We start from the raw sequence: 115,343 nt of genomic DNA, 5'->3' as shown, positions 1-115,343 counted from the left end.
CGCGGGTCGAAGTGAAGAACGTAGGATACATTGTAGGATTTCAAAATATAACCCAAAAAGAGCAGCATCACTTGGAAAATCCAATTGAAATTTCGATAAAAAATATTTCCATGAACGGAATTGGCTTTATCATTAATGATAATTCGATGATCGATGGTATTCTTCATAAGAAATGTATGTTGCAAGTTGAGCTAGATTTAGGTTTTGAGATGCCGTGCAGGTTGGAAATTATAAGGAAAGAAAAGCAGGAAGACGGCTACTATTATGGAGCCAGCTTCGAGAGCGTTCCTGCCGAGCAAAGCAATGCATTACGGGGGTTTATTCTTCGAAATCAGATCCAAACCTACTTCGAACAGAAGCGGGATGAAGAGTTCAAAAAAGCAATGGAAAAAAAGTCTGCAGCCAATCAATAGCTTGCAGGCTTTTTTTTGCCCGCTAAGTACTATATAATAAGAAGGATGATTTTCGAAAATTAAGGAGTTGTAACGACAATGGCTTTGAAAGCAGGTATCGTCGGTCTACCGAACGTAGGAAAATCGACATTGTTTAATGCAATTACACAGGCGGGGGCAGAATCTGCGAATTATCCGTTCTGTACGATCGATCCGAATGTTGGGGTAGTAGAAGTACCAGACGAGAGATTGCAGAAGCTGGTGGAAATCGTTGTGCCTAAGAGCATCGTGCCGACAGCCTTCGAATTCGTTGACATTGCGGGTTTAGTTAAGGGTGCGAGCAAAGGCGAAGGCCTTGGAAATAAATTTCTAGCACACATCCGCGAAGTTGATGCGATTGTGCATGTTGTCCGTTGTTTTGAGGATGATAATATTACTCACGTTTCAGGGAAAGTTGATCCGATTGGCGACATCGAGACGATTAATCTTGAATTGATTCTGGCAGACATTGAGTCGGTTGATAAAAAGATCGAGCGTTCACGCAAAAACCTCAAAGGCGGCGACAAGAAAGTAGTTGCTGAAGTTGAGTGTTTGGAACGTATCAAAGAAGCCTTATATAATGATATGCCAGCACGCAGCTTGGATTTAACAGAAGATGAGCGCCTTCTGGTTCGCGATCTACATTTGCTAACGATGAAGCCAGTGCTCTACGCGGCAAACGTGAGTGAAGATGAAGTTGCAACGGCGGACGATAATGCATACGTTAAAATTGTGAAGGAATTCGCAGAGAAAGAAAACAACGAAGTTGTTTCCATTAGCGCGAAGGTTGAATCCGAAATTGCTGAGCTGGAAGACGAAGAAAAAGCGATGTTCCTGGAAGAGTTGGGACTTCAAGAGTCCGGCTTGAATAGATTGATTAAAGCTGCTTATCGCAAACTCGGCTTGTACACGTATTTCACAGCTGGAGTTCAAGAAGTTAGAGCATGGACGATTCGTAAAGGAACGAAAGCTCCTCAAGCAGCTGGCGTGATTCATACGGATTTCGAACGTGGATTTATTCGTGCAGAGGTTGTTTCGTACAACGATTTGGCTGCTGCTGGCTCCATGGCTGGTGCGAAAGAAAAAGGCCAAGTTCGCCTTGAAGGTAAAGAGTACGTAGTGAATGACGGCGACGTTATGCATTTCCGTTTCAACGTTTAATTAACTACAAAAACAAGAAAGGAGTGATCCCCTATGTTGGATCGACTTCAGTCCATTGTGGACCGCTATGACAAACTAAGCGAGTTATTGTGTGACCCGGATGTAACGAGTGATACGAAGAAACTAAGAGAGTATTCCAAAGAGCAATCTGATCTTCAGGAAGCTTACGATGCTTATAATGAATATAAGAGTGTGAGCGAACAGCTAGCTGATGCGAAAGTGATGCAGAATGAGAAGCTGGATGATGAGATGCGCGAAATGGTCAAAATGGAGATCGAAGAGCTTAGCGAGCAATCTGCTAAACTCGAAGAACATCTCCGCATTTTGATGATGCCGAAAGACCCTAATGATGACAAGAACGTCATCGTGGAAATTCGCGGCGCGGCAGGTGGCGATGAAGCTGCGCTGTTCGCAGGCGACCTCTACCGGATGTATACGCGTTATGCGGATGCGCAAGGTTGGAGAACGGAAATTTTGGATGCATCCGTGAATGATTTGGGCGGATTTAAAGAAATAATTTTCATGATTACGGGTAAAGGTGCCTATAGCAAGCTCAAGTTCGAGAGCGGTGCGCACCGTGTTCAACGTATTCCAGTAACGGAATCCGGTGGACGGATCCACACCTCCACGTCGACGGTTGTTGTTATGCCGGAGGCAGAAGATGTGGAAATCGTCATCCACGATGCGGATATTCGCGTAGACACATTCTGTTCCAGTGGAGCAGGCGGTCAGTCCGTTAATACAACGAAATCCGCTGTGCGTGTAACCCACGTACCAACGGGTATCGTCGCAACGTGTCAGGATGGTAAATCGCAGAACTCCAATAAAGAGTCAGCGCTTCGCGTACTTCGTACGCGAATTTCAGATAAATTGCGTGAAGAAGAAGAAGCGAAATATGCCGGCGAGCGTAAAAGCAAAGTCGGAACGGGCGACCGTTCAGAGCGTATTCGTACGTACAACTTCCCGCAAAGCCGGATTACCGATCACCGTATCGGCTTGACCCTTCACCGTTTGGAGACGGTGCTGAACGGCGATATGGCGGAAATTGTGTCAGCGTTAACGATTGCTGCACAATCCGATGCCTTAGAGGCAATGTAATGACGACTGCCAACATGAGTGTGAGAGAAGCCTTTGTGAAGGCTTCTTCTTTTTTAGCGGAGCAAGGCGTCGCAGAGGCTTCGTCTTGTACGGAGTTATTGTTGCAGCACCTCTTAGGTGGCTGTACGCGGACTGAACTGTTGTTCCGCTGGTGGCAGGAACAGATGCCAGAGGAGATGGTCGCCACGTGGGACCAGCTAGTTGCAAGGAAGGCCGCGGGTGAACCGGTGCAGTACATCACCGGTGAGCAGGATTTCTTCGGCCTTCCGTTCGAAGTCGGGCCTGCCGTGCTGATCCCGCGGCCGGAGACCGAGCTGCTCGTGGAGGCGATGCTCCACGAGGGCTCGCGTCTGTTCCCGCAAGGCGCTCCGCTGCTTGCGGATGTGGGCACCGGGAGTGGCATCATCCCGGTGACGATTGCACACGCGCGCCCTACCTGGCGCGTGGCAGCCAGTGACATCTCCGCGGCAGCGCTGGAGATGGCCCGCAAGAATGCGCAGCGCCACGAGGTGGCTGCGCGGATAACCTGGCTCGAGGGCGACCTCCTCGAGCCTTATATTGAGCGCGGGCTCGCGCCGGATATGGTGGTGTCGAACCCACCCTATATTCCTGACGGCGACCTGCCGGCGCTAATGCCCGAGGTGCGGCTATTCGAGCCGCACACAGCTCTGTTCGGCGGTGTCGAGGGACTCGATCTGTACCGCCGGATGATCTCGCAGCTGCACCGGCTGCCGCGAATCCCGACCGTGGTCGGGTTCGAGGTGGGCATCGGGCAGGCGGAGGCAGTTGCGGCGTTGCTGCGCGCCGCCGCGGATTGGACGGAGATCCGCTTCGTGCAGGATCTCCAGGGGATTGATCGCCACGTGATCGCGATCCGTTCCCCCGAGTAGCCGATCCTCCGAGATCGACTACCTCACATCCTCTCTCTCTATTCGGAGGACCAACTCTATCATTTTGCAAAAAATAATAGATTCATAGGTTTAGCCCCACCCACTATTGTCCATACTGGCTAGTAGAAGACGGGAAAGGGGCTACTCTCCATGGTTAAGAGAACGGAGCGCCACTCAGTTAAGAGCTTATCATTCATTGTTTTTGCACTTATACTTATGATTATGTGTTGGGAATCCAATCGTACGAATGCGGCGGTTATTTCGCCTACGATACCAGAAGAATCGATTCGTTTGCGTATTCTAGCAAACTCGGATTCTGCGCAGGACCAAGCCTTGAAACGCGAGATTCGCGATGCGATTATTGCCCGTATGGCGGATTGGGTTGTTGGACCACATTCCTTGGACGAGGCTAGAGCGGTTGTGAATGCGCATTTGCCTGAATTCGATCAACTCGTTGGCGAGATGATTGCCTCCCGCGGCTACAACTACCCGCATACAGTGGAGCTAGGTGTTGTCCCTTTTCCAACCAAAATGTACGGTAATGATGTCTACCCAGCTGGGGATTATGAAGCTTTACGTGTTGTGATTGGTTCTGGAGAAGGACAAAATTGGTGGTGCGTCTTATTTCCACCGTTATGCTTTGTAGACTCCGTATCGGGTGAGGCGGTTGCTTCGGCAGCAGTTGTAGTGGCCAAAACAACGGATGAGAACGGCAAGGAAAAGCAACCAGTTAAAGAAGATAAGGCTAAAACTAGCAAGGACAAAGCTGCTTCTACAGAGAAAGTTGCTAAGAAGGACGCTAAAGTTGAGGTAGTAGCAGCTTCAGTTTCAACTTCCACGACCGAAGAGCCAGCTCAACCGAAAGTGAAGTTCTTTATCTGGGAAATGTTTAAGGCGATCTTTTCCTGGTTTAGTTAATGTACATTTTATTTCATACAAGTAAGGATGAGAGTGATTGTGACAACCTATTGGAACGTGGATCAAGGCGAGCAGAGTGAGTCAGCCCAGGATATAGCAGAGGCAGCAAGTCTCTTGCGACAAGGGGATACAGTCGCTTTTCCGACTGAAACGGTTTACGGACTTGGTGCCGATGCGACGAATACCGAAGCGGTTCTGCAGATTTTTGCCGCAAAAGGGAGGCCCTCCGACAATCCTCTAATCGTACATATCGCTGATGCGACGCAGCTCTCAGGCCTTGTTCAGTCAGATAGTCTCACAGCTTATCATCGGGCGCTAATGAGGGCTTTCTGGCCTGGACCATTAACCATTGTGCTACCTGTACGTGCAGGTAGCCTTTCGCCGTTCGTTACGGCTGGACTGCAAACGGTTGGTATTCGTATCCCAGACCATCCGGTAGCCCTACAGTTGCTGCGGGAAGCGGGGCTTCCGATCGCAGCGCCGAGCGCGAATAGCTCGGGTAGACCGAGTCCAACCTTGGCATCGCATGTGCGTGATGATTTGGATGGCAAGATTGGCGGGATTGTAGACGGTGGTGCAACGGGTGTCGGTGTAGAATCTACGGTTATTCAACTTGTAGACGGCGAGTTATACGTGTTGCGGCCAGGTGGTGTGACTGCGGAGCAGCTGCAGGCGGTTTTGCCAGATATGCGTATTCATGTAGCTGAACCGACAGAGGTTAAAGCTGCGGATACGCCTCGTGCGCCAGGTATGAAGTACACGCACTATGCGCCCAAAGGCTATATGCATATCGTTCAAGGGGACGACGAGCTGGAAGTCTCCGCATGGATTCAACGCGATATCGATGCCGCAAAGTCACGGGGAGAGTCAACGGGTATTCTCACTTTTGAAGAAAGAGTAGGCGGATACCGAGCGGATCTCGTTGTCGCATGCGGCTCCTTGTCACAGCCAGAAACAATAGCTCGAGATCTTTATGCCGCTCTGCGGACTTTTGATCACAAAGGCATTAGCTATATTGTTGCAGAAGGTGTTCCAGATGCAGGGATTGGCAGTGCCATTATGAATCGACTGCTCAAAGCAGCAGGTCACGAGCGGGTTCTCCTCTAAATTAGCATGATTCCCAGTTTGTCCGCATATCTTGAGAAAGAATCGTGGACAAGGGGGATCGTGCTATGCTCGCATCTGGGGTACAAGTTGGGCAACTCATGACAATTGGAATAATGGCGATTGCTTTGGGCCTAGATGCTTTTTCGTTAGGAATTGGCATAGGGATGAAGGGCATTCGTCTGTTGGATATTTTGAAAATCAGCTTAATTATCGGTCTCTTTCACGTGCTCATGCCATTGATGGGGATGTTTATGGGGCAGTATGTCTCCCTCCTTCTGGGAAACGTAGCTACGGCGGCTGGGGGATGTTTACTTATTTTGCTTGGCGCACATATGGTATATAGCTCGATACGCGGGGAAGAGGCTTCGGCCTTCGATCATCGAACGTTATGGGGGCTTATTATATTTGCCCTTAGTGTTAGTATAGATTCCTTCTCAGTGGGTGTTTCTCTGGGGATGTTTGCCACGGACATTGTGCTTACCGTACTGATCTTCGGTCTATTTGGTGGCCTACTCTCAATAGCGGGCTTGCTGCTAGGAAGACGAGTTAGCGGTTGGGTTGGGGAATATGGTGAGGCATTCGGTGGACTTATCCTATTAGGGTTTGGGATCAAGTTTTTACTATGATACAATACGTGTAAGTACGAACGGTGGTATAGCCGTTTATTCTAGGGAGGATTTCATGTTGCGAATTCTATTTGTCTGTACAGGAAATACGTGCCGCAGTCCGTTAGCTGAAGGTTTGCTGCGTATGAGGGTGCATCAAGAGGGGCTTGCGGCGGAGGTCCGTTCGGCAGGTGTATCTGCAATGACGGGTGGTCCGATATCGAGAAACAGCCAGTCACTACTTCATGAAGCGGGTTTCAAGGAATCGATTAGTTCACTAGCGATTAGCGCTGCAGATGTCGATTGGGCTGATCTGGTCTTGACGATGACGACGGGGCATAAACGTACCGTGATTGGGCGCTTTCCTTATGCGGTCGAGAAGACGTATACACTCAAAGAGTATGTAGAGGACGATGATCGTATTCTCAAGGCGATTGAGGAGCGAGAGCAGCTTGCGACAGAGCTTCAGCTTAAACAATCGCTATCTCAGACGGTATCTGTGGAAGAAAGAAGCCGTATGTATGCGCTGGAAAACACAATTCCAGACTATGATATTTCAGATCCTTATGGTGGGTCACTAGCTGATTATCGGTATACAGCCGAGGAAATTAGTCGGAGCCTAGATAAATTGGTAAAAAAAATACGCTAGCCTTCCGAGGTTAACTCGGACGTTTGCTTTTTCCATAAAGGCCCTCAGTGGGATAGGCCAATAGAGCTTTACACATCGCTGGGAATGCGATAAAATACAAATAACAAGCAAGACTCAATGTAACTGGCGACGAGTGGGAGTAACCACAATGGAGCATTGAGCTATACGGCCGGTCGCCTGGGCAAAAGAGCAACGCGCGTTTTTTAGCGTGTGCGCTCTTTTTTTCGTATTTGGTGAGCTTTGGGATATAATAGGATGGTCGAATTCGAACAGTCAAAAAGGAGCGTTTTATTCATGAAAATTGCTTTAGGTGCAGATCATGCAGGCTATCGTTTGAAAGATGTTATCATTCCTTTTATTGAATCATTAGGTCATCAAGTGATCGATTTCGGATGCAGCTGCGGCGACTCCGTCGATTATCCGGATTATGCACTTCAAGTTTGCGAAAAAGTCGTTTCAGGAGAGGCAGATAAAGGGATTCTGCTTTGTGGAACTGGCATAGGGATGTCCATTGCTGCCAATAAAGTTCCGGGAATTCGCTGTGCACTTGTGCATGACCTCTTCTCCGCAAAAGCGACGCGCGAACATAATGATACGAACGTGCTAGCAATGGGTGAGCGAGTAGTTGGACCTGGCGTAGCGGAAGAAATCGTTAAAATCTGGTTGGAGACCGAGTTTTCTGAAGGTGTCCGCCATAAGAATCGCATCAACAAAGTGCAGAGCATCGAAGATCGTTTCACGGTACATCCCTAGAAATGAGGATGCATAATGAGTGATTCCGTATTTGACCCTATAGCAGCAGCGGAAGCTTTGGAAGCGAATCTGCGAGAGCTGGTTACAGTGGGCGAGCTTCGCCCTGGTAACATTCTTGTGATCGGTACGAGTACGAGTGAAATTCTCGGGCATCGGATTGGTACATCGGGTACGCTTAATGCAGCGAAGCCGATTTTTGAGACGGTTGCGCGTATTTGCGGCGAGTTCGGGCTGCATGCAGCCTATCAGTGCTGCGAGCATTTGAATCGTGCGCTGATTGTGGAAGAAGAGTTGCTGGCGCTGGCGCCGCAGCTTGAAACGGTATCTGTGATTCCCGTGCCGAAGGCAGGGGGTTCGATGGCTTCTTATGCGTACAGACACTTCGTAAAGCCGGTTGTTGTCGAGACGATTCAAGCGCATGCAGGCATCGATATTGGCTCAACGCTTATTGGGATGCATCTGCGCAGAGTCGCTGTTCCTGTAAGGCCGCTGGTTCGCCATATTGGCCAAGCTTATGTCACGATGGCATTCGCTAGGCCGAAGCTCATCGGTGGTACTAGAGCTGTATATTCCGCAGATCTGGCGGATCAACTTTATCAACAAGCTGCACCTGATGCAGATTGCTAATTACATGTTAACTATCATCTTTAGGAGGAATTCCATATGACAAACTTTTTGAGCAAGCAAGATCCGAAAATCGTAGAAGCGATGAACCTTGAGCTAGGCCGTCAACGCGACAAAATCGAGCTAATTGCTTCCGAGAACATCGTGAGCCAAGCCGTTCTTGAAGCTATGGGTACTGTACTTACGAACAAATACGCAGAAGGCTACCCAGGCAAAAGATACTATGGTGGCTGTGAGTACGTAGACATCGTGGAAGATATCGCTCGTGACCGCGCGAAAGAGCTTTTCGGTGCTGAGCACGCAAACGTTCAACCGCATTCCGGTGCACAAGCGAACATGGCTGTTTACTTGGCAGCTCTAAACCCTGGTGACACGGTTCTTGGTATGAACCTTGCACATGGTGGTCACTTAACACACGGTAGCCCAGTAAATGCTTCCGGTATCCTTTACAACTTCGTAGCTTACGGCGTAAGCGAAAAAGATTTCCGCATCGACTACGACGATGTTCGTAAAGCAGCTTTCAAACATAAGCCTCGCATGTTAGTTGCTGGTGCAAGTGCTTACCCGCGTACGATTGATTTCGAAGCATTGGCTTCCATTGCTAACGATGTAGGCGCATTGTTCTTCGTTGATATGGCGCATATCGCTGGTCTAGTTGCAGCTGGTTTGCACCCGAATCCAGTACCACACGCACATTTCGTAACAACAACAACACACAAAACGCTTCGTGGTCCTCGCGGCGGTATGATTCTTACGAAGAAAGCTTGGGCTGCAGCGATTGATAAAGCGGTATTCCCTGGTTCCCAAGGTGGACCTTTGATGCATACAATTGCAGCGAAAGCTGTTTCCTTCGGTGAAGCTCTACAACCAGATTTCAAAGTGTACGGTCAAAATGTTATCAACAACGCACAAGCTTTGGCAACTGCTCTTACAGCTGAAGGTATCAACCTTGTTTCTGGCGGTACGGACAATCACTTGATGTTGGTTGACTTGCGTAACCTTAACATCTCCGGTAAAGACGCTGAGCACGTTTTGGATGAAATTGGTATTACAGCGAACAAAAACGCAATTCCTTTCGACCCAACTAGCCCGTTCGTAACAAGCGGTATCCGTTTGGGTACTCCGGCTGTTACTTCCCGTGGTATGGACGAAGAGGCAATGAAAACCATTGCAAAGGTTATCGGTCTTACTTTGAAAAATCCGAAAGACGAAGCTACGCTTGAGAAAGCTCGTGGTATGGTGTCTGATCTAACGGCACAATTCCCGCTTTACCCAGGTTTGACTTACTAATAGCTACTTTTATAGGGCCAGCTCATAGGAGCTGGTCTTTTTTTGTTCACATCCCCACCGCAACTCCCGGCTGCCCGCGAACTAACTGGATTTTCTCCATCTATTTAAAGTTTATTTTCAAATCTGAAGGATTAACTGTATATCCTGTAGGTAAATTCCTTCGTTTCGTTCGATTCAGCATATGTATGAGATACATTAGCTGTACTTTTTCCATCTATTCACGAAAACACGTTAGAATCGAGAAAATTAGCTGTAGTTTATACATCTAAACACCGCTCGCCAGTCACCATGCACTCACCAGCCACAAGCCAGCCACAATCCTGCGCCAAGCCAAGGCCAGTTCAAACCAATCCTCCAAACACATTTCCCAAAACTTCAAACCATCTTACGAAAATATGAAACCTTTCAGCGCGGCAAACGCCTTACACTGGTTCTGTATGAATGTAAACCCTTACACAGCTAGGAGAGGTGTGCATGAATTTTCAGGAGATGCTTCGGCCTGTGCCGGCTGGGGCGAAGTTCGAGCTAGATGGATGGCATGTTTGGTGTGGATCGATGACACAAGATGCGGAGGGGAGGTATTACTTGTTCTATTCGCGTTGGCCTGAACGTGTTGGTTTTGAGGCATGGGCCACGCATTCCGAAATCGCCTATGCGGTTGCCGATAATCCGTTGGGTCCGTTCCATCACGTGGATACGGTTTGGACATGTAGAGGTGGCGCAGCGAGCTGGGACAGAGATGTGGCACACAATCCAGCCATTTTGCGCTATGGTAATCGTTATTACTTGTATTACATGGGGACGCATGGCCCCGAGTTTGATCTCGACCAACCTGCCGATGAGGCAACTTGGTGGGCGTATCGCAACCATCAACGTATCGGCGTTGCTGTGGCTGATCATCCCGCTGGTCCATGGACTCGAGGGACGTCGCCCGTGCTCGATGTCTCCCCAGGAGAGTGGGATGGACTCATGACGAGCAACCCTACGGTGTGTGAGACCGCTGACGGCCGTATCCTGATGATGTACAAAGGTGTGGCCGAGGGCCCTCCGCCAAAGGGTGGAGCTGTTAACGCTGGTGTTGCCTTTGCCGATCATCCGCTTGGACCATTCCGTAAGCAGCCAGCCCCAACAGTAACGAATCCAACGAACGATTGGGCGGTAGAGGACCCTTATGTTTGGTGTCAGGGCAACGAGTACTATGCATTGATGAAGGACTTTCAAGGTTATTTTACGAAATCTGAACGGGGCTCAGTGGCCTTATTTGAATCATCAGACGGCATTGTATGGCGACCATCGCGGCATGTACTGGCTTTCGATTTACAAATTCCCTGGGCTCATCGGGACGCACAATCCGTCCTCAGACTGGAACGCCCCCAGCTATGGTTCGATGAGAGCGGGATGCCTGCCGTCCTGCTGTGTGCCGTGCTTGAACGGGAGGGAAGCCGATCGTATAACATCCGAATTCCATTAGCCTACGATTACATCACGCTCGTCGAAAATTGATCTAGCAAAGCCGTCTCCCAACTAGGAGGCGGCTTTCGTATTTCCGAAGATTTTAGACCATCTGCCAAAGATATGAAAAGGATCGCTTCTTCTGCGGCGCTACAATAAAGGTATAACAAACAGAGAGAGGAGAGGCAGCTCATGCATCGAACGATGAACCTGCTGCGGAGATACGGTGTCATGTATGCCCTATTAATTCCGGGCTTGCTGTACTTTGCGGTATTCAAATATGTGCCGATGGTGTACATCGCCGCTGCATTTAAGAACTACAACGTCCTGCAAGGACTCTGGGAAAGCCCGTGGGTCGGCTGGCAGAACTTTCAGCTATTTTTCGATGGTGTGTACTTCAAGCAAATTATCGGAAACACCATTCTGATCTCGTTTTACAAGCTCATGTTTTCGTTTCCAGCGCCAATTATACTCGCTTTAATGCTCAATGCCGTCACCTCAACGGGGTTCAAAAGAACCATCCAAACCCTGACCTACCTGCCTCACTTTCTGTCATGGGTCATAATTTACGGGTTGCTGGTGGCTTTCCTCGCACCTGGAACAGGGCTCGTTAACCAGTTGTTGACCGCCTTTCACTTAGATCGCATATCCTTCTTAACCGAGTCTGGTCTGATCCGATCCCTTATCGTAACAACGGATATTTGGCAGTCAGTCGGTTGGGGAGCCATCATTTACTTGGCAGCGCTCACAGGTATTGATCCAAGCCTTTACGAAGCGGCAACGATGGACGGCGCGTCTCAGTCCCGTCAGTTATGGCATATTACACTGCCAGGTATTCGCAACGTCATTATCCTCATGCTCGTGCTGCGGCTCAGCGCCATTCTTGATGTTGGCTTTGACCAAATCTTCATTATGCTCAATCCGCTTAATCAAGAGAAGGCCGATGTTATCGAGACATGGGTGTATCGGGTCGGTTTACAAGAGGGACGCATTGGACTTGCTACCGCCGTTGGATTGTTCAAGTCAGTAATCGGCTTCGTGCTTGTACTTGGTGCGAATCGGATTGCCAAAAAATTCGACGGACAAATCTGGTAGAAGGAGGAATTATCCATGCGTCACATGACCACTGGCGACCGACTCGCCCAAGGTGTTAACTATTTGCTGCTCAGCCTGCTCGCTGCTTCCTGTGTATTGCCCTTCCTGTATGTCATCAGCGTTTCACTAACACCGATATCCGAGTTCATTAAGAAAGACGGGCTAGTCATTATTCCGACGCATACCACATTGACTGCTTATCGAGAGATTATGCAAGGGGGCCGATTACTCGATGCCTACCAAGTGACCCTCTTTCGTGTCATTGTCGGTACGCTGCTGAACCTAGTGTTCACTGTCATTACAGCACTTCCGCTCTCGCGTAAAGCGTTACCTGGTCGAAGTCCGTTCCTGCTTTTCATCGTATTCACCATGCTGTTCAACGGCGGTATTATTCCGGGCTACTTGCTCGTGAAAAATATAGGACTGCTCGATTCCGAATGGTCACTCATCATTCCGGGATTGATCAATGCGTTCTATCTCATGATTGTGAAAAGTTTTTTCGAACAGCTGCCAGAGGCTATTGATGAAGCTGCTCGGATCGATGGAGCGGGTGAAATTGCCATCTTGGTACGCATCGTAATCCCGTTGTCTGTACCGATTATCGCGACAATTGGCCTTTTCTACGCTGTGTGGCACTGGAACAGTTATTTCGATGCCTTGCTCTACATCAACTCTCCAGAGAATCAGCCTGTGCAGCTATTCCTCCGGCAGATCTTACTCGCCTCTGTTGCAATTAGCGGGGACGCAGCAGAAGCTGCTAACTCGGTGAACCCTATTTCGGTCCAAATGGCGTCCGTCGCCATTACAACGTTACCGATTCTGGTTGTGTATCCGTTCATCCAGAAGCATTTTACCCGAGGTGTTCTGCTTGGCTCTGTGAAAGGTTAATGTGGGGCCAAAATCGATGATATCTAGAGGCAACTCTCGATATAGCATGTATAATAGACTAAAGGGAGAGGTTCAAGATGAAAAAGAATCACGCAAGTGCGTTGCTTAGTATGACTGTAATCCTAGGGGTTGTTGCTGCAGGCTGCAGCAAGGCTGAGAATACGGCTTCACCAAGCGCGAGCGTTGCCCCCTCTACTGGAGCCACGCAAACGGCAAAGCCGGTGGAAGCTGACAAGAAGTATAAAGTTAGCTTTTATAATACAGTCGGTTATCGGTTAACAACGCCAATGCCAGCGAAAGAGCAGGATCCGATTCGTCAAATGATCGAGAAAGACAACAATATGGATCTCGATATGATCATGGGCGGTGAGAACTGGAAGGATAAGCTCAATCTGCTGATCTCCTCCAATCAAATTCCTGACATAGTCTCGTTCCCTGACCGTGCCTCTGCGATTAAATATTACGATCAAGGCTTGCTTGCCGATCTCGATGATCTGTTGAAGGAGTTCCCTGAGCTTCCGAAAGCATTCGACCCTTCGCGCCTCGAGCCTATGAAATATAAAGGTCATACGATTGGTTTACCAGCTTCTGAATCCGTTGGCGGTGTAAATGGCTGGTGGATCAATAATACGTGGCTCAAAAAGTTGAACCTGTCGGTTCCGACGAATCCACAAGAATTGCTCAATGTTATGAAAGCGTTCACTTTCAACGATCCAGACGGTAATGGCAAGAACGATACGTATGGTTATGTCGCGATGCTGCCGAAGGACGGCTCACTGGGTTATAGTACGAGTGGTGCGCAAGGCTTCCAACAGATTTTCTGGATGTACGGTGTACAACCTAACTTTGTAGATGTCAAAGATGGTAAGGTGGTTGTCTACAACACGGACGCGAAAACGAAGGAAGCGCTGACGTTCATTAAAGAAATGATCGATGCGAAAGTTGTTGACCCTGACTGGGTAACGATCGACGACGGACTCAAACGTGATAATAAAATGTACCAAGGCAAAGTTGGTATTATGATCGAAGACTGGCGCCGTTCGGAGCCTGCGGAAACGAAGAAAATGCAGGATGCCGGTGGCAGTGTGCCGGATTGGAAACAAATCGCGCCTCCAAAGGGGCCATATGGGGATCAAATTCTTGACGTAAAACCATTCCAGCAGTCACTCATTGGACTTTCCAAGGAAGCGATGAAGGATGCAGGTAAAGCTAAGCGTGCGATGCAGTTCATTCAGTATCTATATACCAATAAAGATGCGTATCCATTCCTTGCTTATGGGATCAAAGATAAGTCCTTTACCGTGACGAATGGCACACCGAAGCTAATTGATAGATCCACTTATAACGAGAAGGAAATTGAGTGGCGCTATAACTATGCTTTCGTTCGCAAAGCGACGGATGGCGTGTACTTCGACTTCCAAAAACCTGATATCACGAACGCGAACCAGAAGATTAACACGAGTTATTTGAAGGATAACAACGTAAATCCACGTGTTTTTGACGATCCAGCTGACCCGATGTCGCAAGATCGCCTCAAGTACGCCAATGAAATGATGCTCAAATTCGTAACAGGGAAAGAGCCTTTAACGAACTGGGATACGTACGTGAAGACGCTGCAGGACAAATTCAAGCTGAACGATGCGATTGCCAATTATACGAAGCAGTTGCAAGGTGACGGTGTAATAAAATAATGTAGTGGGGAAAAGGGGAGACGCCTCCTCTTTTTCCACATTTCAACGACAGCTAGCAACGAGGGGTGCGCACATGCGAGATTGGATCAAGAAATGGTTCCACAACATATCATTCCGACTGTTTCTGGTCTGTTTCGTCTTCGTGCTCAGCTCGGAGGCTATTCTAAGTGGCTTATCCTACCGTTATATTAAAAATGAAATTACCTCGAGTCAGCTTAACCAAGCAACACAGTTGCTGCATAAGGAAGAGGAATATATCGATCTGTACTTTCTTCTTGTGCAAAATACGATCGGCCAACTCTCTACTTCAGCGGCTTCGTGGCGTAATGATCTGACGGCTGCGCAAGCTGCCCTGGAGAATGCTTATCGGGAGAACTCGGTCATGCTGACAGACGTGTACGTGATTCGTAAGGATTTGTCCATACTGGGCGGAAATCCTGTAACCAAGGTCATTAACGACCCTAGAGACGATCGTGATCCTCTATATAAAATGGCTTATAGCAACGCCTATGGGGCCGTGACCGTTAGCCAGCCGTATCAGAATTTCTTCTCCGGTTGGACGGTTACCTTCACCAAAGCGATTACCATTGCCGGTGAACCGATGGCTGTGGCAGTGGATTTGAATCTAACTGCGATGCAGGAGAGATTGCAGAAGATTGGCGGTGGCAGCAACGATTTGCAGCTAGGCATTATGGACAAAGAGGGACGTGTCATTCTGGAGCCAGCGGGCAGTCGCCTGTTCAGTATTGTCGATCATCGTTTGCGCTTTGATGACCGAGATGGTCGGGAGCTTGTCGAGTCCAAGGACGATGTCTTTAATGACCATATGAACGGGACTGCTGTGACGATTATGAAGAGCATTAATCCACGTACCAAATGGATTGTATTTGCCTTCTATGACGGAACGACGCTGCAAACCTCGCTCAAGCGGATGGAGACATTTTTCATAGGCCTGCTGCTGCTGGGCTTCTTGCTTAGTGTGTTGACGGCTGGCTTCGTGGCCCGCATGATTCGAACGCCTGTGTACTATCTGATTCGTAAAATCAATCAAGTCGGTCACGGAGATTTGAACGTTAGCATATCGAGCGCACGCCGTGATGAATTCGGCAAACTGGCAGCAACATTCGACGACATGCTAGGCCAGATTCGCACCTTAATTGAGCATGTGAACCGTGGCGAGCGCAAGAAGAAAGAGTTAGAGATTCAAGTGCTGCAGTCTCAAATTAATCCGCATTTTCTATATAACACGTTAGGTTCAATCTCCAATGTAGTCGCATTTGGGCGCTATCATGAGGTAGATAACATCATTGAAGCACTGATTTCGATTCTAGAATACGGCATTACGGAGTTCTCTGACCGTGTCAACTTGGAGCAGGAGCTCCGGAATGTGAAGGATTATTTGTATATTCAAAAGATCCGATATGACTGTGAATTTGAGCTCATAGAGGAGATTGATCCAGTTACTTTAGAACTTCCTGTATTACGGATGGCGCTACAACCGATTGTGGAGAACAGTATTTTTCATGGCTATGCAGGTGGACGTAAGTCAGGAGCTATACGGTTGTCTGCCGTCCGTCGTGATGGCAAACTCATTGTTGAAGTTGAGGATCAGGGGATTGGTATGACACCTGATAAGACAACTGAGCTATTACTTGAGGATCCTGTAGGGAGAAATTTTGATCACCGTAAACGAATAGGCTTGTACAACATTCATCAACGCATACGTTTAAATTACGGAGAACCTTATGGGCTTAGCGTATGGAGCAAGCCAGGTCGTGGAACATGTGTAACACTGACATTCCCAGATGATATAGCTCAAGATCAGCATGATGAACGCGGAAGGGGGGAGGCGCAATGAGAGAGGTGACTTGCCTCATTGTGGATGATGAGCCGCCGATGGTGCAGCGGCTAGAGACATACTTCGGGCGGTGGGCGGAGCGGCGGATGCCATTCCGGCTAGTTGGTCGTGCTTATTCGGGCGCTGAAGCGCTGGAGAAGGCTACAGAACTGCGTCCTGATCTCATTATCACGGATATCGTGATGCCTGGTATGGACGGGATTGAGCTCGTTCGTCAGCTGCGGGAACGATTGCCAGGTGTGGAAGTCATCATCCTAAGCGCCTATTCGGATTTTGCCTATGCCAAACAAGCGATTGCTATGGGGGTGTTTGAATATTTGGTCAAGGTACCCCTGCGCGAAGAAGATGTACGCACGGCCTTGTCCAAAGCACGCGATAACGTGATCGCACGTGAGGAGAAGGAGCGGCGCCTACAAAGCCTCAGCGGATCCGTGAAGGAGAATTCCTATCGTCTGCGCAAGCATCTGCTAGAAGAACTACTCCGTGGAGAGGTATCTGATCCTGTCATGGAGCGCCGAAGTGCAGAGCTAGTACCAGGTTTTGAGCCGCGGCAATATGGGTGCTTTGCTGTGCGTTTTGATAATTACGATGTATTCTGCTTGGAGTATTCACCAGCGGACCGTAACATGCTCAAGTACGGCATGTTAAATATTATCGAGGAAGTGCTCCGAGAGAATGGGAGCTGTTTCGCTTGTGAGTTGCAGCAGGGCGTCATTGTTGCCCTGGCTACGATTCGGGCGGGCAGCGAACAATCGTTCGACCGGAACTGTTACGAGCTTGGGGAAAGCATCCGTGATGCGATAAAAACGTATTTACGGATCTCGGTTTCGATAGGTGTGAGCCGAATGTACAACGGTTGGGGTTCAGCTTCTGCTGCCTATGAGGAAGCCAAAGGTGCGCTTGACGACACTTTCTACGCCAGCTTTGGCACGGTGATTACGCCAAATCGCAGGCTAGGCTATAGCGAAAGTGACTGGCGCGAACTCTCAGAACGCTTCGAGCAAGTGCTCGAGCGCTCTAGTGCGAAGTCGTCGGGAGGCGAAGCGCTTGCGCCTTTGCTGCATGTTTTGCATAACCATCGGATTATTCCTGGCAAGCTGCTGGGTTATATCGAGGGCTGGTGTGCACGCCTTCGCCAACGGTTGCTATCTGCAGATGATGAAGTTACAGCCGATGTGGTTATATTTGCGGACTGTACGCATCTGCATCAACTGGTGGAGCGGCTGCGCGTGGAGTGGGAGAAGCTGCACGCCCGTGCAGAAGGGAGCGGTCTGCGCCCCGAAATGGCGAAGGCGATGCGTTTCGTTGAAGATCACCTGAAGGAATCAATTTCCTTAGGTGTTGTAGCAGATCATATTCATTTGAATCCGACTTATGTGAGTGAGCTTTTCAAGAAAGAATTAGGGATTAATTTCACCGATTACGTCTCTAAGCGTAGGATAGAACGGGCCATCGAGTTGTTGCGTAAACGTGATTATTCGAATTTAGAGCTTGCTGAGGCTGTTGGTGTTCATAATGAGAAGTATTTTTGTACCTTGTTCAAAAAAATAACCGGGACCTCTCCACAGAAGTTTGTCGCAGCAAGCTGGAGGGATTGACGAGGAGAGAGTTGCTTTGTTACCAAAGGAAGCTCGAGATCAATTCGAAGAATCGATTTTTCATAATCCACCTGCTACCTATAGAAGCACGCCATTCTGGTCATGGAACGATAAGCTGGAACCCGAGGAGCTTCGCAGGCAAATTGGCGAAATGAAGCGAGCCGGGTTAGGTGGCTTTTTCATGCACACGAGGCAGGGACTTCTTACTCCCTATATGGGTGAGGCGTTTCTGGATGCGGTTGAGATATCGGCGAACGAGGCTAAGGTTCAAGGGCTCGAAGCCTGGTGCTACGATGAGAACGGTTGGCCTAGTGGAACGGCAAACGGTGTTGTGCCGGCATTGGGGGCTTCGTATCAGCAGAAGTCGCTGGAGGGTATCCGAGTCGAAAGAGTGGATGCTGGGCAACAGGTTGAAGCGCTTAGGCAGGATCCAGACTTCCTGTACCTGCTTGTTCGTCGAGAGAACGAGCAGCAATGGCGGGTGTTATATGAGGCTAGGACTATGTTAGGTAAGGGTCCAGAGGACGAGAATTGGGATGTAGCAGTGGCTGTGATGTGCCGCGTAAATCCTTATTATATTGATATTCTTTCTGAAAATGCGATGGAAGCTTTTCTGCAGGCGTGCCACGATGTTTATTTTCAGCGTATGGGGGAGCGTTTCGGTGAAGGAGGAATGCCGGGTATTTTCACCGATGAGTTTAAGTTCTCTGGCGTGCCATGGTCCGTTGATTTGGATCAAGCATTCTCGGTGCATTACGGGGATTCGATTGCGAATGCGATCGGTTGGCTTCTAACAGATGCAGATGAGTCTATGAAGGATGCGGCATATCGCGCACGCTATCAGTTCTGGCATATAGTAAGTGCACGATTCCAAACATCCGTTCGTCTAGTGGCAGACTGGTGCGAGGCACACGGCTGGCAGCTGACAGGTCATTTCATGGGGGAAGACACTCTCATGGACCAGATGCAGTATACGGCTGGCGTGATGCCGTTGTATGAGCGGATGCATATGCCGGGAATTGATATGCTGGGGCGGACGCCGCGCAGCGTCCTGCTGCCTAAGCAGGCTGCCTCGGTAGCGCGGCAGTTAGGTAAACCGTTCGTGATTACAGAAACCTTCGGTTGCTGCGGTTGGAACTTGAGCTTTCGCGAGATGAAGCGCATCGCGGAGTGGCAGTTTGTCCTAGGCGTGAACCGACTATGCCCGCATCTGCAATCGTATTCGATTCGCGGGGTTCGGAAGCGGGATTATCCGCCTTCGCTTTACGTTCAGCAACCGTGGTGGGATGTGTACAGCCAGTTTAATGATTACTTTGCTAGGCTTACGTATTTGTTGACCCTTGGGAAGGCGGCTCCAGGGATTCTTGTTCTGCATCCGATGCGATCGGCTTGGCTCCTGCAAAGCGTGAAGGATAGTAGTGCTGTAGAGCGCATGCAGGACCGAATGGATGAGTTAGCCCATGGACTATTAGCGCTTCAGCGTGATTTCGATTACGGGGACGAGACGTTGATGGAGCGCTACGGCCGTGTCATGGACGGCGTTTTGCAAATTGGGGAGCAGTCATACGACACGGTGATCGTGAGTGATGTGCTAACCCTGGAGGCTTCAACCTTAGCATTGCTGAAATCATTCGCAGAAGCCGGGGGAAAGGTCATTCTGGTGGGCGAAGCGCCTCGTTACTTGAAGGGGGAGCGGTGTGAGGAGTTGTCTTTGTGGTTCTTGTGCGATCGCGTTGTGCATGTTGCGGAAATAAGTGACGTGCGTGAACATGTGAAAGCACGTCAGGATTGGCTTCCAGTGGAGGGTACATCACAGGAAGCATTACGAAAACTCTATGTGCAGGAACGGCGATTGCCAGGTGTGACCTTGCTTTATGCTGTGCATACGGGTGATACAGAGGTAATCGAGTTGAAGATTCCTGCGTCTGATCGGCGAATATGGATGGAGATGGATTTGGAAAAAGGAGAAAAGGCCGAAGCTGATGCACGTATGTTGTCGGCAAGCGTGAAGCTGGCTCCAGGCGATTCGAAGCTCTTCGCCGTTTGGGACAGTAAGGTTACGACGGAATCGGCCACTTTCGGAGAACCGCCTCAGGCAACAGCTCCTTTACCAATTGAGAAGACATTCTCAGCAGTTGAAGCGAACGTAGGTGCTCCATGGGACTACCAGTTGTCAGCACCTAATGCTCTGACACTCGACTATGCCGCCTATCGAATAGATGGAGGGGAGTGGTCATCTCCTACCTACGTGTTGAACATTCAAGAGCATTGTATCGCGATGCAACGACCTGTACATGTGGAGTTGGAGTTCACTTTCGAGACCGATGTTGAGTTGATGCGGCAGACGGATCGTTCACTGTGGAAGCTGGCAGTTGAGCGTCCTGAGCATTGGGAGCTGGCGATCAATGGACAGTCTTTTCGTGCGGAGGATGCTGACGGCTGGTTTGGCGGTGACCGCAGCTTCCCAACGCTGAGAATCGGCGAATTTGTACGGGAGGGTCATAACCGTATCCGCATGTCAGGACCCTTTTACTGTAACGATGATGTCTATCGGTTCTTCGGTGTGGCAGGTGCTAATTTGGCTCCAATTCGCAATAAGCTCTTATTCGATGTTGAAGTCGAAAGCATGTATGTGCTGGGGCCATTCGCTGTGAAGCCACATGGCGGCTGGGAGCAGGCAGAGCGCGAGGCGTTGTGGACGGAAGGTCCATTCACGTTAACCACACTGCCGAAGCAGCTTCACTTGACGGACGTCACGACGCAGGGATTGGTGTTCTATTCAGGACGAGTGACCGCAGACAAAACGATTACCTTACCCGAGCAAGTGTTGAAACATATTCGCAACAATAACGGAAGGCTCGTCCTTCAGTGGGACGCTATGCGCTGTCCAGCTATGAGCATCACAGTGAATGGTGGAACCACCCATACGATTCTATGGGGAGCCCACCAGCTGGACGTAACAGATGAAATAGTGAGCGAACAGGTACAGCTCCAAATCGAACTGCTGACCAGCGGGCGCAATACATTTGGACCCCATCATCATCTAAAAGGGGAAGTCACCTTTGTTGGCCCCACCAGCTTCACCGATAAAATCGGTTGGGTCGATGCAGGTGCCGATCACATATGGACGGATCGCTATTGTTTGGTCAGCTGCGGGCTGACCGGCGTTCAATTGTTGCTGGTTAACGCCAGCTAAACCTCACATGCAAACCCTTGTATGAGCCCATTTTCCGATTGGAAAGTGCGGTTCACGAGGGTTTTTTGTCATGATTTTATAACCGCAGGAAAACCAAGCTGCTTCGTTGTAGTAGTCATCAAGAGAAATGGCGGTTCTACAGCAGATAAGTTGGATAACATATGATATAATGGACGAGGTTTGCCTGACCTATAAGCTTAATTAGGAGGAACATATGGGTAAAGTACATATTTGCGATCATCCGCTTATCCAGCATAAGCTTACTTATATTCGGGATGAGAACACAACAACGAAGGATTTTAGAGCCCTTGTCGATGAAGTTGCTACATTAATGGTGTATGAAATTACAAGAGATCTGCCACTACAACAAGTGCAAGTGAAAACGCCGGTTACAACAGCAGATTGCCAAGTTATCTCGGGTAGAATGTTAGGGCTGATTCCTATTTTGCGCGCGGGGTTAGGTATGGTTGACGGTGTGTTAAAGCTGATGCCAGCTGCAAAAGTAGGACATGTTGGTCTTTACCGCGATCCGGATACGCTTCAACCTGTTGAGTACTATGTGAAGTTGCCAACCGATGTGTTGGAGCGGGATTTGCTCGTTATTGATCCTATGCTTGCAACAGGCGGATCTGCCAATGCAGCAATTGACGTGCTGAAAAGCAGAGGCTGCTCACGTATTAAGCTAATGTGTCTCATTGCAGCACCTGAGGGCGTAGCTTCTGTACAAAAAGAACATCCAGACGTTGATATTTACGTCGCAGCGGTTGATGATCATTTGAATGATCATGGCTACATTGTGCCAGGTCTCGGGGATGCAGGGGATCGATTGTACGGCACGGATTAATTTTTTGAACAAAAGTAAAGCTTACGAAGTCAGTTTTCCTGTAAGAAAACTAAGCTCATGCTTACGAAGATAGCTTTCCTACGGAAAGCTTTAAGGGGAGAAGAAACCGATGAAACGTCTAAAAGTGATTACGATCTTCGGAACAAGACCTGAAGCTATCAAAATGGCTCCGCTCATTCTCGAGTTGGAGAAGCATCCTGAGCAGATTGAGTCTCTGGTATGCGTAACCGCACAACATCGTCAGATGTTGGACCAAGTGCTTGATATTTTCAAAATCACACCGAACTTTGATCTTAACGTTATGAAGGATCGCCAAACACTGAATGAGATTACGATGCGTGTGCTGCAAGGTTTGGAGCCTGTGTTCCAAGAAGCGAAGCCAGATCTAATTCTCGTGCATGGGGACACACTAACAACGTTCCTTGCCAGCTATGCAGCTTTCATGCAGCAGATCCAAGTAGGACACGTGGAAGCGGGTCTCCGTACGTGGAACAAATTGTCGCCATATCCAGAGGAAATGAATCGTCAATTAACGGGTGTTCTTGCTGATCTTCATTTTGCGCCAACACAGCAATCCGCAGAAAACCTGCGTAAAGAAAATAAATCAGAGTCCCAAATTTATGTGACGGGTAATACAGCCATAGACGTGTTTAAGTACACGGTGCAGGAGAAGTTCAATCACCCCGTGCTGGAATGGGCGGCAGGCCGCAGGTTGATCTTGATGACGGCTCATCGCCGGGAAGCTCAAGGTGAGCCGCATCGCCAAATATTCCGTGCCGTGAAACGTATCGCTGATGAGTTTGAGGATATTGCGATTGTTTACCCGGTTCATCCGAATCCGGTAGTTCTCGAGCCTGCTCATGAAATTCTAGGCAATCACCCACGCATCAAGCTGATCGATCCGCTTGACGTTTTTGAATTGCATAATTTCTATCCATATACGTACATGATTCTGACAGACTCTGGCGGTCTTCAAGAAGAGGCGCCGACCTTCGGTGTTCCAGCTCTCGTTCTTCGTGATACGACAGAGCGTCCAGAAGGCATCCAAGCAGGGACTTTAGAGCTAGTTGGTACGGATGAAGAAGTGGTCTACACACGTGCGCGCGCGCTACTGACAGATCCAGATCAGTACAATAAAATGAGCCAAGCTGCGAACCCTTACGGAGACGGAAAAGCGTCTGAACGCATTGTTCAAGCGATTCTTCATCACTTCGGTAGGACTACTGAACGCCCGGAATCTTTCTAACCGTGACAAAATCATGACAAACGCTACAGCGTACAGTTGGACTGTTCGGTTTGAAAAAGCGCAAACCCTAGAGCCGCAAGGCTCTAAGGAGTTTTGTGAGATGTGACAAATGAAGTTCCGTCAATTGACAAACTTAGCATGGCTTCGATACAATGAATGAGGATTCGTAGCAGATGAGCTACGAGACGCGTTTTCCCATGTGGAAAACACCCAGGAGGGTGCAATGAAACGGCCAAATTCCAATGATAATCCTTGGCGGGCAGTAGCGTTAACTAGTGCAATTGGCATAGACCTTGTCGTATGTTTGGCAGCCGGATATTTCTTCGGCGATTGGTTGAGTGGCGCACTAGGTGGACAGATCTGGTTGTTAGTCGGGTTTTTACTTGGGCTTGTAACCGGCATCATGAGCATTTACTTCATGATTAAGCGGTACGGAGGGCTATGATGGACGACTTTTCAGCCACTCTGAAAACGGTTCAAAATGTATTTCTTTTCTTTTTATCCTTTTGTTTGGCTGCATGGGCGCTTCTTGTCGATTACCGGATTTACGTTGCGGGGATAATGCTTGGAGCTTGTGCAAGTATGATCAATGCAAGGTTCTTAGCCTGGAAGATTAACAAGCTGGCAGCAGCTGCGATAGAGCAGTCAGGGCGCAAGGTAACCCTTGGCTTTCTGACAAGGGCAGCAATCGCGGGGTTTGTCGGTTTGATTGCCGTCAGGTATCCCGAACATGTTGCATTAACCACGACGATTGTTGGATACTTTTTTGCTCAATTGGCAACACTCGTACTGGGTATTCTTTCTATTAAGAAGTCAAAGAAGTAATTCCACGATGTAACTTCAACGGATGAAAGGGGTGAAAATGGAAAATATGGAACATCACGCGCCAATATATAATTGGTTTGGTATTGATTTCGATGCATCAGCACTACTGATGATCGGGATTACCACAGTTATCGTGTTAATTCTTGCTATTGCAGGAGCGAGCCGAGCATCCGTAACAAATCCTTCGAAACTTCAAAACTTCATGGAATGGACGATTGAGTTCGTAGAAGGCATTATTGGAAGCACGATCGGTTCCAAGCATGGCAAAGGTTTTATCGCACTTGGTCTTACGCTCATCATGTATATCTTTATCGGCAACATGCTCGGCCTTCCTTTCTCAATCGTGACGGAAGATCATGTATCTTGGTGGAAATCACCGACAGCTGATATCGCTGTTACAGGAGCACTAACGGTAGTTGTTATCGTACTAAGTCATTACTTAGGGATAACTCGTAACACGAAGCATTACTTCGCGCATTACTTTGAGTTCAAAGGGGCAATGTTGATCCTTCATTTAATTGAAGTTGTATCGAAGCCGCTTACGCTTGCGTTCCGTCTTTACGGTAACATTTATGCAGGTGAAATCATGATATCTGTCATTATTGGAGCAGGTTGGTTTGGAATTGCGCCTCTCTTCGTATGGCAGGGCTTCAGTGTGTTCGTAGGTGCGATTCAAGCCTTCGTATTCACGATGTTGACCATGGTTTATATCTCACAAACATTGATTCATGAAGAAAAGCACTAAGCATTAGACTTACCTCGGGAAGTCTCGAGTCACTTATAAAACAAACAAAACCTAAGAGTTTAGAGGAGGATTTTATCAATGGGAGCAATAGCATTAGTAGCAGCAGGTATCGTATTCGGTTTGGGAGCACTAGGTGCAGGTATTGGTAACGGTTTGATCGTAGGTCGTGCTTTGGAAGGTATTTCTCGTCAACCAGAACTTCGTGGTACGCTTCAAACAACAATGTTTATCGGGGTAGGTCTAGTTGAGGCAATGCCGGTCGTTGCATTGGTTCTTGCGTTCATCTTTATGGGAAAAGCTTAAGAAACCGCTTGGCGTTGATGGCCGAAGTCGCCACCACGCCTTCGTTTTGCCCATGTTATCAGAAGGGAGTGACGTTACTTGCATATTGAATGGTCCACATTTTGGATACAACTTGTCGCGTTTTTAATTTTATATTTGTTGCTTTCTAAATTTGCGTTCGGTCCTCTGTTCGGCATGATGGAGAAACGCAGACAATTGGTGAAAGACCAAATTCAAACAGCTGAAACTAGCCGTAAACAGGCAGAGCAACTGTTGGAGGAACAAAAGCAAGCGCTGCAACAAACTCGTAAGGAAGCTTACGACATCATTGAGCAAGCGAAGCACACAGGCTCCAAGCAAGCGGATGATATTATTCATGCAGCTAGTGCAGAAGCAAACCGTTTGAAAGACGAAGCGCTTAAAGATATCGAAAATGAGAAGAACAAAGCGGTTGCCGCTCTTCGCAGCCAAGTTGGCGCGATGTCCGTTCTGATCGCATCCAAAATTATTGAGAAACAAATCGACGAAAAGTCACAAGAAGAACTTGTTGAGCATTACCTCAAAGAGGTAGGAGGCAACGTATGAGTGACATCGTCGTAGCGAAGCGTTATGCCAAAGCTTTATTCGAAGTAGCGAAGGAAAAGAATATTATTTCCCAAGTTGAAGATGAGCTTAAATCTGTAGCTAGTGCGATTAGGGATAATGCAGACTTGCAGAAGTTCCTGAACCATCCGAACATCGGGAATACCGCTAAAACGGACCTGCTGAAGCAGATTTTCGAAGGCAAAGTTTCCGAACCGGTGTGGAACACGCTGCTTGTCTTGATTGATAAAGGTAGACAGTCCATTGTTTCTGCTTTGGCGAACGATTATGCCAAAGTTGCAAATGAAGCGCTTGGTCAAGCGAGTGCGACTGTATACTCTGCATACGTACTTTCGGATGCACAACAAGCTGAGATAGCTTCACATTTCAGTAAAGTAACTGGTAAAACGATCCGTGTTTCGTCTGTAGTTGAGCCTAAGCTGCTCGGCGGCATTCAAGTACGTATCGGTGATCGTTTATATGATGGAAGCTTGGCAGGCAAACTTGATCGTTTGGCCAAAGCGTTAGTTTAATATAACCACTGTAAGAATAGGGGTGAAGTTCGTTGAGTATCAAACCTGAAGAAATCAGCTCATTGATTAAACAACAGATCGAAAACTATAATTCCGATATCCAAGTAGTTGATGTAGGTACAGTCATTCAAGTAGGTGACGGTATTGCTCGTGCTCACGGCTTGGAAAACGTTATGGCAGGCGAGCTGCTTGAGTTCCCGAGCGGCGTACTAGGCTATGCTTTTAACCTTGAGGAAAGCAACGTAGGTATCGTTATTCTTGGACCTTACCGTGATATTCGCGAAGGAGACCAAGTTAAACGTACAGGCCGTATCATGGAGGTTCCAGTTGGTGAAGAACTTCTAGGTCGTGTAGTTAACTCCTTGGGTCAACCTGTCGATGGCAGAGGTCCAATCAACACAACAGCATTCCGCCCTGTAGAGAACATGGCTCCAGGCGTAATGGCTCGTAAATCCGTACATGAACCAATGCAAACAGGTATTAAAGCGATTGACGCTATGGTACCAGTTGGCCGTGGTCAACGTGAGTTGATCATTGGTGACCGTCAAACAGGTAAAACGGCGATTGCGATCGACGCAATCATCAACCAAAAAGGCAATGGCGTTAAATGTATCTACGTTGCAATTGGTCAAAAACAATCCACAGTTGTAGGTGTTGTTGAAACCCTTCGTGCTGCTGGTGCGCTTGACTACACAATCGTAGTAACAGCTTCCGCTTCCGAGCCTTCACCGATGCTATGGTTAGCTCCATACTCCGGTTGTGCTATGGCTGAGTACTTCATGTACAAAGGCGAGCACGTTCTTATCGTATACGATGACTTGTCCAAACAAGCTGCCGCATACCGTGAGTTGTCCCTCTTGCTCCGTCGTCCACCAGGTCGTGAAGCTTATCCAGGGGACGTATTCTACTTGCACTCCCGTTTGCTAGAGCGTGCTGCGAAATTGAACGATGAGCTAGGTGGCGGTTCCATTACGGCGCTTCCATTCATCGAGACACAAGCAGGCGACATCTCAGCTTACATTCCAACGAACGTAATTTCCATCACCGATGGTCAAATCTTCTTGGAATCCGATTTGTTCTACTCCGGTCAGCGTCCAGCGGTTAACGTTGGTAACTCTGTATCCCGTGTAGGGGGCTCCGCTCAAACGAAAGCGATGAAAAAAGTTGCGGGTACACTTCGTGTGGATTTGGCACAATATCGTGAGCTTGCTGCGTTTGCCGCATTCGGATCCGATTTGGATAGAGCGACTAAAGCTCGTTTGGATCGTGGGGTTCGTACGCTTGAAATCTTGAAACAAGGCGTTCACCAACCAATGTCTTTGGAGAAGCAAGTTGCTTCCCTATACACGGTTGTCAAAGGTCATGTGGATGATATTCCAGTTCAAGACGTAACGCGTTTCGAAGCACAATTCTTGGCTTTCTTGGAATCTAACCGTCCTGAAGTTTTGAATAGCATTCGTGATACGAAAGATATTACTGCGGATAACGATAAAGCATTGGTTGACGCAATCAATACATTTAAAAAGAGCTTTGCTGTTTCTGAATAAATCATGAAGGAAGAGCTTCATGTCAAGTGAAGCTCTTGCTACCATGTGAATCCTGGGCAGGCGGACGCCTGAATTCAGGTCTTCGAATGAAGGCTTTTTAAGCCTCAAAAGAGAGGTGAGCAGGTATGGCAAAAGGAATGCGCGAGATTAAGCGCCAAATTAAATCCACACAAAGCACGAAGCAAATCACGAGAGCAATGGAAATGGTTGCAGCAGCTAACTTACGTAGAGCACAGCAATCAGCGGAAGCGGCACGTCCGTACTCCGAGAAGTTGAAAGAAGTGGTTGCAAGCATTGCAGCTGGCACTAAAGGCGTGAAGCACCCGATGCTACAGTCACGTGAAGTGAAGAAAACGGCCTATTTGGTCATTACTTCCGATCGTGGTCTAGCTGGTGGTTACAATGCCAACGTGTTGCGTAAAGCAATGACTGAAATTCGTGAAAATCATAAATCAACAGCTGAGTACTCCGTCTTCGTAATCGGACGTAAAGGAAGCAATTTCTTCTCGAAACGAAATATTCCGATTGTTGAAGAAGTAACCGGTGTTCCGGATACGCCTAAATTCTCGGATATTAAGCCTGTTGCAACAGCAGCGGTTGCTAATTTCGTTAACGGTACGTATGACCAACTGTTCCTGATTTACAACAAGTTCCAAAACGCGATTACCCAAATTCCAACCATGATTCGTCTGCTTCCTATGGAAGATGTATCCGGCGTGGCTGCAGCTAGCTATGAGTATGAGCCGTCACCGGAAGGCGTTCTGGAAGTACTGCTCCCTAAATATGCTGAGACGCTTATTTACAGTGCTGTTCTGGAAGGTAAAGCAAGTGAGTTTGGCGCGAGAATGACAGCGATGAACTCCGCTACGAAGAATGCAACGAAGATGATCAGCAGCTACACATTGGCTTACAACCGTGCACGCCAAGCTTCGATTACGCAAGAAATTTCGGAAATCGTCGCTGGAGCAAACGCGAACGCATAATGATAAACGGTCTCGATGGAGACACAAGCTTTACTTAGGAGGGAAACCATGAGCAAAGGGCGCGTTGTGAATATTACAGGGCCTGTCGTCGACATTGAGTTCGAACGCGGACAACTCCCTGAAATTCTGAATGCAATCAAAATTGAAAGAACCGAAGGTGGACAACAGTCCACTATGACGGTTGAAGCGGCTGTTCACCTTGGTGACAACCTCGTACGTTGCGTAGCAATGTCCTCAACAGATGGACTTGTACGTGGTGCCGTTGCAACAGATACTGGCGCAGCGATTACTGTACCGGTTGGTGCAGCAACACTAGGTCGTGTATTTAACGTATTGGGCGATCCGATCGATGGTATCGAAACGGTTGACCGTACATTTACTAGCCCGATCCACAAAGAAGCTCCTGCATTCGACAACTTGTCGACAAAATCAGAGATTCTTGAAACAGGTATCAAAGTTATTGACTTGATGGCTCCTTATGCAAAAGGTGGTAAAATTGGTCTCTTCGGTGGTGCCGGCGTAGGTAAAACGGTAACGATGCAAGAGCTAATTCACAACATTGCACAAGAGCACGGCGGTATCTCCGTATTTGCGGGCGTTGGTGAGCGTACTCGTGAAGGTAATGACCTTTACCACGAGATGAAAGACTCCGGCGTTATTGCAAAAACAGCGATGGTATTCGGTCAAATGAACGAGCCTCCAGGCGCGCGTCTTCGCGTAGCTTTGTCCGGTTTGACAATGGCTGAGTATTTCCGTGACGAAGAAGGAAGAGACGTTCTTCTTTTCATCGATAACATCTTCCGTTTCACACAAGCAGGTTCCGAGGTTTCCGCTTTGTTAGGCCGTATGCCTTCAGCGGTAGGTTACCAACCAACCCTAGCGACAGAAATGGGTCAATTGCAAGAGCGTATTACCTCCACGAAAAAAGGTTCCGTTACTTCCATTCAAGCGATTTACGTTCCTGCCGATGACTATACGGATCCGGCTCCAGCAACGGCTTTCGCTCACTTGGACGCAACAACGAACTTGGAGCGTAGCATCGCGGCTGCAGGTATTTTCCCTGCGGTAGATCCACTAGCATCATCTTCCCGTGTTTTAACACCAGAAATCGTTGGTGAAGAGCACTATAAAGTAGCACAAGGCGTTAAACAAATTCTTCAACGTTACAAAGAGCTTCTGGATATCATCGCGATCTTGGGTATGGATGAGTTGTCTGATGAGGACAAATTGGTCGTTACTCGTGCGCGTCGTCTTCGTCTGTTCTTGTCTCAGCCGCTTCACGTTGCTGAGCCGTTCAACGGATTCCCAGGCTTGTATGTACCAATGAAAGATACCGTGCGCAGCTTCAAAGAAGTTCTTGAAGGTAAGCACGACAACCTTCCTGAAGTAGCTTTCCACAACGTTGGAACGATCGAGGACGCTATCGAGAAAGCAAAAACACTGTAAGCTTGGCATCTTGCTAAGATCAGCTTTTGCTAAACTCTAAGGAAGGAGAATCCAAGTGAGTACATTCCTACTGGAAATTGTAACACCGGAGCGCAAAGTGTACGCTGAACAAGTTGACATGGTTAGCGTGAAGGGTGCTGAAGGGGAGCTTGGAATTCTGCCGAATCACATTCCATTGGTCACTCCACTTAGAATTGCTCCGATTACTGTGAAGAAAGCGGGCTCCAAAGACGAAGTCATCGCAGTGAACGGCGGTTTCATGGAAGTGCGCAAGGATAAGGTGGTTATTTTGGCGGAAAGCGCCGAGCTGCCTGAACAAATTGATATCGATCGTGCGAGAGCAGCGAAAGAGCGTGCGGAGAAACGTCTTGCAGAAACGAAGCAAGATAACGTAGATTTCAAACGTGCTGAAGCTTCCTTACAAAGAGCATTAAATCGTATCGGTGTGTCCGGGAAATAAATAGATGAAATAAAGCGGGGGAACTTCGGTTCTTCCGCTTTTTTGCTTTGAAATGGCGAAGAAAAAAGCTGCCCCTCTCGGAGGAGAGGAACAGCTCGTTGATAATTTCCTTTTTAAGCATGATGCCAGACTGTGGATTCTCCTGTTTTAGGGCATGGAGGGAACGTTTGACCTGCAACTAGCTCGATGCTTTGCCCATCGGCATCGCGATAGCGGCCGGTTTCGGTAACCTTGTCATTGGTTCTATGTTGGTGATTAGCGTTCGATGCATTTGCCATAAGAAATCATTCCTTTCGCTTATCAAAATAGGAAATTTGGACAAGACTAGAATGCCCAGTGAATAGTATTACCCACTTCTGTGAAATGCTACTCATATATGAAAAGAATTAATGTCGACGCCCAAACCCCTTTTTGTTATACTAATAAAGGTGATTATTACCAAAACTATCGAGATCGTAAGGAATGCAAATAAGAAATGGAGGCGGTTACATTCACATGATGTATACAAATAACTATGTAATCGTAGCGGTTTTTCTAGGGTTAGGTATTTTCCTTCCCATAGCAGCGCTGACGATTGGCAAATGGTTAAGACCGAGTAAACCCATCGATGAGAAGTATACGACGTATGAGAGTGGGAACGAACCTGTAGGTGAGGGACAAATCCGGTTTAACATTCGATATTATTTGTACGCTTTGATGTTTGTCATCTTTGATGTGGAGACCGTATTCCTCTATCCGTGGGCAGTTGCCTTTAATCAGCTTGGATTATTCGCATTAGTTGAAATGTGTATTTTTGTAGCCTTGCTTGCCATAGGATTAATATACGCTTGGAAGAAGAAGGTGCTGCGATGGACTTCAGTCTAGAATCAATCTCTCCCGAGGAACGGGAAGAAATAAACCGTAATGTATTTATGACAACACTGGAGCAGGTAAAAGCTTGGGCTCGCAGTAATTCGCTTTGGCCATTAACCTTTGGCTTGGCTTGTTGTGCAATCGAAATGATGGGAACAGGCGGTTCTCACTATGATTTAGACCGATTCGGAGTCATCTTCCGTACGTCACCAAGGCAATCAGATGTCATGATTGTTGCAGGGACAGTTACGAAGAAAATGGCTCCTTTGTTGCGCCGACTTTATGAACAAATGCCTGAACCGAAGTGGGTTATCGCGATGGGATCCTGTGCAACAGCAGGCGGACCGTATGTGAAATCGTATTCGGTCGTGAAGGGTGTCGACCAAATCGTACCAGTGGACGTGTATATCCCAGGTTGTCCGCCGAATCCAGCTGCGCTGATCTATGGCATCAATAAGCTTCAAGAGAAGATTCGTTATGAAGCGAAGACTGGGAAGCAGGTGATCAATCGATGAGCGAGGAGAACAAGCCGGAAGAAACCACGGTTCCGACTCCTCCTGTTGGTGAGGATGGAAAAGAGGAAGGCAAAGTGGTAGGCAGCGAGCCCGCTAAAGCGGGGAGCCCACCGGTTGAGAACAAAACGGAAGTTGTGGAAACGAATCCGAAGGTAGGAAGCTCGGAGAGCCAAGCAGAAGTCAGCGAGCCGCCTGCTGGCGCAAGCACGCCAGCCGTCACCGACGCGGCGGCAGAGCGCGCCGCGGCAAGAGCCGCGCGCCTCGCAGCGCGCGCGGCCACAGAGGCGGGCGAGCCTGCGCCCGCCGGAGCAGCAACGCCAGCGTCTGCAGACGCTGGCACTGACGAAGAGAAGGCGGCCAAAGCCCAGGCCGCCGCAGAAGCCCGTGCCGCGCGAGCCGCAGCACGCGGAGCGAAGCCCGAATCGGCGGATCCAGCCGCGCCGAAGGAGCCTTCACCGAACCAGCCGCTGCTGGACCGGCTGGTCGCGATCCTGAAGGCCGAGGCAGGCGAAGACGCCGTCGTCGAAGCTTTCATCAACGAGAGGGACGCGCATCGTCCTTACGTCATCATTCACAGCTCGCGCTGGCCGCAGGCCGCGCTGACGCTTCGTGATCACGTAGAACTGCGCTGCGATTACTTGCGCAATCTCTCCGGTGTAGACCAAGAAACGCACCTTGAGGTGGCGTATCATCTGCTTTCCCTCACACACAAGCATGAGTATTGTGTGAAGGTGAAGACAGACCGTGAGCAACCTAGCATACCTTCGGTAGCTGATGTCTGGCCGACGGCCAACTGGAACGAGCGCGAAGCCTTTGACCTTTTCGGCATCGACTTCCCTGGCCACCCGAACTTAGTACGGATCATGATGCCTGATGATTGGGTGGGTCATCCACTGCGCAAAGACTACGAACCGCTTGACCCGGAGGTGTAGCACGTGTTACGGACAGAAGAGCTCCTGTTAAACGTTGGTCCTCAGCATCCCAGTACACACGGCGTTTTCCGCGTGATTGTAAAGCTGGATGGTGAAGTCATTCGAGAAGCCATACCCGTTATGGGTTACTTACATAGAGGAACAGAGAAATTGGCTGAGAACCTCAGCTATACCCAAATCATCCCGTATACAGACCGAATGGATTATGTATCGGCGATGACGACCAACTACGCGTTAGTTAACGCTGTAGAGAGAATGATGCAACTCGAAGTGCCCGAACGAGCGGAATTTCTTCGCTTAATCGTGATGGAGCTGCAACGGATCGCCTCACACATGGTGTGGTGGGGAACCTACCTGCTGGATATCGGTGCAATGAGCCCGTTCTTGTATGCGTTCCGTGACCGTGAAATCATTATCGATCTCTTCAACGAACTGTGTGGCGCGCGTTTAACATACAACTACATGCGTGTAGGTGGCGTGAAGTGGGACGCACCAGACGGTTGGATCGAGAAGGTACGGAAATTCGTGCCGTATATGTACGGCAAATTAGAAGAATATCACACGCTTGTCACTGGAAATGAGATATTCCTGTCACGGATTAAGGGTGTAGGCAAATATGACGCTGAGACAGCCATTGCGTATGGCCTTAGCGGGGCTAACCTGCGTTGTACGGGTGTTGACTGGGATATTCGCAAAACGCAGCCCTACAGCCTGTACAGCCGCTTCCAGTTCGATGTGCCTGTGCGCAGTGGCGGGGATTGCTATGACCGTTATTTGATACGTATGGAAGAAATCAAACAATCCCTTCGCATCCTGGAACAAGCCTTAGACGTGTTCCCTGAGGGTGGCGAAACGATGGGCAAAGTGCCTAGAGTCATTCGCCCGCCAGAAGGCGAAATTTACGCAGCAATTGAGTCTCCACGTGGGGAAATAGGCTGTCATATTATTTCCCGAGGTAAGCAAGAACCGTACCGTTTGAAATTTCGCAGACCGTCCTTCGTGAATCTGCAAATCCTGCCCAAGCTTCTGGTTGGGGAATCGATGACCAATCTAATTACGATTCTGGGCGGCATCGATATTGTCGTTGGGGAGGTGGATGCCTAATGGTCAATTTATTGGAGGAGAGTCTGACATGGACGAACTTCTTCGTATTCCTATTCTGGGGCATCGTGATGCTCATGCTCGTGTTGGGGTTCGTTACCTATGCGATCTACTTCGAGCGTAAGGTCATCGGCTGGATGCAGCTGCGGATCGGACCGAACCGGACAGGACCTTTTGGGCTGCTGCAAAGCGTCGCCGACGTATTCAAGCTTCTCATTAAGGAAGATACGATCCCTAAGAAAGCTGAGCGTGAGCTTTTCATACTCGCACCAATCATTACTTTTATCCCGTCCTTTACGATCATTGCGACCATTCCGTTCTCGGATCGGATGTTTGGTGCCAATTTGAATGTGGGATTGCTTTATTACGTGGCACTGACAGGGATCTCAACCATCGGAATTATTCTAGGCGGTTGGGCATCCAACAATAAATATGCGTTGCTGGGCGGCATGCGTTCGGCAGCTCAAATGATTAGTTATGAAGTTCCGTTAGTTATTTCGGTTGTTGGTGTAATTATGATGACGGGCAGCCTGAATCTGCATACGATTGTTGATCATCAAACAGGCGGTTTCTGGCACTGGAATTTCATTCCGCAGATCCTGGGTTTCATTATTTTCGTGATTGCAGGTGTGTCGGAGCTTAATCGTACGCCGTTTGACTTGCCAGAAGCAGAATCTGAGCTCGTTGCGGGCTATCATGTGGAATACAGCGGTTTCCGCTTCGCTTTCTTCATGCTATCCGAGTATGTGTACGTCTTCGTCATTGCTTCACTGGTGAGTCTGATTTTCCTTGGTGGATGGCATGCGCCATTCGGATTCCTTGATTTCATACCAGGCGTTATCTGGTTCCTGTTGAAATTCTCATCGGTCGTGTTCTTCCTCTTCTGGCTGCGGGCGACACTGCCACGTGTTCGAATTGATCAATTGATGGGGTTCGGCTGGAAAGTGCTGCTTCCACTGGCACTCGTCAACATGCTGGTGACGGCGATTATCATGACCATCTTCTAAACAAGCAAGAAAGCTGATCTTGGTCGGATCTTCCTCCGCAAAACTTTAAGTCCATGCTTTCGAAGTTAGTTTTGCTAACGCAAAACTTGAAGGAGTTGAAACACATGAAGGGCATTATGAAAGGTTTAGGCTTCACGTTCAAGCATTTGACTGAGAAGAAAGTAACGTACGCATACCCGGAAGTTCCGATTAAAATGCCGGATCGTTTTCGTGGTATTCAATATTTTGATCCCGAGAAATGCATTGTGTGCAATCAATGTGCGCGTGTGTGCCCGACGGAGTGTATTACGTTAACTGGAAAAGCGAACCCAGACCCTGAGAAAAAGGGGAAGGTCATTGATACGTATGACATCAACTTCGAAATTTGTATCCTGTGCGACCTGTGCACAGAAGTGTGTCCGACAGAAGCCATCGTGATGACGAATAATTTTGAGCTCAGCAGCTATAGTCGGGATGATTTGTTCAAAAATATGGAGTGGCTGAGCAACAACACCCAAAACATTCGTCAAGAGAACAATTCTGCGATGCCTAAAGGGGGCGCGAAGAAAGATGTTTAGTGGACTCGGCGATTTCTTATCCAGCGGTACGAGTTGGGCGTTCTTCATTTTCGCGTTGCTCGCGATCGGCGGGGCGATCTTTATGATCTCTTTTACGAAAGTCGTGCACATGGTTGTTGCAGTAGCTCTCACGTTTATCAGCTTGGCTGGCCTGTATGTCATCCTTGAAGCAGAGTTTGTCGCTTTCGTGCAGGTCTTGATTTATGCCGGTGCTATCTCCATTCTGATGATTTTCGGCATTATGATGACGAAGCATAGACAGGGTGAAGACGAGGGACTTAAACGTCCATGGCATGAAGGATTGGCCATTCTTGGCGCTGTGGGATTGTTCGGCGTGTTGTTCTATGCGATTCAGAAATCGACCTTCGTCTCTTCGGGGACATTGGATGCTGGCAAGGATAATACGCTCGAAATCGGAAAGCTGCTGTATAACGTACATGTCATTCCCTTCGAAATCATGTCCGTACTGCTGACGGTAGCGTTCATCGGTGCCATCGTAGTCGCGAAGAGAGAGGAGGATTAGCGTTGGGTAACTTAATTACTCCTTATCTTACATTAGCGGCGATCCTATTCTGCATTGGACTGTACGGTGCATTAACGAAGAAAAACGGAGTCATTGTCTTGCTTTCCATCGAGCTTATGCTCAATGCGGTGAATTTGAATTTGATTGCCTTCTCGAAACTAGGAGATCACCCAGCATTGACGGGGCATATCTTCTCCCTCTTTAACATTACGATTGCAGCTGCAGAGGCGGCTGTGGGGATTGCGATATTGATCACGATTTACCGAAATAAAGGCACCGTTGAAGTGACAGATTTGGATTCTATGAAGCGCTAGGAGGCTAACAAGGCTATGGTATCGGACTATTCACAGTACGCCTGGCTCATTCCATTGTTTCCGTTGCTTGCTTTTCTAGCGCTTACGGCAATGGGGCGTCAACTGAAAGATTTAGGGATTTACATTAGCATTTTTGCGATGCTGCTTTCGTTTATTGTGGCTTTGCTCATTTTTGTGGAGCGAATTGGCGGCAATGTTGAGGATTTTACATGGGATAAAATGAATTGGCTGCAAGTGGGCGATTTTACGCTGAAAATGGGGTTTGAGGTCACCAATCTAAACTCCCTGATGCTCGTCATCGTCACGCTGGTTTCGCTGCTAGTGAACATTTATTCCAAAGGCTACATGAAAGGCGACGAGCGTATTCACGTGTTTTTCGGTTATATTGCGCTGTTCTCTTTCTCCATGCTAGGTCTTGTAATTTCTGAAAATATGCTGGAGCTTTACATCTTCTGGGAGCTAGTAGGGGTATGTTCCTTCTTGCTTGTCGGATTCTGGTACTTCAAGCCAGAGGCGAAGGCTGCCGCCAAAAAGGCATTCATCGTCACCCGCATCGGGGATGTGGGCCTATTCATCGCGATCCTGCTGTTGTATCTCTACATGCCAGGGCACGCGCTAGATTTCACATCGATACATAATGCCTTCACCACGGGCAAAATCGACCCTACGATCGTCACGTGGATCGCTGTTCTGATTTTCATCGGGGCGATGGGTAAATCCGGGCAATTCCCGCTGCACACATGGTTACCTGATGCCATGGAAGGGCCAACGCCGATCTCGGCGCTAATCCATGCTGCAACGATGGTTGCTGCTGGGGTGTATCTTGTGGCACGGACGTTCGACATTTTCCATGCTTCACCGGATGCGTTGATGGTCGTTGCTTATGTCGGTGGGTTCACCGCCATTTTTGCAGCAACAATCGGTGTTGCACAGAACGATATTAAGCGGATTCTCGCTTACTCGACGGTGAGTCAACTCGGTTATATGATGATGGCGCTAGGGATTGGCGTTTCAATTACGTCAGGAATGTTCCACTTGTTTACACATGCCTTCTTCAAAGCGCTGCTCTTCTTGGGTGCAGGTAGTGTGATTCACGCGGTACATACGCAGAACATCAATGAAATGGGCGGTTTATCCCGCAAAATGAAAATTACAACCTGGACCTTCGCGATCGGAACGCTGGCATTAGCCGGTATCTTCCCATTCGCAGGTTTCTGGTCGAAGGATATGATTCTCACCGAAGCTTTCGAGCATAATCAGCTTCTGTTCTGGGTCGGTGTGATTGCGGCATTCTTCACCGCTTTCTATATGTCACGCCTGTTCTTCCTCGTGTTTATGGGCTCGCCTAGACCGAAAGCAGTGGCTTCGGAGGATCACGATGATCATGAGCATGATCACGCGCATGAGCCGCACGAATCACCGGCTTCCATGACGACACCGCTTATCGTGCTTGCTGTGCTTGCTGTAGTTGCAGGCTTCGTGAATACACCATTCAACGAATGGCTGGGTCACTGGCTGACAGGGCAGGAGCATGAGGAGACGGCCAATTGGACGGTTATTATTTTGTCTACGTTAGCTGGATTGTTAGGAATTGGACTGGGTTATCTGATGTACCTCAAACGCACGATCCCTCGGGACATTATTTCGGGTAAAGTGCCTTGGTTATACACGTTGCTTAACCGTAAATATTTCATTGATGAAATCTATGATGTCATTGTAGTCAAACCGCTTCGGGGTCTAGGCTATATCCTGGAATTGATTGATATTTACATTATTGACGGGATTGTACGCTTAGTTGCTTTCACCGTGGTTAGTCTTGGACGCTTAGGCTCCCGACTCCAAAATGGTCAACTGCAGTCCTACGGGGTCATCATGCTGCTCGGGATGCTGATTCTGGCACTTGCCATTGCAGGAAGGAGGTTCATACATGCCGGCTAACTTACCCATTCTTAGTATGATTGCCTTCTCACCTCTGCTTGGTGTGCTCGTCCTGCTCTTCCTTCGGGGTGATCGTGGACGTCTGATCAAAACGGTAGGTATCGTCACGACGCTGATTCCGCTGATTTTGGCGGCATGGCTGTATGTGGACTATAACTATCAAGGGGATCCACTACAGTACAAAGAACAGCTCGATTGGATCAAAGTCCCTTTAAACCACGAGGGTATTCAACAAATTACACAATTCTTCTTCGAGTTTAAATATTCGTTAGCTGTCGATGGCATTTCGTTGCCGCTCGTCTTTCTAACGGCGCTGATTTCGTCGATGGCCGCATTAGCGTCTGTTTACATCAAGAAACGATGGAAAACGTATTTCATTTTGTTCCTCTTGCTAGAAACGGGGATGTTCGGTGTATTCATGGCACAGGATCTCTTCTTGTTCTTCCTGTTCTTCGAAATTACACTCGTGCCGATGTTCTTCTTGATCGGAATTTGGGGGTATATGAACCGAGAGCAAGCGGCAAACCGCTTCTTGCTGTATAACGGTCTTGGCTCAGCAATTATGCTGATTGCCTTCCTTATTCTAGTTACGACTGCAGGATTTAACCAAGATCCATCGCAGACAGAGGCTATCATTTACTACAGCGGCGACATTCATACGATTGCACACAATCTATTGCAGGCCCCTGAGGCTTATGTGAATCAGAGCGGTACGCCATTCTTTATGAGTCAAAACATGAAATGGACCGTGTTCATCATGCTGCTGGTCGCTTTCGGGATCAAGCTGCCGATCTTCCCGTTCCATACGTGGATGCTGAAAGTACATACAGAGGCTCCGCCTGCTGTTGTTATGATTCACTCCGGGATTTTGCTCAAAATGGGGGCCTACGGCCTTATCCGTTTCGGCATTCTGTTCTTCCCGGCGGAAGCTCAGCAATGGGCGTGGGTGCTCGCGCTCCTCGGTGTCATTAACATCGTGTACGGCGCGCTGCTCGCGATGGTCCAGAAGGACTTCAAACTCGTGCTCGCCTACTCGAGTATCAGCCACATGGGCATCGTCCTGTTGGGACTTGCTGCATTCAACATTGCAGGTCTGCAAGGCGCCGTGTTCCAGCTGATCTCACACGGTCTGATTTCAGCCCTGATGTTCTTGCTCGTCGGCAGCATCTACGAGCGAACCGAAACCACACAGCTCGATCGCTTGGGCGGTCTCGCTCGCAATATCCCCTTCATCAGCGGTATTCTGCTGATTGGGGGCATGGCCTCGCTCGGATTGCCAGGCTTATCCGGCTTCATCAGTGAGTTCCTCGCGTTCGTCGGACTCTTTGAAACCCACCGTGTGTACGCGATTGTCGGTACACTGGGTATTATCTTCGCAGCGGTTTACGTGCTGCGTGGGGTACTGAACATCACGTTCGGCCCTAAGCAGCCGAGCTTACTGCAGCAAGGGATGCGCGACGCGCGTCTCATCGAGGCTGTGCCGATGATTACCTTGGTCGCGTTCATTCTCTTGCTGGGCGTGTACCCAAGCGTGCTGAGTCAGCCGCTTCAACAAACCATTGGCAGCTTGGATCAATTGATCCATAGCGTAGCCGGGAAGATAGGAGGTTAGTCCAGTGGAACAGATTAGACTCCATGCTAGTGATTTATCGTATCTGCTCCCTGAGCTTGCGCTGGTTGCTACCGCGATCATCCTATCTCTCTTGGATTTGGTTCTGCCGAACCGATTCAGTCGTTCGCTTATCGGATGGTTGACCCTGGTCGGCATCGGGATTTCTGCCGTGTTCGTTGTCTTGCAGCTGAATCCGGACGAAGCGATTCAACTCTTGAATCAAAGCTATCGCGTTGACGACTTCTCGAACTTACTTAAATTATGTACCCTTGTCGGTACGGGACTCATCGTCTTTATGAGCTTAGGCTTCGTGAAAGAGGATAGCATCCCGCATGTCGGAGAGTATTATTACTTCTATTTGCCTGCAGCGCTAGGGGCTATGATCATGTCGTCTTCGGGTGATTTGATTACACTCTATGTCGGGTTGGAATTGCTGAGTATCACTTCTTACCTCATGGTAGCTATGAAGAAGAAAGACAAGAAATCCAATGAAGGAGCATTCAAATACTTGGTAATGGGAGGTATCTCATCCGCGATTATCCTGTATGGCATGTCCTTCCTGTACGGGATGGTAGGTTCTGCGAATCTGCAAGAGATTGGCGCAGCCCTTCCTACATTGGTAACATCGTACGAGCCGCTGCTCTACGTTGCTTTCTTCTTACTGCTGGCAGGATTCGGTTTCAAAATTGCCGCCGCACCTTTCCACAGCTGGGCGCCAGATGTTTATGAAGGTGCGCCAACACCGGTTACGGCATTTTTGGCTGTCGTGTCCAAAGCGGCCGGATTCGCCATCTTGTTCCGTGTCTTCTATGTCTTGTTCGGATTCAGCGACTTCGGAGAGAGTAAATTGCAATCTGATGTATTCCTAGCGATCTCCGTTATGGCGGCTATTGCGATGGTAGTGGGGAATTTCATTGCGCTGAAGCAAACGAATATGAAAAGGCTACTCGCCTATTCGGGAATTGCCAATGCAGGTTATCTGCTCGTTCCGATTGGAACGTACTTTTCGGCCACGCATTATGCTAATTTCTCGGAATTCATATTCTACTTAATCGCGTATATGTTTATGAACATCGGAGCTTTCGCTGTATTGATGATTATCGAGCAGGCTGAAGGTCATACCGAAGCCAAAGGCTTCGCGGGTCTGTACTATCGCGCACCTTTAACAGCTGTGGCGATGGTATTGATTATTCTTTCCTTAGCTGGTATCCCGTTATCAGGCGGATTTTTCGGTAAGCTCTACATTATTTTAGGAACGATGCAGACGCAGCAATACTGGCTTGGTGCTCTAATGATCGCAACCAGCGTTGTTTCGTTCTACTACTATTTCAGCATCGTGCGTCAAATGTTCATGCGCAGCGATTACGAGCCAGCCGCGATCAAAGTGTCCGTGCCGTTAGGCATAACCGTTTGGTTATGTGCGCTAATCAGCGTAGCGCTTGGTGTGGTTCCGCACTTGGTACTGAAAGGCATCGAGAGCGTCTTTACTTTGACGAAGGATTTTATCATCCAATAATCTGTACCCTAAGCAGCCTTTCCTACGTAAATGTAGGGAGGGCTTTTTTTCATCTCATTTCCCCGGAAATAAAGGCGAATAGGTCCGATGACCCAATATTTACATTATTTAGATGAGCTACGGGCAACTCCCAGAAAATACTTTAAAAAATATTTACTAAGATCTGAACTTTTTGCGAAGATGAACCGTTATAGGTATCGAGAAGATGTTTAATATGGTATAGATATATGAGAAAACTTTTTTCGAGGCGCCTCGAAGATGAGCGACCGCTATTCCACCCCACAAAGTGACGATAAGCTTCGAAGCAAAGTCCGATTACTTTATGGGGACCCCAGGAGATGTAAGTTTTATCGCCAATAACAAAGCTGTTTTCGAACACCGAAAACGTATACTTTCTTATGTGGTAAGTAAATGACAAAGAGATTCAATTTGGGATAAAGGACCTGATGTGATGACTACTTTTAGATACGTAGGCCCCATGATATTGATGACTATGCTAGTCTTAGGACTAACGGGTTTCGTGCCTAACGTAGATGCGGCTTATGCGGTGTCTTCGGATCCCATGAGAGTGAAGCAAACTTATCTGGATATGATTCGCGTTGACCAAGCATGGGCTGCGGCAGGTGATGCCCGTACGCCGATCGTTGTCGCCGTGGTTGATACAGGCGTTGACCTTGGACATCCAGATTTAACTGGCAATTTAGTGGATGGTGTGAACTTGCTGCAGGCTTCGAAGAAGCCTTTTGATGATAATGGACATGGAACGAACGTAGCCGGCTTGATTGCCGCTGCGATTAATAACGATAAAGGCATCGCGGGCATTGCCCCTAATGCCAGAATTATGCCAATCAAGGCACTTGAAGCAGATGGAACTGGCGGTGAAGCTAAGCTGGGTGAAGGCATTAAATATGCCGTGGATCACGGGGCGAAAATCGTAGTCCTTTCCTTGGGATTGAACAAATACTCGGATTATCTGGCAGGTATTGTGCAATACGCAGAGGATCGCAATGTCTTGCTCGTCGCCGCTGTTGGTAATGAAAGCACGAGTGTGAAATATCCCGCGGCGTATCCAACTGTGCTTTCTGTTGGCGGTGTGAGCACCAATAAACAGGCTGATCCACGATCAAATTACGGCCCAGAGCTCGATATTATGGCGCCATGGGACGTCTACACGACGGCGCTTGGCGGTGGCTACCAGTATCAAGATGGAAGCTCAATGGCTGCGCCACAAGTGGCAGCCGCAGCTGCACTAGTATGGGGGAAATATCCGGCTATGTCGGCGTATCAAGTACGCTCACAGCTCGAGCAAACAGCCACGGACTTAATGTCCAGAGGGTGGGACGCTAAGACGGGTTATGGCTTATTGAATATCGAAAAGGCACTGACGGAGCCTTATAAGCAAGATCGCTTCGAGCCGAATGATCTTGCGAGTCAGGCCGCTTCACTTCCTAATCATACGGTAGTCAAAACGAACCTCAGCTCAGGGCAGGACCAAGACTGGTATGCGATTGATGCAGCTTACGACGGTTATATTCAGTTAGCAGTACAGCCCGAGGACGGCGCAGGTATTCGTGTGAATATTGATTCTGGACAGAGTTTTGTCGCGGCTAGTGGAGCTGCTGAGGGAAGCCAGTCGTTCACTGTAGCTGTGACCAAAGGCATTACCTACGTGCAGTTGGAGAATGTTGATCGAGCACGCAAGACACTGCTTAATTACACGTTGCGAACGGATTTTGTTATTTATACGGATCCTTTTGAGGATAATGATAAGCAGTATAAAGCTTTTACACTGCCAGAACGCAGTCAGACCATTCGAGGCACGTTTCATGAAAAAGGAGATATCGATTGGTTCGCACTCACGCTTGAACACTCGGGCACAATGCGCCTCAGACTATCTACGGATACGGGGCGGATTGATCCAATGCTTCTTTTCCAGAAAGAAGGGGAGAAGTCCACGACGATCGATCAAGCGGGCGATGGCGGTATCGAAGTGAGCTCTCAGATGGAAGTGCTTCCTGGGCAATATTATATTCGTGTTAGTAATGTGAAGGATTATACCGGACCGATTACGGGTGAATACACGTTAGAGATAGAGTATACGCCTAAATTGATTGATGCGAACGAACCGAATGACAAATCGTATCAGGCTACTTTTGCTGCGATGAATGCAGGGTATGAAGGTGTTTTTAGTAAAAATGAAGACGTTGATTGGTTCGAGTTCCGATTGACTTCCGATAGTTTGGCCCAGATCAGATTGACGAATATTCCTACCTCTCGTACGTTGTATGCGACGTTGTATAATAACTCGTTGCAGGAAGAAGGTACCTATCGTAGTGACAGTGGTTCGAGTCAGCTTAATTTCGAGAAGCCGTTGCCCGAAGGAACGTATTATATTAAACTCCAGGCGAACCAGTGGTTCATGAGTCAGATGTATCGCTTACAGTTGAACAGTTATGGGCTGGTCAGCGGGTATGTTGATATTGCTGGACATTGGGCACAAGATGCCATTAGCAAGCTTACCGAGCAAGGGATGATTAGCGGCTACGGGAATTATCGTTTTGCACCGAATCAATCCATTACAAGAGCTGAAGCGGCTACCGTGCTGTCTCGTGCTTTGCGTTTATCGAAACGCAAGGATTTGCGATTCAGCGATTTAGCCGTTTCACATTGGGCTTACGACGATATAGCCAAAACCGTTCAAGCCTCCATCGTAGATGGTTATCCAGATGGGACATTTAAACCCGACGGCAAGCTGACCCGTATGGAAATGACACAAATGCTTGCGCGCAGTATGAATATGACAGGGAAGCTGAGAGGCAATGCACCTTTTAGCGATGTGAGTGAATCTTATTGGGGTGTAGGCATTCTCAAACAGATGGCGGCAGATGGTTGGATCAGCGGATTTCCCGATGGAACCTTCCATCCAGAAGATCAGGCAACACGGGCTGAATTTGTGACTTTGCTGGCGAGAGTTGTAAATCGGTAAAATTGAAGAGGAGTGACCTATGGGCGAGACGGACAAATGGAGTGAAGTGGCGCAATACGCGTCGTTGATGAACATGGCTAGTATAGCTGTCTATATTCTTTGCATCGGGTTGGCGTGGTGGTCGCTACAAGCGTTCCGCTTTGATGTTTTGCTGCGAAGGCCCAAAGGCGCACAAGCGATTATGCTGCAAATTTTACTTTCGATCGGACTCGGGCAACTGGTTGCAGGGTTTTTCATTCAGTATTTAGGTCTCTCGATGAGCTTCAGTAAGATGTTTTAATGCGATTTTCCGAATAATGCGGAAGTTTGTTGTCAACAATGGATAATAGAACGGAATGAAAATCACATGACGCTTCGAACTCTATGTAGGGCATCTCTGACTGCCAAAAGAACACAGTTGTAACTATGTGGCTCCAAATGATAAACTTAGGAAATGTGCAAAACCTGTCTTTTAAAATAAGTGCGCGGAGGGACCATGATGAGCAAAATTATCGTCCGCGGTGGCCGAAAGCTAGCTGGCAATGTAAAAATCAACGGAGCAAAGAATGCGGTACTGCCGATTATTGCGGCTTCCATTCTGGGGTCGGAAGGTGAAAGCGTCATCCATGATGCGCCTCCCCTTGACGATGTACTAGTCATTAATAAAGTATTACAAAGCTTAGGAATTGAAGTCGAATACAACCGTCAGGTGATTCGAGTAAGAGCTAGGCAGATTAATACCTGTGAAGCTTCCTATGATCTAGTCCGTAAAATGAGAGCCTCTTTCCTCGTGATGGGTCCTTTGTTAGCTAGGTTGGGTCAAGCGAGAATTTCGCTTCCAGGCGGTTGTGCGATTGGCACAAGACCGATTGACCAGCATCTCAAAGGCTTTGAAGCGATGGGTGCCGATATTGAACTGGGTCAAGGCTATATCGAAGCTAAAGTGAAAGGGCGCCTGAAGGGTGCCAAGATTTATTTGGATGTCGCCAGCGTAGGTGCAACCGAGAACATTATGATGGCTGCAACGCTTGCGGAAGGTACAACAACGATTGAAAATGCGGCAAAAGAGCCGGAAATTGTTGATTTGGCTAACTACCTGAATGCGATGGGCGCTGTGATCCGCGGTGCGGGAACGGGTGTTATTCGTATTGAGGGTGTAGAGAAGCTTCGTGGTTGCGTACATACGGTGATCCCAGATCGCGTAGAAGCCGGCACATACATGATCGCTGCAGCTATTACAGGCAGTGAGCTGTATATGGAGGGTGCGATTGGAGACCACCTTCGTCCTGTCATTTCCAAAATGCAGGAAATGGGTGTAACGATTGAAGAAGATGAGAACGGCATTCGCGTTCGAGCTACAGGTCCGTTGCGTGCGGTAGACGTGAAAACGTTGCCGTATCCTGGCTTCCCAACCGACATGCAGTCGCAAATGATGGCACTGTTGATGGTAGCGGACGGAACGAGCCTTGTAACGGAGACTGTGTTCGAGAACCGTTTCATGCATGTGGAAGAATTCGCGAATATGAATGCAAACATTAAAGTGGACGGTCGCACAGCGATCGTAAGCGGTAATTCCAAACTGCGTGGTGCTAAGGTATGTGCAACAGACCTGAGAGCTGGTGCAGCGCTCATTCTCGCGGCATTGGCGTCTGAGGGTGAGACGGAGATTACGGGTGTCCATCACATTGATCGTGGCTATGTCGATATCACTGACGTTCTGCGTGAACTAGGTGCCGATATCTATCGCTCGGTCCCACAAGAAATTGAGCAAGAAGTGGCGGAGCTTGGATTTTTCAATATCCAGCCGACGCTAGCGTAAGACAAGAGGAACCATCAGGGAACGGACCTGATGGTTCTTTTTTTTTTTGAGTCTACCTCTATACCTACCCTGCAGCTGGATCCTATCAACTTACTTACCTGCCTCGTTCGAGTTCTATTCTAGCAACCCCTCTCATAAGCTAAGACATACCAAAATTGCTGCTAGTAAACGCGCTAATGGAGGCTGCTCAGACATATGTTCAAAAAGAAACGCGTGCTCAGAAAAGAAGTCATCCTGTGGATGGCTGTTTGCTTATCTTCCATGTTGTGTGTCACTATCATCGTGCCTGGATTGCTAGTCAAGAAGATTCCGACCGACGAGGTGTACCCGATCCCCATTGAAGGCACAACTTTGCAAGAGACTAGCGGTCAACAAGGGTTGATGATTCCCGTGTATTTGACGAAGCAGGCCATCGTGCAAACCGTTCCACTAGAACAGTATGTAAGAGGTGTGCTAGCTGCCGAAATGCCCGTAGATTTCGAGTTAGAGGCACTCAAGGCGCAAGCGATGGCGGCGAGAACCTATGTTGTGCGTAGAGTCATAGAGAAGGATTATAGCAATATGCCCGTGAATGATGCGCTAGTGACAGACACGACAGCCCATCAAGCCTATCTGACGGATCAAGAGCTTAGGACGAAGTGGGACAAGACCAAGTACGAAACGAATATGGCCAAAATTGATAGAGCCGTCAATGAGACCAAAGATAAGATACTTACTTATGGACATGTACCGATCAACGCGACTTTTTTCTCAACAAGCAATGGGTATACCGAGAATTCGGAAGAATATTGGCCGTTCGCAAGTCCTTATTTACGCAGCGTACCTAGTCCATGGGATATTAAGCTGTCCTCTCGCTATCAAGAAAGTGTCACGATTAGCTATAAGACGATGCTTCAGAAGTTAGGTGTAGCTAGTATCTCAACGACAGATACCAGTGCCAAAGGGATGAAAGTACTCTCTTGGTCTACCGGACATCGGATTAAAAGCATGACGATAGGAGGCAAGGTATTCACAGGTCGCGAAGTAAGAGAGAAGCTAGGTCTAGCATCCTCTCAATTCGCTTGGAAATGGGCGGGCGCTCAAATCACGATTACTACGTTCGGATACGGCCACGGAGTAGGTCTCAGTCAATGGGGCGCCAACGGTATGGCGAAAGAAGGGAAAACCGCGGAGGAGATCGTAACCTATTATTACACGGGCATCTCTATTGAAAATGCAGCTTCTTTTCTCAACAAATCGTAAACTTGTAATGTTTCTATAAAAATATCTTTCTGGAAGTATAAAACCTTGTAAAGTGTCAAGAATGGTTGATGAGGTGATAACCATGAGTGATAATAACAAAGGTTTTCAGAAAGAAGAAGCTCCTAAAACTGTTCAAGGAGCACAAGGTCCAACATCTGCATGGAAGAGGTTGCTTGCTAAGAAATGGGTATTCCCAGCGACGTATGTGGCAGCAGCAGCAATTATCTTAACCTTAATGTGGGTGTACCAGGGAGCAGGAACGAAAACAGTCAGCCTAGATGATCCGGGTCTTAAGGTTAGCAGTAGCGAACAAACCGATAATCCGAAAGCACCACATGATGGGGCTCTCGCGGTTAACGGAACCACGGAAGCCATGCAATGGCCTGTGAAAGACAGAGCTGCAGTCGAAGTGGCAATTCCTTACTATGACACGAATGCATCCAACGATGTGAAGGCAGCGGCCATGATCGAATACCTCGATCAACTGACACCGCACACGGCAATTGACTTGAAAGCTAAAGATGGCGCAGCATTCGATGTACTTGCGGCACTAGGTGGTAAAGTTACAGCCGTTGAGCAAAGCCCTGTTGTAGGTAAGCTAGTTGAGATTACACACAGCAACGGTTTAATCAGTATTTACCAAAGTTTATCTGATGTGAAGGTAACGAAGGGTGCAGAAGTGAAGAAAGGCGATATCATCGCCAAAGCAGGCAGCAACGATTTCGAGAAGGAAGATGGCGTGCATTTACACTTTGAAGTACGTCAAGTTAGCGACAATGCAGCCGTTAACCCGGAAAACCTCTTGAACGTCAAGCAATAAGCAGCATTTCGAGCATTACGATACATGGGGCTAAAGCCTACATACAGTGAACGGCAGCGGGTATATTCCTGCTGCTTTTTCACATTTTTCTTGCACATTTGACCGGTTTGGGCGCCAAAAGCTGGTTTCCTGATATTATTTTGAAAATAAATATGGGAAATGAGCTTGTCAGGCTTGGTTACGTAGAATATCTAGTCATGCCCCTCATATACTTTACCAAACTATCTCGAGTAGGGAGGCGAGGGGAGTGCACGATTACATCAAAGAGCGAACCATTAAGATTGGTACCTGTATCGTCGAGACCAAGAATACGGTTCGCACCATTGCTAAGGAATTCGGCGTTTCCAAAAGCACAGTGCATAAGGATTTGACGGAAAGACTACCGGAAATCAACCCAGACCTGGCCAATCAGGTGAAGCACATTTTGGAGTATCACAAGTCAATTCGGCACCTTAGGGGAGGAGAAGCGACAAAAATTAAGTATCGTAAGACCCGTAATCCTAAGCTTTCCGAAATCCTGGTTACGGTTAAGTCCTAAGATACCCTTCATCCCGAGATGTTTCCTGTGTTTCCTATAACTGGACGTGTCGAAATTTCACGGAAAAAGAGGAAAACATGCATTTATAGCGAATTTAGCTTATAATTAGAACTGTATATCAGAGCGCCGATTCTTCACGGGATGGACGGTAGGTTTAGGGAGGATTAATTAGAAATGTTCAGCAAGGATATTGGAATAGATCTCGGCACGGCAAATGTGCTTATTCATGTAAAAGGTCGCGGAGTTGTGCTTGATGAGCCATCCGTAGTCGCAATTGAAAGCGATACGAAACGTGTGTTGGCTGTTGGAGAAGAAGCCTTCCGCATGGTAGGTAGAACACCTGGTAACATTATTGCGATTCGTCCTCTTAAGGATGGTGTTATCGCGGATTTTGATATTACGGAAATGATGTTGAAGCATTTCATTGCGAAAATTGGGGGCAAGAATTGGTATTCTCATCCGAGAATACTGATCTGCGCCCCTACCAACATTACCTCAGTTGAGCAGAAAGCAATTCGCGAAGCAGCTGAGCGCAGCGGTGCCCGAGAGGTATTCATGGAAGAAGAACCGAAGGCGGCGGCAATCGGCGCTGGAATGGACATCTTCCAGCCTAGCGGTAACATGGTTGTTGATATTGGCGGGGGGACGACGGATGTTGCCGTGTTATCCATGGGCGACATCGTCACCTCCTCTTCCATCAAGATCGCAGGCGACAAGTTCGATATCGCGATCACGAAGTATATCAAAAATAAGTACAAGCTGTTGATCGGTGAACGGACAAGCGAAGATATTAAGTTGAAAATTGGAACGGTATATCCACATGGGCGTGATCAAGAGATGGATATTCGCGGAAGAGATATGGTTTCTGGACTTCCATTGACGATTACAATTCACTCTAGTGAAGTACAGGAAGCGTTATGGGATCCGGTTTACTCCATCGTCACAGCGGCGAAGAGCGTACTCGAGCGGACACCACCTGAGTTGTCTGCGGATATTATTGACCGTGGCGTTATTCTGACAGGCGGCGGCGCATTATTGCATGGGCTTGATCAATTGCTTGCGGATGAGTTGAAAGTGCCTGTTCTTATCGCTGAAGATCCAATGTCTTGCGTTGTTAAAGGCACTGGGATTATGTTGGATAATTTAGATAAAGTAACCAAACGTAAATTTTAATGAAATAACCTATCTAAGAGGTGACTAGATGTTAAGAGGACTGTATACCGCGGCGGCAGGGATGATTTCTGAGCAACGCAGACACGATACCATAACGAATAATATTGCCAACTTGAATTCCCCAGGTTTTAAACAGGGTAATGCCTTGTCGCGTTCGTTTCCAGAAATGCTGATCTCTACGATTCGCGGTGGACAAGGTGCCTCTCCAGCACCACTTGGGAGGATGAGCTTAGGTGTGTTCTCGGAGGAGAGTATCTCCGTTCACACCCAAGGCGATCTGCAGGAAACGCAGAATCCCTTCGATTTCGCATTGGTCTCCAACATTCAATTACCGGGAATTGCATTTGATGCAACGGGTAAATACGTAAATGCAGAAGGGGAGCGAACGTTCCAACCGCAGGCACTATTTACCGTCTTGAACCCGAATGGCGAGCAGCGTTACTCCTTAAACGGGAAGTTCACTGTCGATGCAGGGGGTCAGCTTGTTAATGCTAATGGCGAACAAGTATTGGGCCGAGATGGACAACCCTTGGTCTTGTTGGATGGAGCCGGGCAACCGATCTCCAATTTCAAAGTAACGGCTAAGGGCGAGTTCATGAATAGCGACGGACGCCCGATTCTGGATGCGGCTGGCGCGCCGATCGGTTTGATGCTTTCACGTGCAGAGAATCCGAATCTATTGCTCCGTGAGGGGAATGGGTTATTGCGTATTAATCCAGGAGATGAAGCGACGATCTCGCAAGTAGCGCCAGGTGATCAAGTTGAAGTGCGCCAAGGTTTTATCGAGCGATCGAACGTAGATTCCGCGCAATCCATGGTGGATATGATGTCGGCGCTGCGCGCCTATGAGGCGAATCAGAAAGTGATTCAATCGTATGATAAAAGTATGGACAAAGCAGCAAATGAAGTAGGACGCGTCTAAATCTAGCTTGCGAAGGAGCCAGCCATGAACAATTCCATGATCAACTCATCGGTATCCATGCACAGCTTACAGCAAAAGCTGGATATTCTCTCCAATAACATAGCAAATGTGAATACAAACGGCTTTAAGAAGAAGGAAGCCTCCTTCGAGGATGTGTTGACGAATGTGCAAGCGCAGCCTGAAGGGTTCCGTCAGCAAGGTCGCTTCTCGCCGCTCGGTTTTAACCAAGGCTGGGGATCGAGGCTTGTGCAAATTCAGACGAATTTGGCGCAAGGGCCGATTCAGCCGACAGGTAATACAACCGACTTCGCCATTCAAGGCGATGGCTTGTTTGAAGTAGCCGTCAGCAAGGTGGACGATAATGGTGATCAAGTATTCCAGCCCGCATGGACACGTAACGGGGCATTCAGCTTAACGCCGGACGGACAGGGTGGGACGGTTCTTACGACGAAAGAGGGCCATTATATCTCCGATATCGATGGAAGCCCGATTAATGTACCATCAGGGACTCGACCAGTCGTTGAGAAAGACGGTACGATCAAAGGCTACAATGAACAGGACCCAGCTGCTGCGCCCGTAACTTTAGGTCAAATCAAGCTGGTGCGTGTCGTACGACCGCAGCTTCTTCAAGATGTGGGGGATAATTTATACACACTTCCAACGGGGATTACTGAGGCTGAGAAAGCGAATATCTTGCAAGATGTGAACGGCGTGGCTGCAACAGAAGCGACTCGCGTTAGCTTAATGCAGGGCTTTCTGGAACAATCCAATGTGACACTCTCGGATGAAATGACGGACCTGGTTATTGTCCAACGCGCCTTACAGCTGAATTCCCGGGCCATCACATCCTCCGATCAGATGATGAACATGGCTAACAATTTACGTGCATGATCGTAGAAAGGTAGGGATAGGCTCGATGGCAGACAAGCCAGCTCCAGTTAAGAAGAAGCCAAGGCCGAAATGGCAGAAGATCCTATGGCTTATTTTCAAAATTGTACGTATTCCCGTGCTAGCCATTGCAGCGATCTATATTGGTCTATGGGTGGGCTACACGAAGTTTGGGAATCAACCTTCATCAGAAATCTTACATATTAGCACATGGCGGCATTTATACGATCTCGTTTTTGCGAATTAATCGAACTCCCGTATGGGAGTTTTATTTTTGTAAGAGCAGTTGTATAATGAAGAAAGACTTTATCTACCAAATATTGAAATTTCGGATCGGATACTTAGGCGCAGGAGGAGTACCTTGAATATACCGAACATGCTCACGATCAGCAGGTTTGTACTAATCCCCGTGTACCTCGTGCTTTTTTCCAATGGCCACATCCGAACCTCCTTCATCATTCTACTTGTAGCTGGATTAACGGATATTCTAGATGGCTATATCGCTAGAACGCGCAAGCTGATTACCCCGATGGGTGTGATGTTAGATCCACTTGCCGACAAATGCATGATGATTGCGGTCATCCTCTCCCTCCTCATCTCAGAGATGATTCCTTGGCAGGCAGCAGTGGCCATGTTCATCCGTGATGCAGGCATGATTATTGGCTCCGCCTTCTTTCATTTCAGAGGCAAACTGACCGTTCCAGCGAACGTTATGGGGAAGCTAACGACGGTACTCTACTATTTCGCCATCCTCTTTATTGTGTTTGAATTCACCTTTGCCATCACCTATTTGTGGTATGTGATCGGGGTCTCTTTCTTAACGTCATTCATTTATATTTTCCAGTTCCTTCTATTAAATCGTGGGGCTCGAGCGAAATAACGGTTATGGAAAAAATGAAAAAGAGCCTATGTAGGGGTCTGTCATACAGACCGTTACATAAGCTCCCCTTATATGAACCTTCACTTCTGCAGGATATGAAGGGACCTCCCTATTGTAAGTAATTCCCTTGTATTTTATACAAGTATTCGAAAGGAGCACGAACGCAACATGCTAGATATTAATCAAATACAAGAGATCATTCCTCACCGCCCGCCTTTCCTTCTAGTTGACCGTATTTTGGAGGTAGAAGAAGGGGTTAGAGCTGTAGGAATTAAAAATGTTACGATCAATGAACCATTCTTTGCAGGACATTTTCCTGGTTATCCGGTTATGCCGGGGGTTTTGATTGTTGAAGCTTTAGCACAGGTTGGTGCTGTAGCCGTACTGTCCATGCCTGAATATAAAGGCAAAATCGGCCTATTCGCAGGTGCAGATGGCATTCGCTGGCGTCAGCAAGTTGTACCTGGAGATACACTTACCTTAGAAATGACCATCACACGGGTAAAAGGCACTATTGTTAAAGGCCAAGCTGTGGCTAAAGTTGGCGACAAAGTGGTAGTCGAAGGTGAGCTTATGTTCGCCCTTGCTAATAAATAGCCCATACATATAAAGGAGATGAACCTACGACGATGACGCGTGTGCAAACAGAGTATCAATTATGGCTCCAAGATCCAGCTGTCGATGAGCAAACGAAGCAAGAACTTCAAGCAATTCGGGAAGATGAGAGAGAAATCGAGGATCGCTTTTATAAAGATCTTGAATTTGGGACGGGCGGTCTCCGTGGGGTCATTGGCGCGGGTACCAATCGTATCAATGTATACACCGTGGGTCGTGCTAGCCAAGGCTTAGCGCAATATGTAAACGGAACAGGCGCGGTTAATCCGTCTATTGTTCTAGCGTACGATTCCCGCCATATGTCACCTGAGTTCGCATTAGAATCCGCGCTTGTTTTTGCGGGCAATGGGATTAAAGCGTATCTGTTCCAGACACTGCATGCAACACCGCAGCTTTCTTTTGCTGTCAGATACCTAGGCGCGTCAGCGGGTGTTGTTGTCACAGCAAGCCATAATCCACCGGAATATAATGGTTATAAAGTGTACGGTGCAGACGGTGGGCAATTGGTGCCTGAGTTTGCAGAGCAGGTTATTGATCACGTACAGAGCATCAATACCTTTGATAAAGTGAAGAAGTTGTCTCAGCAAGAAGCGGAAGCGCAAGGGCTTCTCGCATGGTTAGGTGAAGATGTCGATCAGGCTTACATACAAGCGGTTACGGCCGTTAGTCAAAATCCAGACGTCATTAAGGAAATCAGCGATGATTTCCGTGTGATTTTCACTCCGCTGCATGGCGCAGGGAATATACCGGTGCGTGAAGTTCTGAAGGCTGTTGGCTTCGAACAAGTGCGGGTTGTTGCTGAGCAAGAACTGCCAGATGCACAATTCTCTACCGTCAAATCGCCGAACCCAGAAGAGCGCGAAGCGTTTACGCTAGCAATTGCACAAGCAAAGGAATGGAATGCTGATATTATTATCGGAACCGATCCGGATGCTGACCGTATGGGTGCCGTCGTGAAGGATCCGAATGGTGAGTATGTCGTGTTATCGGGCAATCAATCCGGTGCGATTATTGTGAACTATTTATTGTCGAGTATGAAAGAACGTGGAACCCTTCCAGCTAACGGTGTTGTGATCAAAACGATCGTAACGAGTGAGATGGGCGCAGTTATCGCGAATCATTATGGAATTCCAACACTGAATACCTTAACGGGCTTTAAGTATATCGGTGAAAAAATGTCGCAATTCGAGAAAACAGGTGAGTACACTTACTTGTTTGGCTATGAAGAGAGCTATGGTTACTTGGCTGGCGATTATGCAAGAGATAAAGATGCAGTCATCGCGGCTATGTTAATTGCGGAAGCTGCGGCTTACTATAAGAAGCAAGGCAAAACCCTGTATGAGGTCCTGCAAGAGCTGTACGAATCCTTTGGTTACTTTTTGGAAAAACTGGAATCTAGAACCCTTAAAGGGAAAGACGGCGTAGAACAAATTGGCCGCATGGTGGAAGCTTGGAGAACAAATCCGCCAACTGAGATCAGCGGTACACGTGTAATCGCGGTTGAGGACTACGCACAAGGGATTAATGGCTTACCTCGGGAGAACGTTCTTAAGTTCAAACTAGAGGACGGTTCATGGTTCTGTTTACGTCCATCCGGCACAGAGCCGAAAATTAAATTTTATTTTGCAGTCCAAGGAACAACAGGACCTAAGGCTGCACAGCAACTAGATGGCATCATTCAATACGTGCTTAATCGTGTAGACGGATAGTGAAATAGGTGTACAAAACCTCTTCAGAACCTAAGTGAGGGATAGCTCGTCTAATACATGGCTGGATATGAAATCTAGCATGTATTGGGCGTATTCCCCGCGTTTGGGGGCGGAGAGGTTTTCGAGTGTATAAGGGATTGGAAAGTAAAATGCTCTAAGGAGTGGACAAACTGGTGAATCTGTATCAAACCTGGAATAACCCGTTAAGAAATATTTTATGGTGGATCGTGATTTTGGGGATGCTGTGTTCCTTGCCGCTTGCTTATACACGTCACCAAACCGAAACGTCGGCGAATCAAGTTGAATTCGTGTTCGACTATCGTGATTTATTGGATATTGCTGACGTGCAGACGAATCCACAGAGTTTTGTGAACAATGAGTTGAAGAACATGAAAGCCGCGGGCATAAGCTCTATGGCTGTTTACGAAAGCACGTTAGGTGAGTTCAAAGAGAGCCGTCGCATTGAGATGTACAACTCCCGTGACGCGGCTATGCTGACTCAAACACTTGGTAATCCTAGCGAGAACTATACGTATGTGCTGTTCGCAGATAACCAAACGCAACAGAAGTTAGAGCCGCTTATCCAGAAAACGTTCGCGGATCTGCAAGTGGGCGTGAAGCCGTGGAGCTTCAAAAACCGTAATGGTCTCGTCATTCAGATGAGCATGGATGATGCTTCTATTAAGGCGATGGATCCAGACCCGATTACGCTGCAAATGCTGAAAGAGCAAGGTTTTCAAATCGTTGTGCGGTTAGCGAATCGTAGATCGTTCCACACCAATGAGATGGATGCTATGCTTAAGCAGTTCCATGATCTTGGTGTCAAACGCATCATCGTGGACGGGAATGAAGTCCCTGGATACACCGAAGAAGATACAGAAGTTAATTTGAATAAAATGGCTGATTTGCTTAATAAAAACGGCATCGGACTCGCAGCAATTGAGTTATTGAAGGAGCCGCAAAAAGGATTCAGTACATTAGCTAAGCAAACGAATTACAACGTTGTGCGCCTGCACTCTTTTACTGAGAAAGATGGCGAGAAACTGACAGAACCGCTGAAAAAAGCTGAGCTTGCTGATCGTGTGCAGGGTGTGTCAGATCGGCTTGTATTGGCTGTGAAGGATCGTAATATCCGCATGGTATTTCTGAATGCCAGACCGGTGAAAAGCTTAGATAAAGGCAAGGTTGTTGATCCGCTTTCGTCCTATTATGCAGCCTTGCAGGGTAAAGACGGTGCAATTCCTCGTATCCAAGACGTAGGCTTTACGTTAGGACAAGCTGAGGCATTCGATGTACATACTACAGGTTGGCAAAAGATTGCTCGATTCTTCTTGCTGTTAGGCGGACTGAGCTTGATCGTATGGATGATTTCGTTCTTCTTGCCTGAATTGACGATTGTATTCTTCGTTGTGGGCTTGCTAGGTTTGGTTGCTTTACATACGCTTTCGGCGAATTTGTACGCGCAAGGACTTGCGTTGGCGACAGCTATTAGTGCACCTAGTGTTGCGGTTATGCTGGCAATCCGCTCAGTGAGATCAGGTGTTGCAGCGAAATGGAAATCAGGACTGGCTTATGGGTTATGGCAGCTGCTTCGAACATCGCTTGTTTCCTGTATAGGTATTGTTTATGTTGTGGCGTTGCTAAATCATGTGACGTATTCCTTGGTACTTCAACAGTTTAGAGGTGTTGGGATGCTGCATTTGCTACCAATTGCCATAGTTGGTGTGTATCTCTTATTCTTTAGTGAGAATAATACGTATAAGGAAAAGATCGCGAATATTCGCCGATTGCTTTCTTCCTATATAAGTGTGTTGTGGATCGTGATCGCAGGCGTTGGACTTGCGGCAGTCTTCTATTACTTGTCTCGTACAGGGAATGAAGGACAAGCTTCTTCGATCGAGAAGTTATTCCGTTCCTTCTTAGAAAATACATTAGGCGTACGTCCGCGGACGAAGGAATTCCTAGTTGCTCATCCGATATTCGTACTGGGTGCGTACTTGTCCGTTCGTTACCGTCATGCCGTGTACTTGCTGTTCATCGGTGTCGTCGGTCAACTTTCCTTAGTGGATACGTTTGCTCACCTGCACACACCGCTGCACATTTCCTTAATCCGTATCTTCTACGGACTTGTGCTAGGTGCAATCATCGGGTTAGTTCTCATTGCAGCTTGGGAAATACTCACAAGGAGTTGGAAACGATGGGTACAGCCCCAATTGTCAAAATAGCGTTATCCGGCTACTATGGTTTCGATAATAGCGGGGATGAGGCTGTACTGCAGTCGATTTTGTTCGCTTTGCAGGAGCAGGGTCAGGCACAGGGCATTCAGATTGAACCTATCGTGCTTTCGGCCAATCCAGCGAAAACAACAGAGATGTATGGCGTGAAGGCTTATCATCGGATGAAGCCAGGCTCCCTGTTGCGAGCTTTGCGCGAATCGGATGGTCTAATTAGCGGCGGTGGCAGCTTATTGCAAGATGCCACTAGCTCGAAGACGATCCCGTATTACTTGGCTGTTTTGAAAATTGCACAATGGCTGGGGAAGCCAACGTTTATTTATTCGCAAGGCATCGGGCCGGTGGGCCGGCCGATGTTCTACGGCTGGATCCGCAGCGTGTTCAAGCGCTGCGCCTTCGTGTCGGTCCGCGATACAGAGTCCGCGGACTTATTGGGTAAGATGCGTCTCCCGCGGGAGCGCATCACGGTTGTGCCCGACCCGGTGATGGGCTTGCCCCTCCGGGATGGCGGGGTTGGCGCGCCGAGTGATGGCGCGTCTTCGGTGGCGGCGCGGACAATCGGCGTGTCCGTCCGCTTCTGGAACGAGGATCACTCCGAGCTGGAAGCTCTCGCGCGGTCCCTGCAAGAGCTGCTCGCAGCACACACGGACGTGCAGCTGCGGTTCTTGCCCTTCCACCTCCCCTCGGATGAGGTGGCGTCGCAGTTCGTGATCGACCGATTGGGCGATCACGGTGGTCGTGCGGAGATGGTGCGTGGCATCACGCATCCGCAGGATATGCTCGCGCAGGTCGCGGCGTGCGACCTGCTGATCGGGATGAGGCTGCATTCTTTGATTTATGCAGCCTCGCAGTTCGTGCCTATGGTGGGGATCTCGTACGATCCGAAGATCGACCAGTTCCTCCATAGGCTTGGTATGAAAGCCGCCGCATCGACAGCTCGCTTCGATGCTTCTGACTTTACGCAGGAGGCGCTGGGCCTCCTCGATGGTCGCGAGCAGTGGGCGGCGTCGAGCAGCGCTGCCATTGAGCAGCTGAAGGCGCAAGCGCAGCTGCCCGCGCAGCGGATCATTTCTTTTTATAAACGGAAATAGTAGATAGATTTTCATCCACATTCCACCAACTAGCAACCAAAATGCAACCTACAACGTCAATAATAAGGAAGAGATATAATGAGCTCTACTTCTGTTACCAATCAGCCAGCAGCACTGGCATCCTTGCAAGCTATACCGAAAGTGCGCATTTACGGTGTGCCTATCTCCAAAATGAGCATGAAACAAACCGTTGATTACTTAACGAAGGTCATTGAGTTAAAACAGCCGCATCAGGTTATTACGGCTAATCCGATTATGGTGATGGCCGCCCAGGACGATCCTTCTTATTTGAAGATGATGCAGTGCGCAGAGTTGATCGTGCCAGATGGAACAGGTGTTGTTTGGGCCGCTAATCACGTCGGTCAACCTGTCGCAGAACGAGTGCCTGGCTATGATTTAATCCACGAACTCATGAAGGTCGGGGAGAAGAAGGCATGGAAGGTCTACCTGTTAGGTGCTTCCAATGAAGTTATTCAAGCCGCGGCTGAGAAAATTCGCACGACTTATCCGAAGGTAAACCTAGTCGGAGTAAGGGATGGCTATTTCGGCGATGCCGAGGACGCGCAAGTGATTCAATCCGTTAAAGATGCTGGGCCAGATCTGCTTCTCGTAGGTAGAGCGGCAGCGAACCAAGAGCCTTGGATCGGGAAATACAAAGAACAACTGGGTGTGCCTGTAATGATGGGAGTTGGCGGAAGTTTCGATGTGCTTTCGGGCAAGCTAAAGCGAGCACCTAAATTTTTTCAAAAACTACGTCTGGAATGGTTTTACCGCCTTCTTCAGGAACCGTGGCGCTATAAGAGAATGCTTCTATTACCGAAATTCGCAGTGAAAGTGATGCGCGACAAAGAGAACGTCACAAAACAATGAAAATATCTTTGAAAATTGGCTGAAAACGGTCATTTCAGATGAATTTAGCAGTAGTATTTGTGACGGAATGGGAGTATAATTCATTTCGGCGGTCACCGGCCTGCCACCCATGACAAGAGGAGCTGTGAAGAAGACATGTATGGATTATATGCGATAGGGTTTATTGCTGCGTGCGTTATGGCGTTGTTGCTGACACCCCTGGTCAAAAAATTTGCCTTCTGGGTAGGAGCTGTTGATGCCCCCAACCATCGGAAGGTTCATACGCGAATTATGCCGCGTTTAGGAGGATTAGCGATTTTCCTCGCGTTCGTTGGAGCTTATTTCGTCGTCTCTCCAGCACTTGATGCCGTGAATTCAGATGCTGCTTTTGGACTTCTGCTCGGAGGCTTTGTGATTGTTGTCACAGGTGCTCTAGATGATCGCTTTCAATTATCCCCCAAATGGAAGCTTTTAGGACAGCTTATTGCTGCCTGTATCGTTGTTTCATTTGGACTCAAAATAGATTTGGTTAATATTCCATTTGGTGAAACGAACCTGCCGATTGGCTGGTTGAGTATCCCGATTACAATATTGTGGATTGTCGGTGTATCCAATGCGATTAACTTGATTGACGGCCTGGATGGTTTGTCAGCAGGTGTATCGGGTATCGCAACAACAACGATTCTCATTCTTGCCCTGATGATGGGGAACGTAACTGTTATTTTACTTTGTGTGATTTTGCTAGGAAGTATTTCAGGCTTTATGTTCTTTAACTTCCATCCGGCCAAAATCTTCATGGGCGATTCCGGCGCCTTGTTCCTGGGCTTCGCCCTTGCAACACTTTCGATTCTCGGCTTTAAGCAAGCTGCTGTTGTTTCACTATTAATCCCGATTATGATTTTAGGCGTGCCCTTATCTGATACGTTCTTTGCCATGCTTCGCCGTTATGTGAATAAACTGCCAATCTCGGCACCGGACAAAAGCCACTTGCATCACTGCTTATTGCAAATGGGCTTCAGCCATCGTACAAGCGTACTGATCATCTATGGAATTGCTGCTATTTTCGGTGGCAGCGCGGTGGTCTGCTCAGTATTTATTTCCCAAGACTCTACTTGGGGATTGATTATGATTATAGTCGCATTGTTCCTCGTTATGCTTGTCGGGGCAGAGGCTATCGGTATTATTAGCAAAAGCCGCAAGCCTGTGATCAACTTCCTGCAAAGGTTAGTAGGTAAGCAGGTTCAGAGTGATCGCGTAGGAAAATAACCTATACCTCATCATTTCATATGACTTATCTAACCCAGCCCTTGTGGCTGGGTTTTTACTTTTTAAGGGAAAACCTTTCTATCTCTAAACATTTACCTGCAATCAACCGATAAGTAATATACAGTAACTTTTGGCGATTAGCCGCGTCTAATCATGTAGAATGATAGAAGAATTTGGGAGGGATTGTCGAAATCTAGTTGAGTGATAAATGATACACCAGTCCCATACATAAAAAGCTAATCACATTTAGATAACATAAGGAGGAAATTGTTTTGAAACGATTACAGACCAAACTAGCAAGCATACTGTTGATCATATCCTTGATGATTAGTTTAGTGCCTGCGATGACAGCGAGTGCAGCTTCAACGCTAGTTATCAAAAACTTATACACGGAAACCGATAATGCTGGTACATCTACAGCTCGTCCTACGGATAACAACTTGGTAACACGAATTACACAACTACCCTTTGTTTTAAATGTAGAAACAACGAATTTAACGGATTCACAGATTCCATCCATTTATTTTGAGATCACGAATATTAACTCTGGTGCCGTTGTAACAGAGAAAAATAATAAGGCTCAAATCGCTGGATCCAATCTAGTAAAATTCGATAACATTCAGTTGTCAGAAGGTTTGAATAAAGTTGTTGTATATCTAGGAGAATCAAGTGCTATTGCGTCCGCGCCAGGCTGGCTTTACTACGCCCCGACGACGAATTTATCTAACATTACCGTTAATAACGAGCAACTTGAAGATGGTAAAATCTATCCGGTTGACCGCGGCCCGCTGAAAGCAGGCACAACAGGTATTCAAATCAAAACGAAAGCTTCCAATGCAAGCGCAGTCCAAGCTACTCTTTCAGGGGATAGTCTGCCTAAGCTGGGCTTCAAAAGTAATGACGGTTATTTCTATTTCACGGGCGATGATAAGAATAAATCGTCTTCCACGTGCTCTTCGGTGACAAGCTTCTGTTTAACTGCAGGGGATAATATTATTAACTTCACAGCAAGCAATGACACGAATAAGTATCAAGTGGTTAAAAAACTATGGTATGACAATGGTCAACCATTTGCTTTCAACGGTAAGGTATTAGCTACAGGGCAACCTGAAACATCGAAAGATTTAATCACCATCCCGACGTTTCAAACCAGTGCGCTTACCTTTACAGCGAATGTCAAAAGTGATTTTGATGCTACAGGTACATCGCTAAAATATCGATATGTCGATGTCGCGATAAATGATGGTACGGTAGCTACTATTGATTTAGCAGCAGCTGGTACTGTTACCGGTGTAACGTATTCTTCGGCCCATAACGCTTCTTTAACTCGTAATGCTGAGTATACAGTTAAGGATGTAACGGTTGAGATTCCAACCCTTACGGGCTATGCCCTTAATGAACAACGATTAACGTTTACTTTCCGCGATATCTCGAACAGTCTAGTACCTGTAACATCAGAATATAAGTTCAAATATGTAGACCCAGACAAACCTTATATTGATAAGGCGACACTTACTAACGGAACGGTAGAGAATGAACTAAGTTTAACGGATGAGAATTTAGTGAATGAGCTACCAGGGCTAGTTCATATCTATACGAATGATGAGACAAAATTTATTAGAGCCAAGCTTGACGGCGTATATTATCCAGACACTACTGACATCACTGGCGCGGTCTACGGGGATATGAAGAAGTTTGATATAACGCTGCAAGGGATTAGCGACGGAAACAAGAAGCTGAGCATCGAGCTTTATGATGTAAATGATGTGAAATATAGTACAACAGACTATAAGCTAACCATCAGCAATGCACCTTACGTTATCATCAATAATATTTCAAATAGCATGTCCATCAGAAATATCAAAAATTTGACTTGCGGAACAACCGAGGCATGTATCTCTGGTCGTTTAGTGAACTTTTATCAAGATCCAATTGTGGCACCAGCAACTAAGCCTGGGAATAAAGTAGAAGTATTTTTGAATGAAAGTTTGTACACACTAGACTCTCAAACAATCGATACGATATTTGTGCCAGGAACCAATGCCTTTACCTTGCCTTTGAACTTGTTTAATTCGGATATTACCAAGGTATTAGTCGAAGGGAAAAACACATTAAAATTCAAGATTTACGTTAACAATGTCTTCATTACAGAGCAATCCTATGACATCTACTTATTCTCAACAGATGCGCCGCAATTCACTTTGATTAAACCAGTAGAAAATGGTGCAATCGGTGCAGGTACCCAATTTGTCGCTGGGGCGGATGCAGACACTTATACAACAACGCAGCGTACGGTATCCTTTAGCGGGATATTTACGAGTCTTGATGCGAATGGAGCGGCTTCGCCAATTAAAGCACTGACACTAGTCGTGCATACGAAGGATGCCAAGGGTGATGCCTTGGTGTATCAACAAACGATTAAAGATACAATCACTGTTATCGACCAAACGCCTAATTCAAGGACAGTTACATCCTTAGGAACAGATTTCTTCTCGGGTGTATCCAATACGCTTCCCACACAAACGTTTACGACAAATGGCTTTAAATTATTAGATGATTCTGATGTTGTATTTGAGTTTAGAATTACGAACAATTCCAATATTACATCAACCAGATCCATAACGATTACAAGACAAAATGTCCCTTATACAGTTATTCAACCTCTCCTGATTAAGAATCCAAAAGGAGAACTGCAATCCAATATTAATAGTGATTTCTATAATATTGTCCTTGAAGCAGAAAATGCGGACAGTGTCGTGTTTGGAAAAGATGAAGCGACGAAACGTACGGTGAATTCTGTGGATCAGTATTTGTATCAGGCGACAGGGTTAAAACCTGGTGCGAACGTGATTAAGTTCACTATTACACGCAATGGTGCCAAGGTGAATGGTAGCTTCATTCTCTTCAATACCAATACGAATGTGCAAGGCATGCAAACCTTACAGTTAATGAATACTAAATTTAAGATTTTTAATGGAGGGGTTCAATTATCCTTCCCTAAAGACACTAAATTAATGAGAAATGTCCCAGATAGCAATAACAATCAGTACATTTCAACGACTCGCAAAATCTTATTTGGTATAGCAGATACGGATGATGGAAGAATTAATAAGACTCTGTATCCGGTAGCGAATGGCTATTTTAAATCTAAGATTAGCGTTAAGGTGCCAGAAGATACGTTCCATGCAGCGAGTAATCTGTACTATATGGATGCAGGCTACATTCCTGCGCCAAGTACAACAACAACGACAGCAGACGATTTGAGCAAAGGTCTTAATGGAACTGGTTTGGATCCCTATGATGATACTACTTTAGGACGTCCATATTTCAATCGTCTTAATGATGAACTCGTTGTACCTTCTCAGGAAGGGTCGTTAACGTTACAATTCGATCCGGCTATTCGTCAGGATGCAGGGAAGTATATTACCGTGTTCTTCTATGACATTTACGCGAATTACGCGAACACCACGGATTATGGCTGGAAGAACATTGGCGGTGTAGTAGATAACAAAGCGAACACTATAACAGTGCCATTCCGAAAGTTTGGTTACTATCAAGTTATGTACATGGACCGCAGTTTTGATGATATGACGGGTCATTCCTTTGCGAGAACTGAATTGGAAACTCTCTACTCCAAAGGGGTTATGAGAGCCAAAACAACATTCTCCTTTGGACCGAATGATTACATTACACGTGGTGAGTTTGCTCAAATCTTAGTGAAGGTGTTTAAGCTTCCTATGAATTATAGCGGCAGCTCAACGTTCTCAGATGTTCTGAAAATTGATAATGCCATCGGTATGCTTTACGATTACAAGTACATTGAGACCGCGGCAAGAGCGGGTATTATTCGTGGTCAGGCAAGTAATAGATTCAACCCTAGTGGATCCATAACGCGCCAAGATGCCGCTGTTATGATTGCTAGAGCTGCTGAAATGAAATTGAGCACGGATCTTAAAAAATCACTTACGTCGTTGCAGAAAACATTTACGGACGCCGATAATATTGAGTCCTACTCAAGACCTTCTGTTGAAGCTGTTGCTAAGGCTGGCTTAATTGAGGGGATCGAGAATACTCTGCTGGCGGGAGAAACAAAAGCAACTGTTCGCTTCGACCCAACAGAACTGTTAACGCGCGCCCAAGCGTCCATCATTTCGTATCGCGTTATGAAGCAACAAAAGATGGTTCCATAAGTAGAAGTTAAAACAAACAGCCCTGTCACCTAATAAGTGATGGGGCTGTTTTTGGTATGTATTTAGAATGCATTGAGACACACATTTGGAAAATACTTATCAATGAAATGTAGTATAGAGTGTCGTATACTAAGTTTGTGGCCGAGGTGATAGACGCGAAGCTACACGAAAGAGAATCAGAGATCGCCGAGCAAGTAGATTCAAAAGTCGCCCCGTTGGTTATAAGTTTTTATAACAAAAAAACTTTAAAATATTAGGAGGAAACACCCTTTATGAAGAAAACTTTATCCGTAGTTCTTACGTCCGCAATGGCTCTTTCCATGTTCTCATCCGTAGCATTTGGTAAAACATCTGCAGATTTCACGGATTTGAAAGACCTTGACGCAGCAACAAAAGCAAAGTTTGACGCGATGATCTCCGCTGAAATCTTTGATGGCGTAAGCGACACAACATTTGGTCTTAAAGAAGAAATGAACCGCGCACAATTCGCTAAAGTAGCAGCTTTGATCATGGGTCTTGAAGTAAATAAAGATCTTAAAACATCAAGCTTTACTGACGTTAATGTAACCGACCCAGCGAATGGTTATGCACTTCCTTACATCGAAGCTTTGAAAACAGCTAACGTAACTGATGGTTATGCAGAAGGTCAATACAACCCGGCTGGTAAAGTTACAAAAGAACAACTAGCAACTTTCTTGGTTCGTGTTCTTGGTAAAGACGCAGAAGCAAAAGCATTGACTGGTACAGACAAAACCGTTTCTGGTTGGGCACAAGGTTATGTAACTGAAGCACTTGCATTGAAAGTTCTTGCTAACAATGCAGACGGTACTTTTGGTGGTATTACGAATGCAACTCGTGATCTTCTTGTAACTGGCGCATATGAAGCAAAACAACAATACGTACCAGCTGGTCAAGTTTCCTTGACTGAAGCGAAAGCTACTGGCGTACAACAAGTAACAGTAAAATTCAACAAACCAGTTGATACAGCGAAAGCAACAGTTGCTTTGACAAAAGGTACAGCTAACGTTGCAACAACAGCTAAATTTGCAGATGACAAGAAATCAGTTGTTCTAACTTTGACAGATGTTAAAGTAACAGAAGGTAACTATACAGCAACACTTTCCGGTCTTGACACAGCTACAGTAGCTAAAGCTACAGCAACATTCACAGCTGAGAACGAAAAAGTAGCAAAACTAAGCTTTGTAAATGCAGGTGATTACCTTGCGAAGTCTACAAAAGCTGTAGTTAAAATTAAAGCTGAGAACCAATATGGTGAAACAGCAACAATTAGCGGCGGAAGCTACACAGCATATGTTTCTGGTCAAACAAAAACATTAACAAGAAACGAAGATACAGGTTTACTAGAAATGACATTGGATACACACGCAGAGCAATCTGAAGTATCTGTTATCCCTGTAAATGTATTCTTGACGAATTCATCGGTATCCGTTCAAAAGACTTTCAAAGTTGGAACTGAGCCTTTCGTTACAAAAGTTGAGCTTGGCTCATTGAAATATCCTGCTGGTAAAACAGTTCTTTCTAGCGAAGGTGACTATGCAGAAGCATCCATCACACGTTATGATCAATATGGAAATGTAATTCCAGAAGGTGCAATTTCAGTAGATCGTACTAAATTTACTTCGGTAGTTACACCTTATAGCTTTGATGCATTAAAAATCGCAGCAACTGACTATGACACAGTTAAAATTTCTTTAGAGGGTTCAGTTGATAAAGCAGCAGATTACACGGCAACAATCTATGTAGGTTCTGCAAGTGCAACATTAACAGTTAAAGTGGATTCAGCAAAAGTTGCAACTAAAGTTGAATTTGGATCTTATGCTGGTGTACTAGCACATGGTGACAAGGATAAATACATCCCAATCGTTGCTTACGATGCAAATGGTACACAATTGACTGCACAACAAATTGCTGATCAAGCAACTGCAAAACGTTTCTCCTTATCCATCTCTGGTGCAACTGCAGCTACTGGTAACAACGGTAATGATGCAATTGTAAAAACAGGTGAGCATAAAGGTCAAATTAAAATTAGCTCCGTTGATGCTTCCGCTAACAGCGTAGTATTCATCAACTTGGGTATCTACACATCCAATGTTCAAGCTAATGTACAAAAAAGCTTCACAATCCAAGAAGCTCGTAAGCCTGAGACGATCGTTCTTGATGGGGACAAACCAGCTCAAAAAGCAATCGTAGGTGGAGAAACAACTGTTAAATGGTTTGTAAAAGACCAATATGGTGAGAAGTTGAACAGCACGATTGCAGATTATGAAAATGATTATAAAGTAAAAGTAACAGTATCTGAACCTACTGTTGCAGATTTCGATGGCTTAACAACAATGGAGTTCTCAGCTACTGAACTTGCAGATTTCAACAAAAAAGAGTTGAAGTTAACAGCAAAAGCAACAGGAACAGCTAAAATTGAAGCTAAGTTGATTCAAAACCCAGGCAAAGCTAATGAAAATGTTCTAAAAACAGTAAGTAACTCCATGGAAGTAATTGCTAACTCAGATCTAACGTACAGCATTAAACCAGTAACTGACATGTTTGCAACTCTAGATAGCAGTGTTATTTCCGCTAGCGAGAAAGCATTGACAGAAGCAGGAGTGTTTAATGGTAGCCTTGGAAGAAAAGTAGTAGTTAAAGCAGTTAACTCTTCAGGTGAAGCAGTAGCGATCCCTGCAGGCCGCGTAATCAGCGCAGCATCTTCTGATCAAAATATCGCTAAAGTAGTACAAGTTGGCAATGAAGTAGTAGTAGTTGGAAACAAAGCTGGTACAGCGTCCATTACGGTTGTGTACAAAACTGCAGCTGGAGCAACAAAAGATGAATCCTTTACTGTAAATGTAAAGGCAGATGCAATTACAGCAACTACAGTCACAGCTGATGCTACGAATGATATTGCATTAACTCCTGCAACAGTAGATGCGTACACTTTATTGCCAAATCTTAAAGTGGTTGATAACTATGGCGTTGAATATACAGAAGGAGAGCTTGCTAGATATGCAGACCTTCTAGGTATTCAATATGTTGTAACAGATGTTAACACTGGTGGAACAGTTACTGTAAGTGCTAATGGAAAAGTTACAATTGGCGCTGGCGTAACGGAATTCAACATTAAAGCAGTTGTTAATGGTAAAACAGCTACAACTTTGGTTAACTAATCAGCAGATATTAAAGAGACCCTCTGGGGTCTCTTTTTCTTTGTGGGAGGAATTTCAGTTTATTTTAAGCTAATTTTTAGCTTAAGTTCAGTTACTCTTCTCAATTGCTTCATAATTAAATAGTATTCTTAACTAGTAAGCAAGAGGCTAAGTAGCTAGTGTAAGAGATTGCAATAACTCTGGAAAATACTTAGCAATGAAAGATTGCATGGATTACCGTATACTCAATTTGTAGATAAGTTGATATACGGAATGCTACACGCAAATTCATCGGATTTCATTGTCGCTACGTTGGTTATAAGTTTTTATAACAAAAAAACTTTAAAATATTAGGAGGAAATACCTTTATGAAGAAAACATTATCCGTAGTTCTTACTTCCGCAATGGCATTTTCGATGTTCTCAGCTGTCGCTTTTGGTAAAACATCAGCTGACTTCACTGATTTGAAAGATCTTGATGCAGCAACACAAACGAAATTTGATGCGATGATCTCTGCTGGAATCTTCGACGGTGTGAGCGACACAACTTTCGGCTTGAAAGAAGAAATGAACCGTGCACAATTCGCTAAAGTAGCAGCTTTGATCATGGGTCTTGATGTAAATAAAGATCTTCAAACTTCAAGCTTTACTGACGTTAGTGTAACCGATGCAGCTAATGGCTATGCACTTCCTTACATCGAAGCTTTGAAAACTGCTAATGTAACTGATGGTTATGCTGAAGGTCAATACAACCCAGCTGGTAAAGTAACAAAAGAACAACTAGCTACTTTCTTGGTTCGTGTGCTTGGTAAAGATGCAGAAGCAAAAACTTTGACTGGTACAGATTCAACAGTATCTGGCTGGGCACAAGGTTATGTGGCTGAAGCACTTGCATTGAAACTTCTTGCTAACAATGCTGATGGTACTTTCGGTGGTATTACGAATGCAACTCGTGATCTTCTAGTAACTGGCGCATACGAAGCGAAACAACAATACGTACCAGCTGGTCAAGTTTCTTTGACTGAAGCAAAAGCTACTGGCGTACAACAAGTAACAGTAACTTTCAACAAACCAGTTGATACAGCTAAAGCAACAGTTGCTTTAACTAAAGGTACAGCAAGCGTTGCAACAACAGCTAAGTTTGCAGATGATAAGAAATCAGTGGTTCTGACTTTGACTGATGTTAAAGTATCAGAAGGCGAATATACAGCAACACTTTCCGGTCTTGATGCAGCTAGTGTAGCTAAGGCTACAGCAACATTTACGGCTGAGAACGAGAAAGTAACAAAACTTAGCTTTGTAAATGCAGGTGATTACCTCGCAAAAACCACAAAAGCTTTAGTGAAAATCAAAGCAGAGAACCAATATGGTGAATCAGCAACAATCAATGGTGGAAGCTATACAGCATATGTTTCTGGTGAGACAAAATCACTAACAAGAAATGAAGACACTGGCCTACTAGAAATGACTTTGGATACTAGTTCACAGCAATCTGAAATTTCTGTTATCCCTGTAAATGTATTCCTAACAAATTCATCCGTATCCGTTCAAAAGACTTTTAAAGTTGGAACTGAACCTTTCGTTACGAAAATTGAGCTAGGCACATTGAAATATCCTGCAGGAAAAACGGTCCTATCTAGCGAAGGTGACTACGCAGAAGCCTCAATCACGCGTTATGACCAATACGGTAACGCAATTCCAGAAGGTGCAATTTTAGATGAGCGTACAAACATCACATCGGTAATTACGCCATATAGCTACGATGCACTGAAAGTTACAACAACTGATTATGATACGGTTAGAATTTCTTTGGAAGATGCAGTGGAAAAAGCAGCAGATTACACAGCAACTATTTATGTTGGTTCTTCAAGCGCATCATTAACAGTTAAAGTTGATTCATCTAAAGTAGCGAACAAAGTTGAGTTCGGTTCTTATGCAGGTGTACTTGCACATGGTGACAAAGATAAATACATCCCAATTGTTGCATATGACGCAAATGGTACACAATTAACTGCACAAGAAATTGCTGACCAAGCAACTGCAAAACGCTTCTCCTTGTCCATATCTGGTGCAACAACAGCTACGGGTAACAATGGTAATGATGCAATTGTGAAAACAGGTGAGCATAAGGGTCAAATTAAAATCAGCTCTGTTGATGCTTCCGTTAACAGCGTAGTATTCATAAACTTAGGTATCTACTCATCCAATGTTCAAACCAACGCACAACAAAGCTTCACAATTCAAGAAGCTCGTAAGCCTGAAACAATTGTTCTAGATGGTGATAAGCCTGCTCAAAAAGCAATCGTAGGTGGAGAAACAACGATTAAATGGTTTGTAAAAGACCAATACGGTGAGAAATTAGATAGCACGATTGCTGACTATGCGAATGATTATAAAGTTGAAGTAACAGTAACGGGTTCGACATATGCAGACTTGACTGGTTTAGCAACAGATGAGTTCTCGGCTACTGAACTTGCTGGTTTTAACAAGAAAGAATTGAAGCTAACTGCAAAAGCCACAGGAACGGCTAAAGTTGAAGCGAAATTGATTCAAAACCCAGGCAAAACTAATGAAAATGTTTTGAAATCTGTGGATAGCTCCATGGAAGTTATTGCTAACAGCACAGACCTAACATACAGCATCAAACCTGTAACTGATATGTATGCGACTTTAGACAGCAGCGTAGTTGCTGATAAAGAAAAGCAATTAACAACGGGATCTGAATGGGCGTTTAACGGAAGCCTAGGAAGAAAATTAGTCATTAAAGCAGTTAATGCTTCTGGTGATGAGGTTGCTATTCCAGCAGGTCGCGTTATTAGTGCGGCATCATCTGACCAAAACATTGCTAAAATTGTTCAAGACGGTGGAGATGTAGTTGTTATAGGTAATAAAGCTGGAACTGCTACAATTACAGTTGTTTATACAACTGCTGATGGTTCTGCTGAAGATGAGAGTGTTGCTGTAAACGTAAAATCAGATGCTATAGCAGCGGCAACAGTAACTGCAGATGCTACAAATGATATTGCCCTAACGGCTGGAACAGTCGTTGATGCGTACACTTTATTGCCAAACCTTAAGGTTGTTGACAACTATGGTGTTGAATATACAGATGTAGAACTAGCTAGATATGCTGACCTTCTAGGTATTCAGTACGTTGTAACAGATGTTAATACAGGAGGAACAGTTAGTGTAGGTGCTAATGGTAAAGTTACAATTGGCGCTGGCGTAACTGAGTTTAACATTAAAGCAGTTGTTAGCGGTAAAACAGCAACAACATTGGTTAACTAAGAATTAAAATAACCAGAATATCGAGAAACCCACGTTATTTCAACGTTGGGTTTCTTTTTCTTTGCGTATTTCATATAAAAATATTTTTTATTAGGATGCGCAACTTTTTTGAAACCTATGCGTTTAATACTATGAACTAGAAAATAACATATTGTTGTGTATTAAGAAGTGGAAAAATAATTCTTTACGATCCAATTCGACCACTGTATAATATACATTGGTGTGAGTTCCTCTAATTACTTAACTAGTTTACTAGTTTTTATGTAATTATTATGTGTCACAAGCGAACTTAGTTATATCATGCTCTAACTCTGGAAAGGGGGTGAACCAAACAATGAGTAAATCGAGCTCAAATAATAATGGTTTCAAACTAAAAAATTATACAGATATTCAAGGAGGAGAAAAAAAGGTTATGAAAAAAAGTTTATCCGTAGTTCTTACTGCAGCAATGGCATTATCCATGTTTTCTTCCGTAGCATTCGGTAAAACATCCGCTGATTTCACAGATCTTAAAGATCTTGACGCAGCAACAAAAGCAAAATTTGACGCTCTTATCAGCGCTGGTATTTTTGATGGCGTGAGCGAAACAACATTTGGTCTTAAAGAAGAAATGAACCGTGCTCAATTCGCGAAAGTTGCAGCTTTGATCACTGGTATCGAAGTTAACAAAGATCTTAAAACTTCCAGCTTCTCCGATGTTAAAGCAGATGACGCAGCTAACGGCTACGCACTTCCTTTCATCGAAGCTTTGAAAACTGCTGGTATCACTGATGGTTACGGTGAAGGCACTTACAACCCAGCTGGTAAAGTAACGAAAGAACAACTTGCTACTTTCTTGGTTCGCGTTCTTGGTAAAGATGCTGATGCTAAAGGCAAAACAGGTACTGATGCAACAGTAACTGACTGGGCACAAGGTTATGTAGCACTTGCACTTGAATTGAAACTTCTCTCCAATGGAGCAGACGGTAAATTCGGTGGTAAATCCAACGCAACTCGCGATCTTCTTTTGACTGGTGCATATGAAGCGAAAGCTCAATACGTATCCCCAGGTAAAGTATCACTTTCTGAAGCTAAAGCTACTGGTGTACAACAAGTAACAGTAACTTTCAGCAAACCGGTTGATGATACTAAAGCGAAAGTTGCTTTGACAAAAGGTACGCAATCCATCACAACAACTGCTAAATTTGCAGATGACAAGAAGTCCGTAGTATTGACTTTGACTGACGTTAAACTTAGTGAAGGTACTTACACAGCTACTCTTTCCGGTCTTGATGCAGCTGCTGTTGACAAAACTACAGCAACATTCACAGCTGAAAACGAAAAAGTTACAAAACTTAGCTTCGTTAACGCAAGTGACAAAGTCGCAAAATCTACAAAAGTTATTGTTAAAATCAAAGCTGAAAACCAATATGGTGAAAATGCTTCCCTAACTGGTGGCAACTACACAGCATACGTTTCGGGTACTTCCGCAAATGTTAAGAGAAACGATGAGACTGGTATTCTTGAGTTGACACTTGATACAAAAAACAAAGGTGGCGGACTTGAGTTCCAATCCGAAATCGACGTAATTCCAGTGAATGTCTTCTTGACTAACTCTTCTGTGTCTGTTCAAAAAACATTCAAGGTTGGTATCGATCCTTATGTTACAAAAGTTGAAGTAGGCGATGTGAAATATCCTTCAACTAAAACTGCTCTTACAAAAGAAGGCGATGTTGCAGAAGCATCCATTACTCGTTTTGACCAATATGGCGATGTAATTGCAGAAGGTGCATTGACTGATCTTACTAAAACAAATGCAAGTGTAATATTTACTCCATACACTTTTGATTCATTAGTTCTAGATTCAGCTGCAAGCACTTATGACAAGTTGAAGTTTAAGCTTGCTAAAAACGTAGATAAAGATGCTGAGTACACAGCAACTATCTATGTTGGTTCCGCTAGCGCAACTAAAACAATCAAAACTCAATCTTCAACTGTAGCTACAAAAGTTGAGTTTGGTACTTTCAGTGGCGTTCTTGCTGAAGGTGACAGCAACAAATACATCCCAATCGTTGCATACGATGCTCAAGGCAACAAATTGTCCGCACAAGACATCGCTGATAATGCAGCTGCGAAAAGATTCTCGATTTCTGTTTCCGGTGCTAATGTTCCAACAGGATTACTTGGCAATGGTAACGATGCGATTGTCCAATCTGGTGAGCACAAAGGGAAAATCAAGCTAGATTCAATTACTTCTGGCAGCAAAGGTGTAGTATTTGTTAACGCGGGTATTTTCAACTCCAATATCCAACAAAACGTTCAACAAAGCTTCACAGTTCAAGATGCTCGTAAACCTGAAACAATCGTACTTGACGGTTCTACTCCTGCAGCTAAAGGTATCGCTGGTGGTAAATCCACAATTAAATGGTACGTAAAAGACCAACATGGTGAGAAACTTGGCGCTGTTAATGTTGGAAAAGTAACGCCAACTAACTACAAACTAAAAGTAACAGTTACTGGTAATGCTAATGCTGCATTCACAACAAACAATGATAAAGTATGGAATGGCGACATAACTGATGCAGTTAACTATCCAGGTCGTGTTGGTACACCTGCTGCTGGCGAAGACAAAGTATTTGAATTCAATGCTTCCCAATTCGGCGATTTCAATAGCAAAGAATTGTACTTGCTAGGTCAAACTGGTGCTGCTGTTGGATCAAAAGCTAAAGTTAAAGTTGAATTGATTGACACAGTTAAGAACAGCGTTCTTAAAACAGTTGATAACAGCTTGGAGATTGTTAACAAAAACGATCTCACATACAGTGCAAACGCATTGGCTGATTCCTTTGCAGCACTTGATAGCGCACTTGTAATTGCGGATGATAAAGAATTAACAGCTGCAGCTGATGCTGCTGCAACAGCTCCTAACAATAACGGAGTTTGGGCTAAAAACAGCAAGCTTGCTCGCAAAGTTGCCGTGACTGCAAAAGACAAATCGGGTGATTCCGTTGTTATCCCAGGATCCCGTGTAGTGAGTGCTTCTACAGCAGATGGTACAGTAGCAAAAGCAGTTTACGATGCTAATGATGCTTGGATCATTGGTAATAAAGCTGGTACAACAAATGTAACTGTTGTCTTCAAGAAAGAAGATGGCAACTTGCAAGATGTTACTCTTCCAATTAACATCAAATCCGAAGCTGTAACTGTTAAAACAATTACTGCTGACGCGAACAAAACTGGTATTGCTGCAGGAACTTACGATGTAGGTCAGCTGATGAATGCAATCAAAGTTGTTGACAACTACGGTATTGAGTACAAATATGAGACAGGATTGTCTGCTCCATTTGCGGCTGCACCATTTAATGGTACAGTTGATTATATCGGCAGATACAAAAATTTACTTGGTGTTCAATACGTTGTATCTGACATCAAAGGAACTGGTACTGTAACATTTAGTTCTACTGGTCAAGTAGTAGTTAGCGCTGGTGTAACTGAGTTCGTAATCAAAGCTATTGCTCCATCTGGTGCAACTGCAAGCACACTGGTTACAAACTAATAATCACTTAGTGGAGAAAGGACCCTTCGGGGTCTTTTCTTTTTTTACAAAGTAGCTTAGTATAGCTACAAAAAGAAAAGAAGGTGAAATAATGAAATTACAAAAGGTCAAACTTGTACTTTTTAGCTCGGTTATTCTTCTTTTTGCGGCACAGACATCCCAAGCCGAAGCCCCATCCCCAGGAACAACCGACCCGGTGATTACCCAAAGCTACTTCGAACAGAACACCTTAAGCGAAGCTAAGGTGAAGGAGATTGTGGCCTCCACGATCGCAGCGAATGCTGGCGGGAGCAACGGAGGCACGAGCACTACCCCAACGGCAGCGGCAAATATGAAGGTTGTCCAATTGGAAAATGGACAAACCTTGTATGCCGGCGCTGGCGCGGAGTTTATCGTGAGAAGCGGCAAGGTACTAGCCGTGAGTAACGATGAGAACGGCATCCCGGACGTAACGGGAGGCAAGGATCTGCCGGCGGGGACGGAAGTCGCGCTGAATCATCTTTTGATTTTCCCAACAGAGGGCCGCGGTATTAAGCCTTCGCCAAAAAATGACACGTCCATTTATGTTATGGTACGTGGTGGATTTTTGATTTTGAATGCTGATGGTAGTAAAGTTCTACAATAAATGTTTACTCCATAATTTTACCCAAAATGACAACTTCTTATTCGGTTCGCGGAGCCGATTCTAGCCATACTATTAGCGTACCCCATTGATCGGGTAGCTGCTTATCGAGTGCATGATCTGAACTAAAACTCTTAGGGAGGCGTTTGGTTATGGCTAGAAGTAAAGTGGTTCCGGAATCGAAAAAAGCTTTAGATATTTTAAAATACGAAATTGCTGCTGAGTTAGGTCTGCCAGTAGGCAATTCGATGTCGGCCAATGCGGATACCGAATTTGCGGGTGAACTTGGTTCTATTCCTTCAAATTCTATGAAAAAAGACTACTGGGGGCATATCACCTCCAGGGATGCAGGCGCTGTTGGCGGGCGCATTACGCAGCGTCTGATTCAAAGAGCAGAAGAAACCTTGTTTACTTTGTAGGTATTATTCCTTCTATTATTGTGATGAGAAAGAGGTCGGCTATAGGCTGACCTCTTTCTTCAAATTTTCAGAGATTACAAATATTCACGAACTCATTAGTTAATATATGAGTAGTATAGATAAAAGCTGTGAAAAAAAAGTGAAGCGTACCTTAAAGTAAACTTAATAAGAAGAATAATGATAATCGAAATTATAAATTGACATTACACGACAAATAAAGTAGGATGGTTAATTGAAGGTCAATATTCAATTTAACCTTTTCCGATAGGGGAAGGTTCATTTTAATGTTGTCTTTATTCATGTATTGTATTTATTTATGCTTTATCTATTTGTACCAGTGCGGAATTCAAAGATCTTATCAGCGCATGAGCGCAAAAGAGGGATTCCGTTTGGCGAGAAAAGCTTGCGCTAAAGCCGGGCCCAATTTTTTTATTATAGAGGCATCGAGTAGAAGCTTTTCAAACATACTAAATGTAATGTAGGAGGATGAATAATATGGCTCAAGTTCGTGGACGTCGTTTATTTACATCCGAATCCGTAACAGAAGGTCATCCAGATAAAATTTGTGACCAAATTTCTGACTCGGTTTTGGATGCATTTCTAGCTAATGATCCGAATGCTCGTGTAGCATGTGAGGTATCTGTAGCAACTGGTTTGGTTTTGGTAATTGGTGAAATCACTTCGAAGTCTGAATATGTCGATATTCAAGCTATTGCAAGACAAACAATTAAGGACATTGGTTACACACGCGCGAAGTATGGTTTCGACTCCCAAACATGTGCGGTTCTCGTTTCGTTGAATGAGCAATCTCCTGATATTGCACAAGGTGTAGACAGAGCCCTTGAAGCAAGAGAAGGTAACATGTCTGATGAAGAAATCGAAGCAATTGGTGCTGGTGACCAAGGCTTGATGTTCGGTTTTGCTGTAAATGAAACACCTGAGCTTATGCCTCTTCCAATCTCTATTTCTCACCAATTGGCTCGTCGTTTGACTGAAGTTCGTAAGAACGGCACTCTTCCATACTTGCGTCCAGATGGTAAAACTCAAGTAACTGTTGAATACATCGATGATAAACCTGTTCGTGTAGATGCAATCGTTGTATCCACACAGCATGATGAGAACACAACTTTGGAGCAAATCCAAAAAGATATTAAAGAACATGTTATTCTTCCAATCGTTCCAGCACACTTGTTGGATGAGAAGACGAACTACTTCATCAATCCAACTGGCCGTTTCGTTATCGGCGGACCTCAAGGGGATGCAGGTCTTACAGGTCGTAAAATTATCGTTGATACGTACGGTGGTTATGCTCGTCATGGCGGCGGCGCGTTCTCCGGTAAAGATCCGACAAAAGTTGACCGTTCCGGTGCCTACGCGGCGCGTTATGTTGCGAAGAATATCGTAGCAGCTGGCCTTGCTGAGAAATGTGAAGTTCAATTGGCTTATGCTATTGGTGTTGCTCGTCCTGTATCTATTGCTGTAGATACATTTGGTACGGCTAAAGTGAGTGAAGAGAAGCTTGTTGAGCTGATCCACAATAACTTTGACCTTCGCCCAGCGGGTATCATTAAAGAGCTTGATCTTCGTCGTCCGATCTACCGTCAAACTGCAGCTTATGGTCACTTTGGCCGTAATGATCTAGATGTTCCTTGGGAGCGTACAGATAAAGCAGAATCATTAAGAACGCAAGCGTTAGAGCTTAAGCATTAATATAGAGAGGCCGTCCTTCTGGGGCGGCTTTTTGTTTGTTTACTTACCGCAACTAGTATTTGCTTTAGTAAATATTTTTGTTTTCTTTTGCTAATAACAGTGGCACTATATGTATATGTCATCTGATGCTAATTCATAGGGAATTATGTTATGATAGGTAGAAGATAAGTTCTGCGTTGGTATACGAGAGGAGAGCGATATTATGGATACTGAATTAAAGGAATCACTTACCACGTTGCTGAGAGCAGAATTATCACCCGTATTAGAGAGATTAGACAGACTAGAATTAGAACAATCTCAAATCAAACAAGCCGTACTTGAAACCAATGAAATCGTGAAGCGTTTGGAAAATGTGCAAGAGCAACAACACAGGATCATTGAGCTCCTCTCAGCACGTTCGATTGAACAAGAAGCAAAATTAAAGAAAATAATTTAACTGACATATAAGCATCTCAAGCAGAGAGCAGACCCGGGAGGGTTGTGCTCTTTTTTACATTTTTACCATTTATCTATGACATATGAATACAACATGGGGAATATCGTAACTTTTTCCATAGTTTAAGAGTCTATATAGTTATCGCTATAAAGATAGATACTAGACTTAGATGAAAAAGAGGAGTGGAACGGCAACGTGAAGGTACAGAGGCAAGTAGGAGTAGCTGCACTGGCTTGCGCTATGGTGTGGCAGTTGGTGTCGGGAGTTACGGTAAACGCGGCGGGCACGAAGCTGACGTTAAGCTCGCAGGAGACGATTACATCAGGTGCAATTATGAAGAACTACGTATGGTCGACAACACGAAGCAATAAGGAAGTATCGGTGAACGCCAATGTGATCGAAGTGGATCTGACGAACCCGAATGTGAAGATAGACGCAATGGCAGGAACGAACAATCAGTTCACGAAGAACCAGAGTGTGCTCGGCATGGTGAAGGATACAGGCGCTGTAGCAGGCGTGAACGGGGACTTCTATAATACCCAGGCGGAAGGCGTGCCAGAGGGTGCACAGATCACGAATGGACAGGTGATGGCAACGCCAGCGAAGATTTCGGGGTTGTACTCTTTTGCTATTACGAAGACGAATCAGCCGATTATTGATATTTTCGATTTCCAGGGTACGGTTACAGCAAAGGATGGGACAAAGTTCGAGCTGGGTGGCGTGAACAAAACGTTCTACTGGGACGATAACGATGTTCCACTGATAGCCGACGGCCTTTTCCTTTATACAAGTGCTTGGGCGATGACACAGCGTGCTGTGGATGGTACACACGTACCTACTGAGGCGCTTATCCAGAATGATATCGTTAAGGAAATTCAAGTTGATACGAATGTGAAAATGATTGCTCCTGCAGATGGTTATATCCTTAGAGGCTCCGGTTTGGCTAGAGAGTTTATTGTAAAGCATCTCAAAGTTGGGGATAAAATCACGACGAAGTACGACATGATTCCACACGATGCATCGAAGACATATGATTGGAAGAACTTCAAAATGCTCATCGGGGGCAGCACATTGCTGGTAGACGAGGCGAAGCCGAGTTATTTTACGCGGAATATTAATGATTTCAACGGATATAGTCCTGTTTCTAGGACAGCTGTGGGTTACTCCAAGGATCTGAAGAAGGCCTATATCATAACAGCGGATCGAAACGGTCCTAGTGCCGGGATGACACTGCCTGAGCTGCAGCAATTCATGATTGATGCTGGTGTTTGGCGAGGGATGGTCCTCGATGGCGGTGGATCGACACAGATGGTGTCTAGGCCACTTGGTGATGTAGATCCGAAGCTAGTGAACAAAACACAAAACGGGAATCAACGTGCGGTAGCAAATGGTCTTGGCGTATATTCGACAGCGCCGAAGGGTGATTTACTAGGTCTTATTTTAAAAGGGCAATCCTTATTATTCGTAAATGAATCCAGCACTTATCAATTTAAAGCATATGATGACTATTATAATCCCATTGCGGTAACAGGTATTGTTCCACAATGGAGCACCACGATAGCTAATGGTTCATTTAAGGATAATGTATATACACCAACAATGCCTGGGAAAACGCAGATTGTCGCAAAATCAGGCAAAGGATCCGCAACAATGGATGTCGAAGTTGTCGGGCGTGATCAGATTACGTCGATGGCTTTTAGTTCAGGGTCGTTCTCATTGACGGAGGGTGGCGATTTCAAGCTTCCTATTACCGTTACAACACGCAGTGGAGCAACGCGAGAATTACCCGCGGCATCAGCGACTTGGGAGCTTAGCGGAGTTAAAGGGACGATTACGAATGGTGTTCTGCACGTAGACAGCACAGCTGGAGCGCAAACAGCACAGGTCATCGCCCACTACGACGGGTATAGCACTATGGTAACCTTGCCTGTCGGGCAGGAGAAAGTGTGGTACGATTTAGATAAGTTTGCAGTTATGACAACAGGTGACAAATATCCGGTAGAGGTCGTTTCTAGCGTCAATATTGTGCCGAACAATGGAAATAAGAACTTGGAAATCGCCTATGATTTCTCCAAGGGACTAGGAACGAAAGCAGCATATGCGAGGTTTAATAATGGGAATGGTGCGCCGATTGAGGGTGAACCCGAATTTATAACGGCTAAAGTCTTGGGCGATGGCAGCTTCAATTGGGTGCGTGCAGAGGTCATTGATGCGGATGGCAAGCTGAATTATGTCAGTTTTACGGAAAATATGAACTGGACAGGCTGGCGCAAGGTGACGGCGGATGTGTCGGATCTGAAAGCACCTTTGCTGGTGAAAAGCATTTATGTCGCAAATCCGGCTAACGGGCAGGATGAAAGAGCCGTGAAAGGGAAAATTAATATTGACGATATTTCATTTATTTATAAAGGACAATTGCCATCGCTACCGAAAAATGCAATCAAGCTTAACGTAAATAAGAAGCAAGCAACTATAAATAGCAAGCCGATGACGCTGGAACAAGCGCCGACGATCGTGAAGGATAATACGTTGGTTCCGATTCGTTTTGTCACAGAAGCATTGGGTGGCACTGTGAAGTGGGATGATAAAGAACGTAAGGTAACCGTCCTTCGTGGTGATAAACTAATTGACCTATGGATTGATCAAGCTGATCTCCTGGTAAATGGAAGTCGTGTCACGGCAGAAGTGGCTCCAGCGATCATGAATAATGTGACAATGGTCCCATTACGACTCATTTCTGAGAGATTAGGCTTCAAAGTAGGCTGGGATCCCCAGAATTACGGAATTTCTATTGAATAAATAGTACTAGAAGTACACGGCAAACGGGAAGAACTATGCTACAATATGGGGTAGACAACTTACTATTATAAGGTTTTATTAAAAGGAGCTCGTTTCATGTGCAACCAGACGCTATAGACAAGGTCATAACCAACGCCATTAACGTCATGGAAAGCAGCAAATATCAATTATTTGAGATTGCTGAGTCATCACGCTTAGAGAAGGAGTCGCTTACTCGGGAGCTCAATGACATTAAGCATGAGACGGGTGTCACGATTGATCTCGTGGATATGTTAGAGAAAGAATACAAGCGGTCGCGGATCCGGCTTACGGAAGTCAGTCGAGATTTCAACAAGTATCGAGAAGAAGATATCAAGATTGCTTATGAAGCCGCTATCGCTTTTCAATTACAGCTAACCGTTGCGCGTGAAAAAGAGAATAATCTCAAGATCCGCCGCAATGATCTGCAGGTTCGCATGAAGAATGTGGACAAACAGGTAGAACGCGCCGAAACGATCGTCTCTCAGATGAATGTTGCATTGGAATACTTGTCAGGGGACCTCAATCAGTTAACACGTATTATTGAGTCTGCTAAGAATCGACAACTGCTGGGGCTCAAAATTATTTTGGCCCAAGAGGAAGAACGCAAACGAATCGCGCGCGAAATTCATGATGGTATGGCTCAAACCTTGGCGAACGTTGTGCTTCGGACTGAAATTGCCCATCGGATGCTCGTCAAGGAAGATATTTCTGCGGTGAAGGATGAGTTAATTGATTTAAAGGGACAAGTCAGAAATGGTCTTGAAGAGGTTCGCAAAATTATTTTCAACCTCCGACCAATGGCGCTCGATGATTTAGGGATTGTGCCTACATTACGGAAATATGTGCAGGATTTCGAAGACAAATATCGAATTCACACACAGTTTAACCTGGTCGGAAAAGAAACACGCATACCGTCTGGGTTGGAAATTGCCATTTTCCGCTTGGTGCAGGAAGCTTTATCGAATATAAACAAACATGCCAAAGCAACCTTCTTGTCTGTTGAACTCACGCTAGAACCAGATCAAGTACAGATTTACGTTGTAGATAACGGAATCGGCTTTGATGTTCCGCTAACAGAACTAAGAATAGCCAAGGGGAATAACTTTGGTTTACTGGGAATGAGAGAGCGTGTAGAGCTGCTAGAAGGTACCATGGTTCTGGAGTCCGAGAAAGATTCAGGAACAAAAATTACGATGCTCATCCCTATCGGCGGCGTTGGAGAGAACAAGGAGGAAAACTAGAATGGACAACACGGCGAGTCACAAACGCAATGTACATATTGTCATTGCAGACGATCATCAGCTTTTTCGTGAAGGTGTTAAACGGATCATTAATATGGAAGATGACATGGAAGTTATCGGTGAGTGTGGCGATGGCATCCAAGTCATTGAATTGTGTAATCAAATCACGCCCGATATCGTGCTCATGGACATTAATATGCCCCTGGAGAACGGTGTCATTGCAACAGAACGTCTGAAACTAATCTTTCCTGATATTAAAGTCATCATTTTATCTATTCATGATGATGAAAGCTATGTGTTTGAGACCCTTCGTAAAGGGGCTTCAGGTTACTTGCTGAAGGATATGGAAGCAGAATCGCTGATTAATGCCATTCGTTCTGTTGTTGCAGGACATGCCTACATTCATCCTAAGGTAACGGGTAAGCTAATCAATCAACTAAGACGGATGACGTATCTGGATGACGTTGGTGTGGTTGGTACGGGCACAGGCGTGAAGGATTCTGGATTGAAGTACATACATAATGCGAACAGCCCACTAACCAAAAGGGAAGCAGAAGTGCTTCGACTTATGGCGGAAGGCAAAAGCAATAAGCTGATTGGCGAGTTCTTGTACATCAGTGAGAAAACAGTGAAAAACCACGTAAGTAGTATTCTTCAAAAAATGGAAGTCGATGACCGCACGCAAGCGGTAATTATTGCAATCAAGAATGGTTGGGTAACATTGTAATTCGCTATCCTGCATTTCTGCGCCTATAGGAACCCCCCTTTGCACTACCGCATACACTGCAGGTAAGGGAGGGACCCGCTATGTGGATTGGATTGCTTTGTATCTTCGGTTGCTATGGCGTGAGCATTATTGTGCTACATCTCTTATTGGGTACCCGTAAGGGATTGAAGAAGAAACCTGCTACTGTATTACTTGTTACCAAAAACAATCAAAATCAAATTGAGTGGGTTATTCGCTCATTATTTTTCTTTTCGCGTGTAAGAGGCAACCAGGTCAAGGCTACGATTATTGACGAGGGGTCGTCTGACGATACAAGAGAGATCATTGAGCGTTTATCCCAAACGTATGCCTTAGAGTTGCGTTTACAGTCTGACTACGATGCCGTTGATCGTTTCCTAAGTCAGCATGACGAAGATCCTGTTGTACTTGTTCACCTCAGTAATAGGGAGGAACTCGTAAAGATTCCTGTTATCTGAGGGCAAACGCTTTCAATATAACCTACACACCTCAACCAACATACGCACCAAATAATTTGATGAAGAGAGTACGGTGAGGAATGAAAGTCCAGATTTATGCCGTTCGCAAGGGACATGTGTGGGAGTGGCAATTCACGATACATGCCCAGACAGATATCCAATATTGGTTCGAGCACTACGCAGCCGACGCCGGCCTCGTATTGTTCGAACCTTTTGTTTCGTTAGGGCAGGGGATTCGCCTGCTTGAAGGCTTAAGAAAGAGTAATGAGATTTCTCAGGATCATAGCGAGGTTCGGTTGCTTGCGATGGTAAAGCGGGAAGCGACGGCGCTTAGTATGGCTAATACGGATGAGATGTGTTCGGAAGTGATGGACTATACGTTTTGGCGGGACAAGCATATTCGTAGCTTTCAGCTACACGCGTCCACTTATATTAATCTCGTTGAAGCTTGCAGAGGGCGTTCGCTGTTGGTAGATGAGCTTCAGCAGCTAATAGAAGCCCCTGGTGTTGAGACGGCAAGGTTGTCGGGGTTGGAAGCTTCGTGGCCAGCCTATGTGCAACTCGCCTACCTCAATGGCGATGTGTCGCTCACGAGTGGCTTGCACATACAGGTAAAGCGTGAGTGGCGACGATGGCTCAGGAAGACTTCGCATTACGCTTGTAAACGCTGTGGAAGCGGAGAAGAGCGGATGTTCTGGTCGCCCTGCTTACATTGCGGACAAGATTGTCCCTATTGCGAGGAGTGCCTCACAATGGGCAGGGTACGATCCTGCTCCTTGCTTGTGCTCGGCGGCTCGGGTGATGCGCTGTCCACCGCTGCCGCAGAGGCTGCTGACGAATTACAAGCTTACATAGAGCCCTGGGGGCTCAGTGATGCTCAGACCCATGCTTCCCTTGAAGGGCTGCGTTACATCCAAGGCAAGCAGCCTAGTGGCCCAGGGAAGTTCCTCATCTGGGCCGTTACGGGCGCCGGGAAGACCGAAATGATCTTCCCGTTCATACACTACACCGCCGCTCGAGGCGGGCGCGTCCTTATCGCTACACCACGCAAGGACGTGGTGCTAGAGCTGCAACCGCGCATCCAGCGGGCGTTCGCTACATACAGCGTGGTAACGCTGTATGGCGGAAGCGAGCAGCGCTGGGAGCAAGGGCAAATCACCATCGCAACAACGCATCAGTTGTTGCGGTTTCATCAAGCTTTTGACCTCGTCATCATCGATGAAATCGATGCCTTCCCGTACCACAATAACCCCATGCTTAGCTATGCAGCAGAGAAAGTGTGTAAACCCAGCGGGACGAATATCCTGCTGTCAGCCACACCGCCCACTCGCGTTAGACACGCCGCCGAGCGCGGACGTCTGCCACATGTACGCGTCCCTGTCCGATTTCATAAACATCCCCTGCCAGTACCTCAATTGATATCTACGCCTACATTAAGAAAAAGCATCGTTTCCCAATCCATCCCGCAGTCGATTCAATCCCGATTAGAAGTATCTATTGAACGTGGAGCGCAAGTTTTTGTGTTCGTTCCGAATATTCAGCTCGTAGAGCCGATGGTCATGCTGCTGAGAGAGAAGTTGAGCAAGGCCAGTAAAAGCGCAGCGGTTCGCGTAGAGGGAACTTCCTCTAAGGATACTTCACGAACAGAGAAGGTACAGCTTTTTCGCAATCGGGAGATCCGTCTGCTCGTCACGACAACCATCCTCGAACGTGGGGTAACCGTGCCCCAGTCAGATGTTTTCGTTTTAGATGCAGACTCGAAGTTGTTCGATGAAGCCGCATTGGTTCAGATGGCAGGTCGTGCAGGGAGATCGAAAGATGACCCACATGGGAAGGTTTATTTGGCAGCTGCAGAAATAACAAAATCACAGAAAGAAGCCCTTCGACAGATACGCACGATGAATCGGATTGCACGAAAACAGGGCTTTCTACAAGGGGGCAAGGTATGAGTAGCTGGTGGAGGCATATTGGGAACATAATCTTCTCGCTATTAAGCCCTAGGCGGGAGGTGTGTTTATTGTGCAAACAGCTGACCAGTCTAGAGAGAGGTCAGTTGGGGCTTTGTTACACGTGCTACACTCGAATTCCATGGATTCGTAAGGTGATTTGTTTATCTTGTGGACGAGGTGAGTATTGTCCGGATTGTCGTCGGAAGCCGCATACCTATTTCGCTAAAAGCCGAAGTGCCGTTCGATATGATGAGACGATGAAAGAGCTGCTAGCCAGATATAAGTATCGAGGAGACGAGCGCTTGAAGGTAGTTTTCGGTCAGATGCTGGTTCATGCCTTTCAGCAACTTCGGCTGGATAGGGCAACGTCGTCAGCGAGGCAGGTTCGAGAGGTTATCACCTACGTGCCCGTAAGTGAGCAACGTATGCAAGAGCGTGGATTCAATCAAGCGGAGCAAATGGCGAGAGAGCTAGGCCGGCGAGTGGAACTCCCGGTCATCCGTTTACTCAATCGTTCTAAGCATACGGCAAAGCAGAGTTTTAAAAAGCGAAGCGAGCGGATCGACGATCTTGCGCACGTTTTTGAGTTTGATACCACAGAATTGGGAAAAATAATTGAATACGGGGAAGCCATTATCATTTATATCGTGGACGATGTGTACACAACGGGGAGTACGATGAATCAATGCGCGATGGTATTAAAAGAGGAAATGTCGATACCTGTCGAAATTTGCGGTTTAACATGGGCGAGATAAATGGGTCATAGACCTATTTTCACAAAAATAGTATTAGGCAAAAGCTGTCGAATTGCGGTAAACTGGAATTAAAAAGTGGAAACTGGGAATGCTGAAAAGGGGGACATACTGTGAGTATGAATGTGGCAAATTGTCCGCGTTGTGGGAAAATATATGTGAAGGGCTTCGTAGAGCTTTGTCCGAATTGCGTGAAGGAGCAGGAGCTGCAGTACGAGAAATGTTTGAAGTACCTGCGTGAGAACAAGAGTGTCAACATTTCTGAATTAAGCGAAGCGACTGGGGTTAGTATCAAGCAAATCACTAAGTTTGTTCGTGATGGTCGTATCTCCATTTATAATGCTCCGAACATGTCTTATCCGTGCGAGGTTTGTGGAACTCTCATTCGTGAGAACACGATTTGTGAGCTGTGCCGTCAGAAACTTGTGAAGGATGTTCATAACCATTCAGAGGATCAGCGGCGGGATGAAGAGCGGAGACAGCAAGAGAGTAGAGTTACTTATAATATTCATGATCGACTGAAAAATAAGCGCTAATTTGAAATAGGTCTATAGAGATATAAAGTTTTATATAGAAGATGCCGATAATAGTACTAACGATTATCGGTTTTTTATTTTTTTCAGGTCAGTGAACATAGGAGTGTATCGGTATGAAAATTAATGAGAATGGCCGCATCGGCGCTGTGAATCCGTATAAGAAAGCTGGAGAGGCAACACCCGCACAAGCTGCTGGTAAGAAAGGCAAAGTGAAGGATCAGGTTGAAATCTCTGCGGAAGCGAAGGAGCTTCTAGGAGCTTCAGGTAGCGCTCGTACGGAAGAACAAAGCCTCAGGATCGAGTCATTGAAGAATTCGGTTTCTTCAGGGACTTATCACGTAGATGCTAAGAAAATTGCAGAAAAGCTGCTCCCTTATTTGAAATAAGTGTTTACATAGATTTATAAGGATTAGGAGAACGCCATGTCTATTCAACCGTTGATTACGATATTGGAACAGCTTCTTGAGGCGCATGAATCGCTGCTGGAGCTTTCCAGAGAGAAGACCCAAGAACTCGTCAGCAACAATGTCAATCAACTTAATCTAATTGTGAATAAAGAGAGCAAGCTTGTCAGGCATATTAGTGAGCTAGATAAGCAGCGGTTTCATGAAATCGGTAAGTATCTCATTTCGCGCGGCTATAATCCGAATCCTCAAGTAACAGTGAGCGACTTGATTAGGTTGATTTTCAAAGCGGAAGAGAAACAAGCCCTTTTGCATGCACATAAGCAGCTTATAGTTGTTTTGGAGAAGTTGAAAGAGATCAATATATCCAATCAACAATTGATTCAGCAATCACTTTCATTTATAGATTATACCATTGACCTTGTGATGGGCCCCTCTGAAGAGGATGTCGTTTATCGGAATCCCACTCTTCAAAAGAGTGATAAGCGAATGGGGATGTTTGACAGAAGGGCATAGCTTCAAATCGGATCTGACTAAGAACATCTAGGGGGAATTGCTGTGGGATCTACATTCTCTGGCATTGAAATTTCAAAGCGAAGTCTATTCGCACAACAAACGGCATTGCAAACGACCGGACATAACGTAGCGAATGCGAACACGCAAGGATATACGAGACAAAGAGTAAATATGGTTGCTTCTCTCCCCTATGAACCTGCGAGCATGACAAGAAGTGCAGTGCCAGGTCAGTTGGGACAAGGTGTTGAATTCGATCAAATCAAGCGAGTTCGCGAGAAGTTTCTCGATACGCAATTTTATGATGAGAACAAGACGTTAGGCGAGTGGACCATTCGTCGAGATACCTTAGAGAAGTTGGAAGCTATCGTGAATGAACCTTCAGATACGGGGATCAGGCAAGTGGTGGAAGGGTTTTGGAGTGCTTGGCAGGATATGAGTAAGGAACCTGATAACCTGACAGCTCGTGCTGCACTTAAAGAGAAAGCGCTAGCCATGACCGATGCTTTTAATCATACAGGCAAGCAACTGGATGATCTATCTACGAATCTGACTGATAATATATCCGTTAAGGTTTCTGAAGCCAACACGATGTTGAAGCAAGTTGCTAATTTAAATAACGAAATTTTTAAAATAGAAGGATTGGGCAATAACGCAAACGATCTAAGAGATCAGAGGGATCTATTAGTTGATAACTTGTCCAAAATAGTGAATATAACCTCTATTGATACGTCTGGCGGATATACGTTAAGAATGGGCAGCGTTGAGCTAGTAAATGGAATTAATGTCACTAACCCAATTGATGCTAGTACAGTCGCTGCTAATTTGACATCAGGCGATCTGCAGAGCGGTGAGATCTATGGCATGCTAGTTTCCCGGGATCAATACTTAGAAAGTTATAAATTTCAATTCAATTCCATGGTTAAGGCACTTGTTCAAGGCCCGGTATCGATAACGTTGCCTGCAGGCTCGGTAATCCCGGCTGGAGCAACACTGACCGGAGCGACACCAGGAACGACCCTAGCAGCCGACACGAAAGTCACGGTCAACGGAATTAACGGTCTGCACGCATTAGGATATACGTTGGAAGATCCACCGAAAAGCGGAATTCCATTCTTTACTTTAAAAGAAGGTGCAACTGAGTTTAATGCAAACAGCCTTACCGTAAATCCTGAAATCGTCAAGAAAGTGGCTAATATTGCTGCTTCTTCTCGTACGTATGTGGATACCGATGGTAATACCAAAGTAGTCAGAGGGAATAACGATATCGCATTAGCGTTGGCGTCTTTCCAGAATCAGAAATTTGACTTTGATCCAAGTTCTAACGGAACACCACTATTGACTAGCGGTACGTTCGATGAGTTCCTTCGTGCTATTGTAGGGCAGCTGGGTGTGCAGTCACAAGAAGCTACAAGACAAACGACGAACCAACAAGCACTTGTGGATCAGGTCGATTCAAGAAGGCAGTCCGTTAGCGGTGTATCTTTAGATGAAGAGATGGCGGACATGATTAAATATCAACACGCCTACAACGCTGCGGCTAGATCATTAACCACATTTGATGAAATGCTGGATAAAGTAATTAATGGCATGGGAACGGTCGGCAGATAATTATTTTAAATTAAAGGTGGGGACTCAATGCCAACCAGAATCACGCAAACGATGATTAATACCCAGATGGTTCGAAATTTGGGAACGAATCTCAATCGTATGGATAACCTGCAGAACCAGTTAGCGACTGGAAGAAGAATAAATAAGCCATCGGATGACCCGGTTGGACTTAGCTTTGCTATGAGATACCGTAGTGAGTTGTCTGCGAATGATCAATACCAAGCGAATGTGGAGTCGGCTACATCTTGGTTGGATTATACAGATTCGACGCTTGGCAAGGCAAATGAGGTCCTTCAGCGAGTACGCGAGCTTACTGTTTCTGCGGCTAATGGATCAAACCCACAAACGGCTGAAGACGCTATTAATAGCGAAATCAAGCAGCTATACAGCCAACTCGTTGAGCTCGGTAATAGTGAATTTAATGGTAAACATGTATTCAATGGACAGTTGACGGATTTAGCACCTTATACGGAGGAAAATGCAGCTATAACCGATGCGGATAACTCAGCCATTCAATATGAAATTGGTGCAGGTGTACGGATTTCCGTTAATATTACAGGTGAACAAGTGTTTGGCAAGTCAACAGATGCAGACAATGCGTTTAAAATTATGCAAGATTTAATGACCGCTATGGGGACAAGTGATTTTAAGGGGATCAGTGATGGTCTGGCACGTCTGGATACCAGAATGGAAAGCTTCTTATCCGTGCGTGCTGATGTAGGGGCCAAGATGAACCGTGTAGATTTATCTAATGAACGCCTGAAAGATATTAATACTAATCTACAGACTCTGCAAACGCGAGTGGAAGATGTAGATGTTGCCGAAGCGATGACAAACCTCAAAACTTCGCAGAATGTGTATGAAGCGTCCTTGTCGATAGGTTCACAGATTATACGTCCAAGTCTAGTTGATTTTCTCAAATAAGGCGGTGTAGGTCATGTCGTCCGTTCCTTTAATTAGACTTGATATTCAGTCTGGCCGAATTGGCATAGATGTTCAGCGAGGACAGTGGGATATTCGTCAGCCTAAAGCTGACATGGAGATGCATACAACTCCACTAACAATGGAAATACGCTCTCCTCAAGGGGAGCTGCACATTGATCAGAGTGCTGCTTGGGATGCCTTAGGGATGGGAAGCCACACGACCTTTATGAATCGCATTTACAGCGAGTCGAAGAATATAGCTCTACAGGGAATCGCAAGCATTGTAGAAAAGGGGAATCGACTAGCAGCCATACATAAGGGCGGAAGCCCGATTGCTGATTTAGCAGCACAACGCGCTTTTGAACCAAGCAGCATGAACTATCTGGGTGAAGCTTCTTACGATAACGTTGACCTGGATTATACGGCGAACAAGGTTGAGATCAATGTGAATCCAGGTAGTGTTGACATACAAATCACACCGCATCAAGCTGAAATCACCTACACGCCTGGCAAGGTTTCGATTTATATGCAGCAATATCCGAAGGTTGAGATGATTCCACCTGAAATCGACATGAAAGTATGATTGCCCAACAATGTAGGGTATAGTTTAAACTGTAGATTGCCTAATCTATAGTTTTTTTGTTTATACTTTAACCACTAATCCATATAGGAGTTGCCACTCATGAATATAACCACGTTGCAGTTCGGTGAATTAACGATTGCTGAGAAGGAGGTCTTCACTTTTCCTCAGGGTATTCCAGGGTTTGAGCAGAATATCAGTTACATCTTCATTCAACCGGATATGGAATCACCATTTATTTTCTTGCAGTGTGTGGATAATGGGGATGTAGCCCTGTTATTAACGAATCCATTCGAGTTCTTCCCTGATTATGACCTCGAATTATCAGATACTGTCGTTACGGAGTTGGGGATTGAAAGCAAAGAAGATGTGGCAGTTTGGTCGGTTGTGTCCGTAGGAGCACAGTTGGAAGAAGCGACTTTAAACTTATTAGCGCCCATCATTGTGAATGTAAATACGAGATTAGGGAAGCAGGTCATCCTTCATGGCTCTTCCTATAACGCCAAACATAAATTGATGCAATCGGTTCCATCCGATAACAAATAAGGGGTGACAGGCATGCTTGTTCTAACTCGTAAAAAAGGCGAAGCCATTATGATAGGCGATCATATTGAACTTATCGTGTTGGGTACGGAAGGGGATACAGTTCGGTTGGGTATTTCAGCTCCTAAAAGTGTTGAAGTATTCCGAAAAGAGATCTACCTATCTATTCAGCAAGCTAATAAGGATGCCCTTGGCAGCGCATCAAATTATAATGGTCTCAATGAAATGTTCAAAAAAACGAGAAAAACAGAGTAAATGGGCTAAGTATGGGCGAAATGAAATGATATCTAAGACTTTATAGTTGTTAATGTCGGAATTTCGCGAAAATAGGACTTCAGAAATAGTCGCCCCCTGTCGATATTAATAGTATGAGCGATTCCAAGGGCGGCCGACCTGGAAGAAACGCTAATCCACATGGATGTGGAATTCATATATTCAGGGAGGAATTACCAATGAGAATTAATCACAACGTAACAGCACAAAACACGCACCGTCAATTGTCCACAAACACAGCTAACCAAAGCAAATCCATCGAGAAATTGTCTTCCGGTCTTCGTATCAACCGTGCAGGTGACGACGCAGCTGGTCTTGCAATCTCCGAAAAAATGCGCGGTCAAATCCGTGGTCTAGATCAAGCTTCCCGTAACGCGCAAGATGGTATCTCCATGATCCAAACAGCTGAGGGTGCATTGAACGAAACTCACGACATTCTTCAACGTATGCGTGAATTGGCTGTACAATCTTCAAACGGTACGAACACTGATGCTGACCGTAAAAGCATTCAATCAGAAGTAAACCAACTATCGGATGAAATCAACCGTATTGGTAATACAACTGAGTTCAATACACAAAAACTAATCAATGGTGCAAAAGACAAAACAGAAGCAACTGCTGCTGTTAAAGATGGCGCATCCATTGCTAAAATTGGCGCTGGTGCTGATAAATTTACTGTTAGAACTACAGCAACTTCAGGTACTGGTGTTGGTGCAGCTGTTAGTGCAGCAGTAACAATTCATGACGGTACTGTTGGTAGTTACACAAGTGGTAAAGTGACAACTGGTGGAGCAGGGACTGAGTTATCCGCTGCTGTTTTACCTGGATCAAATGAGCTTACTGTTCAAATTGGTAACACAGTACGTACTGTTACATTTGCTGGTGGTGCAGACAACGATGCATTAGCAGCAAACATGCAAGCTGCACTTCGCACAGCTTTCCAAGCAACAGCAGCTGGTGCAGGTGGCGGAGCTGGTAATACTGGCGCAGCAACAACTGATGCGGCTAATATTACTGTAGCGATGGTAGGGAATAAACTTGTAATTACAGATGGTGCTCTAGACAAAGGTGCTGACAGCAAAATTAGCATCGTAGGTGGTAACGCAGCTACAGTTCTATTTAATGGAACTAGTGGTGCAGGTGCTGACGTAGCTGCTAATGGTAATGCTGCTAACAATCAAATGGTTGTTAACTACACGAAAGACGGCGGAGCAACAACTAAATCTTTAACATTAACATTAGCAAATGGTACTTATAACAGTCCAGACCTTCTAGCAGCAGAACTACAAACACAATTTGATACAGCTGCTGGAGCGGATGCTGACGCTACAACTGTTGCGGGTGATGTTACTTTCACTTCTGCTGCAGCACTAGGAAGCTCGATCCAAATTGGGACTGCCGCTGCAAGTGCAGGTAAAGATAATGGTGTTACTTCCTTCACTGGTACTGCTGCAGGTCTTTCAGGACTGTCAAGCGCTACTCTTACAGCAGGTCTTGCAAAAAATGATGATATTTCTGTTAATATTGATGGAAATACATACAGTGTTACATTGGCAGCTGGGGACTACACAGACAAAGACATCTTGGCAAGTGCATTGAAAACAGGCATTAACACTAAAATTCAAGCTTGGAATACAGCTAATCCGACCCAACCTCAAAGAGAGCTTGTTGATATTAAAGCACTTGCTGTAGCTGATACGGATCGTGTTCGTTTCGAAGTTACAAGTGGTAAAGAAGGCGCAGCTAGCCAGATTACATTTGGTACAGTAGTAGGAAGCTCAGGAGCAGCAGATCTTGGTTTTAACACAGTTTCAGCTACAGGAGCTGCTGGGGCAGATGCATCCGTTAGCTTCCAAATCGGTGCTAACAGTGGTCAAGCTATGAACGTGGCAATTGCCGACATGCGTTCTAAAGCACTTGGATTGACTTCTAGCTCAGCTGCAGCGGGACAAACAGATACACTATTAGATGGTAGTGTAGCTGATGTTACTTACGGAACAAGCACAGTTAAGAATGGTTCTGCCACTGAGTATGTACTTGACGTAAGCACAGCAGCTTCTGCATCTAAAGCTATCACTATCATTAACAATGCAATCGAAGTTGTTTCCCAACAACGTAGTAACCTAGGTGCTGTTCAAAACCGTTTGGATCACACAATCAACAACTTGAACACATCTTCCGAGAACTTGACTTCCGCTGAATCCCGTATTCGTGACGTTGATATGGCGAAAGAAATGATGAACCAATCCAAAAACAGTATCCTTGCACAAGCAGCTCAAGCAATGCTTGCACAAGCAAACCAACAACCACAAGGCGTTCTTCAATTGCTTCGTGGCTAATCTTAGCCCTACGGAAGGGGACTCTAGACTCTCTAGAGTCTCCTTTTTTTAATTCGTAAGACTTTGGAAAGGGTGACCAGTAGATGGATATTGCAGGTATGTCTATGGTAATGAGCCAATCTAACTTAATGCAAGATGCGAGCCTATCCGTGATGAGAATTGCCATGGATACGGCGCAAATACAAGCAACGAATATGACGGAAATGTTAAGTCAATCCAGTTCCATTCAGCGGTCCGTACAGCCTCATCTTGGCGGTAGTGTGGACATTAGAGGGTAGACCATCTACATCCGTATAAAGGATTGCAAATAATAGGTTTTTTGACCTTAGCAGGGCTTCTTTTTATGGGGAAGCCTTTTTTGCTATTCATAAAAGACAAGTTTCGACCGATAAACACAATATATGATTTCTACAGGGACACAGCTATGGGTGCTGTTAGTTTTATAGATGATGGAGGTATGGTCTGATGACGACAATCAATCGAATTAGCGGGATGGCTTCGGGGCTTGATACAGATGCACTCGTGAAGAAAATGATGGATGCTGAGAGTGTTAAATTAAACAAGATGAAGCAAAATCAGCAAAAATACACCTGGCAAAGTGATGGTTACCGTCAATGGAATAGTGACTTGTTCGCTTTTAGAAGTAATACATTATTTAATATGAAGCTCTCAAGCACGTATAGTACATTCTCAACAACCACTACGAATGCGGATTCAATGAGTGGAGTAGCTACAGCTGATGCTATTGAGGGAACTTATAGTTATGAAGTTTCGAAACTTGCCCAATCCGCAACTATGAAATCTAATCTCGTTGTTGATCAAAATGCAGCATTAACAAATACGCCAACAAACCTGACACTTAAGGTGACAAACCAAGCAGGCAAACAAATCACGGCAACGGTCGCAATTAGTGCGACAGATAAAATGGCAGACGTCATTACGAAAATTAACGGAGCGAAAGACGCATCTGGCAATAATCTAGAGGTGAAGGCGATCTATGACGCTACGCTCAAACAGTTTATTTTGAAAACGAAAGAGACTGGCGCTAACACAAAAATCGCGATTTCTGCGGATCAAGCTGGCTTTTTAGATACTACTCTCGGTTTTGCCGGGTCTGCCGCGGTTGATTATAAGAACGGTTATAACGGAAGTGCTGGTTCCTATGCAACGACTACAGCAACCAGTGGCTTGTCGAATGCCAATCTAGCACAAGATGCGGTAGTTAAATTTAACGGTACAAACGTAACATCGGCAAACAATACGGTCAAAATAATGGGAGTCAATTACACGCTTAAGAATGTTACGACAACTGCTCAGTCCGTTACTATTGCTAGCGATATCGATGCAGAAGTAAAGAATATCAAAGATTTTGTAAGTAAATACAACGAGATGTTAGATAAGCTCAATAAAGCAATTAACGAAACGGTCTACAAGGATTTTCAGCCTCTATCCGATGAACAAAGAGCAGCAATGTCAGAAGATCAGATCAAAGCATGGGAAAGTAAAGCCAAGAGTGGGTTGTTTCGTAATGACAGCAGCTTAAAAGAACTGGTTAATACTATGCGAAATCATATGACATCCAGGGTTGATAACGGAAGTCAGTACAATTCACTTTCCTCCATAGGTATCGCTTCCAGTAACTATTCGGATAAAGGAAAGCTTTATATCGATGAGACGAAACTACGCGCAGCGATTCAAGCAGATCCAGAAGCTGTTAAAAACTTATTCTCCCAACCTTATACGGTGACAGACAGTGCAAAAACAGGATTGCTTGTCCGGGTATTTGATGATTTCCAAACAGCCTATACGAAAATTAAGGATAAAGCAGGAAGTGCTGGAAGCTCCCAATATGATCAAAGTGTAATTGGAAAGCTGATGGTCAAGACGTTAAAGGACATTAATAACGAGTCAGATCGCCTAACCGGTAAAGAAAAGTCCTATTATGCAAAGTTTACTGCGATGGAGAAGTATTTAACGGCCTACAATTCCCAAAGCAGTTACCTCACGCAATCCTTATCTTCAAATAGCGGCTAAACGTTCGACAGCTCTTCATATTAGAACGTTTTCCACCGATATTAGTAGTAACTATTATTTTAGGAGGTCTTTGCTTTGAGTATGAACCCACCGATTGGAAATGTTCCAAAGCCTAGCGTTAACGTAGCTCCTGCAGCACCTAAAGTTTCGAGCAATGACGGCATTCAAAGTGTTCATGATTTAAAGCAAGCGCAAGCGCAAGGTCAGAATATTCCTATCAGTGAACAGCAGCTTGTAAAGGCTATCGAGCGTGCGATTAAAGCCGTAGAAGGTACTTCTACTACACTAGATTTCTCAATTCACGAACAGACGAAACATATTATTGTTAGAGTATTAGACAAAAGCAATGGTGAACTTATTAGGGAGATCCCGAATGAGAAATCGCTTGATTTCCTAGCTAGAGTTTGGGAGATGGCTGGAGTTATGGTAGATGAGCGCAGGTAATAAGCGAATAAGACAAGACTTTAGGGGGTATTTGCATGATTTCGGCGCAGCAGAATAAGTATATGCAAAATTCAATTCAAACAGCGAGCCCAGCTCAGCTGCTCATCATGTTATCAGATGGTGCTATCCGATATTGTAAGCAAGCCATTGAGGCACTCTCGCAGAAGAATTACCAAGATGCTAATAACTATCTGATGAGAGTACAAGACATCATCCAAGAGTTTATTATCACTTTGGATAAGAAAGCTCCTGTAGCTGACGAGTTGCTACGCTTATATGATTATTTCCTCTTCCGACTAGTCGAAGCGAATACTAAGAAGCAGGTGGAATCCGCCGAGGAAGTTTTAGGCTATCTAGTGGAACTGAAAGAAACGTGGGTTCAAGCAGCGAAGCTTTCATTAGCGTCGAAGCATGGATAAGCTTCTCCAAACGCTACAGCGGATAACGCAAGCAATCATCGTAGAGCTGGATCAGATGGATGATGAGCAGTTTGCAAGTTTTGTCGAGGAGAGGCAACTCATTATTGACCAACTTCAATCGATGAATCAGAGCTTTAATGATCAGCAAAAGCTGGTGATTAAGGATATTCTCCAATATGATGAGGCGATTGTGAGACGGATGCAGCAATTAAAGGATGAAGCCAAAAGCGGCATCGATAAAATAGAACGGGCTCGTGTGCATAACAATGCGTATGAGCAACCCTATGCACAGGAAAGTTACTTCTTCGACAGAAAGAAATAACCTAGCCACACAAACCTTTTGCCGCGGCAGGAGGTTTTTTCTTTTATCCCCTGTTTTCCTCAAACCCCTACAGCAATCCGTGGATAAACAATCCGATCTGGCCCCACCATGTGAATAAATGAACTGTTTTAGCGCGAGTTATCCATAATTCTCTCCATTCATCCTGTGGATAATGTGCATAAACCTGTTAATAACTTTGTTAATAACATGTAAAGAAGGCCGTCATGACAGGATTCTACAAATTCTGCAGTTATCCACGGGTTGTAAATACTTGAATTTTCTAAATATTCTATTTAATTAAAAGTTAGAAATTGACAGGTCAAGCAGGTAGATGGTATAGTCGAAATGTAAGGGTTTTCATTTCTCGCTCTTATCATTTATATTTTTTAAAACGAAAGGATTGTGTACGATATGCAAGGTAAAGTGAAATGGTTTAACGCAGAAAAAGGCTATGGGTTCATTGAGCGCGAAGATGGTGGGGATGTATTCGTTCATTTCTCCGCGATTCAGTCCGAAGGGTTCAAAACTCTAGACGAAGGTCAAGCTGTTGAGTTTGATATCGTAGAAGGCGCGCGCGGACCACAAGCTGCAAACGTAAGCAGACTATAATTATTTGGCACGTATTGTGCCATCGCATACAACGATGAACAAATCACCCTGGGGACATACTCTGGGGTGTTTTTTATATTTTGCCTAGAAAGTTTAGCTCGGAATTTAAAGGAATTATGAAGATTGAGTGGAATGTAGTATAATGTAAGAAGGAAGGGAGATGTTTAACTATGGAAATTAGCATTCGCGGAGAACACCTTGAAGTTACTGAAGCCCTCGGAGACTATGTCGACAAGAAGTTGAATAGACTAGAGAGGTATTTTGAAGCTCCCCTTACATCCGATGTACAAGTAAAGCTAAGCGTGGTTAAAGGTCTTCAGGCCATCGAAGTAAGCATCCCATTAACAGGCGTGCTACTGCGAGCTGAAGAACGCAACACAGACATGTACGCATCCATTGATCTGGTTGTGGACAAATTAGAGCGTCAAATCCGTAAGCACAAGACCAAGACGAATCGTAAAATTCGCCAAGATGGCGGCAAACGTGATTTGTTCAAGGTAGAAGTCGCGGCAGCTTCCTATATGGAAGAAGAAGAGGACTTCGAACTGGTGCGTAACAAACGCTTCAATCTGAAGCCGATGGATGTGGAAGAAGCGATTCTCCAAATGAATATGGTGGGTCATAACTTCTTTGTCTTCTCGAACATGGAGACAGACACAGTCAATGTGGTCTACAAACGAGACGACGGTAAGTACGGTTTAATCGAACCAGCGATGTAATGCATAAACAAATTGCCTAATACATTCAATAACATTCCTATACAAAATGATCAAGTGAGCTTAATTCGATATCATCGGATTAAGCTCTTTCCTTTAGCACATGAAGTCATAAACTTTGCTATGCATGTTAGGGGCACCTCCATTTCATACTAAGAAATACGGAAAGCATGGTTTTTAAGTCCTATTTCTATAGGTTTTAGATGGAAGAGAATGCTCGTTTGTTGCGACAAGACTGTCATAAGTGGTACAATTTAAGGATACGAACGTAAGGGAAAGGGGTTCACCGATGCTAGGACTAGTGAAGAAAATTTTTGGTGATTCCAATGAACGGGAGATTAAACGGATGCTCAAGGCCGTTGACTACATCAACGAGCTTGAAGCGAGCATTAAACCGCTGACCGATGAAGAGTTAAAAGGGAAAACAATCGAGTTCAGAGAACGTCTTGAGAAAGGCGAAGAAATCGATGATTTATTGCCTGAAGCTTTTGCAGTAGTCAGAGAAGCAGGTATCCGTGTACTAGGAAAACGTCATTATGACGTTCAACTTATCGGGGGTATGGTACTGCACGAAGGCCGTATCGCAGAGATGAGAACAGGGGAAGGGAAAACGCTTGTTGGAACACTTCCTGTTTATTTGAATGCTTTGCTGGGTAAAGGTGTACACGTTGTTACCGTCAATGACTATTTGGCACAGCGGGATAGCGCTGAAATGGGTCAAATCTACGAGTTCCTCGGATTAACCGTTGGGGTCAACTTGCATGACTTGTCTCATGAAGAAAAGCAAGCAGCTTATGCTTGTGATATTACGTATGGCACGAATAACGAATACGGGTTTGACTACCTGCGAGACAACATGGTGCTGTACAAAGAGCAGATGGTTCAACGTCCGCTGTACTATGCGGTTATCGATGAGGTGGATTCCATTCTAGTCGATGAAGCGAGAACGCCATTGATTATTTCCGGACAAGCCGCGAAATCGACAGATATGTACTTTACGGCAGACCGTTTCGTTTCGACGCTGAAAGAAGAAGAAGACTACACGATTGATATCAAAGTACGTGCTGTCGCATTAACTGAAGAAGGCGTTGCGAAAGGCGAACGAGCTTTTGGCATTGAGAACTTATTCGATCATCAGAACGTCAACATCAACCATCACATCACACAAGCACTTAAAGCTCGTTTCATTATGAAACGTGACGTGGATTACGTTGTTCAAGAAGAAGAAGTTATGATCGTTGATGAATTTACTGGCCGTATCATGACTGGCCGTCGCTATAGTGATGGGTTGCACCAAGCCATTGAGGCGAAAGAGCAGCTGAAAGTTCAGAACGAGAGCATGACACTCGCTACGATTACGTTCCAGAACTATTTCCGTATGTACCGCAAGCTAGCGGGAATGACGGGAACGGCGAAGACGGAAGAAGAAGAGTTGAAGAAAATTTACGGCCTTGAAGTTATTATTGTTCCGACGAACCGCCCTATGATTCGTAAGGATCTACCGGACGTGGTGTATAAGTCAGAGAACGGTAAGTTCAGAGCTGTTGTGGAGCAAATCCTTGAACGCCATAAACTGAATCAGCCGGTGCTTGTCGGTACGGTATCGATTGAGAACTCCGAGAAGCTTTCCGAAATGCTGAAGAAGAAAGGCGTTCAACACAAAGTATTGAATGCTAAGTATCATGCCGAAGAAGCGGAAATCGTTTCACGTGCAGGTCAACCAGGTTCCGTAACGATCGCTACGAACATGGCGGGCCGTGGTACAGACATTATGCTAGGTCAAGGCGTACATGAAGCTGGCGGCTTGCATATCATAGGTACAGAACGTCATGAAAGCAGACGGATTGATAACCAGCTGCGTGGACGTGCAGGACGTCAAGGTGACCCTGGTTCCTCACAATTCTACCTTTCTCTTGAAGATGAATTGATGAAACGATTCGGCGCTGAAAATATTATGGCGATGATGGATCGTCTTGGTATGGAAGAAGATCAACCAATTGAGAGCAAATTGATCTCCCGTGCCGTGGAATCCGCGCAAAAACGCGTTGAGGGTAACAACTTCGACGTGCGTAAAGTCGTCCTTCAATATGACGATGTTATGAATCAACAACGTGAAATTATATATAAACAGCGCCGCGAGTTGCTGGAGTCCGAAAATATCCGCGAAGTCATCGAGGGTATGATCGGTGCCGTAATCGAGCGCATCGTGAAAGCACACTGTCCTGAGGAGCAAATCCCAGAAGAGTGGGAACTGCAAGAAGTTGCGAACTTTGTGAACAACAACTTGCTGCATGACGATGCACAAATTACCGATCAAACCATTTGGGGTAAAGAGCAAGATGAGATCATCGAGCTGATCAAAGATCTTGTGAGCAAACGGTATGATGAGCGTGAAACGGAAATTGGCGCAGAATTCATGCGTGAATTTGAAAAAGTCGTAGCGCTTCGTGCGGTAGATAGCAAATGGATGGATCACATCGATGCGATGGATCAGTTGCGCCAAGGTATTCACTTACGTGCATACGGCGGTACGGATCCGCTTCGTGAGTACCAATTCGAAGGCTTCGAGATGTTCCAAGAGATGATCGACAACATTCGTGAAGAAGTCGCGATGTACATCATGAAAGCACACGTACAGAGCAACCTGGAGCGCCAAGCGGTAGCAGAAGGTCAGGCTGTTGATACGAAGAATGAAGCAGGCGGCAAAAAACCGCTGGTACGCGATGAAGAGCAGCGTATTGGACGCAACGACCCATGCCCATGTGGCAGCGGCAAGAAGTTCAAGCAGTGCCACGGGCAAGGCATGTAAGCAACGAAACAACCTGTCTAGGTACATGCAAGCAGAATAAACGAGGTGTACGACATGCTAGAACCAGAAGTAAAACAAGACTTAAGAGAAACAGCGAAGCGACTAACCGAATTACGGGGGTCTCTTTGACTTAGATCATAAGCTAGAAGCCATCGGGGATTTTGAGGAAAAAATGGGCGCGCCAGACTTCTGGGACGATAATGAACGTGCCCAGAAGACGATCGCTGAGCTCAACGTGATCAAGAGTGTCGTGGAGGAGTTTCAAGGCTTCACGAACGCGTTTGAGGATATTCAGGTTATGGTTGAGCTCGAGGAAGAAGAGAGCGATGCGGGTCTTGTCAAAGACATCGAAACCGGTATCGCGGCGCTCGTCAAGAAGCTCGAATCCTTCGAGCTTGGTTTGCTGCTTAATCAGCCGTACGACCGGCTGAATGCGATTTTAGAGCTGCACCCAGGCGCCGGCGGCACCGAGTCGCAGGACTGGGCAGAGATGCTGCTGCGGATGTACCGCCGCTGGGCAGAGAAGCGGGGCTACAAAGTCGAGGTACTCGACTATTTGCCCGGCGACGAAGCCGGCGTGAAGAGTGTCACGCTGCAGATCACAGGCTTCAACGCCTACGGCTATTTGAAGGCAGAAAAGGGCGTACACCGGCTCGTACGGATCTCGCCGTTCGACGCCTCTGGCCGTCGTCACACCTCATTCGCATCGTGTGACGTGATGCCAGAGATCGAAGACGACACCGACGTGGGCGAGATCCGCTCTGAGGATCTCAAGATCGATACGTACCGCGCAAGCGGCGCCGGCGGTCAGCACATTAACACCACCGACTCGGCTGTGCGGATTACGCACATTCCGACTGGCGTTGTGGTGAGCTGTCAGCAAGAGCGGTCGCAGATCAAGAACCGCGAGAAGGCGATGAAGATGCTTCGCTCCAAGCTCTATGAGCGGAAGATCGAAGAGCAATTGAAGCACTTAGCCGAGATTCGCGGCGAGCAGTCGGATATTGCGTGGGGCAGCCAGATTCGCTCCTACGTTTTTCATCCGTACAGCATGGTGAAGGATCACAGAACCTCCGCTGAGACGGGGAACGTTGGAGCTGTCATGGACGGGGATCTCGATACCTTCATCGACGCGTATCTGCGTCATCAAATACGGAAGCCAGAGTAAGCCTGCCACAAGCCAAGCAAGCTGATGATTTGCCGGGCTGTGCATGGTTCACGTCATAAACGTTGATCCTACACCTAATAGGTGTAGGATTTTTCATGTAAATGAACAAAGGAGGACCACGGGTGTCCAGAAGAGAACCGCGAATCACAATGGGAAGTCCCACGCATACCGTTTTTGAATATATATTACTGATCGTTGGTTCGTTGATCATGGCAGCGAGCTTTAACAGCTTTTTGAACCCGAACCAAATCGCGACAGGTGGGGTATCGGGGATTTCGACCATTTTGCAGGAAGTCACCAAAATAAACCCGGCGTACACACAATGGGCGCTCAATATTCCGATTTTACTGTTAGCGCTGTGGCTGCTCGGGAAGAAATTCGGCATTAAAGCCATCGTAGGATCGGTTATTTTCCCGTTCTGCGTACTCGTCACGACCCACTTAGGCGTGCCGACGCATAATCCATTACTAGCTGCTGTATATGGCGGCATAGGCGTAGGTTTGGGTCTGGGTATTGTCTTCAAAGGGCGTGGATCCACAGGCGGGCTTGGGTTGGCAGCACAATTATTACATAAATACTCCGGCTTAAGCCTAGGCTTTTCGGTGGCCATATTCGATGGACTTGTCATCATCAGCTCGGCCCTAGTGTTTACCCCAGAGAATGCGCTATACGGGATGATCGGCTTATTCGTTACGACCAAAACGATTGATATCGTGCAGCTCGGATTCAATTATGCCAAAGTGGCCTTTATTATTTCGGATCATACGGATGCTATTCGGAAGGCGATTTTGTACGATTTGGATCGTGGGTTAACCGAACTTAGCGGATCGGGTGGATTTACGGGTGAATCGCGGACGGTCATGATGGTGGTCGTGAAACAGAATGAAGTCAGTCGGTTAAAAACACTGGTGCAATCCGTGGATCCACAGGCCTTTGTAATTTTAAGTGAAACGAATGAAGTGTTGGGAGAAGGGTTTAAGCGCCACGCGTAGTGGAGGGCCGTCGGGAGAAATATGCCTGATGGTCTTTTTTGTGGATAACTTGTTGGCAATTTGTGCGTAATCCCCCGACTTATACACAACGCCTGTGTACAATTGTGCATAACTCAAGGGTAACTAACATAATTTGCCTTCCAACTATAGTCTTTGGGATAATGAGTAAGGCTGAGCGAATGGGTAACGGAAGAAGCGATGGCGGTGATTGCGATTAGTTTTATGCACGACTTGCGAAAATTGATGCATAATGTGTATATAACTCGATATAGTCAGACTATTCAGTTAACTAAAATTAATTCGATTTTACCGGATAAAAGCCTTGAAATACCTTGCTGAATAGCATTTTTGGCCAAAGCTAGAGCGTAAAAAAATTCATTGAATTATTATGTATACGAATGTATAATAATACATATATTTTCGGAACATCGGGAGGTCATGGGAATGAGTCAGAGCATTAGAGCGGCTATTATTGGAGCAACAGGGTATGGTGGTGCGGAATTGATTCGTCTTTTACAGGCGCATCCACTTGTACATATTACATCCGTTATTTCAACTTCGAATGCAGGAGCGCCGTTGGCGGAGCATTTTCCACATTTGCAGGAAGTGGTCGTCGATATTCTCGATGTCCTTGATGTTGATTTGATCGCTGGTAAAGCAGACGTTGTGTTTCTAGCTACTCCGGCAGGTGTGAGCGCTGGACTTTCGCCTAAATTGATCGAGGCGGGCCTGAAAGTGATTGATATTTCGGGGGATTTGAGATTGAAGTCCGCTAGCGACTATGAAAAATGGTACAAAAAGCCGGCTGCTTCGGAAGAAGCTTTGGCGCGTTCGATTTACGGTCTGTCCGAAGTGTTCGGGGACGAAGTGAAGGGCAGCGATCTGATCGCGAACCCAGGTTGTTACCCAACAGCAACGCTGCTAGGACTTATTCCTGCGGTTGAAGCAGGATGGATTGATCCGTCCACGATTATCATTGATGCGAAATCCGGCGTATCGGGTGCGGGTCGAGGTTTAAGCCTGGGCGCACACTACTCCGAAGTGAATGAGAATTTATCGGCTTACAAAATAAATAAGCACCAACACATCCCGGAAATCGAGCAAGCGCTGAGCCGCATTGCAGGCAAACCGGTTGTGACCACGTTCACGACGCACCTTGTGCCAATGACACGCGGGATTATGGCGACGATGTATGCCACACTAACAGGTGAACATACGGCCGAAGAGTTCATCGAAAAGTATCGTCAGTACTATGAAGGCCGCAAATTCGTAAGGATTCGCCCGCTTGGGAAGTATCCTTCAACGAAGGAAGTTATGGGCTCGAACTACTGTGATATCGGCTTCGCGGTGGATGAGCGTACGGGGCGCGTAACGATCGTGTCGGTAATCGACAATGTAGTTAAAGGTGCCGCTGGTCAAGCGATTCAAAACTTAAATATTATGCAAGGCTGGGACGAAACGACAGGGTTGTTGTTCGCACCGGTATATCCATAACAAGAAGATGAGGATAGGTGAGTAGACGACCATGTCGGACCAAGTTAGCTTCACTGTCGTGCCAGAGGGCACTGTAACAACACCGAAGGGCTTTCGAGCAGGCGGACTGCACTGCGGATTGAAGAAAACGGAGCGCTATGATCTTGGCGCGATCCTCTGTGATGTACCTGCGTCAGCGGCAGGCGTGTACACGCTGAACGCGTTCCAAGCGGCACCGCTGCGCGTGACGCAAGAAAGCATCGCCCATAGCGGCAAGCTGCAGGCGATGATCGTGAACAGCGGCAACGCGAACGCGTGCACCGGTCAGCAAGGCGAAGACGACGCTCGCGCTATGCGCGCGGCAAGTGCGAAGGCACTTGGCGTGGCAGAGCACCACGTCGGCGTGACGAGCACGGGCGTTATCGGCGAGCTACTGCCGATGGGCAAAGTGCTGAGCGGCATCGAGCAGCTGCCAGTAAAGCTGAAGCTAGACGGCGGCGAAGACTTCTGTCAGTCGATCCTGACAACGGATCTCGTACAGAAGATGACGTGCGTCCGTGTTGTGGTTGGCGGCAAAGAGGTTCACATTGCCGGAGCGGCTAAAGGTTCGGGGATGATTCACCCGAACATGGCGACGATGCTCGGTTTCATGACAACCGACGTCGCGATTGAGAGCGAATACCTGCAGCTGTTGCTAAGCAGGATTACAGATAACACGTTCAACATGATCACCGTTGACGGAGACACTAGCACCAACGACATGGTCGTGGTGATGGCAAGCGGGCTTGCCGGCGGCGACTCCCTACATCCGGGACACCCGGATTGGGAAGCTTTCGCGGCAGGGTTCCAATACGTTGGCGAATACCTCGCCAAAGCGATTGCACGTGACGGCGAGGGTGCGACGAAGCTGATCGAAACGACGGTTATCGGCGCAAAGAGCGATGATGCGGCTCGTAAGATCGTGAAGTCGATTATCGGATCGAGCCTCGTGAAGTCCGCCGTTTATGGCGCTGACGCGAACTGGGGCCGGATCATTGCAGCTGTGGGTTACTCGGGTCAGCCGGTGAACGTGAATACCGTCGATATTCGCTTAGGCGATATCGCAGTGTTGGAGCAATCGCGTCCCGTGAAGTTCGACGAGGAAGCGGCGCTGGTTTATTTGAAAACAGATACGATTCAAATTCATGTGAATTTACATATGGGCGAAGGCAAAGCAACGGGCTGGGGCTGCGACTTGACCTATGATTATGTCCGCATTAATGCGGCATATCGGACGTAAGGAGGAAAAAGAGCAGTGAAGAACAATTGCTTTGTGATGAAATGCGGAGGTAGCACGCTTGCGGCGCTGCCAACTAGTTTTTTTGAGGATATGCGGCACCTTCAGGAAGAAGGCATTGTTACGGTCATCGTGCATGGCGGCGGTCCTGCCATTTCAGACACGCTAGGGAAGTTGGGTATTGAATCTGGTTTCGTGAACGGACTAAGGGTAACTTCTGAAGCAGTCCTCGACGTCGTAGAAATGGTGCTGTCTGGCCAGATTAACAAAGAAATCGTACGCCGTATTCAGTTGACAGGTGCGAAAGCGCTTGGTTTGTCCGGTGTGGATGGACATTTGATCGAAGCGAAGCCAGTAGCGAACAGCCATGAAGTTGGTCTTGTAGGCGATGTGACGAAGGTCAATGCGGAGCTAATTCAAGGCATCGTGGGCATGGGCTACATTCCAGTTATCGCGCCAGTAGGGTTAGGCGCAGATGGCGGACAACGATACAACATCAACGCCGATACGGCGGCTGGCGCTGTGGCTTCACATCTTGGCGTGGAACAAATGGTCGTCGTAACCGATGTGCCCGGCATTATGAAGGTCGTGGATGGCGAGAAGCAAGTGCTTCCTGTCGTCAGCGTAGCGCAGATTGAAGAAATGATCACAAGTGGCGACATCTATGGCGGCATGATCCCGAAGGTTCGTGCAGCGATTGCTTGTATACAAGGACAAGTGCAAGAAGTAGTTATCGTGAACGGTTCGGAACCGAACGTGTTAAGTAAAGTGCTGAAAGGCGAAGGCATCGGCACGCGTATTGTACGTTAATTTTAATAACCCCATAAGGAGGGAATGTACATGACAGAACAAGGGAAAAGCTCGTTATTTCCAACCTACGCCAGATATCCGATTACGCTAGTGAAAGGTGAAGGCAGCCGACTGTGGGACGATACAGGTAAGGAATACATCGACATGATGAGCGGGATTGCCGTTGCAGCTCTTGGGCATGCACCGCAAGTTGTGAAAGAGAAATTGATCGAGCAGCTGGATCAGCTTTGGCATGTGGGTAATCTATTTCATATTCCGAATCAGGAAAAATTGGCTGGTTTATTGACAGACAATAGCTGTGCGGATGCTGTGTTTTTCTGTTCCACAGGAGCGGAAGCGAACGAGGCTGCGATCAAAATCGCTCGTCGCTACTCCCAAAAAGTGCTGAACAACGGGAAGTACGAGATTATCACGTTCAACATGTCCTTCCATGGGCGTACGATTGCTACATTAACAGCGACGGGTCAGGACAAAGTAAAGGAAGGTTTCCTTCCGCTTCCTGAAGGCTTCGTCTATGCGGATTATAACGATATTGAGTCTGTTCGCAACCTCGTGAACGACCGTACGTGTGCGGTTATGCTTGAGTTCGTGCAAGGCGAAGGCGGCGTATTGCCAGCGGATCCGACATTCGTGAAGCAGCTTGCTGAGCTTTGTAAGGAACATAATCTACTTCTGATCGCGGATGAAATCCAGACAGGTGTAGGTCGTACGGGTAAGCTTTTTGCCTATGAACATTATGGTGTTGAGCCGGATATTTTTACTTTGGCCAAAGGTCTTGGCGGTGGATTCCCGATTGGCGCGATGTTAAGCAAAGGGTACTTAGCGGAAGCGTTCAGCGCTGGAAGTCACGGCTCCACGTTCGGTGGGACTCCGATTGCAACAGCAGCGGCTCATGCAACGTTAAGCACGATTATCGACAATCAATTGCCGGAGCGTGCAGCTCAGTTAGGCGAATACACAGTGAAGAAGTTGGAGAGCAAGCTAGCGGGAAATCCGTTGGTCAAAAGCATCCGTGGTATTGGCCTTCTCATTGGTATTGAATGTGCACAGCCAAGTGCCGAAATCATCAGCGAAATCCACAAACAAGGCGTGTTGGTCATTCCAGCAGGACCTAACGTGATTCGTTTGGTGCCGGCGTTAACGATACCGCAAGAAGATTTGGATCAGGCGTTAGACGTCGTGTGCGGTGTCCTCTCCCAGAAGGCATCGACCATTAGCGGCGTCTAACCGAAGTTTACAGTAGAGAGGTTGGATGACATGAATAGCACGGTCAAGGAAGAACTGGCTGCCCAGTTGAAGGGCAAGGATTTTCTTGCATTGATTGATTATACAGCAGAAGAAATCGAATATTTGATTCACTATGGCATCGAGCTGAAGCGCAAGCAGAAGGCGAGAGAGCCGCATGCCGTACTAGCAGGTAAGACGCTGGGCATGATTTTTGAGAAATCCTCTACGCGTACGCGTGTGTCTTTTGAAGTGGGGATGTACCAATTGGGAGGCCAAGCGCTTTTCCTGAGCAAAAATGATCTGCAGCTGGGCCGCGGAGAGACGGTATGGGATACCGCTCAAACCCTATCCCGTTACCTAGACGGAATTATGATTCGTACTTATGAGCACCGCAAGGTGATTGATCTGGCACGAGGATCAACAGTACCTGTTATTAATGGCTTAACCGATCATGCACATCCTTGTCAGGTAATGGCGGATTATCAGACGGTCCTGGAGAAAAAAGGCCGTTTGAAAGGTATCAAAGTCGCCTATATCGGCGATGGCAACAACATGGTTCACTCCCTGATGATGGGAGCCAGCAAGCTAGGGATGGATTTCGCCATTGCTTCGCCAGAAGGCTATGACGCTGATAAAGAAGTGATTCGCCAATCTAGGGAAAACATAGCTGAAACAGGCGGAAGCCTGCTCGTCACGCGCGATCCACGCGAAGCTGTTGAGAATGCAGACATCATCTATACCGATGTATGGGCGAGTATGGGGCAAGAAGCAGAGCAGCAGGAGCGGGAAATCGCGTTCAAAAACTTCCAAGTCAACGAGGCTTTGGTGAAATATGCGAAGCAGGATTACTTGTTCATGCATTGTTTGCCTGCACACCGTGGAGAAGAAGTGAGCGAGGGCGTCATCGACGGCGGACATTCCATTATTTTCGATCAAGCAGAGAATCGTCTTCACGCGCAAAAGGCTATCATGGCCGCGACAATGATATAAATTTCAAATGAGAGTGTAGAAACGGAGCGAAGAGTAGACATGGCTAAGGAAAAAATCGTACTCGCGTATTCAGGCGGGTTGGATACATCAGTTATCCTCAAATGGTTAAAAGAAACGTACGACGCAGAAATCATTGCATTCACAGCGGATATCGGGCAAAAGGATGAGCTTGACGGCCTGGAAGAAAAAGCATTAGCAACGGGTGCATCCAAAATCTACATCGATGATCTACGCGATGAGTTCGCGAAAGACTTCATCAACCCGATGTTCCAAGCGGCTGCTCTTTACGAAGGGCAATACCTGCTTGGCACGAGCATTGCGCGTCCTTTGATCGCGAAGCGCATGGTTGAGATCGCTCGCGCTGAAGGCGCAACAGCGATTGCTCACGGTGCAACTGGTAAAGGTAATGACCAAGTGCGTTTCGAGCTTACAGCAGCGGCGCTTGCGCCTGAGCTGTCCGTGATCGCGCCTTGGCGTTTGGAGCAGTTCCGCGAGGAGTTTCCGGGTCGCGCAGAGATGATCGCTTACGCGGAGAAGCACAACATTCCGGTAACAGCATCCGCAGCGAAGCCGTATTCGACAGACCGCAACTTGCTGCACATCTCCTTCGAGAGCGGCATGTTGGAAGATCCTTGGTTCGATCCAGCAGCTGACGACAACAAAGGCATGTACGTGCTTAGCGTTGCGCCAGAAGATGCACCTGATCAAGCGGAGTACATCGAGCTTGAGTTTGCTGCTGGCGATTGCGTAGCGATCAACGGAGCGAAGCTTACGCCACTTCAAGTGATGGAAACGTTGAACGAAATCGGTGGCAAACACGGTATTGGCCGTGTAGACATGGTTGAGAACCGTTTTGTTGGCATGAAGAGCCGTGGCGTATATGAGACGCCGGGCGGTACGATCCTTTTCACCGCTCACCGCAAAATGGAATCCCTCACGATGGACCGCGATGTTATGCACCTTCGTGATTCCTTAATCTCGAAATATGCATCCCTTGTCTACAATGGCTTCTGGTTCGCTCCTGAGCGTTTGGCGATTCAAGCGCTTGTGTCCGAGAGCCAAAAGAACGTATCCGGTACAGTTCGTCTGAAATTGTACAAAGGTAATGTGATCGGTGCTGGCGTGAAAAGCCCAGTATCCCTCTACAACCCGGATATCGCGACAATGGAAGCTGATCCAACGAAGGCTTACGATCAAGGCGATGCAACAGGCTTTATCCGCTTGAATGCACTGCGCTTGAAAGTCGGTTCCGGCGTGGAACAAAACGCGAAGAAGTAACTGCATGGCAACCAGTACATCGAATAAATGATGTTGGTTGTCAATTCTATAGCTGCTCAGCCGTGGGCTTTCCCTTTGTGGAAAGCCTTTGGGCTGTCCATAAGGTTGTCCCATAAGGGTCGCTAGGTAGGTTAATACGAGAGGGGTTATGCAAGGTGTCTAAGCTTTGGGGTGGACGTTTCACGAAACAAACTGACCAATTGGTTGAGGAATATACAGCTTCGATTACATTCGACAAAGAGCTTGCCGAGGAAGATATCGAAGGCAGCTTGGCGCACGTGACGATGCTGGGCAAATGCGGGATTCTTCCTGCTGCCGATGTGGAGAAAATCAAAGACGGCTTGCTGCAAGTACAAGCAATGATTCGCCGCGGTGAGCTGGAATACACGATTCAGAACGAAGATATTCACATGAATATTGAGAAAACCTTGATTGACCTGATCGGTCCTGTCGGTGGCAAGCTGCACACGGGCCGCAGCCGCAACGATCAGGTGGCGACGGACATGCATCTCTACCTGCGCAAGCGCGTAGTTGAGTTCGTTGGCTTGCTGATCAAGCTGCAGGAAGCCCTGCTTGAGAAAGCGAAGGCTAATCTCGATACGATTATCCCGGGTTATACGCATCTGCAGCGCGCGCAGCCGATCTTGTTCGCGCACCATCTGATGGCCTACGTCAGCATGTTCCAGCGTGACCTTGAGCGCTTGCAGGACAGCTACAAGCGCGTAGACATGCTACCGCTCGGCGCTGGCGCGCTCGCGGGCACGACCTTCCCGATCGACCGCCATTTTGTGGCGGAGCAGCTCGGGTTCGGACGCGTGTACGAGAACTCCCTGGATGCGGTCAGCGACCGCGATTTCATCCTGGAGTTCCTCTCCAATGCGTCCATGATCATGATGCACCTTTCTCGCTTTAGCGAGGAAATGGTGCTCTGGTCTTCGACCGAGTTCGCGTTCATCGAACTCGATGATGCATTCTGCACCGGCAGCTCGATCATGCCGCAGAAGAAGAACCCGGACGTGGCGGAGCTTGTCCGTGGTAAGACAGGCCGCGTCTACGGCAACTTGTTCGGTCTGATGACCGTACTTAAGTCGCTGCCGCTGGCGTACAACAAGGACATGCAGGAAGACAAAGAAGGCATGTTTGATACGGTTCGTACCCTGCAAGGCGCGCTGCAATTGTTTGCACCGATGGTGTCCACGATGAAGGTGAACACCGAGCGTATGCGTCAAGCCGTGAACCAAGACTTCTCCAACGCAACGGACATCGCGGATTACCTGGTGAACAAGGGTCTTCCTTTCCGTCAAGCACACGAAGTGATCGGCAAAACGGTGCTCTACTGCATCCAAAACAAAAAATACTTGCTCGATATGAGCATCGAGGAGTTCAAAACGTTCTCCGAGCTATTCGAGTCCGATATTTATGCTGTTCTTCAACCTGAGCAAGTCGTGAATGCGCGTAATGTGTTCGGTGGTACAGCGAGCAATCAAGTGAGCGAGGCTATTGGTCGCGCAGAGCAGGTGCTGGCGGAATCGCAGGCATGGTTGCATGACTTTTTAGAGAAAAGTAAATAAGCTTATTTTCAAATAAGGTACTAAAAAAAGCTCTTCCCATCATCCCCAGGATGAATGAGAGGAGCTTTTTCATTTACGCTTTTCCTAATATGTCTACCGCCCTATACCTTAAATTGTTGAATAACATCCTGCAGCTGGGCTGACATGTCATTTAAGTTTTTAACGGAGGCTGAGATGCCATCGATACTGGATAACTGTGTTTCGGTCAAAGCGGATATGGTTTGTACTGTTCCTGCTGATTGGTTGGCGGAATTCTCCATTTCGGATAAGGATGACATGATCTGTTGAGAGGTAGCTGACATGCGGTCGGCTTCCGAGGATGCTTGCTGTACCTGCCCTAGCACCTGCTTAACAGCGCTGTGAATTCGTTCAAAAGCGAACCCTGTTTCCTGGAGCGTCCCTACACTAGATAAGATTTCTTGGTCGCCTTTATGCATGGTTTCAACGGCTCCGAGGATATCACTTTGGATACCCACGATCAACTCTGTGACCTGCTCCGAGGACATCTTGGAGCGTTCTGCAAGCTTTTTAACTTCCCCTGCAACTACAGCAAACCCTTTGCCATGTTCCCCAGCACGTGCGGCTTCAATTGAAGCATTCAAGGCTAATAAGTTCGTTTGTGACGAGATGTCGGAAATGATCGAAACGATTTCACCAATCTGCTGGGAGCGATCACGCAGTAAGTCGATGATGCTAGAGAGGTTGTCCATGGTTGAGCTAACGATCTGCATCTGAGTATTCGTTTGCTGGATATAGGCATTTCCCTTTTCCGCTTCCAATACTGTGTTTTCTGATAAGTCGAAGGCAATAGAAGAGCTGGATGCGACCTGCTGAATGCTGTCGGACAATTCTTTCATAGCTGAGGAGCTCTCCACGACACTTAGTGCATGTGAGTTTGTACTAGCTGCTACACCGTGCATGACAGAGGAAATGTGATTTGCGGCTTGTGCCATTTGATCCAGAGAATGTGAGACTTGCTTAGATTCCTTATTTAAGGCACCGGAGCTTAAGCTTGCTTGCGAAACGAGTTGCTTGATATAGGCTTTCATCTGATTGAAAGATCCAGCCAGCTTACCGATTTCATCACGATTCATCACTTTCAAATCCGCTATCGATAAATTGCCTGTCGCAATCTGACTGGCTTGACGTTCTACTCGGACGAGAGGCTTAGAGATATGTCTTGCGAAGAGGATGAGGACCAATAGACCGACCAGTAAACAAATGACAAGAGTAATTACAATCGTATTCAACATGTCTGTTTGTCCGGCGTTATAATCTTGTAAATAGGAGCCGGCTGCGACAACCCATCCCCACAGTGGATCCTTCTCCGCGTAGGTAATCTTCAAGGCTTCCTTCGTGGAACCGCCAGGCAGTGGCCACATATAGGTTGTAAATCCACCGTTATTTTCTGCTTTTTGAATCATTTCTTGGATGAAAAGTTGACCATCATTCGACTTCTTATCCCAAATGTTTTGGCCTTCCAACGAGGGATGAGCAAGCTCGGTACCCTTGTTATCAAGGACGAAGAAATACCCGTTTTTGCCTAAATCAATCTTAGGATTGATCGGCCTTTTTCCATCGGTTTTGGGACCGAGCATCCATATTTTCACTTTCTCTTGTGCTTCTTCCTTAGTAATACTCCCCGATTTAACAGAATCATCGAAGGATTTAATCAGTTGGATGGACATTTGCACGGCATTCCGTAAGTCTTTTTCGATCAAGGAATTCGTGACATTGGAAGATACATAGTAGCTGATACTGCCGAGGATGAGAATGGGGATAAGTAGTAAAAGCAGTGATGTTGTCACAATCTTCATCTGAATGTTCATCTGAAAACTTTTTAACATATGGTTAATTTACCTACTTTCTGTATTATTTTGTATATATTCTTGATAATCGTGGTAATCCCTCTATTTCGACAAAATTTTTACAATTCGAGTAAACGACATCCATGTTAGCTTTTTATTCTACATTTCGACATTACAAAGTCACATAGCATGATATATATGGTAAAATATGCATTAGAATTAGATCTACAAGCAAGGATGGAATGAGGTGCATAGATGGATAAAATTTGGATGCAAGGCGCTCGTTTTCTGATTATCGACGATCAGGCCTACAATATTAGCCTGTTAGAGCGAATACTGAGCCGTGCAGGTTTTTCCAATTTACACTGTACAACGGATCCCAGACAGCTAGAAGTCCTCTTTGAACAGATTAAACCGGACATTATTTTATTAGATCTACATATGCCTGACGTGGATGGATTTGCGGCTTTGAAACTACTTCAGGAACGGGTGGAGGAAGGTCATTATCTGCCGATCTTAGTGCTTACTGCAGATGTGACGCAGGAGGCTAAGAAGGAAGCCCTGCATTTGGGCGCTCATGATTTCCTTACGAAGCCTTTAGATAAAACAGAAGTTGTCTTACGGATCAAGAACTTATTGAAAACACGTTTCTATCATTTGCAGCTGCAAGACCAGAATCAGTTATTAGAGCTGCGCGTACAAGAACGGACCGTTAAACTAGAGCAAGCGAAGCTGGAAATCCTTCAATTGCTGGGAAGAACTTCGGAATTCCGTGATGATCAGACGGGGCAGCATACGCAGCGTGTGGGTCAAATGGCGAAGGAGATTGCTTCCTCACTAGGTTTATCGGATCACGAAGCATCGCTGATTGAGCGAGCTACACCGTTACATGATCTGGGGAAGCTAGGCATACCGGATGATATTTTATTGAAACCAGGAAGATTCAGTCCAGAAGAATTCGAACAGATGAAAACACATACGACGATTGGTGCAAGTATTCTCGAGGGGAGTCAATTCCCGGACTTGCAGTTGGCCCATACGATTGCCTTAACGCACCATGAGAAATGGGACGGTACAGGGTATCCGAACGGATTAAGGGGGGAAGCGATTCCGCTTGCAGGGCGCATTGTGGCACTTGCCGATTTTTATGATGCCCTGACGCACGAACGCCCCTATAAACGGGCCTGGTCCACCGAGGAAGCTTTGGCGGAGATTCAGAAGCAGCGTGGTCTTCATTTTGATCCTCAAGTGGTGGATGCCTTCATGCACATCGTACGTAAAGAGAGTTATTCTAATTAGCAAAGGGGGAGTTTGTTACGATGAAAGGCATGGTTTTTACTTCTTTTCTCGAAATGGTGGAGAATAAATTCTCTTTAAGTATCGTGGATCAAATTATTGAAGGCTCGGATTTACCTTCGGGCGGCAGCTATACCTCCGTAGGAACTTATGATCATAGTGAAATGATTCAGCTTATCGTGCAGTTAAGCCAGCGGACAAGCATCCCCGTTACTGACTTGATTATCACTTTCGGTGAATATTTATTTACCCAGCTCATCGAGCTGCACCCGCAATTTCTTCAAGAAAATAGCACGGTATTCAGCTTTTTGCAAAAGGTGGACAGCTATATTCACGTTGAAGTCCGTAAGCTCTATCCAGGCGCGGAGCTGCCTGCATTCG

The 115,343-nt window shown here is 46.3% G+C and carries 102 protein-coding genes and 1 riboswitch (2 of these 103 cut by a window edge); of the genes, 100 read left to right on the top strand and 2 right to left on the bottom strand.

All coding sequences use genetic code 11. The features are described 5' to 3' along the window. The 30 genes from ASL11_RS07280 to ASL11_RS07135 all read left to right on the top strand — a co-directional run. Positions 1 to 413, top strand: partial view of a PilZ domain-containing protein gene (locus tag ASL11_RS07280; RefSeq protein ID WP_056611758.1) — the 3' portion only. 328 nt of this gene lie to the left of the window's left edge; 413 of the gene's 741 nt are visible here — the last part of the coding sequence; the start codon falls outside the window, past its left edge; its stop codon occupies positions 411 to 413. Positions 414 to 491: 78 nt separating this feature from the next. Next, entirely contained in the window at positions 492 to 1,592 is a 1,101-nt protein-coding gene (gene ychF, locus ASL11_RS07275) for a redox-regulated ATPase YchF (protein ID WP_056611755.1), read from the top strand. A gap of 33 nt (positions 1,593 to 1,625) precedes the next feature. Further along, complete coding sequence (gene prfA, locus ASL11_RS07270) at positions 1,626 to 2,690, top strand: peptide chain release factor 1 (RefSeq protein WP_056611751.1); 1,065 nt, start codon at positions 1,626 to 1,628, stop codon at positions 2,688 to 2,690. Beyond that, positions 2,690 to 3,580 carry a peptide chain release factor N(5)-glutamine methyltransferase gene (gene prmC, locus ASL11_RS07265; protein WP_056611749.1) on the top strand — a complete coding sequence of 297 codons (891 nt, stop codon included), beginning with the start codon at positions 2,690 to 2,692 and terminating at the stop codon, positions 3,578 to 3,580. The genes prfA and prmC overlap by 1 nt, the downstream gene beginning before the upstream one ends. A 150-nt stretch (positions 3,581 to 3,730) precedes the next feature. Next, positions 3,731 to 4,498 carry a stage II sporulation protein R gene (spoIIR, locus tag ASL11_RS07260; RefSeq protein ID WP_056611746.1) on the top strand — a complete coding sequence of 256 codons (768 nt, stop codon included), beginning with the start codon at positions 3,731 to 3,733 and terminating at the stop codon, positions 4,496 to 4,498. A 27-nt stretch (positions 4,499 to 4,525) separates the two neighbouring features. Continuing rightward, entirely contained in the window at positions 4,526 to 5,605 is a 1,080-nt protein-coding gene (locus tag ASL11_RS07255) for an L-threonylcarbamoyladenylate synthase (protein WP_056611743.1), read from the top strand. A gap of 65 nt (positions 5,606 to 5,670) precedes the next feature. Next, entirely contained in the window at positions 5,671 to 6,231 is a 561-nt protein-coding gene (locus ASL11_RS07250; protein ID WP_056611740.1) for a manganese efflux pump MntP, read from the top strand. Between the two features lie 55 nt (positions 6,232 to 6,286). Beyond that, positions 6,287 to 6,859 carry a low molecular weight protein arginine phosphatase gene (locus ASL11_RS07245; protein ID WP_056611736.1) on the top strand — a complete coding sequence of 191 codons (573 nt, stop codon included), beginning with the start codon at positions 6,287 to 6,289 and terminating at the stop codon, positions 6,857 to 6,859. 109 nt (positions 6,860 to 6,968) lie between these two features. Continuing rightward, positions 6,969 to 7,049, top strand: a riboswitch (ZMP/ZTP riboswitch). 104 nt (positions 7,050 to 7,153) lie between these two features. After that, positions 7,154 to 7,612, top strand: a complete 459-nt coding sequence (gene rpiB, locus ASL11_RS07240; RefSeq protein ID WP_056611733.1) for a ribose 5-phosphate isomerase B — start codon at positions 7,154 to 7,156, stop codon at positions 7,610 to 7,612. Positions 7,613 to 7,627: 15 nt separating this feature from the next. Then, entirely contained in the window at positions 7,628 to 8,239 is a 612-nt protein-coding gene (locus ASL11_RS07235) for a TIGR01440 family protein (protein ID WP_056611730.1), read from the top strand. A gap of 36 nt (positions 8,240 to 8,275) precedes the next feature. Continuing rightward, positions 8,276 to 9,526 carry a serine hydroxymethyltransferase gene (glyA, locus tag ASL11_RS07230; RefSeq protein WP_056611727.1) on the top strand — a complete coding sequence of 417 codons (1,251 nt, stop codon included), beginning with the start codon at positions 8,276 to 8,278 and terminating at the stop codon, positions 9,524 to 9,526. Between the two features lie 474 nt (positions 9,527 to 10,000). After that, positions 10,001 to 11,029 (top strand): glycoside hydrolase family protein, encoded by a 1,029-nt coding sequence (locus ASL11_RS07225; protein ID WP_056611723.1) that lies wholly within the window; start codon positions 10,001 to 10,003, stop codon positions 11,027 to 11,029. A 141-nt stretch (positions 11,030 to 11,170) separates the two neighbouring features. After that, on the top strand, positions 11,171 to 12,073 hold the full coding sequence (locus ASL11_RS07220) for an ABC transporter permease (protein WP_056611718.1): 903 nt from the start codon (positions 11,171 to 11,173) through the stop codon (positions 12,071 to 12,073). A 15-nt stretch (positions 12,074 to 12,088) separates the two neighbouring features. Further along, the gene (locus ASL11_RS07215; protein WP_056611713.1) at positions 12,089 to 12,961 is read left to right on the top strand and encodes a carbohydrate ABC transporter permease; all 873 of its coding nucleotides are present in this window, start codon (positions 12,089 to 12,091) and stop codon (positions 12,959 to 12,961) included. 77 nt (positions 12,962 to 13,038) lie between these two features. Continuing rightward, complete coding sequence (locus tag ASL11_RS07210; RefSeq protein ID WP_056611708.1) at positions 13,039 to 14,652, top strand: hypothetical protein; 1,614 nt, start codon at positions 13,039 to 13,041, stop codon at positions 14,650 to 14,652. Positions 14,653 to 14,725: 73 nt separating this feature from the next. Then, on the top strand, positions 14,726 to 16,510 hold the full coding sequence (locus ASL11_RS07205) for a cache domain-containing sensor histidine kinase (protein WP_056611705.1): 1,785 nt from the start codon (positions 14,726 to 14,728) through the stop codon (positions 16,508 to 16,510). Beyond that, positions 16,507 to 18,108, top strand: a complete 1,602-nt coding sequence (locus ASL11_RS07200; RefSeq protein WP_056611702.1) for a response regulator — start codon at positions 16,507 to 16,509, stop codon at positions 18,106 to 18,108. The genes ASL11_RS07205 and ASL11_RS07200 overlap by 4 nt, the downstream gene beginning before the upstream one ends. Positions 18,109 to 18,124: 16 nt before the next feature. Beyond that, entirely contained in the window at positions 18,125 to 21,304 is a 3,180-nt protein-coding gene (locus ASL11_RS07195; RefSeq protein ID WP_056611699.1) for a glycosyl hydrolase, read from the top strand. A 214-nt stretch (positions 21,305 to 21,518) separates the two neighbouring features. Then, entirely contained in the window at positions 21,519 to 22,148 is a 630-nt protein-coding gene (gene upp, locus ASL11_RS07190; protein WP_056611696.1) for a uracil phosphoribosyltransferase, read from the top strand. Positions 22,149 to 22,257: 109 nt separating this feature from the next. Next, positions 22,258 to 23,394 (top strand): non-hydrolyzing UDP-N-acetylglucosamine 2-epimerase, encoded by a 1,137-nt coding sequence (gene wecB / locus ASL11_RS07185; protein ID WP_056611693.1) that lies wholly within the window; start codon positions 22,258 to 22,260, stop codon positions 23,392 to 23,394. A 223-nt stretch (positions 23,395 to 23,617) separates the two neighbouring features. Further along, on the top strand, positions 23,618 to 23,839 hold the full coding sequence (locus ASL11_RS07180) for an AtpZ/AtpI family protein (RefSeq protein WP_056611689.1): 222 nt from the start codon (positions 23,618 to 23,620) through the stop codon (positions 23,837 to 23,839). Further along, positions 23,839 to 24,219, top strand: a complete 381-nt coding sequence (locus tag ASL11_RS07175; protein WP_056611685.1) for an ATP synthase subunit I — start codon at positions 23,839 to 23,841, stop codon at positions 24,217 to 24,219. The genes ASL11_RS07180 and ASL11_RS07175 overlap by 1 nt, the downstream gene beginning before the upstream one ends. Positions 24,220 to 24,256: 37 nt before the next feature. Further along, complete coding sequence (gene atpB / locus ASL11_RS07170) at positions 24,257 to 24,964, top strand: F0F1 ATP synthase subunit A (RefSeq protein WP_310501116.1); 708 nt, start codon at positions 24,257 to 24,259, stop codon at positions 24,962 to 24,964. A gap of 78 nt (positions 24,965 to 25,042) precedes the next feature. Next, positions 25,043 to 25,267 carry a F0F1 ATP synthase subunit C gene (gene atpE / locus ASL11_RS07165; protein WP_028556930.1) on the top strand — a complete coding sequence of 75 codons (225 nt, stop codon included), beginning with the start codon at positions 25,043 to 25,045 and terminating at the stop codon, positions 25,265 to 25,267. 78 nt (positions 25,268 to 25,345) lie between these two features. After that, positions 25,346 to 25,831, top strand: a complete 486-nt coding sequence (gene atpF / locus ASL11_RS07160; protein WP_056611682.1) for a F0F1 ATP synthase subunit B — start codon at positions 25,346 to 25,348, stop codon at positions 25,829 to 25,831. Next, positions 25,828 to 26,361, top strand: coding sequence for a F0F1 ATP synthase subunit delta (locus ASL11_RS07155; protein ID WP_056611679.1), 534 nt, complete (start codon positions 25,828 to 25,830; stop codon positions 26,359 to 26,361). Before atpF ends, ASL11_RS07155 begins: the two co-directional genes overlap by 4 nt. A 32-nt stretch (positions 26,362 to 26,393) precedes the next feature. Then, on the top strand, positions 26,394 to 27,908 hold the full coding sequence (atpA, locus tag ASL11_RS07150; RefSeq protein ID WP_056611676.1) for a F0F1 ATP synthase subunit alpha: 1,515 nt from the start codon (positions 26,394 to 26,396) through the stop codon (positions 27,906 to 27,908). 125 nt (positions 27,909 to 28,033) lie between these two features. Continuing rightward, positions 28,034 to 28,891, top strand: a complete 858-nt coding sequence (gene atpG, locus ASL11_RS07145) for an ATP synthase F1 subunit gamma (protein ID WP_029195659.1) — start codon at positions 28,034 to 28,036, stop codon at positions 28,889 to 28,891. 48 nt (positions 28,892 to 28,939) lie between these two features. Then, positions 28,940 to 30,337 (top strand): F0F1 ATP synthase subunit beta, encoded by a 1,398-nt coding sequence (gene atpD / locus ASL11_RS07140; protein ID WP_056611673.1) that lies wholly within the window; start codon positions 28,940 to 28,942, stop codon positions 30,335 to 30,337. 55 nt (positions 30,338 to 30,392) lie between these two features. Continuing rightward, positions 30,393 to 30,797, top strand: coding sequence for a F0F1 ATP synthase subunit epsilon (locus tag ASL11_RS07135; RefSeq protein WP_056611670.1), 405 nt, complete (start codon positions 30,393 to 30,395; stop codon positions 30,795 to 30,797). A 113-nt stretch (positions 30,798 to 30,910) separates the two neighbouring features. Here ASL11_RS07135 and ASL11_RS36335 read toward each other — a convergent pair whose 3' ends face one another. Then, on the bottom strand, positions 30,911 to 31,075 hold the full coding sequence (locus ASL11_RS36335; RefSeq protein ID WP_157256841.1) for a hypothetical protein: 165 nt from the start codon (positions 31,073 to 31,075) through the stop codon (positions 30,911 to 30,913). A gap of 220 nt (positions 31,076 to 31,295) precedes the next feature. Between ASL11_RS36335 and ASL11_RS07130 the strand changes: the two genes are divergently transcribed. From ASL11_RS07130 to argH, 68 genes are all read left to right on the top strand, one after another. After that, positions 31,296 to 31,661, top strand: a complete 366-nt coding sequence (locus ASL11_RS07130) for an NADH-quinone oxidoreductase subunit A (RefSeq protein WP_056611827.1) — start codon at positions 31,296 to 31,298, stop codon at positions 31,659 to 31,661. Further along, positions 31,646 to 32,164: a NuoB/complex I 20 kDa subunit family protein gene (locus ASL11_RS07125; RefSeq protein WP_056611667.1), complete on the top strand. Its 519-nt coding sequence runs from the start codon at positions 31,646 to 31,648 to the stop codon at positions 32,162 to 32,164. The genes ASL11_RS07130 and ASL11_RS07125 overlap by 16 nt, the downstream gene beginning before the upstream one ends. Next, positions 32,161 to 33,096 (top strand): NADH-quinone oxidoreductase subunit C, encoded by a 936-nt coding sequence (locus ASL11_RS07120; protein ID WP_082595310.1) that lies wholly within the window; start codon positions 32,161 to 32,163, stop codon positions 33,094 to 33,096. Before ASL11_RS07125 ends, ASL11_RS07120 begins: the two co-directional genes overlap by 4 nt. Positions 33,097 to 33,099: 3 nt before the next feature. Beyond that, positions 33,100 to 34,200 (top strand): NADH-quinone oxidoreductase subunit D, encoded by a 1,101-nt coding sequence (locus ASL11_RS07115; RefSeq protein WP_056611664.1) that lies wholly within the window; start codon positions 33,100 to 33,102, stop codon positions 34,198 to 34,200. After that, a complete protein-coding gene (gene nuoH, locus ASL11_RS07110) occupies positions 34,200 to 35,204 on the top strand; it encodes an NADH-quinone oxidoreductase subunit NuoH (protein WP_056611661.1) in 1,005 nt (334 codons plus the stop codon). Before ASL11_RS07115 ends, nuoH begins: the two co-directional genes overlap by 1 nt. A gap of 104 nt (positions 35,205 to 35,308) precedes the next feature. After that, positions 35,309 to 35,761 (top strand): NADH-quinone oxidoreductase subunit NuoI, encoded by a 453-nt coding sequence (gene nuoI / locus ASL11_RS07105; protein ID WP_056611658.1) that lies wholly within the window; start codon positions 35,309 to 35,311, stop codon positions 35,759 to 35,761. After that, positions 35,754 to 36,284 carry an NADH-quinone oxidoreductase subunit J gene (locus ASL11_RS07100; RefSeq protein ID WP_056611655.1) on the top strand — a complete coding sequence of 177 codons (531 nt, stop codon included), beginning with the start codon at positions 35,754 to 35,756 and terminating at the stop codon, positions 36,282 to 36,284. The genes nuoI and ASL11_RS07100 overlap by 8 nt, the downstream gene beginning before the upstream one ends. 2 nt (positions 36,285 to 36,286) lie before the next feature. Then, positions 36,287 to 36,598: an NADH-quinone oxidoreductase subunit NuoK gene (gene nuoK / locus ASL11_RS07095; RefSeq protein ID WP_056611652.1), complete on the top strand. Its 312-nt coding sequence runs from the start codon at positions 36,287 to 36,289 to the stop codon at positions 36,596 to 36,598. Positions 36,599 to 36,613: 15 nt separating this feature from the next. Further along, positions 36,614 to 38,536, top strand: coding sequence for an NADH-quinone oxidoreductase subunit L (gene nuoL, locus ASL11_RS07090; protein WP_056611649.1), 1,923 nt, complete (start codon positions 36,614 to 36,616; stop codon positions 38,534 to 38,536). Beyond that, positions 38,526 to 40,148, top strand: coding sequence for a complex I subunit 4 family protein (locus ASL11_RS07085; RefSeq protein WP_056611647.1), 1,623 nt, complete (start codon positions 38,526 to 38,528; stop codon positions 40,146 to 40,148). Before nuoL ends, ASL11_RS07085 begins: the two co-directional genes overlap by 11 nt. A 4-nt stretch (positions 40,149 to 40,152) precedes the next feature. Further along, the gene (locus tag ASL11_RS07080; RefSeq protein WP_056611644.1) at positions 40,153 to 41,664 is read left to right on the top strand and encodes an NADH-quinone oxidoreductase subunit N; all 1,512 of its coding nucleotides are present in this window, start codon (positions 40,153 to 40,155) and stop codon (positions 41,662 to 41,664) included. Positions 41,665 to 42,115: 451 nt separating this feature from the next. Continuing rightward, positions 42,116 to 44,650, top strand: coding sequence for a S8 family peptidase (locus ASL11_RS07075; RefSeq protein ID WP_056611640.1), 2,535 nt, complete (start codon positions 42,116 to 42,118; stop codon positions 44,648 to 44,650). Positions 44,651 to 44,669: 19 nt separating this feature from the next. After that, positions 44,670 to 44,930, top strand: coding sequence for a DUF1146 family protein (locus ASL11_RS07070; protein ID WP_063795496.1), 261 nt, complete (start codon positions 44,670 to 44,672; stop codon positions 44,928 to 44,930). A gap of 198 nt (positions 44,931 to 45,128) precedes the next feature. Continuing rightward, the gene (gene murA / locus ASL11_RS07065) at positions 45,129 to 46,448 is read left to right on the top strand and encodes a UDP-N-acetylglucosamine 1-carboxyvinyltransferase (protein WP_056611637.1); all 1,320 of its coding nucleotides are present in this window, start codon (positions 45,129 to 45,131) and stop codon (positions 46,446 to 46,448) included. Between the two features lie 195 nt (positions 46,449 to 46,643). After that, positions 46,644 to 47,690, top strand: coding sequence for a stage II sporulation protein D (gene spoIID, locus ASL11_RS07060; protein ID WP_056611634.1), 1,047 nt, complete (start codon positions 46,644 to 46,646; stop codon positions 47,688 to 47,690). Between the two features lie 82 nt (positions 47,691 to 47,772). Next, positions 47,773 to 48,510 carry a M23 family metallopeptidase gene (locus ASL11_RS07055; protein ID WP_056611631.1) on the top strand — a complete coding sequence of 246 codons (738 nt, stop codon included), beginning with the start codon at positions 47,773 to 47,775 and terminating at the stop codon, positions 48,508 to 48,510. A 247-nt stretch (positions 48,511 to 48,757) separates the two neighbouring features. Further along, positions 48,758 to 49,048 carry a sporulation transcriptional regulator SpoIIID gene (gene spoIIID, locus ASL11_RS07050; protein WP_056611628.1) on the top strand — a complete coding sequence of 97 codons (291 nt, stop codon included), beginning with the start codon at positions 48,758 to 48,760 and terminating at the stop codon, positions 49,046 to 49,048. Between the two features lie 174 nt (positions 49,049 to 49,222). Beyond that, positions 49,223 to 50,221, top strand: a complete 999-nt coding sequence (locus ASL11_RS07045) for a rod shape-determining protein (protein ID WP_056611625.1) — start codon at positions 49,223 to 49,225, stop codon at positions 50,219 to 50,221. A 28-nt stretch (positions 50,222 to 50,249) separates the two neighbouring features. Then, a complete protein-coding gene (locus ASL11_RS07040; protein WP_056611622.1) occupies positions 50,250 to 51,143 on the top strand; it encodes a flagellar hook-basal body protein in 894 nt (297 codons plus the stop codon). Between the two features lie 24 nt (positions 51,144 to 51,167). Then, positions 51,168 to 52,034, top strand: a complete 867-nt coding sequence (locus tag ASL11_RS07035) for a flagellar hook-basal body protein (RefSeq protein ID WP_056611619.1) — start codon at positions 51,168 to 51,170, stop codon at positions 52,032 to 52,034. Between the two features lie 25 nt (positions 52,035 to 52,059). Beyond that, positions 52,060 to 52,278: a DNA-directed RNA polymerase subunit beta gene (locus ASL11_RS07030; RefSeq protein ID WP_056611616.1), complete on the top strand. Its 219-nt coding sequence runs from the start codon at positions 52,060 to 52,062 to the stop codon at positions 52,276 to 52,278. A gap of 114 nt (positions 52,279 to 52,392) precedes the next feature. Next, positions 52,393 to 52,911, top strand: a complete 519-nt coding sequence (locus ASL11_RS07025) for a CDP-alcohol phosphatidyltransferase family protein (RefSeq protein ID WP_056611613.1) — start codon at positions 52,393 to 52,395, stop codon at positions 52,909 to 52,911. Between the two features lie 168 nt (positions 52,912 to 53,079). Further along, positions 53,080 to 53,508 carry a 3-hydroxyacyl-ACP dehydratase FabZ gene (gene fabZ / locus ASL11_RS07020; RefSeq protein ID WP_029195635.1) on the top strand — a complete coding sequence of 143 codons (429 nt, stop codon included), beginning with the start codon at positions 53,080 to 53,082 and terminating at the stop codon, positions 53,506 to 53,508. A 32-nt stretch (positions 53,509 to 53,540) separates the two neighbouring features. Further along, on the top strand, positions 53,541 to 55,235 hold the full coding sequence (locus ASL11_RS07015) for a phospho-sugar mutase (RefSeq protein WP_056611610.1): 1,695 nt from the start codon (positions 53,541 to 53,543) through the stop codon (positions 55,233 to 55,235). A gap of 173 nt (positions 55,236 to 55,408) precedes the next feature. Further along, positions 55,409 to 57,460 (top strand): DUF5693 family protein, encoded by a 2,052-nt coding sequence (locus ASL11_RS07010; protein ID WP_327205089.1) that lies wholly within the window; start codon positions 55,409 to 55,411, stop codon positions 57,458 to 57,460. Continuing rightward, complete coding sequence (gene csaB, locus ASL11_RS07005; RefSeq protein ID WP_056611607.1) at positions 57,433 to 58,560, top strand: polysaccharide pyruvyl transferase CsaB; 1,128 nt, start codon at positions 57,433 to 57,435, stop codon at positions 58,558 to 58,560. The genes ASL11_RS07010 and csaB overlap by 28 nt, the downstream gene beginning before the upstream one ends. 78 nt (positions 58,561 to 58,638) lie before the next feature. Beyond that, entirely contained in the window at positions 58,639 to 59,430 is a 792-nt protein-coding gene (locus ASL11_RS07000; RefSeq protein WP_056611605.1) for a WecB/TagA/CpsF family glycosyltransferase, read from the top strand. Positions 59,431 to 59,565: 135 nt separating this feature from the next. Further along, entirely contained in the window at positions 59,566 to 60,675 is a 1,110-nt protein-coding gene (locus ASL11_RS06995) for a glycosyltransferase family 4 protein (protein ID WP_056611602.1), read from the top strand. A 272-nt stretch (positions 60,676 to 60,947) separates the two neighbouring features. Next, positions 60,948 to 64,865 (top strand): S-layer homology domain-containing protein, encoded by a 3,918-nt coding sequence (locus ASL11_RS06990; RefSeq protein WP_056611599.1) that lies wholly within the window; start codon positions 60,948 to 60,950, stop codon positions 64,863 to 64,865. A gap of 272 nt (positions 64,866 to 65,137) precedes the next feature. Continuing rightward, on the top strand, positions 65,138 to 68,044 hold the full coding sequence (locus ASL11_RS06985; protein WP_056611596.1) for an S-layer homology domain-containing protein: 2,907 nt from the start codon (positions 65,138 to 65,140) through the stop codon (positions 68,042 to 68,044). A 347-nt stretch (positions 68,045 to 68,391) separates the two neighbouring features. After that, on the top strand, positions 68,392 to 71,310 hold the full coding sequence (locus ASL11_RS06980) for an S-layer homology domain-containing protein (RefSeq protein ID WP_056611593.1): 2,919 nt from the start codon (positions 68,392 to 68,394) through the stop codon (positions 71,308 to 71,310). A gap of 334 nt (positions 71,311 to 71,644) precedes the next feature. Continuing rightward, a complete protein-coding gene (locus ASL11_RS06975) occupies positions 71,645 to 74,845 on the top strand; it encodes an S-layer homology domain-containing protein (RefSeq protein ID WP_056611590.1) in 3,201 nt (1,066 codons plus the stop codon). 91 nt (positions 74,846 to 74,936) lie between these two features. After that, positions 74,937 to 75,470 (top strand): hypothetical protein, encoded by a 534-nt coding sequence (locus ASL11_RS06970; RefSeq protein ID WP_056611587.1) that lies wholly within the window; start codon positions 74,937 to 74,939, stop codon positions 75,468 to 75,470. A 149-nt stretch (positions 75,471 to 75,619) separates the two neighbouring features. Next, positions 75,620 to 75,886, top strand: a complete 267-nt coding sequence (locus tag ASL11_RS06965) for an alpha/beta-type small acid-soluble spore protein (protein ID WP_056611585.1) — start codon at positions 75,620 to 75,622, stop codon at positions 75,884 to 75,886. A 495-nt stretch (positions 75,887 to 76,381) separates the two neighbouring features. Next, positions 76,382 to 77,596 carry a methionine adenosyltransferase gene (gene metK, locus ASL11_RS06960; RefSeq protein WP_056611580.1) on the top strand — a complete coding sequence of 405 codons (1,215 nt, stop codon included), beginning with the start codon at positions 76,382 to 76,384 and terminating at the stop codon, positions 77,594 to 77,596. 202 nt (positions 77,597 to 77,798) lie between these two features. Then, positions 77,799 to 78,032: a hypothetical protein gene (locus ASL11_RS06955; protein WP_056611577.1), complete on the top strand. Its 234-nt coding sequence runs from the start codon at positions 77,799 to 77,801 to the stop codon at positions 78,030 to 78,032. Positions 78,033 to 78,227: 195 nt separating this feature from the next. After that, entirely contained in the window at positions 78,228 to 80,831 is a 2,604-nt protein-coding gene (locus ASL11_RS06950; RefSeq protein ID WP_056611574.1) for a stalk domain-containing protein, read from the top strand. A gap of 98 nt (positions 80,832 to 80,929) precedes the next feature. Beyond that, entirely contained in the window at positions 80,930 to 82,093 is a 1,164-nt protein-coding gene (locus ASL11_RS06945; protein WP_082595309.1) for a sensor histidine kinase, read from the top strand. Position 82,094: 1 nt separating this feature from the next. After that, positions 82,095 to 82,820, top strand: coding sequence for a response regulator (locus tag ASL11_RS06940; RefSeq protein WP_056611570.1), 726 nt, complete (start codon positions 82,095 to 82,097; stop codon positions 82,818 to 82,820). A gap of 80 nt (positions 82,821 to 82,900) precedes the next feature. Then, positions 82,901 to 83,296, top strand: a complete 396-nt coding sequence (locus tag ASL11_RS06935; protein ID WP_056611567.1) for a hypothetical protein — start codon at positions 82,901 to 82,903, stop codon at positions 83,294 to 83,296. Positions 83,297 to 83,376: 80 nt separating this feature from the next. Beyond that, the gene (locus ASL11_RS06930) at positions 83,377 to 85,245 is read left to right on the top strand and encodes a DEAD/DEAH box helicase (protein ID WP_063795494.1); all 1,869 of its coding nucleotides are present in this window, start codon (positions 83,377 to 83,379) and stop codon (positions 85,243 to 85,245) included. A 59-nt stretch (positions 85,246 to 85,304) separates the two neighbouring features. Beyond that, positions 85,305 to 86,000, top strand: coding sequence for a ComF family protein (locus ASL11_RS06925; protein WP_442953026.1), 696 nt, complete (start codon positions 85,305 to 85,307; stop codon positions 85,998 to 86,000). A 116-nt stretch (positions 86,001 to 86,116) separates the two neighbouring features. Next, entirely contained in the window at positions 86,117 to 86,533 is a 417-nt protein-coding gene (locus tag ASL11_RS06920; RefSeq protein WP_056611810.1) for a TIGR03826 family flagellar region protein, read from the top strand. 113 nt (positions 86,534 to 86,646) lie between these two features. Further along, positions 86,647 to 86,919, top strand: a complete 273-nt coding sequence (flgM, locus tag ASL11_RS06915) for a flagellar biosynthesis anti-sigma factor FlgM (RefSeq protein WP_056611561.1) — start codon at positions 86,647 to 86,649, stop codon at positions 86,917 to 86,919. Positions 86,920 to 86,955: 36 nt separating this feature from the next. Further along, the gene (locus tag ASL11_RS06910) at positions 86,956 to 87,453 is read left to right on the top strand and encodes a flagellar protein FlgN (protein ID WP_056611558.1); all 498 of its coding nucleotides are present in this window, start codon (positions 86,956 to 86,958) and stop codon (positions 87,451 to 87,453) included. Between the two features lie 42 nt (positions 87,454 to 87,495). Next, on the top strand, positions 87,496 to 89,061 hold the full coding sequence (flgK, locus tag ASL11_RS06905; protein WP_056611555.1) for a flagellar hook-associated protein FlgK: 1,566 nt from the start codon (positions 87,496 to 87,498) through the stop codon (positions 89,059 to 89,061). A gap of 27 nt (positions 89,062 to 89,088) precedes the next feature. Next, positions 89,089 to 89,985 carry a flagellar hook-associated protein FlgL gene (flgL, locus tag ASL11_RS06900; protein WP_056611553.1) on the top strand — a complete coding sequence of 299 codons (897 nt, stop codon included), beginning with the start codon at positions 89,089 to 89,091 and terminating at the stop codon, positions 89,983 to 89,985. 13 nt (positions 89,986 to 89,998) lie between these two features. After that, entirely contained in the window at positions 89,999 to 90,568 is a 570-nt protein-coding gene (locus tag ASL11_RS06895) for a DUF6470 family protein (RefSeq protein WP_056611550.1), read from the top strand. Positions 90,569 to 90,667: 99 nt separating this feature from the next. Further along, complete coding sequence (gene fliW / locus ASL11_RS06890; protein ID WP_056611547.1) at positions 90,668 to 91,111, top strand: flagellar assembly protein FliW; 444 nt, start codon at positions 90,668 to 90,670, stop codon at positions 91,109 to 91,111. Between the two features lie 12 nt (positions 91,112 to 91,123). Beyond that, positions 91,124 to 91,363 (top strand): carbon storage regulator CsrA, encoded by a 240-nt coding sequence (gene csrA, locus ASL11_RS06885; RefSeq protein WP_056611544.1) that lies wholly within the window; start codon positions 91,124 to 91,126, stop codon positions 91,361 to 91,363. Between the two features lie 197 nt (positions 91,364 to 91,560). Beyond that, complete coding sequence (locus ASL11_RS37980) at positions 91,561 to 93,720, top strand: flagellin N-terminal helical domain-containing protein (RefSeq protein ID WP_056611541.1); 2,160 nt, start codon at positions 91,561 to 91,563, stop codon at positions 93,718 to 93,720. 83 nt (positions 93,721 to 93,803) lie between these two features. Then, a complete protein-coding gene (locus ASL11_RS06875) occupies positions 93,804 to 93,998 on the top strand; it encodes a YjfB family protein (protein ID WP_056611539.1) in 195 nt (64 codons plus the stop codon). A gap of 187 nt (positions 93,999 to 94,185) precedes the next feature. After that, a complete protein-coding gene (gene fliD, locus ASL11_RS06870; RefSeq protein WP_056611536.1) occupies positions 94,186 to 95,754 on the top strand; it encodes a flagellar filament capping protein FliD in 1,569 nt (522 codons plus the stop codon). Between the two features lie 81 nt (positions 95,755 to 95,835). Next, positions 95,836 to 96,198, top strand: a complete 363-nt coding sequence (locus ASL11_RS06865) for a flagellar protein FlaG (RefSeq protein WP_063795501.1) — start codon at positions 95,836 to 95,838, stop codon at positions 96,196 to 96,198. Between the two features lie 35 nt (positions 96,199 to 96,233). Then, on the top strand, positions 96,234 to 96,617 hold the full coding sequence (gene fliS, locus ASL11_RS06860) for a flagellar export chaperone FliS (protein ID WP_056611533.1): 384 nt from the start codon (positions 96,234 to 96,236) through the stop codon (positions 96,615 to 96,617). Then, a complete protein-coding gene (locus tag ASL11_RS06855) occupies positions 96,610 to 96,939 on the top strand; it encodes a flagellar protein FliT (protein WP_056611529.1) in 330 nt (109 codons plus the stop codon). The genes fliS and ASL11_RS06855 overlap by 8 nt, the downstream gene beginning before the upstream one ends. Positions 96,940 to 97,350: 411 nt before the next feature. After that, positions 97,351 to 97,548, top strand: coding sequence for a cold shock domain-containing protein (locus ASL11_RS06850; protein WP_028556842.1), 198 nt, complete (start codon positions 97,351 to 97,353; stop codon positions 97,546 to 97,548). A gap of 170 nt (positions 97,549 to 97,718) precedes the next feature. Continuing rightward, on the top strand, positions 97,719 to 98,267 hold the full coding sequence (gene hpf / locus ASL11_RS06845) for a ribosome hibernation-promoting factor, HPF/YfiA family (RefSeq protein ID WP_056611526.1): 549 nt from the start codon (positions 97,719 to 97,721) through the stop codon (positions 98,265 to 98,267). Positions 98,268 to 98,553: 286 nt separating this feature from the next. Next, positions 98,554 to 101,073, top strand: a complete 2,520-nt coding sequence (secA, locus tag ASL11_RS06840; protein ID WP_056611523.1) for a preprotein translocase subunit SecA — start codon at positions 98,554 to 98,556, stop codon at positions 101,071 to 101,073. 54 nt (positions 101,074 to 101,127) lie between these two features. After that, a protein-coding gene (gene prfB / locus ASL11_RS06835) for a peptide chain release factor 2 (protein WP_157256839.1) occupies positions 101,128 to 102,241 on the top strand; the annotation gives its coding sequence in 2 pieces (ribosomal slippage) (positions 101,128 to 101,199 and positions 101,201 to 102,241; 1,113 coding nt in all). Between the two features lie 101 nt (positions 102,242 to 102,342). After that, complete coding sequence (locus tag ASL11_RS06830) at positions 102,343 to 103,233, top strand: YitT family protein (RefSeq protein WP_056611517.1); 891 nt, start codon at positions 102,343 to 102,345, stop codon at positions 103,231 to 103,233. Between the two features lie 444 nt (positions 103,234 to 103,677). After that, the gene (argC, locus tag ASL11_RS06825) at positions 103,678 to 104,727 is read left to right on the top strand and encodes an N-acetyl-gamma-glutamyl-phosphate reductase (RefSeq protein ID WP_056611514.1); all 1,050 of its coding nucleotides are present in this window, start codon (positions 103,678 to 103,680) and stop codon (positions 104,725 to 104,727) included. Between the two features lie 31 nt (positions 104,728 to 104,758). Beyond that, positions 104,759 to 105,985, top strand: a complete 1,227-nt coding sequence (gene argJ / locus ASL11_RS06820) for a bifunctional glutamate N-acetyltransferase/amino-acid acetyltransferase ArgJ (RefSeq protein ID WP_056611511.1) — start codon at positions 104,759 to 104,761, stop codon at positions 105,983 to 105,985. A 36-nt stretch (positions 105,986 to 106,021) separates the two neighbouring features. Then, positions 106,022 to 106,792 carry an acetylglutamate kinase gene (gene argB / locus ASL11_RS06815; protein ID WP_056611804.1) on the top strand — a complete coding sequence of 257 codons (771 nt, stop codon included), beginning with the start codon at positions 106,022 to 106,024 and terminating at the stop codon, positions 106,790 to 106,792. Positions 106,793 to 106,822: 30 nt separating this feature from the next. After that, a complete protein-coding gene (locus tag ASL11_RS06810; protein WP_056611508.1) occupies positions 106,823 to 108,019 on the top strand; it encodes an acetylornithine transaminase in 1,197 nt (398 codons plus the stop codon). A 30-nt stretch (positions 108,020 to 108,049) separates the two neighbouring features. Further along, a complete protein-coding gene (argF, locus tag ASL11_RS06805) occupies positions 108,050 to 109,009 on the top strand; it encodes an ornithine carbamoyltransferase (RefSeq protein WP_056611505.1) in 960 nt (319 codons plus the stop codon). Positions 109,010 to 109,048: 39 nt separating this feature from the next. Then, entirely contained in the window at positions 109,049 to 110,287 is a 1,239-nt protein-coding gene (locus ASL11_RS06800; protein ID WP_056611502.1) for an argininosuccinate synthase, read from the top strand. A 155-nt stretch (positions 110,288 to 110,442) separates the two neighbouring features. Continuing rightward, complete coding sequence (gene argH, locus ASL11_RS06795) at positions 110,443 to 111,858, top strand: argininosuccinate lyase (protein WP_056611498.1); 1,416 nt, start codon at positions 110,443 to 110,445, stop codon at positions 111,856 to 111,858. A gap of 101 nt (positions 111,859 to 111,959) precedes the next feature. On the opposite strand, the gene ASL11_RS06790 is transcribed toward argH, so the two are convergent. After that, positions 111,960 to 113,705 (bottom strand): methyl-accepting chemotaxis protein, encoded by a 1,746-nt coding sequence (locus tag ASL11_RS06790; protein WP_056611495.1) that lies wholly within the window; start codon positions 113,703 to 113,705, stop codon positions 111,960 to 111,962. Positions 113,706 to 113,921: 216 nt separating this feature from the next. Between ASL11_RS06790 and ASL11_RS06785 the strand changes: the two genes are divergently transcribed. Next, positions 113,922 to 114,965 (top strand): HD-GYP domain-containing protein, encoded by a 1,044-nt coding sequence (locus tag ASL11_RS06785; RefSeq protein ID WP_056611492.1) that lies wholly within the window; start codon positions 113,922 to 113,924, stop codon positions 114,963 to 114,965. A gap of 20 nt (positions 114,966 to 114,985) precedes the next feature. Continuing rightward, positions 114,986 to 115,343: the 5' portion of a heme NO-binding domain-containing protein gene (locus tag ASL11_RS06780; RefSeq protein ID WP_056611489.1), read on the top strand. The gene runs 188 nt beyond the window's last position; only the first 358 of its 546 coding nucleotides appear in the window; it begins with the start codon at positions 114,986 to 114,988; its stop codon lies off the right edge, out of view.

This window comes from Paenibacillus sp. Soil750 (assembly GCF_001428045.1).
GTDB classification, from domain to species: Bacteria; Bacillota; Bacilli; order Paenibacillales; family NBRC-103111; genus Paenibacillus_E; species Paenibacillus_E allorhizoplanae.
Note: the sequence above shows the minus strand (reverse complement) of the source record. Positions and strands in the feature narration are given on the sequence as shown.

Coding starts and splice junctions, on each gene's coding strand:
- ychF (WP_056611755.1), top strand. CDS start 492: ATGGCTTTGAAAGCAGGTATCGTCGGTCTACCGAACGTAGGAAAATCG.
- prfA (WP_056611751.1), top strand. CDS start 1,626: ATGTTGGATCGACTTCAGTCCATTGTGGACCGCTATGACAAACTAAGC.
- prmC (WP_056611749.1), top strand. CDS start 2,690: ATGACGACTGCCAACATGAGTGTGAGAGAAGCCTTTGTGAAGGCTTCT.
- spoIIR (WP_056611746.1), top strand. CDS start 3,731: ATGGTTAAGAGAACGGAGCGCCACTCAGTTAAGAGCTTATCATTCATT.
- ASL11_RS07255 (WP_056611743.1), top strand. CDS start 4,526: ATGAGAGTGATTGTGACAACCTATTGGAACGTGGATCAAGGCGAGCAG.
- ASL11_RS07250 (WP_056611740.1), top strand. CDS start 5,671: ATGCTCGCATCTGGGGTACAAGTTGGGCAACTCATGACAATTGGAATA.
- ASL11_RS07245 (WP_056611736.1), top strand. CDS start 6,287: ATGTTGCGAATTCTATTTGTCTGTACAGGAAATACGTGCCGCAGTCCG.
- rpiB (WP_056611733.1), top strand. CDS start 7,154: ATGAAAATTGCTTTAGGTGCAGATCATGCAGGCTATCGTTTGAAAGAT.
- ASL11_RS07235 (WP_056611730.1), top strand. CDS start 7,628: ATGAGTGATTCCGTATTTGACCCTATAGCAGCAGCGGAAGCTTTGGAA.
- glyA (WP_056611727.1), top strand. CDS start 8,276: ATGACAAACTTTTTGAGCAAGCAAGATCCGAAAATCGTAGAAGCGATG.
- ASL11_RS07225 (WP_056611723.1), top strand. CDS start 10,001: ATGAATTTTCAGGAGATGCTTCGGCCTGTGCCGGCTGGGGCGAAGTTC.
- ASL11_RS07220 (WP_056611718.1), top strand. CDS start 11,171: ATGCATCGAACGATGAACCTGCTGCGGAGATACGGTGTCATGTATGCC.
- ASL11_RS07215 (WP_056611713.1), top strand. CDS start 12,089: ATGCGTCACATGACCACTGGCGACCGACTCGCCCAAGGTGTTAACTAT.
- ASL11_RS07210 (WP_056611708.1), top strand. CDS start 13,039: ATGAAAAAGAATCACGCAAGTGCGTTGCTTAGTATGACTGTAATCCTA.
- ASL11_RS07205 (WP_056611705.1), top strand. CDS start 14,726: ATGCGAGATTGGATCAAGAAATGGTTCCACAACATATCATTCCGACTG.
- ASL11_RS07200 (WP_056611702.1), top strand. CDS start 16,507: ATGAGAGAGGTGACTTGCCTCATTGTGGATGATGAGCCGCCGATGGTG.
- upp (WP_056611696.1), top strand. CDS start 21,519: ATGGGTAAAGTACATATTTGCGATCATCCGCTTATCCAGCATAAGCTT.
- wecB (WP_056611693.1), top strand. CDS start 22,258: ATGAAACGTCTAAAAGTGATTACGATCTTCGGAACAAGACCTGAAGCT.
- ASL11_RS07180 (WP_056611689.1), top strand. CDS start 23,618: ATGAAACGGCCAAATTCCAATGATAATCCTTGGCGGGCAGTAGCGTTA.
- ASL11_RS07175 (WP_056611685.1), top strand. CDS start 23,839: ATGGACGACTTTTCAGCCACTCTGAAAACGGTTCAAAATGTATTTCTT.
- atpB (WP_310501116.1), top strand. CDS start 24,257: ATGGAAAATATGGAACATCACGCGCCAATATATAATTGGTTTGGTATT.
- atpE (WP_028556930.1), top strand. CDS start 25,043: ATGGGAGCAATAGCATTAGTAGCAGCAGGTATCGTATTCGGTTTGGGA.
- ASL11_RS07155 (WP_056611679.1), top strand. CDS start 25,828: ATGAGTGACATCGTCGTAGCGAAGCGTTATGCCAAAGCTTTATTCGAA.
- atpG (WP_029195659.1), top strand. CDS start 28,034: ATGGCAAAAGGAATGCGCGAGATTAAGCGCCAAATTAAATCCACACAA.
- atpD (WP_056611673.1), top strand. CDS start 28,940: ATGAGCAAAGGGCGCGTTGTGAATATTACAGGGCCTGTCGTCGACATT.
- ASL11_RS36335 (WP_157256841.1), bottom strand. CDS start 31,075: ATGGCAAATGCATCGAACGCTAATCACCAACATAGAACCAATGACAAG.
- ASL11_RS07130 (WP_056611827.1), top strand. CDS start 31,296: ATGTATACAAATAACTATGTAATCGTAGCGGTTTTTCTAGGGTTAGGT.
- ASL11_RS07125 (WP_056611667.1), top strand. CDS start 31,646: ATGGACTTCAGTCTAGAATCAATCTCTCCCGAGGAACGGGAAGAAATA.
- ASL11_RS07120 (WP_082595310.1), top strand. CDS start 32,161: ATGAGCGAGGAGAACAAGCCGGAAGAAACCACGGTTCCGACTCCTCCT.
- nuoH (WP_056611661.1), top strand. CDS start 34,200: ATGGTCAATTTATTGGAGGAGAGTCTGACATGGACGAACTTCTTCGTA.
- nuoI (WP_056611658.1), top strand. CDS start 35,309: ATGAAGGGCATTATGAAAGGTTTAGGCTTCACGTTCAAGCATTTGACT.
- ASL11_RS07100 (WP_056611655.1), top strand. CDS start 35,754: ATGTTTAGTGGACTCGGCGATTTCTTATCCAGCGGTACGAGTTGGGCG.
- nuoL (WP_056611649.1), top strand. CDS start 36,614: ATGGTATCGGACTATTCACAGTACGCCTGGCTCATTCCATTGTTTCCG.
- ASL11_RS07085 (WP_056611647.1), top strand. CDS start 38,526: ATGCCGGCTAACTTACCCATTCTTAGTATGATTGCCTTCTCACCTCTG.
- ASL11_RS07075 (WP_056611640.1), top strand. CDS start 42,116: ATGACTACTTTTAGATACGTAGGCCCCATGATATTGATGACTATGCTA.
- ASL11_RS07070 (WP_063795496.1), top strand. CDS start 44,670: ATGGGCGAGACGGACAAATGGAGTGAAGTGGCGCAATACGCGTCGTTG.
- murA (WP_056611637.1), top strand. CDS start 45,129: ATGAGCAAAATTATCGTCCGCGGTGGCCGAAAGCTAGCTGGCAATGTA.
- spoIID (WP_056611634.1), top strand. CDS start 46,644: ATGTTCAAAAAGAAACGCGTGCTCAGAAAAGAAGTCATCCTGTGGATG.
- ASL11_RS07055 (WP_056611631.1), top strand. CDS start 47,773: ATGAGTGATAATAACAAAGGTTTTCAGAAAGAAGAAGCTCCTAAAACT.
- ASL11_RS07045 (WP_056611625.1), top strand. CDS start 49,223: ATGTTCAGCAAGGATATTGGAATAGATCTCGGCACGGCAAATGTGCTT.
- ASL11_RS07040 (WP_056611622.1), top strand. CDS start 50,250: ATGTTAAGAGGACTGTATACCGCGGCGGCAGGGATGATTTCTGAGCAA.
- ASL11_RS07035 (WP_056611619.1), top strand. CDS start 51,168: ATGAACAATTCCATGATCAACTCATCGGTATCCATGCACAGCTTACAG.
- ASL11_RS07030 (WP_056611616.1), top strand. CDS start 52,060: ATGGCAGACAAGCCAGCTCCAGTTAAGAAGAAGCCAAGGCCGAAATGG.
- fabZ (WP_029195635.1), top strand. CDS start 53,080: ATGCTAGATATTAATCAAATACAAGAGATCATTCCTCACCGCCCGCCT.
- ASL11_RS07015 (WP_056611610.1), top strand. CDS start 53,541: ATGACGCGTGTGCAAACAGAGTATCAATTATGGCTCCAAGATCCAGCT.
- csaB (WP_056611607.1), top strand. CDS start 57,433: ATGGGTACAGCCCCAATTGTCAAAATAGCGTTATCCGGCTACTATGGT.
- ASL11_RS07000 (WP_056611605.1), top strand. CDS start 58,639: ATGAGCTCTACTTCTGTTACCAATCAGCCAGCAGCACTGGCATCCTTG.
- ASL11_RS06995 (WP_056611602.1), top strand. CDS start 59,566: ATGTATGGATTATATGCGATAGGGTTTATTGCTGCGTGCGTTATGGCG.
- ASL11_RS06985 (WP_056611596.1), top strand. CDS start 65,138: ATGAAGAAAACTTTATCCGTAGTTCTTACGTCCGCAATGGCTCTTTCC.
- ASL11_RS06980 (WP_056611593.1), top strand. CDS start 68,392: ATGAAGAAAACATTATCCGTAGTTCTTACTTCCGCAATGGCATTTTCG.
- ASL11_RS06975 (WP_056611590.1), top strand. CDS start 71,645: ATGAGTAAATCGAGCTCAAATAATAATGGTTTCAAACTAAAAAATTAT.
- ASL11_RS06970 (WP_056611587.1), top strand. CDS start 74,937: ATGAAATTACAAAAGGTCAAACTTGTACTTTTTAGCTCGGTTATTCTT.
- ASL11_RS06965 (WP_056611585.1), top strand. CDS start 75,620: ATGGCTAGAAGTAAAGTGGTTCCGGAATCGAAAAAAGCTTTAGATATT.
- metK (WP_056611580.1), top strand. CDS start 76,382: ATGGCTCAAGTTCGTGGACGTCGTTTATTTACATCCGAATCCGTAACA.
- ASL11_RS06955 (WP_056611577.1), top strand. CDS start 77,799: ATGGATACTGAATTAAAGGAATCACTTACCACGTTGCTGAGAGCAGAA.
- ASL11_RS06940 (WP_056611570.1), top strand. CDS start 82,095: ATGGACAACACGGCGAGTCACAAACGCAATGTACATATTGTCATTGCA.
- ASL11_RS06935 (WP_056611567.1), top strand. CDS start 82,901: ATGTGGATTGGATTGCTTTGTATCTTCGGTTGCTATGGCGTGAGCATT.
- ASL11_RS06930 (WP_063795494.1), top strand. CDS start 83,377: ATGAAAGTCCAGATTTATGCCGTTCGCAAGGGACATGTGTGGGAGTGG.
- ASL11_RS06920 (WP_056611810.1), top strand. CDS start 86,117: ATGAATGTGGCAAATTGTCCGCGTTGTGGGAAAATATATGTGAAGGGC.
- flgM (WP_056611561.1), top strand. CDS start 86,647: ATGAAAATTAATGAGAATGGCCGCATCGGCGCTGTGAATCCGTATAAG.
- ASL11_RS06910 (WP_056611558.1), top strand. CDS start 86,956: ATGTCTATTCAACCGTTGATTACGATATTGGAACAGCTTCTTGAGGCG.
- flgL (WP_056611553.1), top strand. CDS start 89,089: ATGCCAACCAGAATCACGCAAACGATGATTAATACCCAGATGGTTCGA.
- ASL11_RS06895 (WP_056611550.1), top strand. CDS start 89,999: ATGTCGTCCGTTCCTTTAATTAGACTTGATATTCAGTCTGGCCGAATT.
- fliW (WP_056611547.1), top strand. CDS start 90,668: ATGAATATAACCACGTTGCAGTTCGGTGAATTAACGATTGCTGAGAAG.
- csrA (WP_056611544.1), top strand. CDS start 91,124: ATGCTTGTTCTAACTCGTAAAAAAGGCGAAGCCATTATGATAGGCGAT.
- ASL11_RS37980 (WP_056611541.1), top strand. CDS start 91,561: ATGAGAATTAATCACAACGTAACAGCACAAAACACGCACCGTCAATTG.
- ASL11_RS06875 (WP_056611539.1), top strand. CDS start 93,804: ATGGATATTGCAGGTATGTCTATGGTAATGAGCCAATCTAACTTAATG.
- fliD (WP_056611536.1), top strand. CDS start 94,186: ATGACGACAATCAATCGAATTAGCGGGATGGCTTCGGGGCTTGATACA.
- ASL11_RS06865 (WP_063795501.1), top strand. CDS start 95,836: ATGAACCCACCGATTGGAAATGTTCCAAAGCCTAGCGTTAACGTAGCT.
- fliS (WP_056611533.1), top strand. CDS start 96,234: ATGATTTCGGCGCAGCAGAATAAGTATATGCAAAATTCAATTCAAACA.
- ASL11_RS06855 (WP_056611529.1), top strand. CDS start 96,610: ATGGATAAGCTTCTCCAAACGCTACAGCGGATAACGCAAGCAATCATC.
- ASL11_RS06850 (WP_028556842.1), top strand. CDS start 97,351: ATGCAAGGTAAAGTGAAATGGTTTAACGCAGAAAAAGGCTATGGGTTC.
- hpf (WP_056611526.1), top strand. CDS start 97,719: ATGGAAATTAGCATTCGCGGAGAACACCTTGAAGTTACTGAAGCCCTC.
- secA (WP_056611523.1), top strand. CDS start 98,554: ATGCTAGGACTAGTGAAGAAAATTTTTGGTGATTCCAATGAACGGGAG.
- ASL11_RS06830 (WP_056611517.1), top strand. CDS start 102,343: ATGAACAAAGGAGGACCACGGGTGTCCAGAAGAGAACCGCGAATCACA.
- argC (WP_056611514.1), top strand. CDS start 103,678: ATGAGTCAGAGCATTAGAGCGGCTATTATTGGAGCAACAGGGTATGGT.
- argJ (WP_056611511.1), top strand. CDS start 104,759: ATGTCGGACCAAGTTAGCTTCACTGTCGTGCCAGAGGGCACTGTAACA.
- argB (WP_056611804.1), top strand. CDS start 106,022: ATGAAATGCGGAGGTAGCACGCTTGCGGCGCTGCCAACTAGTTTTTTT.
- ASL11_RS06810 (WP_056611508.1), top strand. CDS start 106,823: ATGACAGAACAAGGGAAAAGCTCGTTATTTCCAACCTACGCCAGATAT.
- argF (WP_056611505.1), top strand. CDS start 108,050: ATGAATAGCACGGTCAAGGAAGAACTGGCTGCCCAGTTGAAGGGCAAG.
- ASL11_RS06800 (WP_056611502.1), top strand. CDS start 109,049: ATGGCTAAGGAAAAAATCGTACTCGCGTATTCAGGCGGGTTGGATACA.
- ASL11_RS06790 (WP_056611495.1), bottom strand. CDS start 113,705: ATGTTAAAAAGTTTTCAGATGAACATTCAGATGAAGATTGTGACAACA.
- ASL11_RS06785 (WP_056611492.1), top strand. CDS start 113,922: ATGGATAAAATTTGGATGCAAGGCGCTCGTTTTCTGATTATCGACGAT.